This window comes from Clostridium sp. 1001275B_160808_H3 (assembly GCF_015550425.1).
GTDB lineage: Bacteria > Bacillota > Clostridia > Clostridiales > Clostridiaceae > Clostridium.
The window spans coordinates 173,015-263,099 of record NZ_JADNAT010000002.1 but is presented as its reverse complement, the minus strand read 5'-3'; the positions used below and the strand labels follow the sequence as shown (position 1 = coordinate 263,099).

General features: G+C 27.6%; 85 protein-coding genes and 1 pseudogene (1 of these 86 only partly in view). 18 read left to right on the top strand and 68 right to left on the bottom strand.

Annotation, left to right across the window (positions count from 1 at the left end; all coding sequences use genetic code 11):
* Positions 1-200: 200 nt before the first annotated feature.
* The 11 genes and pseudogenes from I2A75_RS03115 to I2A75_RS03065 all read right to left on the bottom strand — a co-directional run.
* Positions 201-404, bottom strand: a pseudogene (locus I2A75_RS03115) (sigma 54-interacting transcriptional regulator); the annotation flags it as partial.
* Between the two features lie 167 nt (positions 405-571).
* Entirely contained in the window at positions 572-1,075 is a 504-nt protein-coding gene (locus tag I2A75_RS03110) for a GNAT family N-acetyltransferase (protein ID WP_195263006.1), read from the bottom strand.
* 223 nt (positions 1,076-1,298) lie between these two features.
* Positions 1,299-2,303 (bottom strand): sugar kinase, encoded by a 1,005-nt coding sequence (locus I2A75_RS03105; protein ID WP_195263005.1) that lies wholly within the window; start codon positions 2,301-2,303, stop codon positions 1,299-1,301.
* A gap of 1 nt (position 2,304) precedes the next feature.
* Complete coding sequence (locus I2A75_RS03100; RefSeq protein ID WP_195263004.1) at positions 2,305-2,952, bottom strand: bifunctional 4-hydroxy-2-oxoglutarate aldolase/2-dehydro-3-deoxy-phosphogluconate aldolase; 648 nt, start codon at positions 2,950-2,952, stop codon at positions 2,305-2,307.
* 187 nt (positions 2,953-3,139) lie between these two features.
* Positions 3,140-4,855: a dihydroxy-acid dehydratase gene (gene ilvD / locus I2A75_RS03095; protein WP_195263003.1), complete on the bottom strand. Its 1,716-nt coding sequence runs from the start codon at positions 4,853-4,855 to the stop codon at positions 3,140-3,142.
* Positions 4,856-4,949: 94 nt separating this feature from the next.
* Positions 4,950-6,284, bottom strand: coding sequence for a 6-phospho-alpha-glucosidase (locus tag I2A75_RS03090; RefSeq protein ID WP_195263002.1), 1,335 nt, complete (start codon positions 6,282-6,284; stop codon positions 4,950-4,952).
* A gap of 170 nt (positions 6,285-6,454) precedes the next feature.
* Positions 6,455-6,997 (bottom strand): 6-phospho-3-hexuloisomerase, encoded by a 543-nt coding sequence (gene hxlB / locus I2A75_RS03085; RefSeq protein ID WP_195263001.1) that lies wholly within the window; start codon positions 6,995-6,997, stop codon positions 6,455-6,457.
* A complete protein-coding gene (locus tag I2A75_RS03080) occupies positions 6,994-7,614 on the bottom strand; it encodes an orotidine 5'-phosphate decarboxylase / HUMPS family protein (protein WP_195263000.1) in 621 nt (206 codons plus the stop codon). Before I2A75_RS03080 ends, hxlB begins: the two co-directional genes overlap by 4 nt.
* A gap of 196 nt (positions 7,615-7,810) precedes the next feature.
* Entirely contained in the window at positions 7,811-9,418 is a 1,608-nt protein-coding gene (locus I2A75_RS03075; protein WP_195262999.1) for a PTS transporter subunit EIIC, read from the bottom strand.
* A 120-nt stretch (positions 9,419-9,538) separates the two neighbouring features.
* Complete coding sequence (locus tag I2A75_RS03070; RefSeq protein WP_195263015.1) at positions 9,539-10,300, bottom strand: MurR/RpiR family transcriptional regulator; 762 nt, start codon at positions 10,298-10,300, stop codon at positions 9,539-9,541.
* Positions 10,301-10,395: 95 nt separating this feature from the next.
* Positions 10,396-10,857 (bottom strand): YdeI/OmpD-associated family protein, encoded by a 462-nt coding sequence (locus tag I2A75_RS03065; RefSeq protein ID WP_195262998.1) that lies wholly within the window; start codon positions 10,855-10,857, stop codon positions 10,396-10,398.
* Positions 10,858-11,094: 237 nt separating this feature from the next.
* Between I2A75_RS03065 and I2A75_RS03060 the strand changes: the two genes are divergently transcribed.
* Positions 11,095-11,895 (top strand): choline kinase family protein, encoded by an 801-nt coding sequence (locus I2A75_RS03060; protein WP_195262997.1) that lies wholly within the window; start codon positions 11,095-11,097, stop codon positions 11,893-11,895.
* Positions 11,896-11,914: 19 nt separating this feature from the next.
* Here I2A75_RS03060 and I2A75_RS03055 read toward each other — a convergent pair whose 3' ends face one another.
* The 7 genes from I2A75_RS03055 to I2A75_RS03025 form a co-directional block, all read right to left on the bottom strand.
* Positions 11,915-12,613 (bottom strand): DNA alkylation repair protein, encoded by a 699-nt coding sequence (locus I2A75_RS03055; protein ID WP_195263014.1) that lies wholly within the window; start codon positions 12,611-12,613, stop codon positions 11,915-11,917.
* Between the two features lie 61 nt (positions 12,614-12,674).
* A complete protein-coding gene (locus tag I2A75_RS03050) occupies positions 12,675-13,154 on the bottom strand; it encodes a methylated-DNA--[protein]-cysteine S-methyltransferase (RefSeq protein ID WP_195262996.1) in 480 nt (159 codons plus the stop codon).
* A gap of 38 nt (positions 13,155-13,192) precedes the next feature.
* Positions 13,193-13,732 carry an Ada metal-binding domain-containing protein gene (locus tag I2A75_RS03045; protein WP_195262995.1) on the bottom strand — a complete coding sequence of 180 codons (540 nt, stop codon included), beginning with the start codon at positions 13,730-13,732 and terminating at the stop codon, positions 13,193-13,195.
* Between the two features lie 258 nt (positions 13,733-13,990).
* The gene (locus tag I2A75_RS03040) at positions 13,991-14,497 is read right to left on the bottom strand and encodes a GNAT family N-acetyltransferase (RefSeq protein WP_195262994.1); all 507 of its coding nucleotides are present in this window, start codon (positions 14,495-14,497) and stop codon (positions 13,991-13,993) included.
* Positions 14,498-14,749: 252 nt separating this feature from the next.
* Positions 14,750-15,460, bottom strand: coding sequence for a gamma-glutamyl-gamma-aminobutyrate hydrolase family protein (locus tag I2A75_RS03035; protein ID WP_195262993.1), 711 nt, complete (start codon positions 15,458-15,460; stop codon positions 14,750-14,752).
* Between the two features lie 195 nt (positions 15,461-15,655).
* Complete coding sequence (locus tag I2A75_RS03030) at positions 15,656-17,014, bottom strand: DUF6179 domain-containing protein (RefSeq protein ID WP_195262992.1); 1,359 nt, start codon at positions 17,012-17,014, stop codon at positions 15,656-15,658.
* The gene (locus I2A75_RS03025; protein ID WP_195262991.1) at positions 17,014-17,484 is read right to left on the bottom strand and encodes a DUF6323 family protein; all 471 of its coding nucleotides are present in this window, start codon (positions 17,482-17,484) and stop codon (positions 17,014-17,016) included. Before I2A75_RS03025 ends, I2A75_RS03030 begins: the two co-directional genes overlap by 1 nt.
* Positions 17,485-17,881: 397 nt before the next feature.
* Here I2A75_RS03025 and I2A75_RS03020 point away from each other — a divergent pair, with 397 nt between their 5' ends.
* Both I2A75_RS03020 and I2A75_RS03015 read left to right on the top strand, forming a co-directional pair.
* Positions 17,882-18,220 (top strand): helix-turn-helix domain-containing protein, encoded by a 339-nt coding sequence (locus I2A75_RS03020; protein ID WP_195262990.1) that lies wholly within the window; start codon positions 17,882-17,884, stop codon positions 18,218-18,220.
* Positions 18,221-18,337: 117 nt separating this feature from the next.
* A complete protein-coding gene (locus I2A75_RS03015) occupies positions 18,338-18,784 on the top strand; it encodes a hypothetical protein (protein ID WP_195262989.1) in 447 nt (148 codons plus the stop codon).
* A 113-nt stretch (positions 18,785-18,897) separates the two neighbouring features.
* Here the strand turns inward: I2A75_RS03015 and I2A75_RS03010 are convergent, their stop codons facing one another.
* Together I2A75_RS03010 and I2A75_RS03005 are read right to left on the bottom strand one after the other, a co-directional pair.
* Positions 18,898-20,202: an ABC transporter substrate-binding protein gene (locus I2A75_RS03010; protein WP_243241967.1), complete on the bottom strand. Its 1,305-nt coding sequence runs from the start codon at positions 20,200-20,202 to the stop codon at positions 18,898-18,900.
* Between the two features lie 31 nt (positions 20,203-20,233).
* The gene (locus I2A75_RS03005; protein ID WP_195262987.1) at positions 20,234-21,460 is read right to left on the bottom strand and encodes a response regulator; all 1,227 of its coding nucleotides are present in this window, start codon (positions 21,458-21,460) and stop codon (positions 20,234-20,236) included.
* Positions 21,461-21,589: 129 nt separating this feature from the next.
* Here I2A75_RS03005 and I2A75_RS03000 point away from each other — a divergent pair, with 129 nt between their 5' ends.
* A complete protein-coding gene (locus tag I2A75_RS03000) occupies positions 21,590-23,356 on the top strand; it encodes a sensor histidine kinase (protein ID WP_195262986.1) in 1,767 nt (588 codons plus the stop codon).
* 77 nt (positions 23,357-23,433) lie between these two features.
* On the opposite strand, the gene I2A75_RS02995 is transcribed toward I2A75_RS03000, so the two are convergent.
* The 4 genes from I2A75_RS02995 to I2A75_RS02980 all read right to left on the bottom strand — a co-directional run bounded on the left by I2A75_RS02995 (position 23,434) and on the right by I2A75_RS02980 (position 27,958).
* Positions 23,434-25,626, bottom strand: coding sequence for an alpha-galactosidase (locus I2A75_RS02995; RefSeq protein ID WP_195262985.1), 2,193 nt, complete (start codon positions 25,624-25,626; stop codon positions 23,434-23,436).
* 223 nt (positions 25,627-25,849) lie between these two features.
* Positions 25,850-26,380 (bottom strand): DUF1836 domain-containing protein, encoded by a 531-nt coding sequence (locus I2A75_RS02990; RefSeq protein ID WP_195262984.1) that lies wholly within the window; start codon positions 26,378-26,380, stop codon positions 25,850-25,852.
* A gap of 22 nt (positions 26,381-26,402) precedes the next feature.
* Positions 26,403-27,254, bottom strand: coding sequence for a DegV family protein (locus tag I2A75_RS02985; protein ID WP_195262983.1), 852 nt, complete (start codon positions 27,252-27,254; stop codon positions 26,403-26,405).
* A 242-nt stretch (positions 27,255-27,496) separates the two neighbouring features.
* Positions 27,497-27,958, bottom strand: a complete 462-nt coding sequence (locus I2A75_RS02980) for a L,D-transpeptidase (RefSeq protein WP_347707747.1) — start codon at positions 27,956-27,958, stop codon at positions 27,497-27,499.
* A gap of 534 nt (positions 27,959-28,492) precedes the next feature.
* On the opposite strand from I2A75_RS02980, the gene I2A75_RS02975 reads away from it, so the two are divergent.
* A complete protein-coding gene (locus I2A75_RS02975; RefSeq protein WP_195262981.1) occupies positions 28,493-29,041 on the top strand; it encodes a 50S ribosomal protein L25 in 549 nt (182 codons plus the stop codon).
* Positions 29,042-29,164: 123 nt separating this feature from the next.
* Here I2A75_RS02975 and rpsD read toward each other — a convergent pair whose 3' ends face one another.
* From rpsD to I2A75_RS02935, 8 genes are all read right to left on the bottom strand, one after another.
* Entirely contained in the window at positions 29,165-29,758 is a 594-nt protein-coding gene (rpsD, locus tag I2A75_RS02970) for a 30S ribosomal protein S4 (RefSeq protein ID WP_195262980.1), read from the bottom strand.
* Between the two features lie 240 nt (positions 29,759-29,998).
* Positions 29,999-30,649, bottom strand: a complete 651-nt coding sequence (locus I2A75_RS02965) for a bifunctional 4-hydroxy-2-oxoglutarate aldolase/2-dehydro-3-deoxy-phosphogluconate aldolase (protein WP_195262979.1) — start codon at positions 30,647-30,649, stop codon at positions 29,999-30,001.
* 170 nt (positions 30,650-30,819) lie between these two features.
* Positions 30,820-32,259 carry a 6-phospho-beta-glucosidase gene (locus tag I2A75_RS02960; RefSeq protein ID WP_195262978.1) on the bottom strand — a complete coding sequence of 480 codons (1,440 nt, stop codon included), beginning with the start codon at positions 32,257-32,259 and terminating at the stop codon, positions 30,820-30,822.
* Positions 32,260-32,468: 209 nt separating this feature from the next.
* Positions 32,469-34,349 carry a beta-glucoside-specific PTS transporter subunit IIABC gene (locus tag I2A75_RS02955; RefSeq protein ID WP_195262977.1) on the bottom strand — a complete coding sequence of 627 codons (1,881 nt, stop codon included), beginning with the start codon at positions 34,347-34,349 and terminating at the stop codon, positions 32,469-32,471.
* A gap of 313 nt (positions 34,350-34,662) precedes the next feature.
* The gene (locus I2A75_RS02950; protein WP_195262976.1) at positions 34,663-35,499 is read right to left on the bottom strand and encodes a PRD domain-containing protein; all 837 of its coding nucleotides are present in this window, start codon (positions 35,497-35,499) and stop codon (positions 34,663-34,665) included.
* Positions 35,500-35,888: 389 nt separating this feature from the next.
* Positions 35,889-36,863 (bottom strand): hypothetical protein, encoded by a 975-nt coding sequence (locus tag I2A75_RS02945; RefSeq protein WP_195262975.1) that lies wholly within the window; start codon positions 36,861-36,863, stop codon positions 35,889-35,891.
* Positions 36,864-37,320: 457 nt separating this feature from the next.
* Positions 37,321-37,968 carry a DsbA family oxidoreductase gene (locus I2A75_RS02940; protein WP_195262974.1) on the bottom strand — a complete coding sequence of 216 codons (648 nt, stop codon included), beginning with the start codon at positions 37,966-37,968 and terminating at the stop codon, positions 37,321-37,323.
* 54 nt (positions 37,969-38,022) lie between these two features.
* Complete coding sequence (locus I2A75_RS02935; protein ID WP_195262973.1) at positions 38,023-38,847, bottom strand: nitroreductase family protein; 825 nt, start codon at positions 38,845-38,847, stop codon at positions 38,023-38,025.
* A 321-nt stretch (positions 38,848-39,168) separates the two neighbouring features.
* On the opposite strand from I2A75_RS02935, the gene I2A75_RS02930 reads away from it, so the two are divergent.
* Positions 39,169-40,044: a LysR family transcriptional regulator gene (locus I2A75_RS02930; RefSeq protein WP_195262972.1), complete on the top strand. Its 876-nt coding sequence runs from the start codon at positions 39,169-39,171 to the stop codon at positions 40,042-40,044.
* A 65-nt stretch (positions 40,045-40,109) separates the two neighbouring features.
* Here the strand turns inward: I2A75_RS02930 and I2A75_RS02925 are convergent, their stop codons facing one another.
* Together I2A75_RS02925 and I2A75_RS02920 are read right to left on the bottom strand one after the other, a co-directional pair.
* Entirely contained in the window at positions 40,110-40,313 is a 204-nt protein-coding gene (locus I2A75_RS02925) for a heavy-metal-associated domain-containing protein (protein WP_195262971.1), read from the bottom strand.
* Between the two features lie 188 nt (positions 40,314-40,501).
* Entirely contained in the window at positions 40,502-41,131 is a 630-nt protein-coding gene (locus I2A75_RS02920) for a Vat family streptogramin A O-acetyltransferase (protein WP_195262970.1), read from the bottom strand.
* Positions 41,132-41,290: 159 nt separating this feature from the next.
* On the opposite strand from I2A75_RS02920, the gene I2A75_RS02915 reads away from it, so the two are divergent.
* The 3 genes from I2A75_RS02915 to I2A75_RS02905 all read left to right on the top strand — a co-directional run bounded on the left by I2A75_RS02915 (position 41,291) and on the right by I2A75_RS02905 (position 43,327).
* A complete protein-coding gene (locus I2A75_RS02915) occupies positions 41,291-42,100 on the top strand; it encodes a hypothetical protein (protein WP_195262969.1) in 810 nt (269 codons plus the stop codon).
* 85 nt (positions 42,101-42,185) lie between these two features.
* Entirely contained in the window at positions 42,186-42,713 is a 528-nt protein-coding gene (locus tag I2A75_RS02910; RefSeq protein WP_207733750.1) for a hypothetical protein, read from the top strand.
* A gap of 26 nt (positions 42,714-42,739) precedes the next feature.
* Positions 42,740-43,327: a metallophosphoesterase gene (locus I2A75_RS02905; protein ID WP_195262967.1), complete on the top strand. Its 588-nt coding sequence runs from the start codon at positions 42,740-42,742 to the stop codon at positions 43,325-43,327.
* A gap of 47 nt (positions 43,328-43,374) precedes the next feature.
* Here the strand turns inward: I2A75_RS02905 and I2A75_RS02900 are convergent, their stop codons facing one another.
* The 17 genes from I2A75_RS02900 to modA form a co-directional block, all read right to left on the bottom strand.
* A complete protein-coding gene (locus tag I2A75_RS02900) occupies positions 43,375-43,998 on the bottom strand; it encodes a DUF47 family protein (RefSeq protein WP_195262966.1) in 624 nt (207 codons plus the stop codon).
* 33 nt (positions 43,999-44,031) lie between these two features.
* Positions 44,032-45,084: an inorganic phosphate transporter gene (locus tag I2A75_RS02895; protein ID WP_195262965.1), complete on the bottom strand. Its 1,053-nt coding sequence runs from the start codon at positions 45,082-45,084 to the stop codon at positions 44,032-44,034.
* 316 nt (positions 45,085-45,400) lie between these two features.
* The gene (locus tag I2A75_RS02890; RefSeq protein ID WP_195262964.1) at positions 45,401-46,120 is read right to left on the bottom strand and encodes an MBL fold metallo-hydrolase; all 720 of its coding nucleotides are present in this window, start codon (positions 46,118-46,120) and stop codon (positions 45,401-45,403) included.
* Between the two features lie 238 nt (positions 46,121-46,358).
* The gene (locus I2A75_RS02885) at positions 46,359-46,634 is read right to left on the bottom strand and encodes a CD3324 family protein (RefSeq protein ID WP_195262963.1); all 276 of its coding nucleotides are present in this window, start codon (positions 46,632-46,634) and stop codon (positions 46,359-46,361) included.
* A 235-nt stretch (positions 46,635-46,869) separates the two neighbouring features.
* Entirely contained in the window at positions 46,870-48,471 is a 1,602-nt protein-coding gene (locus tag I2A75_RS02880) for a family 20 glycosylhydrolase (protein WP_195262962.1), read from the bottom strand.
* A gap of 150 nt (positions 48,472-48,621) precedes the next feature.
* Positions 48,622-49,887 (bottom strand): chloride channel protein, encoded by a 1,266-nt coding sequence (locus I2A75_RS02875; RefSeq protein WP_195262961.1) that lies wholly within the window; start codon positions 49,885-49,887, stop codon positions 48,622-48,624.
* A gap of 265 nt (positions 49,888-50,152) precedes the next feature.
* Complete coding sequence (locus I2A75_RS02870; protein ID WP_195262960.1) at positions 50,153-51,667, bottom strand: 5'-nucleotidase C-terminal domain-containing protein; 1,515 nt, start codon at positions 51,665-51,667, stop codon at positions 50,153-50,155.
* A gap of 120 nt (positions 51,668-51,787) precedes the next feature.
* Entirely contained in the window at positions 51,788-53,044 is a 1,257-nt protein-coding gene (locus tag I2A75_RS02865) for an ABC transporter substrate-binding protein (RefSeq protein ID WP_195262959.1), read from the bottom strand.
* Positions 53,045-53,063: 19 nt separating this feature from the next.
* Complete coding sequence (locus I2A75_RS02860) at positions 53,064-54,359, bottom strand: MBL fold metallo-hydrolase (protein WP_195262958.1); 1,296 nt, start codon at positions 54,357-54,359, stop codon at positions 53,064-53,066.
* Complete coding sequence (locus I2A75_RS02855; protein ID WP_195262957.1) at positions 54,343-55,161, bottom strand: carbohydrate ABC transporter permease; 819 nt, start codon at positions 55,159-55,161, stop codon at positions 54,343-54,345. Before I2A75_RS02855 ends, I2A75_RS02860 begins: the two co-directional genes overlap by 17 nt.
* 8 nt (positions 55,162-55,169) lie before the next feature.
* Positions 55,170-56,051, bottom strand: a complete 882-nt coding sequence (locus I2A75_RS02850; protein ID WP_195262956.1) for a sugar ABC transporter permease — start codon at positions 56,049-56,051, stop codon at positions 55,170-55,172.
* Positions 56,051-57,121, bottom strand: coding sequence for an ABC transporter ATP-binding protein (locus I2A75_RS02845; protein ID WP_195262955.1), 1,071 nt, complete (start codon positions 57,119-57,121; stop codon positions 56,051-56,053). The genes I2A75_RS02850 and I2A75_RS02845 overlap by 1 nt, the downstream gene beginning before the upstream one ends.
* 745 nt (positions 57,122-57,866) lie before the next feature.
* On the bottom strand, positions 57,867-59,666 hold the full coding sequence (locus I2A75_RS18165; protein ID WP_195262954.1) for a WG repeat-containing protein: 1,800 nt from the start codon (positions 59,664-59,666) through the stop codon (positions 57,867-57,869).
* Positions 59,667-59,822: 156 nt separating this feature from the next.
* The gene (locus tag I2A75_RS02835; protein WP_195262953.1) at positions 59,823-60,989 is read right to left on the bottom strand and encodes an iron-containing alcohol dehydrogenase; all 1,167 of its coding nucleotides are present in this window, start codon (positions 60,987-60,989) and stop codon (positions 59,823-59,825) included.
* A gap of 261 nt (positions 60,990-61,250) precedes the next feature.
* Positions 61,251-62,318: an ATP-binding cassette domain-containing protein gene (locus I2A75_RS02830; protein ID WP_195262952.1), complete on the bottom strand. Its 1,068-nt coding sequence runs from the start codon at positions 62,316-62,318 to the stop codon at positions 61,251-61,253.
* 11 nt (positions 62,319-62,329) lie between these two features.
* Entirely contained in the window at positions 62,330-63,001 is a 672-nt protein-coding gene (gene modB, locus I2A75_RS02825) for a molybdate ABC transporter permease subunit (protein WP_195262951.1), read from the bottom strand.
* A gap of 9 nt (positions 63,002-63,010) precedes the next feature.
* Positions 63,011-63,811, bottom strand: coding sequence for a molybdate ABC transporter substrate-binding protein (gene modA, locus I2A75_RS02820; protein WP_195262950.1), 801 nt, complete (start codon positions 63,809-63,811; stop codon positions 63,011-63,013).
* A 321-nt stretch (positions 63,812-64,132) separates the two neighbouring features.
* Between modA and I2A75_RS02815 the strand changes: the two genes are divergently transcribed.
* A complete protein-coding gene (locus I2A75_RS02815) occupies positions 64,133-64,654 on the top strand; it encodes an excisionase family DNA-binding protein (RefSeq protein ID WP_195262949.1) in 522 nt (173 codons plus the stop codon).
* Between the two features lie 116 nt (positions 64,655-64,770).
* On the opposite strand, the gene I2A75_RS02810 is transcribed toward I2A75_RS02815, so the two are convergent.
* From I2A75_RS02810 to I2A75_RS02780, 7 genes are all read right to left on the bottom strand, one after another.
* The gene (locus I2A75_RS02810; RefSeq protein ID WP_195262948.1) at positions 64,771-66,465 is read right to left on the bottom strand and encodes an oleate hydratase; all 1,695 of its coding nucleotides are present in this window, start codon (positions 66,463-66,465) and stop codon (positions 64,771-64,773) included.
* Between the two features lie 148 nt (positions 66,466-66,613).
* Positions 66,614-67,183, bottom strand: a complete 570-nt coding sequence (locus I2A75_RS02805) for a TetR/AcrR family transcriptional regulator C-terminal domain-containing protein (RefSeq protein WP_195262947.1) — start codon at positions 67,181-67,183, stop codon at positions 66,614-66,616.
* Positions 67,184-67,279: 96 nt separating this feature from the next.
* The gene (locus I2A75_RS02800) at positions 67,280-67,852 is read right to left on the bottom strand and encodes a hypothetical protein (protein WP_195262946.1); all 573 of its coding nucleotides are present in this window, start codon (positions 67,850-67,852) and stop codon (positions 67,280-67,282) included.
* A 162-nt stretch (positions 67,853-68,014) separates the two neighbouring features.
* On the bottom strand, positions 68,015-68,287 hold the full coding sequence (locus tag I2A75_RS02795; protein WP_195262945.1) for a hypothetical protein: 273 nt from the start codon (positions 68,285-68,287) through the stop codon (positions 68,015-68,017).
* Positions 68,288-68,410: 123 nt separating this feature from the next.
* Positions 68,411-69,073 (bottom strand): HAD family phosphatase, encoded by a 663-nt coding sequence (locus tag I2A75_RS02790; protein ID WP_243241964.1) that lies wholly within the window; start codon positions 69,071-69,073, stop codon positions 68,411-68,413.
* A 159-nt stretch (positions 69,074-69,232) separates the two neighbouring features.
* On the bottom strand, positions 69,233-70,129 hold the full coding sequence (locus I2A75_RS02785) for a Cof-type HAD-IIB family hydrolase (RefSeq protein ID WP_195262944.1): 897 nt from the start codon (positions 70,127-70,129) through the stop codon (positions 69,233-69,235).
* Between the two features lie 371 nt (positions 70,130-70,500).
* Positions 70,501-70,704, bottom strand: coding sequence for a DUF1657 domain-containing protein (locus I2A75_RS02780; protein ID WP_195262943.1), 204 nt, complete (start codon positions 70,702-70,704; stop codon positions 70,501-70,503).
* Between the two features lie 261 nt (positions 70,705-70,965).
* On the opposite strand from I2A75_RS02780, the gene I2A75_RS02775 reads away from it, so the two are divergent.
* From I2A75_RS02775 to spoVAE, 5 genes are read left to right on the top strand one after another with little or no spacing between them, the layout of a single operon-like run.
* Entirely contained in the window at positions 70,966-71,172 is a 207-nt protein-coding gene (locus I2A75_RS02775) for a DUF1657 domain-containing protein (protein WP_097033275.1), read from the top strand.
* Between the two features lie 12 nt (positions 71,173-71,184).
* A complete protein-coding gene (locus tag I2A75_RS02770) occupies positions 71,185-72,045 on the top strand; it encodes a DUF421 domain-containing protein (RefSeq protein ID WP_195262942.1) in 861 nt (286 codons plus the stop codon).
* A 12-nt stretch (positions 72,046-72,057) separates the two neighbouring features.
* Positions 72,058-72,537, top strand: a complete 480-nt coding sequence (spoVAC, locus tag I2A75_RS02765; protein WP_195262941.1) for a stage V sporulation protein AC — start codon at positions 72,058-72,060, stop codon at positions 72,535-72,537.
* Entirely contained in the window at positions 72,538-73,539 is a 1,002-nt protein-coding gene (gene spoVAD, locus I2A75_RS02760; protein ID WP_195262940.1) for a stage V sporulation protein AD, read from the top strand.
* Positions 73,540-73,561: 22 nt separating this feature from the next.
* Positions 73,562-73,915, top strand: coding sequence for a stage V sporulation protein AE (spoVAE, locus tag I2A75_RS02755; RefSeq protein WP_195262939.1), 354 nt, complete (start codon positions 73,562-73,564; stop codon positions 73,913-73,915).
* A gap of 366 nt (positions 73,916-74,281) precedes the next feature.
* On the opposite strand, the gene I2A75_RS02750 is transcribed toward spoVAE, so the two are convergent.
* A complete protein-coding gene (locus I2A75_RS02750) occupies positions 74,282-75,241 on the bottom strand; it encodes a tRNA-dihydrouridine synthase family protein (protein WP_195262938.1) in 960 nt (319 codons plus the stop codon).
* Positions 75,242-75,423: 182 nt separating this feature from the next.
* Here I2A75_RS02750 and I2A75_RS02745 point away from each other — a divergent pair, with 182 nt between their 5' ends.
* Positions 75,424-76,563 carry an SLC13 family permease gene (locus I2A75_RS02745; protein WP_195262937.1) on the top strand — a complete coding sequence of 380 codons (1,140 nt, stop codon included), beginning with the start codon at positions 75,424-75,426 and terminating at the stop codon, positions 76,561-76,563.
* A gap of 71 nt (positions 76,564-76,634) precedes the next feature.
* Here I2A75_RS02745 and I2A75_RS02740 read toward each other — a convergent pair whose 3' ends face one another.
* From I2A75_RS02740 to I2A75_RS02730, 3 genes are all read right to left on the bottom strand, one after another.
* The gene (locus tag I2A75_RS02740; protein WP_195262936.1) at positions 76,635-77,654 is read right to left on the bottom strand and encodes a glycoside hydrolase family 130 protein; all 1,020 of its coding nucleotides are present in this window, start codon (positions 77,652-77,654) and stop codon (positions 76,635-76,637) included.
* Positions 77,655-77,853: 199 nt separating this feature from the next.
* Positions 77,854-78,936 carry a GDSL-type esterase/lipase family protein gene (locus I2A75_RS02735; protein WP_195262935.1) on the bottom strand — a complete coding sequence of 361 codons (1,083 nt, stop codon included), beginning with the start codon at positions 78,934-78,936 and terminating at the stop codon, positions 77,854-77,856.
* 13 nt (positions 78,937-78,949) lie between these two features.
* A complete protein-coding gene (locus tag I2A75_RS02730; RefSeq protein WP_195262934.1) occupies positions 78,950-80,071 on the bottom strand; it encodes an SGNH/GDSL hydrolase family protein in 1,122 nt (373 codons plus the stop codon).
* A 232-nt stretch (positions 80,072-80,303) separates the two neighbouring features.
* On the opposite strand from I2A75_RS02730, the gene I2A75_RS02725 reads away from it, so the two are divergent.
* Positions 80,304-80,930 (top strand): hypothetical protein, encoded by a 627-nt coding sequence (locus I2A75_RS02725; RefSeq protein WP_195262933.1) that lies wholly within the window; start codon positions 80,304-80,306, stop codon positions 80,928-80,930.
* A 148-nt stretch (positions 80,931-81,078) separates the two neighbouring features.
* Here I2A75_RS02725 and I2A75_RS02720 read toward each other — a convergent pair whose 3' ends face one another.
* From I2A75_RS02720 to I2A75_RS02700, 5 genes are all read right to left on the bottom strand, one after another.
* On the bottom strand, positions 81,079-81,885 hold the full coding sequence (locus I2A75_RS02720) for a MurR/RpiR family transcriptional regulator (RefSeq protein WP_195262932.1): 807 nt from the start codon (positions 81,883-81,885) through the stop codon (positions 81,079-81,081).
* Between the two features lie 102 nt (positions 81,886-81,987).
* The gene (locus I2A75_RS02715; protein ID WP_195262931.1) at positions 81,988-83,547 is read right to left on the bottom strand and encodes a PTS transporter subunit EIIC; all 1,560 of its coding nucleotides are present in this window, start codon (positions 83,545-83,547) and stop codon (positions 81,988-81,990) included.
* Positions 83,548-83,576: 29 nt separating this feature from the next.
* Positions 83,577-84,905: a 6-phospho-alpha-glucosidase gene (locus I2A75_RS02710; protein WP_195262930.1), complete on the bottom strand. Its 1,329-nt coding sequence runs from the start codon at positions 84,903-84,905 to the stop codon at positions 83,577-83,579.
* Between the two features lie 312 nt (positions 84,906-85,217).
* Positions 85,218-86,777, bottom strand: a complete 1,560-nt coding sequence (locus I2A75_RS02705) for a PTS transporter subunit EIIC (RefSeq protein ID WP_195262929.1) — start codon at positions 86,775-86,777, stop codon at positions 85,218-85,220.
* 164 nt (positions 86,778-86,941) lie between these two features.
* The gene (locus tag I2A75_RS02700) at positions 86,942-88,264 is read right to left on the bottom strand and encodes a 6-phospho-alpha-glucosidase (RefSeq protein WP_195262928.1); all 1,323 of its coding nucleotides are present in this window, start codon (positions 88,262-88,264) and stop codon (positions 86,942-86,944) included.
* 185 nt (positions 88,265-88,449) lie between these two features.
* On the opposite strand from I2A75_RS02700, the gene I2A75_RS02695 reads away from it, so the two are divergent.
* Positions 88,450-89,205: a MurR/RpiR family transcriptional regulator gene (locus tag I2A75_RS02695; RefSeq protein ID WP_195262927.1), complete on the top strand. Its 756-nt coding sequence runs from the start codon at positions 88,450-88,452 to the stop codon at positions 89,203-89,205.
* 107 nt (positions 89,206-89,312) lie between these two features.
* Here I2A75_RS02695 and I2A75_RS02690 read toward each other — a convergent pair whose 3' ends face one another.
* Positions 89,313-90,085 carry the 3' portion of a macrolide family glycosyltransferase gene (locus tag I2A75_RS02690; protein WP_195262926.1) on the bottom strand. Its footprint extends 397 nt past the window's final position, so only the last 773 of its 1,170 coding nucleotides appear in the window; its start codon lies off the right edge, out of view — the gene reads right to left on this strand; it ends in the stop codon at positions 89,313-89,315.

Below are 90,085 nucleotides of genomic sequence, written 5' to 3'. Positions count from 1 at the left end.
CAACATAAATCAATTTATTCAAATAATTACCTTTATGTTGATTTATCTATTTTTTTCATACGAAACTTTACACTATCATTTTTTCATATAAATAAAATGATCTGTATGATTTGAAAGTTTCATACAGATCATTTTATATTATTTTACCATTCAGCTATTGTTCCATCGTAGTTTTTCCAACTAGGATTTGTCCAGTATAGTCCTTCTGAAGGTAACCTGCGAATCTCATCTAAAAATAGTATACCTCCATCGCATGCCTCAACAATTCCCATCTTATTTTCAGTAGCTCCTGTGTAAGCACCCTTGATACTAGCAAACAATTGTGATAATAGAAGATATGGATTATCTGCATAATCTGCGCAGTTAAATATTATATATTTTGCATCTTCAGAAAAATTACTTGTACTTTGTTCATGAAACTCCTTAATATCTTCTGCATTTTTATCTTTTATCTCATCTATATAATCATCTTTTTTTATATTATAAATTAACTCTTTCTTTATATTGGAAGCTGTATATCTTTCAACTTTATATACCTTTTCCTTTAAATCTTCTCATTTTAATATACCTTTTAGATTTCTTTTTCAAAAGCAATTCTTTTACTCCCATCTAATAAATAAATAACACCACAGTATTTAAAGTTATTTTTTTCTAATAACTTTTGCATAGTTAAATTATTTTCATGTGTATCGATTTTTATATTTTTTATTCCCTTTGATAAGCAAATCTCCTCGGATTTTTTAATTATTTCTGTCCCAATTCCTTTTCTATTACTATTATTAGAAGCAGCTATTCTATGGATAACAGCATATTTCCCATCTGAAAGCCATTCTCCCTCATAAATATTGTTGTATGTCTCTTCTACATCAAAAGATAAAGAAGTAGTTCCTATAATTTCAGCATCATCTTCTAAAACATAACTAATATTGTTTCTTATATCTTTTAAAATAACTTCTTCATTTGGATATCCATTTTGCCATTGATCTACATCATTATTTTTTAAATATACTTTTGCTTCACTGATAATTTTCATTATGTTTTTTAAATCTTTTTCTGTTGATTTCCTTAATACCATTTTTTATTCTCCTAAAACATAAAATTTATTAATTAGTATTATACAACATATATTCATTATTTCTAGAATAATATCTAAATTTACTTTATGAAATACTTCTTTATTATCCATCTTTTTATATAATTACCTTCCGATATTTATTAAAATAAAAATCCACAGTATTTACTTACTATGGATTTTTAGTATTATATTAAGTTCTAACTATATTTAAAAGCACTTCTCATTATCTCGCTATTTTACCCACTCCATAGCTTACTAGACTTTCCACTTCTTCATTTGTTACAAGGTTTGCATCTCCATAAATTGTATGTTTTAAAACAGATGCTGCAACAGCAAATTCACAAACATACTCAGGAGACTTATTATTTATAATGCTATATAGAACTCCCGCAGTTAAGGCATCCCCTCCACCTACTCTGTCCACTATATCATCTATTGTATGTATTTTTGAAGAAAACAAAATACCATTATTATAATAATTACATTGCAGAGTATTTACTGTTGATGATTTTATTTCTCTAAAAGATGAAAAAATATGCTTTATATTAGGATACTTTTTTGAAATTTCATCATAATAATATTTTAACTTTTCGTATTTATCCTCTAAATCACATTTCATATTCAATATATTTTCTGCATCTAATATACTACCTGAAAAAATATTAACATATGGTAATAATTCTTTGGTAACTTTACTTGCTTCTTCTAAGCTCCACATTTTTGCTCTGTAGTTTGAATCATAACTAACTAAAATATTGTTTTCCTTACAATATTTTAATATCTTAAAAGTTAACTCTCTTGTTTTTTCTGAAACAGCTAAAGTTATACCTGAAACATGAAATATATCTATTCCTTTTAATGCTTCTTTTATATTTATATCTTCTTCTAAAATTGATCCAAAGGCTGAATCTAATCTATCATAAATTACTTTTGATCCCCTATTTCCGCTTCCAACTTCTAAAAAATATATTGGAGTCCTCTTATTACCTCTAGCTATAAAACTAGTATCTATAGACTTCGATTTTAGATAACTAAGCATCCCATCTCCCAGACTATCATTAGAAATCTTAGTAATCATTCTAGCACTTATTCCAAAGTTAGCTAATGAAATTAATACATTAGCTTCTCCTCCGCCATAGTTTACATTAAATTCATTTGAATTTGATAGTAACACGCCTTTTTTACTTGATAACCTTAAAAGTATTTCTCCTAAACCAGCAACCTTCATATTAAATACCTCTTGCTTTATCAAACTTTTCTATATACTTTTTACATGTAGATTCTATTTCATCAAAATCTCCTGCTTCTCCAAGTTTATTTAGTTCTCCACCTATACCAACTAAATCTACACCAGCTTTTGCCCAAGATTCTATGTTATCAAGGTTTACTCCACCAGTTACCATAATATTAGCATGTGGAAGTGGTGCCTTTACTGAACTTATATAACCTTGTCCAAAAGCATTCCCTGGGAATAACTTAACTACATCTACTCCACTTTCATATGCAGTTACTATTTCATTTATAGTCATAACTCCTGGTATATATGGTACATTGTATCTATTGCAAAGTGTTGCAGTATCTTTATTAAATGATGGTGAAACTATATATTGTGCTCCTGCTAATATTGCCATTCTTGCAGTTTCAGAATCTAAAACTGTTCCAGCTCCAATTACAACATCATCATTTTTATCATATTTTTCTGAAAGCTCTCTTATTATTTCATTTGCAAACTTATTTGTATATGTTACTTCTATAGCTTTAACATTTCCCTTAATACAACTTTCTGATATTTTAACCCCAATTTCTTTTGTTGTTCCACGAACTACAGCAACTACCCCACACTTTTTTAAAGCATTTAAAATTCTTATTTTAAACATAATAAAATCTCCTATAAATTTTATTTAATATTTTTATAAACAATCCTATGTGTCTTTATATGCTTTTAAATAAGAAATCAATACTTAAGAATTATAAATTATAACAAAATTTCTTATACTAAGCATATAATCTAAGTTCTACAAAGCAAAACAATCTCAATTATTATTGTCCATTATTAATTGTTCCTTACTCCATATATCCACCCTTCATTGGTGAAACTGCTTTTTCTGAGAATATCTTTAATATTCCAGACTCATATTTATTTGCTCTTGGCTTCCAAGATTCTTTACGCTTAACAAGTATTTTATCTATTTCATCTAAATCTACTCGTTCTCCATTAATACCAACTATTTGTAATATTCTCTTTTCTATATCTATTTCAATTAAATCATTTTCTTCAACTAACGCTATTGGTCCTCCGACTGCTGCTTCTGGTGAAACATGTCCTATAGCTGGACCTCTTGATGCTCCTGAAAATCTTCCATCTGTAATAAGAGCAATACTTGCAGATAATTCTTTGTCAGATGAAATTGCTTCTGTTGTATAGAACATTTCTGGCATTCCGCTTCCCTTTGGACCTTCATATCTAATAAATACTGCATCTCCAGGTTTAATTTTTTTAGATAATACTGCTTCAATTGCCTCTTCTTCACTATCAAATGGTCTTGCTTTTAAAATAGCTTTATGCATTTCTTTTGGTACAGCTGAATGTTTAACAACTGCTCCTTCTGGTGCTATATTTCCTTTTAATATAGCAATAGCTCCATTTTTACCTATTGGATCGTTGTATGGTTTAATAATATCTTCTTTCTTTAAACCAGTTTCTTTTAAATATTCATTACATTTTTCATAGAATCCATTTTTCTTTAAATCTTCTAAGTTTTCGCCTAAAGTTTTTCCCGTAACTGTCATTACATCTAAATGTAATAAATCCTTAACTTCTTCCATTATTGCTGGCACCCCACCTGCATAGTAGAAATACTCTGCTGGCCATTTACCTGTTGGACGGATATTCAATAAATATGGTGCATACCTGTGTATTCTATCAAAACTTTCTGCATCTATATCTACTCCAAACTCATGAGCTATTGCTGGAATATGAAGCAATGAATTTGTTGATCCTGAAATTGCCGCATGAATTATAATTGCATTTTCAAAAGATTTAGCTGTAACTATATCTCTTGCCTTTAAATTCTTCTTAGCTAATTCAACTACTTGCTTTCCTGCTTCTATTGCTACATTTTCTAAGTCTTCACAAGTTGCAGGCATAACTGCACTTCCAGGTAACATTAATCCTAATGCTTCAGCCATAATTTGCATAGTTGCAGCAGTTCCCATAAATGAACATGAACCAGCTGATGGACATGCATTGTTTTTATAATAAGTTAATTCATCTTCAGTAATTTCTCCGCGCCTTTCCATAGCACTATAAGTTCCTATTTGCTCCAATGTTAAAAGATTTGGACCTGCCTTCATTACTCCACCAGTAACAACTATTGAAGGTATATTAATTCTTCCTATAGCCATTAAATGAGCTGGAACACCTTTATCGCAACTTGTTATAAATACTCCTCCATCAAAAGGTGTTGCATTAGCATGAATTTCTATTAGTGATGCTATTGTATCTCTAGATGCTAATGAATAGTTTATTCCATCATGCCCTTGCGCCATTCCATCACATATATCTGTTGCAAAGAACCTTGATGCTCTTCCCCCTTTTTCGGCTACTCCCATAGCTGCATTGTTTGCAAATTTAAGTAAGTGAATGCTTCCTGGATGACTATCTCCAAAGGTACTTTCGACTATTATTTGTGGTTTAGACAAGTCTTCTGAAGTATATCCCATTCCCCTTCGGAGTGGATCCATTTCTGGAGCAATTTTTCTAATATCTTGACTAATCATTATTATTCTCCTTGCTTAACAATCTATTATTTAAACATAGCTCGGATAATGGATAATCCATTGTCCGAGCCTGTAGCTGTTCTTTTATACTTTATTATTTAAGTTCTGGCCAATATCCTTCATTAGCTTCAATTAAATCATCTAAGATTTCTTTTGCTACTTTTGCACTTGGTACTGTCTTAGATAAAGTAAGAGCCTGCCATAACTTTTGATAACTTCCTTCTATCCAACCTTCAACAACTAATTTTTCTACTGCAACTTGTTGTTCCATAAGACCTTTTTCAAATCTTGGTATAGTTCCTTGAACTAAAGCTTCTGGTCCGTTGCTACCTACTATACATGGAACTTCAACCATTGCTGTTGGATCAAAGTTTTCAATAGCACCTTTATTTTCCACAATGCATAACATTCTTTCATGTGTGTTATATGCAATTGCTCTTGCTAAGTCAACTATAAATGATGCATGGGCATCTATATGGAATTCTCCACCTTTTGCTGTTCCAGCCTTAACTATTTCTCTTGCTGCACTAAATACATTCTTTTCTCTTCCATTCATTACTTCATTTGCTCTTGTATATTCTGCATTAGAATGTTCTACAACATAATCTGGATATAGATAGTATTTTAAGTAAGTGTTTGGTAAGAAGTTTGGATCTAGAGCTATTAAATCCTTTGCTTTCTTATGAGTTTCTTGCCAACTTGGTTCTGTATGTTGAGTATCTACTTCAACTTGATTTAAATAACCGTTTTCAGAAACATATTCTCTTAATTTTGGCATTAAATCGTTTCCTTGTTTATCTCTAACACTTGTCCACCATCCAAAGTGATTTAATCCAAAGTAGTTAACTTCTAAATCTGCTGGAGTTAATCCAACTATTTGAGACATACGACGTAATGTTCCAACTGGCATATCGCAAATATTTAATACCTTTGAATTTGGTTTTAACACACGGCAAGCTTCTGCAACTATTGCTGCTGGGTTAGAGTAATTTAGCATCCAACAATTTGGAGAATACTTTTCCATAAGATCGATTAATTCCATCATTCCACCTATTGAACGCATTCCATATGCTATTCCACCAGGTCCACAAGTTTCTTGTCCAACAACTCCATATTTTAGAGGAATCTTTTCATCCTTTTCACGCATTTCATATTTTCCAACTCTTATATGTGCCATACAGAAATCTACATCAGTAAATGCTTCTTCAGGATCTGTTGTGTATGAAAACTCTATTTCAGGTGCACTTTCTTTTAATAATATTTCAAGTGCTTCACCAATTACTTCTTGACGTTCTTTATCATTATCATATAATTTTAACTTACGTAAAGGGAAACGATCTACATTGTCTAAAAGCATCATTACGATACCTGGTGTAAATGTGCTTCCTCCTCCTGCTATTACTATAGAAAACTTTTTGCTTGTATCCATAAAATTAGCCACCTTTCCTATTACAACTTATTAAATCTAATCATTTTATTTTAAAATTAGTCTTTTTTCTTACTTACAAGCTCATTATAGACCAGTAAAATGTAATGGTAAACAGTTTCGGTGGCCAAAGAAACATGTTACCCTATGTTGTAACATGTTCTCAAAAATTACTACTCTACATTAATATGATTATTTAATGCTTCTTTATTTGAAAAATTATCTCTCTTACTTGTTAAAAGGCATACCAAATCTAGAACTATGTGAACGGCTTGATCAAATAAAGAACTTAATAACTGTATTGATCCGCCTTCACCATCACCTTTCACCTTTCCTGGTACTTCTAAAATAATATCTGCTATTTCACCTAAAGGAGATTTTTTCTTACTTGTGACTGCAATGACTTTTAATCCTAAATCCTTTGCTGACTTTGCATTACTTAAAGTATTTTTTGTAGTTCCAGAACCAGATATAGCTATATAAATATCATCTTTTTTTAAGGCAGGGGTAATAGTTTCCCCCATAACATATGATTTATAACCTATATGCATCAATCTCATAGCAAATCCTTTTGCTTGAAACCCGCTTCTACCTTCTCCATCAACAAAAATTGAATAGTTTTTATCAATAGTATTCACCATTTTTTCAATATCTTTTTCATTAACATTTAATACTACGTTATTTACTTCTTCTAATATTTCCTCTCTTATATTCATAAAAGTGCCTCCTTAATTTCATTTAAAGTCTTAATAGGATCTTTAGATGCTGTTATTGTAGATCCTATAACTATTATATTTATATCTTCATTTTTCAAACTTTTAATAATATCTAAGTTTATACCTCCAGCTATAGCAATATTTCTTATGCTCGGAAACTTAAGTTTAAAATCTCTTAACTCATCTATAATATTATTTTTGTTGCTTTTATCTACAGAAGTATGTAAACAGTAAATTGCTTCATCAAATCTTGATATTTCTTTTATTTTTTCATATGAACATTCAATCAAGTCAATCATCATTTTTTTATTATATTCTTTTGAAACATCATAACACTTTTGTAGTGTTTCCAAAGAAGAACTTCCCATAACAGTTAAGATATCAAACCCTTGATTATATCCCATAGTAAACTCATAAGCCCCTTCATCATTTGTCTTAATATCTCCTAATATTAATGACTTATTTGCTTTTAAAGTCAATTCTTTCAAATTTAAAAGTCCATAATCCTTTATTATAGATGTTCCAATTTCAATTATATCGGCAACACCATTGAACTTTTCAACTAACTCTATTGCCTTATCTAGACCCACTCTATCTATAGCAACTTGTACCTTCATTGTATACCTCCCATATATGTTTTAATTAATATTTTACATAATTTAAGCTAATACTATATTAAATATTTAATACACTTTTTTAAGTAAATTAACCAATTTAAAATATATATTATTTAATTTTTAATATATAATAAATTTAAAATCTTATCAGAAATAGGAGTGACCAATTTTAGCCACTCCTAAACTTAAATAGATTTTAATTTACTTCTATTCCAAGATATTCATCCACGCTTTTTCTTACTCCAGTAACTCTTAAACCATAAATTACTTGTACGTTTTCACCTTTTATTACAACACCATTTGCTGCAGTTTCATTTTTTAATAAAGCTTCATTAACTAATGATGAATCCTTTACTATTAATCTTAATCTTGTAAAACAGTTATCAACCTTTACTATATTCTCTGTTCCACCAAGACCTTCTACTATTATAGGTGCTAATCCTGCATTGTCAGCATCCTTGCTTCCAGTAGCAGTTGCTGAATTATCCTTAGTTGAATTTTTTTCTTTATAATCACTCTTTGTATAAAGCTTTGTATCTCCATCTTCTTCTCTACCTGGAGTTTTTAGCTTAAATTTAGCTATTACAAATCTGAATACTACATAATAAACTACAAATTGTCCTAAACCAACTAATATATACATTGGCCAGCCAGTTTTTTCTATTCCAAGTGGAAGATTATATAATAAGAAGTCTATTAATCCATTTGGTCCTATTGCTGTAACTCCTAAAACGTTTAATACAACCATTCCTAGTCCACTTAATACTGCATGAATTACGAATAATACTGGTGCTACAAACATGAATGAAAATTCTATTGGTTCTGTAACCCCTGCTAAAATTGATGTAACAGCTGCTGGAATTAATATTGCCTTTATCTTAGTTTTGTTCTTTGGTAATGCTGTGTGGTACATAGCTAGACATGCACCTATTAGACCAAACATCTTTGAAAGTCCTCTAGCATCCCAAATTACTGATGCTGAAAGCTTAGCTATAGTTGGATCAGCCATTTCTGCAAAGTATATGTTTCTAGCTCCTTCAAATACTTGTCCACCGATTTCAGCAACTCCGCCTAATGAACTATATAAAAATGGAGTATAAACTAAGTGATGTAGCCCTGTTGGAATTAATAATCTTTCTAAAGTTCCATATGTGAAGATACCGAAATTACCTGACCCTTGTATAAACTCCCCAAGATTATTAATAACATTTTGCACTGGTGGCCATACATAGCTAAATAATATTGCTAAACCAACTGTTACTGGTATTAAAATAATAAATACTAACCTTGATCCACCATATATTTGAAATGCTCCATCAAACTCTTTTTCACAGAATTTATTATGAATATATGCAACAACGATTCCTAATATAATACCTAAGAAAACTCCCATATCTAGTATTTGCACACCTAATACAGTCGTTTGTCCACTTCCTCTTAACGCATCTGCTGGTGCTAGTTTTTCAGTTAATGTTAAAAATATATTCATTGCGTTTATAAATACTAAAAACACTAATAATGATGTGAAACCTGCTTCTGCCTTCTTCTTTTTAGCAAGTCCTACTGCTAAACCTACACAAAATATAATACCTAAATTAGTTAATATTGAAACTAATGACCCTGATAACATCTTTCCAAGTCCATATACAACGTCATTCTTTAAAAATGGCAAGTACTCTGCTAACTTTGCATTTGTTAAAATGTTACCTATTGCAATTATTATACCTGCTATAGGTAATATTAAAACAGGTACGAACATTCCTTTAGAAAAGTCTTGTAGTTTGTTCATTATCTTTTCTTTCATTTTTTTACCTCCATTTATCATCTTTTCAGAAATCATTTACATTTTCATTATAATAAGTGTCAATTTATCTGTATATAGATTTTCCCCTCAAAAAAACGTGTTACCCAATTAGATAACACGTTACTTAGAATCACTATTTTTTCGTTTATAATATTCATATATTAATAATTCAACTAATACTAACACCTTTGGAAAGAATGTATTTGGCATTAAGTTTCTATCATCTAGTTTGTTTGCGTCATCAATTTTAAAACTTATATCTGCAAGTCTACTTATACTATTTTCTCTTTCATTTGTGAAGGCTACCACCTTAATTCCATGTTCCTTTGCTGTCTTAACCTTATTTAAAACCATTGGAGTTTCTCCTGATTTTGAAATAACTATAATTGAACTTATGTAATCTAAGTTATTCTCAAAAACTCCAATTGAATCTGTACCATTAGATAATATACACCTTTTTCCCATGACTAAAAGTTTCTTATTAATATATTCTGCTACAATTCCTGAAAATCCATTGGCATATATAAAAATAAATTTATTATCATCATTAAATAAAATATCTACAAATTTATTGATAGAATCACTAGAATTTTCTTTTAAAAGACTATCCATATCTAAGCTATCAACAAAGTCTCTTTCATTATGATTTTCTCCTAGCTCATTGCCCTTTAATGATGCTAAATTGTATTGCATTTCTAAAAAACCAGAGTAACCAAGTTTTTTAGAAAGCCTCATTATTGTGGATGTTGATGTATAATTATTTTTTGCAATCCCTCTAACGCCTAATTTGTTTACATCCTCTATATTATCTACTATATAATTTAAAACTTTTACTTCAATTTCAGTAAGTCCCTTATTCTCAGTAAACTTAGATAAATCCATCATATATCCCTCCATTATTTATAACTATTATACAGTACTTTGATAATTTTTTCACTATATTCATTTTTTCTTATACTGCACTACACTTTAAGGGATTATATTTTTATTTTATTTGTTAATTTTTCTATTGCCTCTTCCATTCTTTTTACTTTAGTTTCTTCTTTTCTTGCTGAAGTTATCCATTGAAAATACTTTCTTTGTTGTGAATAAGATAAGCTTTCATAAAATTTATATGCATCATTATTTTTAATAAGTTTTTCTTTAAATTCTTCTGGTAACTCTACCTTTCTTTCTTCTTCATCTTTCTCCAATTCAACTGTTATAATATCACCATAAGTTTTACCTATTTTACTTCTTATTTCTTTTGTTATTCCTATCATATAGCAAGGTAATCCCATTTTTACTATTGATCCTCTATAATCTACACCATCAAATTTTACTTTAACCTTTACCCTCTTAGCTCCGAACTCTTTTTCAACATCTATAGGAACCTCTATATAAGTGGCATCTTTTCCTTCGTGCTTCTTTATTTCTGAATCAAATTTATACTTCTTCATGTTTTTTTCTCCTATTTTTTAATTAAATTAGGTATACTAAAATTCGAATAAAATTATAATACTTTTTAATCTCATATTAGTACATACTAGTATTATTTATAATAGTATACATAATAAATTTAAAATTATTAAGTAAAATCTATGTTCAACTAATAATCTACATAAATAATAATCTTAAAATACATTTCATATTATATCTGATATAATGTATAAACAACAATAACTATAGGAGATTTTATGAATACAATACATAAAAATTTTTCACTAACTAAACTTGGTGGGTTAAATAATTCAAATTATCTAATGACACTACAAGATTCAAAATATGTTTTAAGAATTCCAAGTAAAGATAACACTAATAATTTTTATAATGAAAATGAAATTTTAAACATAATTAAGCCTTTTAATATTTCTCCTAATATACTTTATCATAATAAAGATACTGGAGTCTTGTTAAGTGAATTTAAGGAATCTAATAAAATTAATATAGAATTTTATAACTCACATATTTTTATTGACAGCTTAATACATACATTAAAAAGGTTACATGGATTAAAATGTAGTAATTATTTTAATCCTTTTGATATAATTGAAAGAAATGTTAAGTTTTTAATTAGTTCAAATTTTCTCTTTAATCATGATATAAATTTATTAATGGAAAAGCTAAATTCCTTAAAAGATAATTTAACTAAAGAATATCATTTTGGATTGTGCCATAATGATTTAAATACATCTAATATTTTATATACTAAAAACTCTATCTATCTTATTGACTTTGAATTTTCCGCAATGGGAGATATATTTTTTGATTTAGCTACTTTATCTTGGTTTTTAAATGAAAATATGAAAAACGAATTGATTAAAAGTTATTTTGGTTATTCTTCAAAATATCTAAATGAAAAGTTAGAAGGTTATATTTTTGTAGTTAAACTTTGGAATGCAACTTGGAGTTTTATAAAATCAATAAATAGTACTTCTGATTATGATTATAAACTTGGAGGTAATATGATATTAGACGATTTGATAAATTCTTTATAAAATCGTCTAATTAACTTCATTATTTATTATTTACCTTTTTCTTCATGCCTCTAATAATATTTTTCTCTTCTTTAGAAACTTTTAAAGATTCACAGATTTTTTGTAATGATTTATTGTATGTAAAATAATCTAAGTTGTTTTCTTTTAGATAATTGAAAGTTATCTCACTAAACTTCACATAACAAATAGAAATTGCCCAAGCAACAGCCATTTTAACATAATATCCATCATGCTTTATTTTATCTAAATTACTTAAGACAAGCTCAATATACTCTTCCTCAACATAAAAATTTAATAGCATTACTACCGCAAACCTTACTTCAAATTCATCACTTGATGAAAAATACTCTTGTAAAAAATTCCACATTCTTTCTTTATTTTTACTAGTAATTTTTAGGCCATTGCAAAAGCTATCACAAACAGACCAATTATTGATTTTGGGTACATATTTTCTAATAAGACTTATAATTTCATCTATATCAATATTATTAATATATCCAATTACCATACCTTGTAACATTACTTCTTCAAAGTAATCATCCCTTGCATTATTCAAGTAACTTTTCCAATCTTCTTTAGCAATACTTTTTGCAATTTTTCTCAATGCTGGGAGCCTAACTCCAAGTATATTTTTAACTCCTGGTAAAAGTTTCGAAGAAAAATTTCTATAATCTTCTTCTGACAAATTTATAAGTTCCTCTCTTATTGTTAAAATCATATTTTCATCCATATCAAACGCCAAAGTATTTCCCCCTTATCTATTAACTATTCAATTATCACTAGTAAATCTGAATATTTTTGTGTTCTATTTCTAACAGCCTTTCTTTCATTTTCAAGCCTCCAGCATATCCAACTAAGCTTTTATTTTTACCTACAACTCTATGACATGGTATCATTATTAATATTGGATTCTTATTATTTGCCATTCCAATAGCACGAGCTGCTTTAGGATTACCTATTTTTTCTGCTATTTCCTTATATGTTCTTGTTTCTCCATAAGGTATCTTAATTAGCTCATTCCACACTTTAACTTGAAACTCTGTTCCTTCTAAGTCAAATGGAATACTAAAATCTTCTCTACTTCCAGATAGATATTCATTAAGTTGACTTGCTGCCTCTTTAATTAATTTAGTTTCTTTTACCTCTATATCTTTTTCAATTTTTAATTTATCTTTTATATAAATATTTGTAATACCTTTTCCATTATCAGCTATTCCAATTTCTCCAATTATAGTCTCATAGTAAAAAATACTTTTCATATAACTCCTTCACATCTATTTTATAAGCAGATTCTTAATTATTTTATACGATAACTCATAGGACTCATCCCTTCAACTTTCTTAAAATTATCATAAAAAGTTGATAAACTCCTATATCCACAATCATAAGAAATTTCAGTAATTGATTTATCACTAGTTTTCAAAAGTTCCTTAGCTTTATCAATTCTAATTTTAGAAATATATGCTTTAGGTGTTAAGCTAAAAGTCTTATTGAAAACTCTTATTAAATGACTTTTAGCTATATGAAGACCTTTTATCTTAATATTAATAAGCTCTTCATCAAAATAATATTTATCATAAATCTCCTTCATACTATTAGCAATATTAGTAATCGGATTGTATTCTATTAAATCAGGTCGACATCTTTTACAAGGCCTAAATCCACTTTCAATTGCACTTTCAGTGGTAGAAAAAAATTCTACATTTTCTTTAACTGGATTTTTAGATTTACAAGATGGACGACAAAATATTTTTGTTGTTTTAACTCCATAAAAAAAATCCCCATCATATCTTAAATCATTCTCTATAACAGCTTTCCATTTTTCCTCCTTATTCATATATCTACCTCCATTAATAATTTATCATAATACTTAAAATATTTCTTACAGATTTTTATCTTCTAATTTTAATATAAATTATATTAAAATCATGATATTTTTTATCTTATATAAATATTATTATAATTTATTCAAAATAAAAAAAGTACTGATTAACAAAAATCAATACTTTTTTAGCAGAATTAATAACTATATATTGTTATTATTTTTAGGACTATCTACTTAATATATAATTAAAGAAAGTAATATTTAAATAGTCTAGGCAGCAGATCTAATGAAAGACTTCATACTAATATGATATTCAATTTCTCTTTCCAGTTCTTTAGCTTGCTTAAACCCTAAGCCCTTAAAAAGATTTTGTGATCTCTTATTAATCTTTTTAATTTTAGCTACAACATATTCAGCCCTCATATCAAAAAAAGCTACTTTTAAAGCTTCGAGTACAGCATTATGCCCTATTCCCTTTCCCCATAAATCTTTTTCACCTACTGCAATAACTATTTCTACAAACTCACCTTTTGGTACTAGTCGTAAAAATCCTATTGCGCCATATATATTTTTTATAATAAAAAATCTACAATTATTATTAAAAAGATGAGTTAAAATAGGCATATTTACCCTATTTATAACGTTAATTAAATTTCGCTTTACATTAATGTCTTCATTTAAATAACTTGTTATTTCCTCATCACTAAGCCAGTTACATATTTTCTCGGCATCTGATATATATACTTCTTGGCTTAGATTCACACTATTTACTTCCACAAAGTACAACTCCTTAGTTATATTTATATAGCTTGCAAACTTCATGAATTAATTATTACTAGTAATAATCATATATTACTCCCTTTATTAATTTAAGTAAAAAGTGATTTTCTTCGTTGCTTAAGTTTAACTCATCTTTTTTATTCTTTTCTTATTTTTCTAGCACTTTTCCACAATGTTTATATTTTCCATTAATAGTATTTAATTTCCATTTAAAGTTATTAAAAGTATTTTTCTGGTACTTTGATATATTTAACTGCATCTATTTATAAATTCCTTAAATATATTAAACTGCTCTTCATAATCTTTATATAAATGTTCCGGATGCCACTGTACCCCTAATACAAACTTTCTATCCTTAATATAAATGCTCTCTATAACTCCATCCTCACTTATTGCAGCATCAGTTACATTAGGAGAAACATTCTTTATAGCCTGATGATGCATACTATTTACCATTATTTCTTCTTTTTGCATAATATCAAATAGTAAAGAGTTCTTTTTAACTATTACCTTATGACTTGGCTTATTATAAGGTTTTTCTTGCCTATGAATACTATCTTTATTATTATTTCTATCTATTTTTATATCTTGGTATAAAGAGCCCCCTAAATATGAATTTAAAAGTTGAAAACCTCTGCATATTGCAAGTAATGGCTTATCTATAGTTAATATTTCCTTTAACAAACTTTTTTCCATCTTATCTCTTGCAACATTTATACCTCCACAATGAGCCAATTTCTTTTCCTTATATATTTCAGGATTAATATCTTGACCACCAGCTAATAAAAATCCATCAAATTTATTTGCCAAAGTCTTTATATCTTCTTCGTTATCTATAATTGGTAATATGACAGGGATTCCTCCTGCATCTGTAATTGCATCTAAATATGACGGTAACATCCAAATACTTTCTTTTTCATCATCAAAAAGTGCTGTAACTCCAATAATAGGCTTATTCATATTATCATCTCCTTCTATGAACTATTTCATTTATTAACAATATTAACACTTTTCTTATAATTATATGTTATAAAATTAAAGTCTGCTATGATACAGTTAAAAATAAGAATATAAAATGAAGATATCTTAGTAATAAATACTACTATATCTTCTATTTTTACATTCTAAGATTAATAAGCTCATGTACCATCTGCTTTATATTTCAAACTTACTGGATAACCTCAAAATATTTCTTCTTTTTATTTCATCTAAGCTATCAATAAATCTCAATAATTTTTCATGCCATTCCTTTTCACTTTCAGTTCCATAATCACTTTCTACATCTTTATCTCTCGGCAAATACTTAATTAATAAAGCAATTTCAAAATCATCTAAAGCTTTAAAGACTTCAGTAAACTCATACTCAAATATACAATCTGCCCCTAGTAAATCTACCAAATCAGTTAAACTATGAATGTCCTCTTTAATAATTTTTATTTTATCCTCTACATTACTACAAGTTCTAACTTCTTCAGAAATATTTCTAAATATACTATTTTCAACACTTTTTCTATCTTGATATTTTATAGTTTTTTCTTTTTCATTATTAGGAGTGATGAATATTCTATCAATTTGATTTATATCTCTATTAAGTTCATGAGAAATTTTTACAGAGGCATTATTTAAATAGTTAACTAAATCTAAATCATCTGCATCGATTAAAAATTCAATACAAATTCTTTCTACTGCTAATAATATTTCTTTTTTTATTTCTTTCTCTGATAAATTTATAAACCTCTCTTTAAGATATAACTTTTCATATGGTGTTATTCTTAAATTACTAGCTTCTTTATTTAAGAAAACAGAACCAATAGAATTTGTTAATACTAAATCAAAAATATTAATTAATAGATGATATGATTTTTTATCATATCCATTTAATAAATCTTCTATTTCTATTGTATTGAAGTTAGAACAAAACTTGTTTTCTAAATTTAGTTTCTTTAAATAGTTCTCTATATATTCAATACCTACTAAATTCATATTATCATTAGATAATGGATAATCTATAGATCCTGGAGTTTCATGACTTCCATATCTAATATCATATTTTTTAAAAAACAGTGGAATTCCATAATCAATAGTGTCATTATAAGCATAATTTTTTATTATTAATTTTGTTTTTTGTACACTACTTAATAAAGATATGCAATCATCAAATTTAACTCTCAATAATTTTTCACCTTTGTTGAATATTTCCTTGATACTTTCTTCTTTGAGTATCTTTATAGCTTCATTAGCATTAGAGTTATTCTTTATAAATAAACTAATTGTATAATATATTGACGATAATAAGCTTTCTGCTACCTCAACCCTAACAGATGAACTTGAATCCATTGTATAATAAGTTACAATATCTTTTAAAATATTCATAATTTGAATTTGTACTTTTTCAAAATCTTCTTTATCTAATAAATTGTTATTATATGAATATTGTAATAAAGATTGGAAATAATTCTCTTGATTTAATATTTCATCTGCTCCTTCTTTATTATTTATAATTAAATTACTCATTACTTATCCTCATCTTCATCCATATTAAAATAGTCAGCCACTCCATATTTTATATTGTGGGCAATATTATCTAGATATTTATATTTTAGAAGGTCTAATGACCCTTGACATTCATTATCAAAATAATTCTTCATTAAGTTTATTAATTCATCATCACCTATTTCATCCATAGTCTCATTTTTATAATAATAAAAGGCTTCTATTATATCATCTATTGTTTCGATATAATTATATTGAGAAATATAAGGGGAATCACAAAATGCTAGTATAATTTTTTGAATTAATCCTCCACTAAATTCTACTCTTCCAGTTTTAATAAGTGATTCTTTTCTAGTTTCTAAAATTATTTTTATATCCTCTTCTGAAAGTTTTAATCCGTAGTGTAGAGTTTCATCATTACATTTTTGAATTTCTAAAAAAGTTTGTTTATTTATATAGGAATCTGGAATAGATATAATATTATTTTCCATAAAATAACCTCCAAAACTTTTTATTTTTATATTGACTTTCTTTTTTGAATATGATATGATTTAATTATATATACTAATAAATAATATAGTAGAATATTATTCTAACATTGTCTATTTCTGTAGTCAATGTTATTTTTATATAATCATATATCTTTTCTTAATAATACTTTCTTTTTTATCTATTTAAATTCTCAATCTTAGTTAAATATCTATTACTATTATTTTTTATAGCTAAAATAGTAATTTTTCTATTTTCTTCTGATTTTAATCTGTTCTTCTACAAATTTTCTTCAGTTTACATTTGTTGCAATTGAAAATTTTTTCTTATATAATATAAAACATCTCATTTTAAATAAAGTATAAATTTATTTAAAATATTCTAGGAAGGTACCGCATTATGATAAATTACAATAATAAGAAATATGTATGCTTACTAGACTTTGCAATGGATTTTATAAGAGGTAAATGGAAATCTCTTATTTTATGCCATCTTTATGATGGCCCAAAGAGATTTTTAGAACTTCAACGCTTTGTAAAGGGAATAAGTCACAAAGTATTAACTGAAAATTTAAAAGAACTTGAAATAGATGAGTTAGTTATTAAGATGAATTATGATGAAACTCCTCCTAAAGTTGAATATTATTTAACTGAAAAAGGAAAAGAAATTACTAAAATTATAAAAGAGCTTGAAGTCTGGTCTGAAAAGTATTATCCAAATATCAATAGAAATCCCTAAGCACTATCTTACGAATAATAAATATCTATATTATTTTTTTACATTAAAAAATATGACTCAAAATTATATACAATATCATATAATAATTAGAACTCTTATTGGAGGTATATATTTTATATGAGTAATAATGATTCATTTGATGATATTGAAGAGTTTATAAAAAACTTGGATATAAACCTTGCAGAGCTCGAACGAACTGGCGCTACATTTCTTTCAGTAGGATATGCTTTTTTTGCATATGCTGCAAATGTTGATATACATGATTTATTAACTAATAATAATACTGATGTAGCTTCTGCTGAAATCACACTACAAGGTCAACAACTCGTATTATTAGGCTATATTTTCTTATGGGTCGTAGCTATAAAAAGAGTTTATTCTAGAAATTTAAGAACAAATAATATGGAAGAAAATGTTAATATTTCTCCATATATAAAGTTAGCTAACGCCTATCTCTTAAGTACTTATGCAAACACATTAAGGCTTGAAGCTTTTACGGAAATAGCTAACTCTGAAGAAAATGGAGAAAAAAATGAAGAAGGAAATGAGGAAGTTATTGAATAACTAAATCAATTATTATTATAAATACTTAGTAATTTAAATTGATTTATTATTATCCATACTTCCTATTTTTTTAATAAAAGTAGACATATGTAAATATAATTAATATACTATCTTTAATCATTGCTTTCAGATTTTCTCTCCAACTCATTCCATTTGTTATTCATTTGATCCCTTAAGTTTTCTATATCTGAACTTGTAATATACTCTTGAACAAAAGAATAATCTAATCCTGATAATCTTCTTAAAGTTTCATACCATTCCCGAATCTTTCTATCTTCTTCTGTTTGATTTTTTATAGTATCACCATGTATATCTATTGGAATATTATATGCTTCCAACTCTTTTATTAAATCCCTGTTTCTCAAGTTTTCTTTCAAAGGAGATAATATATTTACCGCATTTGCATAACGATCTTCTTCAAATAAAAACTTTAGGAATGCTTTTGATAACTCTGGGTATTTTGTGTTTTTAGCAACTCCGATCTTATAATCTCCATAAACTTTTATGTATTTACTATCTGGTAATGGAAACATGCCTATATCATCCATATTCATTCCTATATCTTCTAGTTGATATTTAAAATCTGAATTCCAAAATATCATAGCTACTTTTCCATTTTTAATGTCTACCTTACTTTGTTCCCATTCATAATTTAGTAAATTGTCTTCACAATAATTATTTTGATAGATGTTTCTTACAAAATTTAAAGCTCTAAAAATCCCGCTATTGTCACTTAAAATATCCTCATTATTTAAGATTATATTTTTTTCAAGTTTCACATCGAATAAATATGGTGCTACATCTATCCAAGTATTCATAGTCCAAACTTGCTTATAGTTTAATGCAATTGGGATTATTTTATTATCTTTTATAGCTTTACATAAATTTAAAAATTCTTCATTAGTCTTTGGGAGTTCATTTATGTTTAATTTTTTAAATACGCTTTTATTATATATAATTCCGTTCCATGAAATTGATGTAGTTAAGTTGTAAAGCTTACCATCGCTACCAATACCGGTGCTATAATTATATATATTATCTTCTGTGAATCCTAAATCATCCAAATCCAAAAAAAACTGAGAATATTCACTTGCTTTTATAGCACTAGGGATTAAAGTTACATCTGGCAGTTCTTGAACCATAGCTCTTCTTTGAAGAATCTCTTCTGCATCTCCTATTAATTCTAAGTTCACCTTAACCTTTGGATGCTCTTCCTCAAACTCTGATATTAAAGTTTTAAGTTCTTCTTTTTTATCAATTCTATTACTAACAAATGTTATTTCTCCCGCTAATTCTTTATTCTCATTTTTTAAAATATTCCCTTCAGCTTTATCTTCTTTAATAATTTTAACTCCAAAAAAAGTAGTTATAATAGCCATGATTACCATGATAGAAATCTTTATTTTTTTATTTTTCATTGACCTAACCTCTTTCATAAAATAATGGATTCTAATTATTTCTAAAGCTATTTGGTGTATATCCTGTTACTTTTTTAAAAGCCCTTCCAAAAGTTATTGCATCATTATACCCTACCCTTACTGCTATCTCATAAACTTTTAAATTTGTTGTTACCAATAATTCTTTTGCAATCTTTATCCTGTATTCAGTTAAAAATTCATAAAATCCTTCTCCAACTTCTTTTTTAAATAATTCAGATAGATAATTTTGGCTTAAAAAAACCTCATCTGCTACCTCCTTAAGAGATATATTTTTATTAAAATTATTTATTATGTATTGCTTAGCAAGTTTTATAACAGTTAAATTTGTATTAATATTACTCTCTTCTTCAATAACTTTATTTTCATCTGATAATTTTAATAAATATTTTCTTGCTTTACTTTCATAATATATTGTATTTCTAATTTTTCTAAACCTTATTGATTGGTCCTTTAACTTATATAATTCATCAGTTTGCTCCATTATATAGACATTTATATTTTTCTCTACAAATATTTTCACCTCATTTTCAATGTAATTGTTTACTCCTTCATCAAAAGCACTTTTAGTGATATCTAAATAAAACACTATATATGAGTTTCCTTCAAAATTAAAATATATATATTCAATATAGATACATCTAGTAACAATATTTTTTATATATTTTTTCAATAATTCTTTTTGTTTTTTTGCATTCTCGACTATAATAAGCTTGTACATATAATTTTCATTAAGCTGTATATCTTCTAAAAAGGACTTATCGCTTCTATAATTCCATTCAGAATTTGAAAATAATATATGTCTAAAAAAATCTTTTTTTAATATCTCTATTGATTTATTAAATATATTATCTTGCTTTGTATTCTCTTTAATTTTAACTTCTGCTTCAGAGATTACTTTTTTTAATTCATCTTGTTTAATAGGCTTTAATAAGTAATTAAACGCTCCAAATTTCATAGTATCTCTTACATAAGTAAATTCATCATATCCACTTAGCACAATAAATAATGGAGGATTGTCTATCTCTCTTACTGATTTTTCTATTAACTCACTTCCAGTCATTATAGGCATTTTTATATCAGTTATAACTAAATCTATTTTATTATTTCTTAGATATTCGAATGCTACTAATCCATTCTGAAATTCTGATAAAACTTCATACTCTGGAAATAGCCTATTAATTATTTTCTTTAATCCTAATCTAATAATTTTATCATCATCTACTATCAATATCTTCATCTTTACACCTACTATTGAATATTTTTTCAGTTCATTATATATTTATTATATATTAAATGTTTACATTTTAGAAGAATTATACTTTAATAAAATAAAATATATACTTTTTAAAGAAGTTAGGTGTAAATTATGTTTTCTTATAAAAATTTATCTATAAAAAAGTTAACTCTAATTATTTTTACTTGTCTTTATTTAATCTTTTTACTTGTTACTACTTTTAATTTATATTCTTATTCAAAGTATGAATTTAACAAAACTGAAAAATTAATAAAAAACTTCAATATTAGCTTTAGTAACCAAATAGAAGAAAAAATAAACACTATTTCTGATGTTTCTAAATATCCTTTACTTATACCAGAAATAAGTACGTTGCATCAGACATTGAGAGATACTGAAAATTTTCAAATATCACATTATAACTACTTAAAATATCTTTGTGAAATGATGCTAATTCAAAATAATTATATAAGTGGAGCTTATATTTATGATTTAAAAGGCATGGGTGCATTTGCAAGCAGAAACAGTTCTCACTATAAACTTATAAATCCACTTAATGAAAATTGGTTTCAAGAAAGTTTAAGTTCATCTTCTGCTACTTCAATTTTTGCAAATATTAATTCTAGTAGTATTTTCGATATAGACTATTCAAAAGGTAAAAATCTTATACTTCTTACACGAAAAATAATAGATATTAATACAAACCAAATTACAGGGATGCTTTTAGTTACTTTATCAACTGAAGAGTTTAATAATATATTAAACTATGATTTACCATTTAATAATGAAGCTATCTCAATTTATAGTTCTAGTGGTGATTTAATTCTATCAACAAATAAAGAAGAATCAGAATTCAACTATTTTGACAAAGTAAATTTTAATAGTTCTGAGCCGTCAATAAATTATATATATGAAGATGCACCTTATGTTATTTGTTCTAATCCAGTTAATATTTCAAATTGGATAGTAATTAATAAAATACCAAAGAAAGATGCATTTAAACTAGATAATTTATACATTATCTTTTTAATTACTAACATACTATTTTTTCTAATTTCATCAATAATACTGTATCTATTCTTTACAAAAAGAATTTTTAATCCAATACAGTATCTTATAAACAATATGTCTTCAAACTCTATAGAAAATAATTTAAATAAAAACTTTAGATATGATAAAGATGATGAGATTGGTAAACTTGTTAATTCGTATAATGACATGAAAGGTCGTATTAATAGTTTAATAAATATAAACTATAAGAATCAAATAGAGCAAAAGGAATTAGAGCTTCGCCAGCTTCAAAATCAAATCAATCCTCATTTTATATATAACACTTTAGAATCAATTCATATGATGGCGGAAATTAATGATGATTTAGAAACCTCAACTATGGCAGAATACTTTGGTTCAATAATAAGATATAGCATGAATAGAAAAATTAATACAGTAAAGCTAAATCAAGAAATGGAAATAATAGATAATTATATTTACTTACAAAAAATAAGATTTGATCAGCTTTTTACAATAGAAAATATTATCCCCGAAGAATTACTCAATTGTGAAATAATTAAGATGATAATTCAACCACTAATTGAAAATGCTATTTACCACGGATTAAGTAAATGTGATAGTAATGGGAAAATAATAATTCAAGGTCATCATATAGATAATAATTTATTATTAACAATATCTGATAATGGCATAGGCATTGAAGATGAAAATTTGAAGGATTTAAATGATTATATTAATGATAAAAATAATAAATTCAGTAGCATAGCATTAAGAAATATAAATCGTAGACTAAAACTTAATTATGGGAAAGACTACGGACTTGAAATATTTAGCGTATATGGCAAGGGTACCTCAATGGTACTAACATTACCTTATATAATAAAATAAATAAAAATTCCACAGTATAAACATCTTATTTTTACACTGTGGAATTTATTATAGTTAACTTATATACTATATTTTCACTACTTTACAAGTTTTAAATGAATTAATTTACCTTTGAAATCTCCATGTAAATTAGTTAAATTAATTCCAGCATTCATTAATGCTCCACCAGAAATAATTTTTCCAGTTTCTTCACTTTTATAGAATCTATCTTCTAGTAATCCTTTTAATTTTATTCTTCTGCTATGGTAATTTGGTCTTCCAAAAACTTGCACACAAGTTACTAAAACTTCACTCTTATCTTTAGAAACTACTGACCAAGAATCAAAAGAATTATTTTCAGAAAAGTTTTCTATTCTATAATAGTCACCAGTTCTTACTAAGTCATTATACTTGTGATACATTTCTATTTGTTTTGGGATCATATCTCTATCTTCTTGTGGGATTCTTGTTACATCAAGCTCGTATCCAAAAGTACCAGCCAAAGCTACATAGCCTCTAGTTTCAAAAGGTGTAGTTCTTCCAACTGTATGATTTGGACAATCACTAACATGCGCACCTATAGCTGAAAGTGGATATACCATAGCTGTTCCCTCTTGTATTTTCAATCTTTCAATTGCATCAGTATCATCTGAACACCAAATTTGAGGACTATAATAAAGCATTCCAGGATCAAACCTTGCCCCTCCACCAGAACAGTTTTCTAATAAAATATGTGGAAAATCTTTAGTTAATCTATCCATCATATCATATACTGCCAAAACATATCTATGGAATAATTCTCCTTGGTTTTCTGACTTTAATCCAAGGCTTCCCAAGTCTGTTAGTTGCCTATTCATATCCCATTTCACATAAGTTATATTTGCACTAGATAAAACTTCTTTTATACTATTATATATATAATCTACTATTTCTTTTCTTGATAAATCTAATACATATTGTTCCCTACATAATGCAGGCTCACGACCTGGTATCTTAATACACCAATCTGGATGTTTTCTAAATAGCTCTGAGTCTCCTGATATCATTTCTGGTTCAACCCATATTCCAAACTCCATACCAAGTTTGTTCACTTCATCAACTAAATTTTTAAGCCCGCCATTTATTTTGTTTTCATTTACAAACCAATCTCCTAATGATGAATTATCAGCATTACGCTTCCCAAACCAGCCGTCATCCATAACAAGCATTTCTATTCCTAACTTAGATGCTTCTTTTGCAATAGATAACAGTTTTTCTGTATTAAAATCAAAATAAGTTGCTTCCCAATTGTTTATTAATATTGGGCGCTTTTTATCTTTATATTCGCCTCTTATTAAATGATTCCTATATAGATCATGGAAGGTTCTTGTCATCTTTCCTATACCTTCATTTGAATAAACCATAACTACTTCAGGTGCTGTAAATTCTTCATTCTTATTTAATATCCAATTAAAACCTTCTGGATTTATTCCCATTACAACTCTAGTTGTATTAAATTGGCATCCTTCAATTTGTGAAAAGAAATTTCCTGAATAAACAAAATTAAATCCATATACATTTCCATAATCATCTGTTGCTTTGCTATCTAATAATGCTATAAATGGATTATCTTGATGACTTGATTCTCCTCTTATAGTTGATACAACTTGTTTTCCATAACCAATTTTCTTTCTTTGTACATGCCTTTCTCTAGCCCAAGATCCATGAAGTGATATCATATCATAATCCATACCATCAAAATCAATGCAGGTAGATAATACCTTTGTTAAATTAATTTCACCTTCACTTAGGTTTTTAACTTTTACACTTCTTGTAATAACATCTAAATTCTCAAAAGTAGTATAAACAAGTACAACTTGTAAATCTAAATATGTATCTACACAAGTTATTTCAAGGCTTGTACACTCATTTTCATTTCCAAATGTAGCAGGTAACCCTTTAAGCTCTCTTTTCCCTTTATAAATTTCATGTGATTTATATTCAAGCTTTACTTCTGAATGTCCATTCTTATCCTTAACCCTTATTGATGATTCTCTAAAGTCTCCGATTCCATGAGTTGAGTATTCAAAAGGGAAACTATCATAAAAGGATACTCTATCTCTATTATTTTTAGATGGAATATATGGTGGCTCTTCAATCCTCATCAAATAGTTTATATCTTCATCAATTACTTTTTTACCAAAATAAACATGTCCTAAAAATTTTTCTTCATCTACAATAGAAATAATATACGATGTATCTTTTGAGTCAAGCTTAAATACATTATACTTTTCTATAAATCTAATACCCATATTCTATACCTCCATATATAATATAAATTTACTTTCAACTTAATTATAACGTTTACTTAAAAATATCATAAATATTAATCATGTTCAATACTATTTAAAAATCAAATAATATTTGCAGTAACATCTTATATATTGTTTATATTATAAAAGCACAGTATCAATTTATATAATCAATTTAATTATATAAATTAATACTGTACCTTTAAATCATTTTTATTAAATTCTATTTATCTTTTACTTCATGTTTAATATACTTTTGTATATATATCTTATTAGCAAAAGCCATTACCATTGATCTTACTATCTCAGATTCAATTGTAACTTTCCTTGCTGAACTTGGCTCTGAAAAATCTCTTGTAGTAAATACTGATTTTAGCGCCTTTTCAAGTTCTACACAAAAAAAGTCATACGCCTCCTCTATAGGGCAAGTATCTATTTGCTTTGTAATTAAATAACATATTTCTTGTAATGTAAATACTTGCTTTAATGTGCAAACTATAATTAAGTAAGCTAAATGTTTTTCATCATATCTTTTATCTTTTGGAGGATAAACTACCTTTTGTTTCACATAATTATTAAGCATCGTAGGTGTTAATAATTTTTCTTCATTATTAATATTTATTTCTTTTAATACATCTTCTATATATACAATGACTTGGTCCTTATATAAAGAAACTTTTGGCAGTTCATTAAACCTTGGGCAATGAAACTCTAAAATATTTCTATGAACTCCACACTTATTCCCTTTACCCATACTGCCTCTCCTATTTTTATAATTATTTTAATAAATCATGTTTTTTTATTACTTGTATCGCAACACATCCTGGTCCACCTTGAGTAGTAAATGCAGGACTTAACAACTTAATTTCTATATCTGCATCTTTAATGTCTTCTAATATAATTTCTTTAGTCTCGTTTGCTAAATCTTCTTTGCAAGCATGAGAAATATAAATCTTATAATTAAAATCAATATTTTTCTCTAAAAATACTTCAGTTATCTTTTTAACTGCTTTTTTATATGTACGCTTAGTAGTAAACTTTTCAAGAGATTTACAGTCCTCTGAAAGAGTCATAACTGGTACTAATTTAATGGCACTTCCAATCTTACCAACTATAGATGACACTCTTCCCCCTCTTACTAAAAAGTCAAAGTCATGAGGAATTAAAAATGAAGTTGATGTTTCAATAAATTTATTTAATTCATTTACTATTTCACTTCTTGTGTATCCAGCTTCTACAAGCTTAACAGCCAAGTCAACTAAATATCTATGTGGTCCACATAAAGTCTTTGAGTTAATTACATCTATACGCTCTGGATTATTATCCATATTTCTTGCCATAAATGCTGAATTATATGTACCTGATAAACCATCTGCCATTGAAATATTTATTATTTCATCTTCTGGATATTTACTATATAAATCCAATACATATCCAATAGATGGCTGTGAAGATTTAGGAATATGACCTTCGTTAATAATATCAATAAACTCTTTCGTGTCTATATCTTCATACTCCCTATATGTTTTGTTATTAATGCTAACTGAAAGAGGTGCAATATCAATATTATTAGCTTGTCCCTCTTTTATAGAATAAAGTGTAGATGAGTCTGATACAATTTTTATCATCTTTTTTTCTCCAATTTCGTATTTTAATCTAAAATATGTAGTTTTAAAAACTATTTGTTTCAGATTATCATACTAAGTAATCGATGTCAATGATAATATATAAACATTTTGAGAAGTTTTTTTCTATTAATATAATTTATTCTAAAGCACTAAAAGCAATTTAATTTAGGAAACTTCAATCGAAGTTTCCCTCATACATTCTAAATTATATATTGCAATCTTCCATCCATATGCCATATATTTTACGTAATATAAACTTTAGTCCCTTCAGGAATATTATCATATATCCATTTTGCATTTTCCTTAGCCAATCTTACACATCCATCTGATAAAGCCATTCCAAGCCTTCCATCTCTTACACTACCATCTAAATTATAAATTATTGAGTGAAATGAATAATTTCCTTTAAACTGTGTATAATACCAACATTTATATCCTTTCTCAACTCCAAAATACAATCCTTTAATCCCTATACTAAATGTTCCCTTTGGTGTTGGAGTAGCCTTTTTTCCAATAGTACATATATAGCTATGAATAAGATTCCATTTATTTGTTGATCCTTGGAATATGTTGACTTTAAACTTTTTAGTATCTACCCATATAAAATATTTAGTTGGACTAGAAAAACTACCGGAATTAACAAATGCAATGGCACTATCACTATAATCTTCTCCTCTACTTATTATAGAAAAAATTTTATTAATTATTTTCAAAATACTATCTCCCAAATAAATACTTTCTAATTATACTATTCAGATAGAATTAATTGATGAAAATAAATATATATTTTTTTATAATTATTTATCATACTACCCATTAACCATTCATTTGACATTCTATAGTAGTTAATATAATGAATCATTTTTATTCTGATATAAAAAATTATGATATATTTCCCACTTTAATAATAAATTTATCTTTTTATAAACTTGTCATAATATTCTATACTTTCCTTTAATACTTCCTTATTATATTAATGTTTTATTGTCAAAGACTTACTTTCTTACCTTTGCTTTTATTTAACTTATTAAGTAAACTCATCATAATAACTTAAAGGAGGATGATGCATATGTGGGGCTTTGGAATTAAGCTCTAGGTGTGGTTATTTAAATATCTCATATTATGAGTATCTTCACCTTAACTTTATAGAGCTTAATAAACCAACTATATTTTTTAATTATATAAATTATTAATTAGAACAGATATATTATATAAAGTTAATGAAAGAGGTATTTATTATGTCAAATTTAGCATTTAAAGTATATGAAAGAAATATAAAAACAAATCAAAGTAAACTTAGAAAAACTGGGCAAATTCCTGGAGTAATATATGGAGAATTCCTTGATCATACTATTCCAATAAAAATGTGTAATGCAGAACTTAGAAGAATGCTTAGAAAAAATAATAGCGGATCTATTATAGAAGTTGAATTAGATAATAAAAAATTCAATTGCGTAGTTAAAGATGTTCAGAAAAATAATCTACATGAAATTTTGCATGTAGATTTTCAATATATTAAACCAAATGAAGTTATAAAAATGAGAATTCCTATAAAAATTACTGGGCAAGAAACTCTAGAGTCTAGGAGATTAACATTAGAAACTCATAACTTATTTATTGATTTACAAGGAAATGTTGAAAAAATTCCAGAATCTATTGAAATAAATGTTTCTAGTATGAATGCTGATGATAAAGTATTAATCAAGGATATTGTTATTCCAGAGGATATAACAATTTTAACTGACCCTAAAACTCTATTAGCTGTTGTAAGTAGTCAATATATTTAATTCAATTTTATTTTTAATATCTATAGAAAGAAAAAGCTATACACTGCACTGTATAGCTTTTTCCATGGCAAAATATACTTTAATTTTAAGAAGTTATGAACCTTATACTCTTAGCTAGAATAATTATCTAGAGTAGAACTCAACTATTAGATTTTCATTTATTTGTATTGGTATTTCTTCTCTTAATGGATATCTAGTGTATACAGCCTTAAATTCTTCTAAGTTAGAATCTATGTAAGGTAAAGTATTTACATGTCCATTTATGTTTGCAAGATAATTTGGAGATTTCCTTGCCTTTTCTGTTAAAGAAATCTCTGTGCCTGGGTCTACCTTATATGATGGAATATCAATCTTCTTTCCATTAACTAATATATGTCCATGATTAACCATTTGTCTTGCAGCTCTTATAGAATTAGCAAATCCCATTCTATATACAAGATTGTCTAATCTTGATTCTAATCTTATTAATAAAGCTTCCCCAGTTGTTCCTTCTTTTGTTTTAAAAGCATCTTCAACATATTTTTTAAATTGCTTTTCTAAAACTCCATAGTAAGCTCTTAATCTTTGCTTTTCTAATAGTCTTACACCATATTCTGATAATTTTTTGTCTGATCTACTTGTTCCCTTTACAGCTCTATTCATAGCTTTAGGATGTCCGGAAACATTTAAGCCAAGTCTTCTACACTGTTTAAATCTTGGGCCTCTTTCTCTAGCCATGGTTTCCCTCCTCTTTAAAATTAAATTATGTTGATATAATATCACACCTTTTCAGTAATTGAAAATCATTATCATTTAGTTTAAGCTTATTATCTTAGTTTATTTTTAAATTCCTTAATATTTCTCGCTAATTGATAATCTTTCTCATCGATATTATACCATAGCTCTATTTTCAATTTTATCTTATCCATCACTATAAATATTATTCTGCAAATCTAATTCTATATTTCTTTATTTATATTAATTTTTAGCTATTTTCATTATTTCTATAGCATGATTAGTTAATGTTTCAAAATCTCCTGAGTTTACCATATCTTTATTAGTTATATAATTACTAATTCCAGCACCTACAAATCCTAATTTTAAAAATTCTCCTAAGTTTTCTGGAGTGACACCAGCTGCTGCTATAAATTTAACATTATTTATTGGCCCTAATATATCTTTAACATATTTTAATCCTAAAGTACCTGCTGGGAACAGTTTTACAAAATCTGCACCAGCCTTATGAGCAGATAAAATCTCAGTTGGAGTCATAGCACCTGGTATAGTTACTAATCCTAATTCATTTGCTAGCTTTATTATTTCTGAATCTGAATTTGGAGATAAAATATATTCTGCTCCTGAATTTTTTGCAGCCTTAACTTGTTCAGTTGTAATAACTGTTCCTGCTCCAAACTTAACTTTGCCACTAAATTTAGAATTTAATTCTTTAAGTGCTTCTGAAGTTTTTTCTATACACTTTTCGTCACCTTGATCAAATGTTACTTCTACTAGCTTAACTCCACCTTCATACAACGACTCTACTAGTTGAACTAGCTTTTCTCCATAAATCCCTCTGCAAATTGCAATTATTTTATTTTCTTCAATAAAATTGATTATATTTTTTTTCATTTTGTACACCTTCTAAATATATTTTTCTATTGTTTATCTTATTATAACACTATTTTTATTAATTTAATTTAAATGTCTTTATAAACCTATTATATTATATATCAAATTTAATTAAATTAAAAAGAGCTTGAAATTAAATCCAAACTCTTTTAATAAATTATTAGCCTATATTAAAGCTCATCACCATTACTATCTATAACTTTTTTATACCAGTCAAAGCTCTTCTTTTTTCTTCTTTCTAATGTTCCATTTCCTTCGTTATCTTTATCTACATATATAAATCCATAACGTTTTTTCATTTCCCCAGTTGAAGCAGAAACTATATCTATACATCCCCATGGTGTATATCCTATTAAATCAACACCATCTTTAATAGCTTCTTTCATTGCTTTAACATGTTCTCTTAAATATTCAATTCTGTAATCATCATTTATAGATCCATCTTCTTCTACTTTATCAACAGCACCTAAACCATTTTCTACAATAAATAAAGGCTTTTGATATCTATCATATAAAGAGTTACAAGTTATTCTAAGACCTAATGGATCTATTTGCCATCCCCATTCTGAAATTTTTAAGTTAGGATTTCTAACAGTTTTAAAAACATTCCCTGCAGTTTGGCCTTTTAGCACTTCTGGATCTGAACTTGCACATCTGCTTGAATAATAACTGAATCCAATAAAATCTACTGTATTGTTTTTTAATATTTCTTCATCATTTTCTCCAAACTCTATTTCAATTCCATTTTCTCTTAAAAATCTTTTTGCATATCCAGGATATTCCCCTCTTGATTGCACATCAATAAAGAATAAATTTTCCCTATCCTTTGCTTTTGCTAATAATACATCTTCTGGATTGCATGAGTAAGGATAAAACTCTCCTGCTGCAAGCATACATCCTACCATTGAACCTGGCATTATTTCATGTGCCATTTTTGTAGCTAATGCACTTGCTATAAGTTCATGATGAGCTGATTGATATTTTATTTGAAGTTCATTATCACCTTCTTCAAATCTAACTCCTGCTCCCATAAAAGGTAAATGTAATATCATATTGATTTCGTTAAATGTCATCCAGTATTTAACCTTATCTTTGTATCTTGTAAATATAGCTTCACAATAATTTAAGTAAAAATCAATAAACTTTCTGTTTTTCCATCCACCAAACTCTTCAATAATTCCAATTGGTGTATCAAAATGACAAATTGTAACTACTGGCTCAATTCCATACTTAATCATTTCATCAAACATTGAATCATAAAATTTTAATCCCTCTTCATTTGGAATAGTTTCATCTCCATTTGGGAAAATTCTTGACCATGCAATTGATACTCTTAAGCATTTAAATCCCATTTCTGCAAATAATGCTATATCTTCTTTATATCTATGATAAAAGTCTATAGCTTCATGTGAAGGATAATATTCATTTTCTAATGGTCTTAAAACATCTATTTTCCCTTCCATAACTTTACGTCTATTTGCTCCTGCTGGACAAAGATCAACAGTTGTTAAGCCTCTTCCACCTTCTTTATATCCACCTTCACATTGGTTTGCAGCTAAAGCTCCTCCCCATAAAAAGTTTTCTGGAAATCTATTGAAATCTTTAGTCATAACTAATTCCTCCTCTATTTTTTAAGGAAGTATCTATAAATTCTTCTTTAGATACTTCCTTATATTTTCATAAGTTTTAAATTTAATTGTTTTCTAGTTATTAAATAATTAAATCTTTCTTAGTAAGAATCAATTATTTTATTATAAACTCAAATTAATTTCACCTTTTAATAAATTTAGTCAACTTCATTTTTATTAAAACTTATATATTAAAGAATACTTATAATAGTATCTCCAGCCTTAGCTGCTTTTAAGTTCATAGGTAAAACTTCTAAATAATCCATAGTATTTGTAACTATAACAGGTGTTGTTAATTCATAACCTTCCTTTTTAATAGCTTCCATATCAAATTCTACTAAAGTATCTCCAATATTCACTTTATCTCCATCTTTTACAAATGATTTAAAGTGTTTACCTTCTAATTGAACTGTATCCATACCTACATGAATTAAAACCTCTGCTCCATCATTTGATTTTAACCCTATAGCATGTTTAGTTTTGAACATCATTTCAACAGTTCCATTTATCGGTGATACTACTTTACCCTCTATTGGCTTAATTGCTATTCCTTTTCCCATCATTTCTGATGCAAAAGTTTCATCTTTAACTTCACTTAAAGGTACTATTTCTCCATTTATTGGACTAGCAATAGTAATTGCATTACCTAGAGCCTCTTTATTAATATTTTCATCACTCTTATCAACTACTTCAGTATCAGTAACTTCTTCTTTATCTCTATATAAGATTAAACCTGCTGCAAATGATACAGCCACACTTATTACAGCTCCTATACAAGCATATACAAAGTTCATCATTGTTTCTCCACCAATATAGCTTGGTAAAGTTAAAAATCCTGGAGAACCACCTGAATAGTTTGATACACGGAATAATCCTAAGAACAGACCACCAATTGCTCCTCCTATCATAGATGCATATAATGGAGTTTTAAATCTTAAGTTAACACCGTATAAAGCTGGCTCAGTAATACCACATACCGCTGTAATACCTGCTGAAGATGCTAGTTGTTTGATTTCTTTATTCTTAGTTTTAAGTGCTACTGCTAATGCTGCTCCTCCTTGAGAAACATTTGATGCTAACATTCCTGGGTAGATTATTGTATCATATCCCATAGTCATACGATTGTTTATTCCTATTGGTATAAGCCCATAATGAGTTCCTGTCATAACTAATAATGGAGTTAATCCACCTATTAAAGTAGGTACTAACCAGCTAGCATAAGATTCTAAAGTTTTTATAGCTAATCCTATTTTATCACTAATTATATATCCTAAAGGTCCAATTACTACTAATAAAACTATTCCTGTAACTAATGCTGTAATTAATGGTTTTGTAAAGAATTTAATTGCTTTTGGTGATACTTTATCTGCAATTGGTTCAACATATGACATAAACCAAACACCAAGTATTATTGGTAAAACACTTGAGCTATATGATGCTAAAGAAATTGGTAATCCAAATACTGATATAGATGTTCCTGCTTCTTTTGCTGTATTTACCATTGTAACAAATGTTGGATGAAGCAACATTCCTCCAAGCATCATTGCTAAGTACTGGTTGCATTTAAACTTCTTAGCTGCTGAATTTGCAAGAAGTAAAGGTAAGAAATAGAATGCAGCATCTGCCATAAAATTTATAACTTGATAACTTTGAGAATCCGTAGATACTAATTTAAATGCAGTTAATAATGCAAGAACTGCCTTCATCATACCTGCTGCCGTTATTGCTGGTAATATAGGTGTAAATATACCTGTTATTGTATCTATTACCTTTGCAATAGGTTTACGATCATCAACTTCATTAGATCCATTGCTATTTCCATTTTCAATATTGCTAATTTTGATAATTTCTTTGTAAACATTATTTACATCATTTCCTATTATTACTTGATATTGACCGCCTTTATCAACAACTCCCATGACACCTTGAGTGTTTTTAAGAGCATCTGTATTTGCCTTCGATGTGTCCTTTAAGTTAAATCTTAATCTTGTTGCACAATGTGTTAAATTTGATACGTTTTTTTCTCCGCCTACTTTTTCTAATATTGACTTAGCTAAATTTTCATAATTCATAGCTTAATTCCTCACTTTCAAAATTTAAATTATTTAAGTTTTGAAGAATTAAGGTTTTGCCTGATCAAGTCAGTTACAATCCTATGAAACTTCCGATTAACAAATTAATTTTCCTGCTATCTCCTCCGAACATATTTATTTATCAGTATATAATAAAAAACCTAAATTAAATCATAAATATCATACTAATGAATATAAATAAATCTTGATAATACGCAAGTATAGTTCATTAGCTAAATTTTAATCATTAATTTAGGTTTTGCCTGATCGAATCAGTTACAATCCTAAGTAAAATTTAAATCTATATTAATTTTTAATAATTCTCTTTTACAACTCTCGCTGTATGTACTATTAAATATAGTTTTTCTTCTTTTGTTAATTCATTATTAAATTTTTGTTTTATAAATCCTTCTATCTTTCTTGTGCACTCATATGATTTGGGATATTTATTCTTAATCATTTCAAATAACTCATTATCACTATCTTCATAGTATTTTCCGCTAACTAATCTTTGTGCAAAGAATTTTAAATGAGTAATAAATCTATAATAATTAATTGATTCTTCGTCAAAATCAATATTAAAATGATATTTTACAATTTTGAGAATTTCATTAATTAAATTTATAATATCAACTATTTGAGGCATATCTTGACTTAATTCACCATTTAATATATGAAGTGCTATTGATGCTGCTTCATCTTCTGGCAACTCTATATCCACTTTACTTTTTATGATTTCCAATGCCTTAAGTCCAATTTCAAATTCTGATTTATGAAGTCTTTTTATATCCCAAAGCATTACATTTTTCATTTCTAAATTATTTTTATATCTGTTTATAGAAAAGCTTATATGATCAGTAAGTGTTAAATATATATTTTCATTTAGTTTTGTTCCTAATTTTTCTTCTGCATATTTAATTACTTCTTCAGCAATTTCTAGGTTTTCTACAGGAATATCATTAACTAATGCAATTAACTTATCATTAATGCTCTTATTCCTTAAAACAAATATCTTGTCTACTTTTTCCTTATCAACTTCATCACCCTTCTTCTTTTGAAAGGCTATTCCCCTACCCATAACAACTGATTCTTCATTGTTTTCATTTATAATTGTAATAACATTATTATTTAACACTTTGTTTATTAGCATATCTCTAATCTCCTTCATCTTAATTTTTTATTAGAAATATTTATCTTCTATAAAAAATAATCTCATTATATATTTAGCTTATTAATAAGATTTATTCTATTTTCGTATAAAAAAACCCAAATCAATATCAAATGGTTATAGTTTCTCCACTATAACAAATTTGGTATCAATTTAGGTTTTGCCTGCTTTCCAGTAACAATCCGTAAATGGATCCGTATTTAATATGGTTATATTCTAATACAATGTGTAAACATTGTCAACACATTTTACATATTAAATTACTACAAAAATATTACATATTCCGAGTTTTTTTTAATATCAATTTATAAGAATTACTAATATTATTCTACTAACTAAGATTGCTTATAACATTCTAGGGATGACAGTCACTATTTTTTCAAGCAATCATTAGGATTTAATTTTATATTTTCCCATCTTCCATTGCTATTTTGAACATATTGAGCTACTTCAATATCATAATCATTAGTTAGGGTATAAAATTGTATTTTATAGTTTTTATTGTCATTTCCCAGGAAATATATATTTTTAACATATCCATCAACTTCTGTTTTCCCCATCTTTTTAATAAGCTTGCACCAGTTCCCATATTCTATTTCAACTTTCGAGGTTGCATCATATACCCATCCATGATATGGGGCACAAAGATAATTTTCAGGTGTTATATTAATATCTGATATTTTATATTCATTTCCTATTTTGCGCATTTCTATAAATCCATAATAATAAGTAAAGCTTGCAATATTATTTTCTAATGCTTGTATAGCTTCGATTTCATAAAAATACTTTAAATTTTCGTTATCACTTGGAACTTCCTTATACTTAAGTAAACTTATATGAAATATGTTAGAAAATGAATCCTTATAAGCATTGAAACTTACCTTTTTCTTATATTCATCATCAAAAAAATTATATGCTATTGGATAAGGTCTATCACCATTACCTATAGAACCACACCCTAGGTATTTATTATCCACAGGATTAGCTGCTTCCCTTAAAAGAGAAAAATAATTTAAAATAGTATCTTCTGGGCTCCTTATATACTTGCTTGTTATTGATATATCTTTTACTTCTTTATCATAAAAATCATCCATAAGTTCAATAGCCTCTTTATTATTGTTCAACACTGGAAGCTTTGATGGTCTAAAATATTTTTCATTATTTATTGTTGTCATTACTTCTTTTTCATGTTGTTCTTCTAATTCTTCATTTATAACAAATGCTCCTGCAATAAAATCTTTTCTATTATTTAGTGCTATGTATTTATAAAATATAAGTCCAATACAAAATAAAGCTAATAAACATAGTAATAAACAACCTTTTATCTTTCTAATATAAATTACCATTAAAAACTCTCCATTTAATAAATATCTATTATAATGTTTATTCCAAATAAGTTTGAAAATTACTTAATTTATTGCGAAAGTAAAAGACGTAGTATCAGAAATATATTTAATGTGAAATTTATTCAATTTTAAGTAAGCTTTATTACCTTGAAAAAGTTAATCTCTTATTTTTACAAAAGGGGTCGCGAAACGCGACCCCCTTTATGCTTATATATTAATTTTTTCTAAATGGTATCACAAAACGTTATATCCTTTAAGTTATTTATTTTATTTACTTAAAGTAATTTTTAAATATAATTTTTTATCTATTATTTACATATGCATAAAACTAAATATTTTTAATATTATTTGTAAAAAAGGAAGCTCTAATTTATTTCGAGCTTCCTTTGTATCAACTGCACTAGAATTTATTTTTATACATCTCTTTGATTGTCATAATGTAATTTGTAAGCTTTTATTAAGTTAAAGAATTTTCCTCTTCAGCAACTTTGTTTAGAGCTCGTAAAAATATTTCTGTTGGTTGAGCTCCTGATACTGTAAACTTTTCATTGAATATAAAGAATGGTACTGCATTTATTCCATAACGCCCTGCCAGTTCTTCATCGCCTCTTACTAAATCACTATATTTATTACTATTTAATACATTTATTGCTTCTTCTTTATTTAATCCAACACTCTCTGCTATTTCAGCCAATGTATTAAAATCACTTACGTTTTTAGAATCTGTAAAATATGCTTTAAATAAAGCTTCTGTCATTTCCTCCATCTTACCATATTCTTTTGCAAAATGAATCATTCTATGAGCATCAAAAGAGTTTGTCGGTATTAAAGTATCAAAATTATATTCTAATCCTAATTCTTTTGCTTGTCTTACTATATTATCATTATTTAACTTAGCCTCTTCATAAGTAATCCCATACTTACTAGCAATAAGTTCATGTATGTTCTTATCATTGTGCTTTTCTGCACCAGGATTTAATTCAAAACTACGATATATAACTTCTACATCTTCCTTTTTCTCAAAGTTTTCTAAAGCTGCTTCAAATTTGCGTTTTCCTATATAACAAAATGGACAAAATATATCTGACCAAATTTCAACTTTCACTTCTCTTCCTCCTTACTGTATAGATATTTTAATTGATTATTTGTATATTTTTAATTATCTCCAAATTATTTCTGCATTTTTCCTTGGGGTAGTTCTTAAATACTTTATATTAGGATATCCAATAACCATACAAGTTACAATTTGTTTACTTTCATCTAAACCTAAATAATCCATTATCTTTTTATTTCCTTGTGCTGCTCTAATAAAGAAACCACTAAAGAATGTTCCAAGTCCTAATGCATTAGTCATAAGCTCCATGTTTGAAGATGCAAGTGCTCCATCTACTTGTGAATTAGATACTACAAGTATTAATGCTGGGGCATTAAAGAATAATCTATCACCTTTTTTCGGATCTACTTTACAATCTTCATACATTTGTACCCACATCTCTGCATAATTTTTAAGCTTCATAGTCTCTTCTGTTAAATTATTAAGTATCCCTTTCCCCATTTGATTTAAACTTTCTAAAGCCATTTCTCTTAATTTATCAATTCCATCTTTTATAACTATATAAGATACACCTTGACTATTGCTTCCTGTTTGAGTAAATCTACCTGCTTCTATAATTTTTAATAGTTTTTCAGTTTCTACATCTTTATTTTTAAAATTTCTTACACTTCTTCTAAATTTAATAAAGTTAAGTAAATTATCCTCATTTAATTCAAATTCTTCTTTATTATAGTCTTTTACTTCATCCATATTGTATTCATCTGTTGACACTGCATTTTTAGGACAGACTGCTATGCAATGACCGCATTTAAAACACGTAATATTATTTATATTAGCTTTCCCATCAACTAGATTTATATCTCCTCTTACTATACAATCATTAATACATAAACTACATCCAATACATTTTTCTTTATCTACTTTCATCATAATATATTCCCCCATTTTCTTTTGACATAACTATAAATAAATTTTATAATTATTTATCATATTAAATTAAATCCAAAATTTTATATTGTGATTATATCATTATAAAATAACATATGTCTAATTGATAATTTTCATAAAACTATAACTAATAGTTATAATTTTTATATGATTACTATAACCTTAAAAAGTACTATACTTTTGCTACATTAATTTTCTTTTATAATTCCATTAGCTAATAAGTTTTTAAACTGCCTTGTAAATTTAAATTAGATTAACTAATCTTATAAATATAATCATATACTTTATCTTAAGGAGAATAAAATGAACTTACAACAATTAGAATACTTTAAAACAATAGCTGAAACTGAAAATTTTACAACTGCATCTAATTTATTATCAGTAAGCCAGCCTGCTTTGAGTAAGGCAATTTCAAAACTTGAAGAAGAATTAGAAGTTCCTCTATTTGAAAAAAGTGGTCGTAATATTAAATTAACAAGGTTTGGAAAAATGTTTTTGATTCATACAAATGCTGCACTAGTTGAGATAAACAAAGGTATAAAAGAGTTACAAGAAATAATAAATCCTAATACTGGTAGTATTTCTATATCTTCTACATCTAGTATAGGAACATATTTTATGCCTTTTATAATAAGCGATTTCTTAAATAAAAATCCAAATACTAAATTTCAATTTAATTATGAATCAGTAAAAAATATAATAGGTGATTTAAAATCTGGAAAAATAGATTTAGGATTTTATGAATGTATTGAACATTCTAATATACCTTCTGAAATTGAATCAATTGCTATAAGAAGTGAAGAATATGTTTTAATAGTTCCTAAAAATCATTATCTTTCAAATAGATCCGAAGTATCTTTAAAAGAATTAGAAAATGAATCCTTTGTTGCTTTTTGCATAGATAGTAAAGATAAGATGATTTCATACTCTGAATTCTTAGGTTATATTCCTAAAATATCAATAAGACCTAGTGAAGCAAGTATGCTAGAAGGTTTAGTTGCGGCAGGCGCTGGAATATCAATAGTTCCAAACACACCAATTATCAACACAAATTCTGTTTCTATCTTGAAGATAAAAGAAAAAATTAAAGATAAAACTATTTATATGGGATGGCTTAAAGATGCTTATATGTCCCCTATAGCAAAAATATTTAAAGAATTTGTTATTTCATCTATTTAATTCATATAAATATTAAAATAAAGTAGTCTATGCTTTCATTAATTATAGACTACTTTTCTTACTAATTATTCAATTGTATGTCCTGTATTTTCTATACAAGCTCTTATTCCTTGTTGTGTAGCTGGTTTATTGTACATAACTTCAACAGAACCTCTTGCCATATCAACACAAACTTGATTAACACCTTCAACTTTTTCTAATGAATTTTTTAGTTGCGTTTTCATATTTTCATTAGCTATTCCATTAATCTTGCAATGTAATCTTTCCATACTATATCTCCTTTCAAAATTGATACAGATATAGTATGTTAAAATATATTAGTATATATTCTATAACTCTTAACAATTAATATTTAACTATAGCTTATACATTATTTTATTTAATATTATTAGAAACAAAGTTTATCTAGATAATACTATTGTATATCCAAATTTTCTAATACCACTTTTTATATTCTTTATTCTATACTTCTTATCCTATTTAAATCAGAACTACATAATACTTCCAGATTCTCAAATATCTTTTCTTTAGACCAGTTCCACCACTTTAATTCTAAAAGATATTCTATTAACTCATCATCAAATCTTTTCTTTATAAATGTAGCAGGATTTCCTCCTACAATACTATATGAGTCAACATTTTTTGCAACAACTGAATTAGCTGCTATAATAGCCCCATCTCCAATTTTGACACCTGGCATTATAGTTACATTTTCTCCTATCCAGACATCATTTCCTACTATAGTATCCCCCTTATAAGGTAAATCTTCTATTGCAGGAGTTGATTTTTCCCATCCATTCCCCATAATATTAAATGGATAAGTAGTTACACTATTCATTCTATGATTTGCACCATTCATAATAAATTCTACCCCACTTGCAATAGCACAAAATTTCCCTATAACTAACTTATCACCAATAAACTCATAATGATGAGTTACATGCTTTTCAAAGTCTTCTCCTGAGAAATACGAATAATCTCCAACTTCAATATTAGGATTTTTTATAGTGTTTTTTATAAAACATACAGTTTTAATATTTTCATTTGGATATATATCATTTGGATTAGGTCCTAAATTTTTAGACATAAAAAAACCTCCTTTTAAATATTCACTTCTTTGCTTAGTATTACATAAATTATATAATATTGATTTTATATGGTAAATATGAATTATTATAGAATTATACTTATTATTTTATAATCGACCCAATTATTGGTATAATGATGAATAATTTAAGAATATAAAATGAAAGGAGTACTTAATAATGAATTTGAGGGAGATAAAATTAACTCTTTTCTTAATGATTTAACAAAAGAATATAAAAAACTTAATTATGCTTCTTATAAACCTTCTAGTATTCAGCTACAATATAATCCAGGTTCTAAAAAATATAGAGATCCAGAGATTATATTATCTATATTAAATAAACTTATTGATTTTTCTATTATGAATAACTTTATTACTGGATGTAGCTCTTGTGGAGAAAATACGGAAGTATCAGCATTTTTACTAGGTAATACTGTTATTCCTTGCTGTAAGAATTGTCAATTAGAAATCAAAAATGCTATCAGTGAAAATCAAAATAATCTTCAAAATGTAAGAAACAATATAGTTGGTGGAATAGTAGGTGGATTTATAGGTGCCCTACTTGGATCTTTAGTTTGGATATTAATATACCAAATGAATTATATAGCAGCAATTGCTGGACTAGCTATTGCTATATGTTGTATTAAAGGATATCAATTGCTAGGTGGAAAACTTAATATAACAGGAGTTATTATTACTTCTATAATCACTATAATTATGGTTTATTTAGCTAATCATATTTCATTAGCTATAGATATTTACTCAGAATTTAAAAGCTATTATGAAATAACATTCTTTGATGCATTAAGATCTGTTCCAGATTTCTTATTAGAACCTTCAATTAGAAGTGAGTTTATGAAAAATTTACTCATTGGTTATCTTTTAACATTTATTGGATCTGCATCATATATTAAAAAGTCCTATAAAGATGCAAATTTTAAAATAAATGCTGAGGAAATCGAATTATAGAAAACTAAAATAAAGTAAGTCAAATTTATTATTTTTCATATATTAATATTGTTATTACTTTTTTAATTAGGTGATTAAAATTAAATTGTACGATGGAATAAATATAGATGAATTACAATTACTTGGTAGTGGAACTCAAGGAAAAGTATATAAAATAGATTCAAAAAAATGTATTAAAATATTTAAAAAGAAACAATCTTGTAAGGATGAAATCCACACTTTACTTATGGCTCAAACAAATTCACATTTTCCTAAGATTTATTCATATGGTGATAAACATATTATAAGAGAATATATAGATGGGATTGAATTAGATAAATATTTGTCATCACATTGTCTCACTCTAGATATATCAAATAAAATTATCGAACTTTATGAAGCCATGTATTCTATAGGATATGCACGATTAGATTCAGCTTTATTTCATATATTTTTAACACCTTTAAATGATATTAAACTTATTGATACTGCAAAGGCTATGAAGGAAAAACGTTTATATCCTAGTTTAATCATTAAAGGGTTATATGATCTTGGATATAAAGATGAATTTCTAAGTTTTGTTAAAACTGAAAGACCCGAAATTTATGCTAGATGGTTAAAATATTGTAAGTAAATCATTTATTTTTTAAGGAGAAAAAAATGAGATTTATAGTTTTTGGTGAGTTTTATGATAATTCAATTCCTACTGATACTACTCTTGATGGTTACAATAAAACAGTTTATTACGTAGACTTTGAGGATACTAGGCTTATAGTACTTAATTCATTTCATTATGGAGAAATTCATAAAATTAGCCAAGCTCAGCTTGATTGGTTAGAGAAAATTTCATATGACTGTTATAAAAACAAACTTCTTTTTGTTCATTCTCCAGCATTTCCAACTGGTGCTCATCTAGGTCATTGCCTTGATTTGTATCCTACTGACAGAGATAACTTTTTAAATATAGTAGAGAAATGTAATATTGATATAATTTTTTGTGGCCATGAGCATAACTATTCAAGAAGGATGATAAATTCTTCTTCAAAAAGAGAGTACATTTATCAAGTAATTACAGGTGGTGGCGGTGAAAAGCTTCGTGATAAGTATAAAAGCAAATCCGGTGTTGTTGTTCCCCCAATTGCTGTATATCATTTTTTACTTATAGATATAGATAAAGAATACATTAAGGTAAGTGCAATAACATCTAAAGGTAAAAAAATAGATGATTTTAAAATAGCAATAAGATAGGCTGTTTGATTTCAACAGCCTATCTTATTCTATTCTTATGTAATTTATTATGAATTCTTCATTATTACACTTTCAACTACATTTGCTGCAGTTTCACAAGCATCACAACATCTTTCAAAATATTTAAAAGTGTCTGTCCATGTCATTAATTCTATAGAATCTTTTGAAGTAGTATAAAGATTTCTTATACTCATAATATATAACTTATCTCCTTCTTCTTCTAATCCATTTATATTTACTATTAATTTTTGTATTTCTTGTGACTTTTTATAGTTACGGAATTCTTTCATTAATCCTTTTAACTCATTACAATGTTTTATTATTACATTAGCAAAATCTAAGGCTTCTTTTCTCATAGAAGTAATATTAAACATATATATTCTTGTTAAAATATCTTCTATAGCATCTGTTACATTATCAATTTCATGAGCTAACTCTGCAATATCTCCTCTTTCGATAGGTGTAATAAATTCTTTAAGTAATTTATTCATCATATCATGTTTTTTTAAGTCTGCTGCATGTTCAATCTTATGCATTTCACTTATTTTATTTTCTATTTCATTTACATCAAAGTTTAATAAAGTATCATGAAGTAAATTTGCTGCACTGCATGAATAATCTACTAACTCAGATAACATTTCAAAATAATCATTTCCTTTTTTACTTCCCATTTTTAATCCTACTCCTTTGTAGTTTATATTTTATTAAAAAATCCAAATGAAAAACTTCGCCATTAAAAATCCGATAATACCACAGCCTGGGAAGGTAAGAATCCATGTCCAAACCATTTCTTTAACAACTCCCCAGTTTACAGAACTTAATCTTTTTGCTGCACCAACTCCCATTATAGAAGTTGTTTTAGTATGAGTTGTACTTACAGGAATTCCTGTTACTGAAGAAATAAGAAGACATCCAGCTGCAGCTAAATCTGCTGAAAATCCTTGGTATTGCTCCAACTTAACCATGTCCATACCAACCGCTTTTATAATTTTATATCCTCCTATAGAAGTACCTAAAGCCATAACTAAAGAACAAATTACCATTAGCCATACTGGAATTACAAAGTTTTCAACAGCGCCTTGTCCATTTGCTAAGAATATTCCAAGCATGAATACTCCCATAAACTTTTGACCATCTTGAGCTCCATGCATAAATGCCATTGCTGCTCCTCCGCCAATTTGAGAATATTTAAAGAAACCACTTGTCTTTCTACGATCAAAGCCTTTAAAAATCAATTCTGTAATCTTAACAGTTATCCATCCCATTACAAAACCTAACCCTGTAGAAAGTACTAGTCCATAAATTACCTTTATCCACTCTCCACCGTTAATACCACCAAGTCCACCTTGAAGCGCAATTGCTGCTCCTGATATACCAGCAATTAGTGCATGGCTTTCACTTGTAGGAATTCCAAAATACCAAGCTGTAGTTGCCCATACAACAATTGCAAATAATGAAGCACATAAAGCAACTAAAGCATCACCAGAATCTCCTCCAAAGTCCACCATATTATAAATGGTCATTGCTACATTAGCATTTACCATAGTCATTACAAAAACTCCTAGAAAATTAAAAACCGCTGCCATTAATATTGCGGCACGAGGACCTATTGCTCTCGTAGATACACATGTTGCAATAGCATTAGGTGCATCTGTCCATCCATTTACTAAAATTACACCTAAGGTTAAAATTACTGTTATTAATAATGCCGGATTATCTACTATTTGTCCTATAAATTCAAAGAAAGAAATAGTCATGAAATATCCCCTTTCATTTTTACGTTAATTTTCAGTTAATATATGTCATAAAACCTACTTTTTGTATCATAATAAATATATTTACTATTATTATTTTCATTATCATGATAATATTGTTCACAAAATTTTTACAATGTGATTATATAATATTTAATCTTAAAAATACAAGCAAAATACACAGTTTATACCGTTAAATTCTTGTTAAATAGCAAAGCATGTAATAATAACAGTTTTAGAAGATTAAATTAACAATTGTTAAATCCTTGTTAAATACCAACTTAAAATCAACTTTTTCATCAATAGTATATGTTTTAAACTAAATTTTCATAAGTGATTCTCTTATATTTTTTCTGTATATTCCACCATGATAGCATATTATTTTTTCTATATCATAATTTAATAACTTAATTATAGAATTTCTAGCTTTCTCCATATCTAATGTATACTGAGGGTTTGCAATTACTAATTTATTATCCTCTATAACTAAAGCATCTCCTGCTATTAGCGTTTTACTTTCTTTTAGATATATAGATATATGTCCTGGCATATGTCCTGGAGTTTCAATTATCTCCACTCCTCCGCACCATTCAAGCTTTTCTTTATCTTTTAACACTGTATCAACTTTAACATTTTCTATGGATTCGAGCATATGTTGAAAATTTCTTGCCTCCTCTTTATCCTCTTCTGGAATAGTATCATATATAAATTCTGCTTGCTTTAACCTTAAGGATTTTTCTTCTCCACTTATATATCTTGATTCTATATATGATGATAATACTTCTATATTAGGATATTTCCTCTTAAAATCTGCTAGTGATCCCATATGATCATAATCGTGATGAGTTATAATTATTTTTGTCAGTTTATTTAATTCAATTTCTTTTTTTCTAGCACACTCTTCTATTAGCGGTAAAAAGTTTTGATATCCACAATCAATTAATATCATATTGTTATTATCACTTAATATTACAGGAAAAATTGTATTAACCGTGCCTCCATACTCAAAGTTAACATCCAATACTGTTACTATATTCATCTTTATTCCCCTTTCAATATACCTTTATAACTTTACTTTATTTATAGATAAATATAATATAATCAAAATATGCTTTTAATTATATTATTAAAAAAGTAATATATTTTATTCATACCAATACCTTATACGAATAATATCATTTAATAAATTTATGTAACAAGTTTAAAAACACTTCTGAACAAATTTTGATAAAAAAATAATACCTATATAAAAATCATATAGGTATTATTTCCAAAATTCATATTATATCTTTTTGTTGTCTAATTATTCTTCTAATACTACTTTCAGTAAGATAGTAACATTTAGTAAGCTCATTAATAGTCATTCCTTCACTATACTTACTGTAAATTTCTCTATTTCTTTGTTTTAACTCATCCTTTAGTCCACTTTGAGTGCCCCAGGATTTTCTTTTTTCAAACTTTGTAGGAATATATAGATATCCTCCATCTACATATTCTTGAATTATTTTAATAATCTCCTCTGGCAATATATCTTGTGCTTTTTTATACTTCATATTAGTTGCTCCTATCTACTACTTAATTCATAAATAAAAAGCAAAGACTGCACAAAACATTCAAACCGCATTTATATTCCTAATACGGCTCTAAACAAAATTGTAATAATAGCTTACAGTCCTTGCTTAGAGCCTAATCTAACAACTAATTCTACTCTAATACACATCAAAATTCTCCCCTTATTTAATAATATAATACTATTTTAACATAAATCTAAATTAATATCTTTGAATTTTATTTCCATATACCACTATCCCTATAATAATTAATGCCTTGATTACTAAGTCTTTCGCCTTGTTTCTCCAACCTAATTTTATATTCATCCCAATTTCTAAGTTCTTTAGGAGTCCAACCAATTTCAGCGTAACCTAGTAATCTTGGATATATCATAAAATCCATTTGCTCTACAGTTGAAATAGTTTCTGTCCATAATGGAGCTTCTAACCCTAAAATCAAATCCCTAGGAGCATATTCTGTAGGATCCCATTTATATGCAGTTTCTATAGGAATGTATCCTGCCCAATCTAATCCATATGGCGTACTTTCATTATACTTCATATCCAAATAAGCTTTTGATGCTATCGAAATTATCATCTTCATCTTTTTTTCTCTAGCTGCTTCATTTGAATCCTTCCAATTTTGTAACACTACACTTGAATTTATTTCTGGGGCAGTATCTATTGGATCCCATCCTATTGGCGTTTTCCCATAACCTTCAACTATCTTAGCTACTCTTCCCACAAAATAATCATAATCGGCTTTTTTAGTACTTTCAGCTTCATCTCCTCCTATATGAAAATATTTTGAAGGTGATATTTCTGAGATTTCTTTGATAACATCACTAATAAATTCATATGTTTTTTCACTATGTGTCATGAAAGAGCTAAAACCAACATCTGTTCCTGTATATAATGGTTTTCTTTTTCCATCTGGATTTAAGAATCCATAAGAAGCTAATGCCGCATTACTATGACCTGGCATATCAACTTCCGGAATTATTTCTATATATCTATCAGCTGCATATTTAACTATACTTTTAAACTGATCTTGTGTATAGTATCCTCCTGGTCCACCACCAACTTCTGTACTTCCTCCTATAAGAGTTAAATCTGGATATTTCTTTATTTCAATACGCCATCCTTGATCATCAGTAAGATGTAAATGTACTCTATTTATTTTATACTGTGCCGCATAATCTATTTGACGTTTAATTTCATCCTCCGTAAAAAAATGCCTAGCAACATCTATCATTAACCCTCTATATTGATATTCAGGCTTATCATTTATTGTAGAAACAGGAATACTCCACTCAACATTAGTAACTAATGTACTTTTTACAATATCTGTAGGTAATAACTGTTTTAATGTTTGAACACCTCTAAAAACACCTTCTGGCTTATATGCTATTATCTTAACATTTTCAGAAGTAGTTATCATTTTGTATCCTTCATTTCCTTGAGCTTCTTCTCCTCCAATAGTTGTTAAATAAATGCTTGATACAGCAGGCTTTTCACCCCTTATTATATTCAACTCAAATCCTGTTGAAGGTTTTAATTTTTCTTTTAATAATTCTGCAATTCTGCCAAGCTCCTCTGTTTCTGCTTCATTATTTCCTTTTACATAAATTGAAGTATCCTTAGTAAGCAAAAACTTTCCAGTTCCCTTTTCATATCTTAATGGCTTTGGAATAATATCATTATCACTAGTTTCTGCTACAAATACAGATTGTACTTCTTCTTTATCTCTAAAAAGACTTATTGAATAAAATGTTAATATTAAAATAGCTAACATAATTAGAGATAGAGATTTAAAAGATTTATTATGTTTTTTCTTCATTAGTTCACCTTCCCTATATTAGTCATAAGTTTATATTAAATATATATTATCAAATATATATCCTTCATAATTATCTTATAACCTAAATTTAAAAGTATATACCTCATTTTTATAAATTAATTCAGCGCTCCATTATGCATATTAATCTCTTTAATCATGTTTTCTTATATTTCCTTCAAATATTTTTTCTTTTTCTTTTGGTAATTTTCTTTTTGTTAATATATCATAAAATCCAGAAATTATATAACTAACTGTCATAACAGTTATAATTGCTACCATTTCCTCTCCACCAAAGTATTCCAAAGCCATAGCTATAGATGTTATAGGAAGAGAGGTTGCACTACAAAATAGCCCTATCATTCCTAATGCTGTCACAGATGTAAGTGGTAAATTAATAAATTTAGAAACAAAGCTTCCTAAAGTTGCTCCTACAAAAAATGTTGGATTTCCTCTTCCACCTTGGAAAACTGAACCTAATGCGACAGCTGTGAATATAATTTTCCATATAGAATCCATTATACTTACATGACTTTTAAATGATTCATTTATAAAAGACTGACCTAATCCATTATAATTATCTCCAACTATTAAAAATAGAATTATTGTTATAACTCCACCTAAAATAGCTTTTATATATGGATTTCTAGTAAACATATTATAAACCTTACTACTATTATCTAATACTAAATTAAATATAAATCCGCCTATTCCAAATATTATACCTAGTAATACTAATTTCATAAGAACTACAAAGCTTAAATCATCTAAAACTAAATTAGGATACTCTACAACCTTACTTCCTACTCTCATTGCTATTTCATTAGATATTACAGCTGTTAAAAAAGCTGGAATTAATGCTTGATAATGAAACCTACCTTTTAATATTAACTCCATTCCTAAGATTGCTCCTGCAAAAGGCACATCATATATTACTCCAAATGCACTCCCAACCCCACATATTACTAATGTTCTTTGTTCATCATCAGATAATTTAAACTTCCTTGCTATAAAATCTCCTAAAGTCCCTCCCATTGCTACTGCTGACCCCTCTTTTCCTGCCGAGCCACCGCAAAATGTAGTTAATAAAGATCCTATAAATACTACAAATGTCATATAAAATGGAATATTCTTAGCCGCTGATTGAACTTCAGATTTAAGCAAATTTTCTCCTGAATATGCATTTCTTTTTGTTTTTAAATACATAAACGTTATTATTAACCCTGCTATAGGCAAAAAGTATATTAAATACTCATGATCCTTTCTGTAATTATTAGCTGCAGATAACATCCTATTAAACAGACCAACTATAATACCAATAGGTATAGCCATAGCAATGCTTAATATAATCCACTTAAATATTTGCCGTATTAATTTATAATAATCTTGATTTTTTTCAGTATTAACTTGTTCGCTCATCAATATTCTCCTTGTTTCAAATAGTACTAATAAACTTTATTATTTGATATTATGAAAAAATAATTCCTATTAATCACTTATTATAACAACTTTATTCATTTGGCTATTATTCCTTCAATCTTAATATAATTTATATTAATTAAATTCACTATATTATCATAAAATTTGAATGTGATTTCATGTTAATAATATAAATTAATCCTATAAATAAAAAAGTTCAAAGATATTATAATTTTAAAAATATCCTTGAACTCTAAATAATAAATTAATATTTAATTATATAACTACTTTCACCTGGAATATCTACTTCATGGTTTCTTTGGAAATAATCTATTATAAGCTCACTCATATCCATATTTATTTCTTTTACAACTTGAGCATTTTCATAAGCAGGATAAATAGCTGTATTGCTTGCACGATAATTATTTAAAACTATTGTGTAATCTTTATTTAAATCTATTTCTTTTCCATCCTTTTTCATTGAAACAACACGATTTCCGAAATCTTCATTTAAATCTATTTCATAAGTTAAACCTGCAAATGTATCATAATTATAGTTTTGTACCTTCGGTACTAAAAATTCTTTATTAATTTTAATTTCATTATTTTCTAAAACAAAATATGTAGCACTTTTTTCAATAGCTTCTTTAACTTTGCTACCTTTAATTTTAAGAACTTTTAATGTATTTGGATATGGATAATTAATTAGTACGTCTCTAATTGAAACATTTTTCTTAAATCCAATAGCCGTATCAAATAATGATAAAGCTGAAAAATCTGCATTAGAAACATCTAATTGAACTTCATGTAAGAAATTTATGAAAGGATGCCCCTTAAGTCTTGCTATAAAGATATCATCTAAGATTATGTCATTTTTAAAATGGCCTATTTCCTTATCTAAATAATCTTGTAACTCCTTATTTATATTCGCAAATCGTTTTTCTAGCTTAGAATCAATTTCATCATTTAATTTTGATACATCTATTAATTCATAATTCATCTCTTTAGTTTCAGTATCTATAACTATCTTAGTAAAATTTTGACCATTATGCATAGGTTGTGTACATACAACTCCATTTATTTTTGTTATAAATGATCTATGTTGATGACCACTTAAAACAATATCTATAGAATCATAGTTTTCTAACAATTCACTTGCTTGGTTCTCCTTTGTTAACTTTTCTGTAGGCGTGTTATTTCCATCTAGACTTTTTTCGAAGCCTCCATGATAACAAGCTATTATAATATCAGATTTTTCTTTTAATTCCTCTTCATATTCTCCATAAACTTTTACCGGATCTAAAAATTCTAAGTTTTTAATATTCTTTTCTTGTTCCCAATTAGGTATAAATGATGTTGTAAACCCTATACATCCTACCTTAAAACCATTAAAATCAAAAATCTTATAAGGATTACTATCAAATGACAAACCTTTAATATTGGAGTTTATAATTTTATCTGAAACCGTCTTATAAGCAGTATTTAAATAATCTAATCCATAATTAAATTCATGATTACCTAAAGTATACGCATCGTATCCTATATCTTCTAAAAGTTCTGTTATTGGATTAGTCTCTAGATTTTGCTTAGATAAATAATGAGTTAAGGCTGACCCTTGAATTAAATCACCACAATCTATTTTTAAAGATGCATCATAGTTCTTTTCATCCTTTAAAATATAGGTTCCTATTTTTAATATTCCAAGAGATTTTTCAGTTACATAATTTGTTGGATATACAAATCCATGTAAATCACTTGTTTGATAAATTACTAATTTCATAGTACCTCCTTTATGTGCTTTGCACAATGTAAAATGAATAATGTATAATATAAAATTAAAGAAAAAACTCCTTACGGAGCTTTCAAAATTTGGAGCTGCCATAAAGCAGCTCCTGTTATATTATTCCCAAATTGAATTTAAAGTTGTTTTAAATTCTTCTAATTTTTTAGTCACATCTGTTTTAGTATCAGCTAATATTGCTTCTAAAACTGTACCTGCTTCACGGTATGCAGCATCAGCACCAGCTATTACAGGGTTTGTATATAAGTTCTTAGTTGCATCTGCTAATATTGGAGCTATTAAGCTTCCAGAATTTTTATATTCTTCTGATTCAATAGCACTTTGTCTTACTGGCATATATCCAGTTTCTGAAGCCCATTGAATTTGCTTTTCTTTGCTAGTTAAGAATCTAAAAAATTCGTATGCAGCAGTCTTTTGTTCTGGTGTAGCACTTGAGAATACATATAAATCAGTACCTTGTTGTAATGAAGCATTTGTTGGATATGGAGCAGCACCTACTTCAAATTTGTCACCAACACCTTGTTTAACAAAATTTTCACCTGCATTTGAACCAACATACATACCTATAGTTTCATTTCCAAATGGTCCTGATAAATATTTATCTGTTCCAGCAATTCTGAAGTAACCTTCCTTGACACCATCTAAATAGTAATTAACAGCTTTAACTGACGCATCACTTGTAACATCAAAGTTATTATCAAAAGTTTTACCTTCTGATTTTAAGAATGTAGTATAGTAAGTATTTAAAGAATCAAATCCAGCACCTGGAATACCTTTTTTATCTTTAATTTCTTTTGCAACTTTTACAAGTTCATCATAATTTGTTGGAGGTGTTAATTTTAATTCATCAAATAATGTTTTGTTATACCAAATAACTTCTGTTGATTTATTAAATGGCATTCCATATATCTTTCCATCTATCTTAGCTGCTTCTCTAAGGCTTGGTAATATATCATCATAATTATCAAACTTAAGAGTTTCATTTTCTATGTATGGAGTTAAATCTGTAACTAATCCATCTTGTATAGGGTTAAACATCCAATCAGGATATGCTTGAGTTATTGTTGGTAAATCCTTAGGACTTGCAACTGTTGCAGTTATTTTTTGTTGTAAATCTGGATAACTTGATTGGTTTTGTAAAGTAACCTTAATATTAGGATTTTGTGCAGTAAATTCATCTGTTAATTTTATTAGAGATTTTTCTAAATCTCCACTCATAGCATGCCAGAATGTTATTTCTACTGGATTTGTTATTTCTGTTACTATTTCTTCATTTTTTGATTCAGCACCTTTAGTAGAACATCCAGTTAATAGTCCTACTGATAGGGCTAATGCTAATAATTTTTTGAACTTCATTTTTCACCCTCCGTTGTTGTTAAATTGTTTGCTTTTTCTCTGGTAATAGCCTATCTCCAGATTCATTATAAAGTTTTTCAGGACGATATGAATGAATTGGAACTAGTAACTTAGGTTTAATTAAGTTAATTATTTCAATTAAATCATAAGGATGAGCATGCCCACTACATGAAACTCTTTCGAATTTAATATTCTTTTCTTCAAATTTGTTTACGAATGGTGCATATGCAGGATCAAATTCACCTAATGGAACTGCATTTGAGTGAATATATATTCCACCTTCTTTTAATTTATCCATATATTTAATTGCAAGTTTATCTAGTTGCCAGAAAAAGCTTCCTTCATCATTTAATAAATCTTCAAAACTAACTTTAAGATTTTCATCCAATCCATAATCTCCATTATCTAATTGATAATAATAAGATTCATATCCAGTTGCTTCCTTTAGTACATAAGAATAATATGCATCTAAAACAACTTTTCTCGAATTGGTTTTTATTATATTTAAAATTCTTTCTATATTAGAAATATAATAATTAAATGTTATTTGTTTGTTAGGATTATTATTAACAATTTCATTTATCTTTTCTATTAGTTCTGGTTCATTTGAAATTTCCTTATCACTAACATCATCATCAAACTCTTGGAAAGAGACACTTACACCTTCTATTAGTAAAACATCACAATTTTCACTTTCCTTACAGAAGTTTAAAGTAGCTTCTTTTCTATATCCATGAAGTCTTATATCTCCTGTATAAGATATTACTAGATCAGGAGTTTCAATCAACAATCCACATGCTCCATATGCATCATGATCAACTGGCATTACTTTAACTTTTATTTTGCCAATTTCTATCACTTCATTTTCTTTAACTCCAATTATATCTCTCGTATTATTTCCTTTATTCTCATGTAGAGGGAAAAGAAAATCATTATTTATATTCAAAGTATTTAATAGAGACTTAGTACCCTCTAATGTATATAAAGGTACTTCTGGATTTAAATAATTTACTATCTTTGAATGATCTAAATGCACATGTGATAAAAATACTGCTGTATTTTTAAAGTTATCTTCTTTTGACTCATAACCTTTTAGTGGAATTTTAGGATCAAACATATTATTTAAATATGGAACTAAATTTTCATCTAATAATTCTTGTAAATTAGTTGGTTGTACTGGTGATTTCGGATCATATTCACTTCCAAAATCGAAGAATATATGACTATCTTCATATGTTATTTCTATTATTGTTCCTCCAATAGTTAAAATACCATTGTGAAACGTAATCTTTGTTTTTTTATCCTTTAACGCCACTCTTAACAACTCCTCTAATGATTTGTTTTCTAAAAATTAAATATAAAATTAAAATAGGAACTATAGCAATTGTTGATGCAGCCATTTGTAAATGAACATTTGACCCGCTTTCAGTAGCAAAGGAACTTAATCCATTACTTAACAATCTCATTTCCTTACTATTTGTTACTAGTATTGGCCATAGGAATGAATTCCATCCATTAATAAAGCTTAAGATACCCATTGTAAATAATGCTGGTTTTGCTAAAGGAATTAAAATTCTATTAACAAATTCCAAATCACTACATCCATCAACCTTTGCAGCTTTATAGTAGGAAATTGGGATACTTGTTAAATATTCTTTTAAATAAAATATGTAAAACACGCTTGCTAAAGATGGAAGTATTAGTGCTGTATATGTATCTAATAATCCTAGCTGTGCAATTGTTTGATAATTTGTGAAAACAGTAACTTCATATGGTACCATAAGTAAAGCTGCCATACCAAGTACTAAAGCATTCTTATATTTGAACTCTAATTTTACTAAAGCAAAGCTTGCTAATATTGAAGTTATTATTGTTCCAATTGTTGATACTCCAGCAACTAAAATCGTATTAAAGAAATATCTAACAAAAGGAGCCTGCTCCATTGCTAAAACAAAGTTTCCCCATTGAAACTTCTCTGGAAATAGCGTTGGTGGAATACTAGTTGCCTCTTGATACGTCATTAAACTTGATAAAATCATATATACAAAAGGAAATAGTGTAATCAACGCCATAATAAGAATAAACGTCTTTGATAAAACTAAATTTACTTTTTTCATCACTTCACCTACTTAGATAATCTTTTTAATATACGATTTTGAATTAATGTGAAAATTAAAATTAAACCAAATAAGATAACTGCAGCTGCCATTCCTTGTCCATAACGATTTTCAACATAGAACTTATTGAATATGTAGAATACTGCTGTAGTAGCACTATCTGCAATACCTGCTTTTCCATTGAATATTGCAAAAACTTGTGCATAAACCTTAAATGCATTAATAAAATTAACCATTAATAAAAACGTAATAATTGGTATCATTTGAGGTAATGTTATTCTAAAAAATTGTTCAACCTTTGTTGCTCCAAACATATCTGCTACTTTGTAATAACTTTTGTCAATATTTCTTAAACCTGAAAGTAATATAATTATGTTAAATGCAAGTCCTGACCATATACCAAATATAACTAGTGTTATCATACTCATATTAGGATCATCCAAGAAATTTATTGGTCCAACATTAAAAAATCCTAATATATAGTTTACAAATCCATATTCACCATTTAATAAAAATCTAAAAACTATACCAACGGCAATTACACTCGTTAAATATGGTATAAAGAATATAGTTTCAAAAATATCTTTATGTTTAATTCTTTCATAAACTGTAATTGCAATAAACATTGAAATAATTAATCCCACAGGCACAACCACAAAGGCAAAAATAGCTGTATTACCTACTGCAGTGTGAAACTTTGGATCTTTTAAAACAATCCCATAATTTTTAAATCCATTGAATGCTAAATTATTTAAAGTTCCCTTTTGAAAAGACATAATAAATGTTTTGATTAATGGTAATACATTAAATATCCCAATTACTATTAAAGCAGGTAAAAGAAATAACCATGCTTGTGGTGAATTTTCTGCTCTATACTTTAACTTTCTCATTAGTACACTCTAACTCCATTCTCTTGGAATATGTAGATTCCATTATAGTCAATATCAAGTCCTAATTCATCACCTTCAAGTACTTTATTGCTTATATCAGTAATTGATTTTGCATTTATATCATTAACATTGAAGTTTACTATACAGTCTTTTCCTATTAATTCAATAGATTCAACTTTAACTTTAAATAATGGATTTTTACTTATTTCAAAATATTCTGGTCTAATTCCTACAAAATACTTATTTTCATTTAAATCTTGCTTAAATCTATCTTTATTTAATAAATTTAGATCAATATTGAAATCCTTTGTTTTTAATAGATTTCCTTCTTTTTCAACTTCAAATATATTGATTATAGGATTTCCCATAAACTTAGCTACAAATAGATTTGCAGGTTCTAAGTATAAATTTTGAGGTATATCAAATTGTTGAACAACACCTTCATTCATTAATACTATCCTATCACTTATAGATAAAGCTTCTTCTTGATCGTGAGTAACAAAAATAGTAGTAATACCAATTTCTTTTACAAGTCTTCTTATTTCTTCTCTTATTTTTAATCTTAATCTTGCATCTAAATTACTTAAAGGCTCGTCTAATAATAATATTTTAGGATTTTGAACTAATGCTCTTGTTATAGCAACTCTTTGTTGTTGCCCCCCTGACATTTCCCCTGGCTTTTTATTAGCTAACTCTTCAATACTTGTAATTTTCATATACTTTTTAGCTATTTCAAGTGCCTCACTTTTTGGCTTTTTCTTCTTTCCAACTGTAAGAGGGAACATAACATTTTCTAAAACTGTCATGTGTGGATATAGCGCATAATTTTGAAATACTAAACCAATATTTCTATCTTTAGGATGCTTTCCAATTATAGATTCATTGTCAAATCTTATATCTCCACTGGTAGGATCTAAAAGTCCTGCAAGTAGATTAAGTATAGTTGTTTTTCCGCAACCACTAGGTCCTAATAGGCAAACAAGTTCACCCTCGTTAATCTCAAGATTGATGCTTTTTAAAGCTTCATAACCATTGTTATAAACTTTTTTAAGTTTTTCAATATGTATCATGTTTCACCTCTAGTGTTTATTTTTTATGTTTAATCTCTAAGTTTTAATACAAATATAATATACTAAATTTATTATATTAATACAATATTTATTCGTATTTTTAACTTTTAATAAATAAAATTTTAACATTTATTAATGTTTTTTTAGAATTATTTTAATTAAATATAATATTTTCAGAAAAACCGAGAAATATATTTACAATTAGAAATTTAATTTAACATATTAATAAATATATCCGAATGTTTCTCTTATAATAGATTTATTTGTTTAATCTCAACTTCTTTTATTTCATTTATAAATTTGTAAAATAAATATCTTTCTACATCATATAATCTCCTAAAAATAATTAAATATAATACCCATAATGAAAATTAATAATTATTTTATAAATTGACCTCGTTCAAGCATATTTTACTAATTTAGTTTTTTCCTTTTTATAAAGCATACTTATGGTTGGATGTTGATTTTAACATAGAATCATAACAAAATTTAAGTTATGACAACTTTGAATATATTTAAATAAAGAAAAGGAGCTGTTGCAAAAGTATTTATCCACTGGAAAATATAGATATACTTTCTAGTGAGCTCCGAATATTATGTTAATTTTAAAAGAAAAAAACCAGATATTTCACGAACTATACATTGTGAAATATCTGGTTTCATTTTATTATTTAGTGATTTATTGAAGAGCTATTTACAATATTTGTTTTTAAAACAGCCTTTTTTCTTTATTTAATCTCTCTACTTAAGCTTGCAGTGCTTTATAAAAATCCCCACTTTTATTTATCATTCCATGAATTTCAGAAAAAGGAATTTTGAATGTTATAAATCCAGCTGAATATGGTCCAATCTCATAAGGTGGAAAATAAATATATAAATTACTACTATCAACATAAAAATCTTGGTCTTCTTTTATCCCTTTAAATTGATCTTTAAATACATATTCATATTGTTTATCATTTTGTATCATATTACTAATAATCTTATTTAATTCACCTACCCAATAAACTCCTCCCATAAATAAATCTCCTAATGTGTAAAAATTGCCAGTTAGCAAATTGATAGTTGGAGTTTTTCTATATGGCATTCCATGTGCTGCTCCTAATGGATAGTAATAACCTTCAATTTCTAAAACTAATAAATTATTGTTGAAGTATTTTATCCTGAAATCACCATAATAATCATAATTAAGAACATCATTTTCTGTAATAACTAAGCTATCTTTACTTCCGTTTTCTTCATTAGGATTAAAATAAGACAAAGATCTTAATTTGTTATTAATCTCAATTTCTACGTTCTTATCTTTTATTCCTTGTACTTCAGGTATATATATTAAATAACTAATATTAGGCTTATATTTTTCTTTTAGTATACTATAACGATTATCAAGATATATAATATCATTTGATTTATAAATTATTCTACCTGACTTATCTAAATAATATGGTGAATAATCTATATTAGCATAAACTACTTCACTCTTTATTGATAATTCACCACTTCCGCTAACTTTAGGTAGATTTACCTCTCGATTTCCAGATAAATCGATGAAGAAGGTATCTGCTTTATCTGATACATATGCTAATCCATTATTATAATCGCTAACAGCTAAATAAATAAATTCTGTTAATCTATTTCCATTTGTAGCTCCTATAGCATATATACTTCTAAGTTTTAAACTCTCATCTCCTATTGGAATACCTAAAGCTACTCTGCCTTCTCCTAGAATCTTAATGTCACTAAAATTAGGTTCATATACATATTTACCAGTTTTATCAATAAGGCCATATGGACCTTGAAAGCTATCTGATTCGCTAACTATTGCTACACCATCTCTAAATCCTTGTGCTGATTTAAATCTTGGTTTAATAATTACTTGTCCCGCAATATTTATATAACCTAGTGGACCTTCAAATGAATTTCCAAATACCATTAATCCATCCCCATATTGTGATATATAGTTATAGGTATAAGTATTTACAACTTGACCATAAGGATTTATTAATCTATATTCATTTTCCTTTAATTTTACTAATGCTACTCCTTCATTAAAGTTATTTGCTTCTAAATATATAGTTGGAATTATATCATATCCTTCTAAATCAATATATCCATATCTATAGCTTCCATTACTATTACTAAAACCAACTATTGCCCTTCCTTCGCTATAGTCACTTATAAAACTATATTTTTTATTGGTTATAATATTCCCCTTTTCATTAATAACTCCCATGTAATCACGATACACCCAAATTGCTCTATTTTCTTTAAATTCTCTAATACTATCAAAAACTGGCTTTAATACAAACTCTCCATTTTTATTAATTACTCCAAATCTTTCTCCTAATCCCACTATAGCTAATCCACTACTATTAAAATCATATGCACTTGAATAAATTGGATCAATAATAAATACTCCTTTACTATTTATATATCCATAAGTTTTTCCTTCTTTTGTATTTCTTAAAGCAGGATATAATTTCTCACTATTTATTCTATTTTTTATTGCAAAACTTTCTACTTTATTATTTTTATTCGAATTCACTTTAATTCTCCTAATAAATCATTCTTTATACAATATATGAATAATTTATAAATAAAGTGGCAATTTATAAAAGAAGTGCATAAAATACATTTATTTTATACACTTCTCTTATTATTAGTCTATCTTTATTAAATTTTCTTACATTAAAACTTTAACTTATAAAGAAGCTTTATATATGTTCAATATATCTTCTGAATTAAGTGGTTTAAAATTACCTATTGTTTTTCTTCTTCTAACTGCTTGATTTGCCATTTCTTCAAGTTTTTCTTCATTTATCCCAACTTCTCTTAATGTAGTAGGTATATCTAATGAAATAAAGAACTCTCTTGTTTTGTCTATAGCTTCTCTAGCCAACTCATATTTTTCTTTACTTCTATCTAAATTCCATACATTAATAGCATATTCAACAAACTTATCTACTGTACTATCATCTAGCACATATTCCATCCAAGCTGGCGTTAATATTGCAAGACCTACACCATGAGTAATATCATAATAAGCACTTAATTCATGTTCCATTGGGTGAACACTCCAATTTGTTTCTTTTCCATAAGTTAAAAGCCCATTTATAGCTAAGCTGGAAGCCCACATAAGATTTGCTCTTGCTTCATAATTTTCAGGTTCATCCATAGCTATTCTGCCATAATTAATGCAAGTTTTTAAAAGAGATTCCGCCATCCTGTTTTGAAGATAAGCCCCTTCTGTATTATTAAAGTACACTTCAAAAATATGACTCATTATATCTGCTGTTCCCGCTGCTGTTTGATTTTTTGGTACAGAAAAAGTATATGTTGGATCTAATATAGAAAACTTAGGAGCCATTTCTGGATTCCCTGTTCCTAACTTCTCATTAGTTTCTAGGTTTGTAATTACTGCTCCTGAATCCATTTCTGAACCTGTTGCAGCAAGAGTTAATATACTTGCTATTGGAATTACACTTTTTATTTTACTTGGATCTACAACTATGTCCCATGCATCACCCTCATAGGTAACTCCTCCTGCAATGACCTTTGCACAGTCAATAGTACTACCACCTCCTACTGCAAGAACTAAATCTATATCATTTTCTCTACAAATATCGATACCCTTTCTTACACTAGTTATTCTTGGATTTGGCTCAATACCTGAAAGTTCAAAAAAACTAATATTATTATCTTTTAAAAGATTAACAACCTTATCATAAAGTCCTATTTTCTTTATACTTCCTCCTCCATATGCTAAAAGCACCTTGCTTCCATATTTTTTTATTTGGTCTGGAAGTATATTTATTTGATCTTTTCCAAAGAAAATTTTAGTCGGAATTGAATAATTAAAATTTATCATATTATGACTCTCCTTTCTGTCTTATATTTTATAATACACCTAATATTCTAATTATTAAATATAATTATATATTTCTAAATAAATTACTTTTTTCTAAAAAATAGATCTATTTTTATGATCTCCTAAAAATAAGCTTTATAAAATTCTAAAATTATATTTAAATAATAAAAAATCCACGATATATTAGTTAATAATATTACCTCGTGGATTTTTTATTATTTATCATATTCTATTTTTTATACTTACTACAAAATAAATATACTATTCTAAAAATAAAATTGAGTGTTCAGGTATTCTTAAGTATAAATTAGATTTATTTTTTCTGTTATCCCACTCTTCTTTTTTAACCTTATATACCATTACACTACTATCATTTTTTTCACTAGAATTTTTATTTACAAACATTATATTATATTCAAAAACATTTTCTACTATCTTATTTATTTCACACTCTATAATGTTTTTTTCATTATTTATATTGCCATTATCAAGAATTTCAAAATTATGAGCTCTAATTCCTACATGATTTATATTTCTAGGAACTACTTTTTCTGTTTCAAGCTTTATACCCCACTCTGTAGCATAAATTTTATTTGAAGATATAACTTCACACTTTGAAATATTTTTGCATCCAGTAAGTATTGCTGCTTCTTTTAGCTTTGGCTTTTCAAAAATATCCTTCGTATTTCCAAATAAAATTGAATTCCCCTTATCAATAATAGCAATATTCTCACAAAACTTATAAACTTCATCTCTACTGTGAGTAACCATAAGAACTTCACCATTATATAGCTTTAAAAATTCTAAAACCTCACTTTGAAGCTGCTCTTTTAGGTATGAATCTAAAGCAGAAAATGGTTCATCAAGCATTAATATATCTGGTTTGTATATTATACATCTTGCTATAGCAACTCTTTGCTGCTGCCCCCCAGAAAGTTTACTTGGGTATTTCTTTTCGAGACCTTCTAAATAAAAAGATTTTATAATTTCTTTCACTTTAATTTCTTTTTCTTTTTTAGATTCCTTCAATCCTACTCCAATATTTTCTTCTACAGTCATATTAGGAAATAAAGCATAATTTTGAAATAAGTATCCAATATTTCTTTCTTGAGGTTTTAGGTTAATCTTTTTTTCAGAATCAAATAATACTTTCCCATTAAGTATAATACGCCCTTCATCTGGAGTTTCAATTCCTGCAATGCATTTTAAAGTCATACTTTTTCCGCTTCCTGAAGCTCCTAAAATACCAAGATAATCACCATTTGTTTCAAAAGAAACTTCAAGAGAAAATCCTTTTAATTTTTTCTTTATATTAACAAATAAACTCATTATCTTCTTCCTTACTTTATATATTTTCTTTCTTTAAGAGTAAAATAATTTGTTAAAACAACAACAACAAAAGAAATTATGGTAACAATTAAAACATAATTAGTAGCTGATGCCATATCTCCTGATGCTACATCTGCATAAATTGCTAAAGGCAAGGTTCTTGTTTTATTTGCTATATTTCCTGCAATCATTGCTGTAGCCCCAAACTCCCCAAGACCTCTTGCAAAAGCTAATATTCCACCTGAAGCAACTCCTGGTAATGCAAGAGGCATAATTATACGCCAAAATATTTTTCTTTCTGAAATTCCTAATGTTCTTGCCGCCATTATTAAATTTTGATCAACTTGTTCAAATGCACCTCTTGCCGATCTATACATAAGAGGAAATGCTATAACTACTGAAGCTATTACAGTAGCTGTCCAAGAAAAAACTATTTTTACGCCTAAAAACTCTAGTAAAAACTTACCTATTGGTCTATTTACGCCAAATATAAGTAAAAGAAAGAATCCCATTACTGTAGGTGGTAATACTAATGGCAATGTTAAAATACCATCTAAAATCATTTTTATTTTTTCAGACTTTATTTTTACAATTCCTCTTGCTATAAAAAGTCCCAACAAAAAAGTAAAAACCATAGATACAGTTGCAGTTTTTAAAGAAATTATTATTGGTGATATATCCATTATATTCTCCTATTTATTACCTGAAAATCCGTAAGATTCAAATACTTTCATTGCTTCTTCAGATTGTAAAAACTCAGTAAAGCTTTTGGCTGCTTCTTGATTTTTAGTTGCCTTTACTATTCCTAGCGGATAGATAACTTTAGAAACGCTTCCTTCTGGTGCTTCTAAAACTACTTTCACTTTATCATTTGATGCTGCATCTGTTGAATAAACAATTCCTGAATCAGCACTTGCCTCAGCAACCCAAGTTAAAACCTCTGTGACATTTGTTCCAAGGCTTGCTTTTGAGGACACTTGGTCCCAAATTTTAAGATTTTCAAATAACTGTTTTGCATATTGTCCAGCTGGTACACTTTCTGGATCTCCTATAGCTATTTTATCAGATTTTAATATATCTTCAAAAGTTTTTATATCTTTATTATTTCCTTTTGAAGCTATAAGTACAATTTTATTTTCAAGAAGTTCAATAATAGAACTTTCTTCAATTAAACCTTTTTTATTTAATTCATCCATTTGCTTTGTTGCTGCAGACATAAATACATCTATTTCTGCTCCCTCTTCAATTTGAGTTTGCAACTTTCCTGAGCTATCATAAGTTGCTTGAACCTTAATATTAGGATACTTTTCATTAAACATAGGAATTAACTTATCATCCATACAATTCTTTAAACTTGCTGCTGCTGCAATAGTAATAATTGATTCTTTTTCTTGTGAGTTATTTGTATTATTTGACACATTATTCTTACTACATCCAACTAAAGAAAAAGCTAATAATAGCATACTTAAAATTAATGATATTTTCTTTTTCATTTTACACACTCCTAATTTATGAAATACTATCATTACAATAAATAAAACTGATTTAGTTATGCCAAAACAAACTAAAACAGAACTAAACCTAACAAAACCAAACAATTGTAATTATATTGTAAATACTCTCTAGTGTCAATTAATTTTGATTTTTATATTCATTTTCCTTAAATATTTAAATTTAAACCTTTCAAATATTTTTAATAAATATATTGATATAGAAGTCTATAACCCTTAAATTTATAAACCATTTTCTAATTGTTATATACTAAATAATATGTTAAATTATTTTTATACTAATAGAATGAAAAGGTGAATAAAATGAATGAAGATATCTTATATACGCCAGATGAGATTGCTCAAAAATTAAAAATAACTAAAGGTACTGTATATGAAATGATAAAACGTGGTGATTTAGATGCTCACCGTATGGGGAAGCACCTTCGTATATCTAAATCCCAATTTGAAATTTATCTTTTAAAATCTAAAGGTTATGAAAATAGCTATGAAGCAACTTTAATTTCTGAAGATGACGAAACTTTTGCATTAATTGATTCTGTAAAAATCCAAGTAAGTACTGAATTAGGAGGTAATGTAAGAATTTCTATTCGCCCTGAAGATATTATCTTAAGTAAAGGTACATTTGTAAGTAGTGCAAGAAATGTTCATAAAGGTATTGTAACTGACATTATATTAGATGGTAATAGCGCAAAGGTAGTTTTAGATATTGGGATTCCACTAATAGCATTAATAACTAAAAAATCCTTAAATGAAATGTGTATAGAAAAAGGTACTGAGTTTTATGCTATTTTTAAAACTATGTCTGTAAAAGTTTATAAATAATACTTACTATTTATATTTTAAATTAATAATATCTAAAAACAAATGAAATATTAATTAATAAGAAAACAACAAGCCTAAGAATGCGTTATTTTCACTTCTTAGGCTAATCTTTAAATTTATAAAAGCTTTAATATTTCTGTATTTTTCAAAATATCCTTTAATGCAATATCTTTTAGTGATAGCTTATCTACTCCAAGACATGTTTTAGCTGCATTAACTAATACTCGTATATCATATTGACTAGGGAATACTGGATCAACAACTTTATCGAGCTTCATTAATCCATATACAGCCATCATTGCACTTCTAACAGAATACTCTACAGTAAATACACAATCATTTTCTACTTCTGCATATTGTCCTATAAATCCAAAGTTCTCACTACCATAAGGAATAACCTGAGGCCTATCTCCTTTTACACGAGGCATAAATTGAGAAGTTATATATGGCATCATACTTGGAATTACATTAACAGTGTGTTCAAGGATTTCTGGAATTCTATCCTTTAATCCCATGTGATATAATAACTCTTCAAACATTTCACGGCCTGTACATTCTGAAATTGTTTTATTTATATAATCACCTTTTATATCCATATTTAATGCATATGCCCATAAAACTTTAACATTATCAGGTTGATTAATAAAGTGAGGATGCTTTGGTACAACCCAGCTCATAAACCATTTTGAATCTTTTATTGTTACAAGCCCTCCCATTCCTGGCTTATCTCCAGTTAAATTATATAAATAAGGGAAAACTATATCATCATCTTTTAATGTAATTGTAAATGACAACCATTTAGTTTTATCTATATTACTACAAAATACTTCTGGTCTTCCAAAGTCTTCTGATTTTCTTGAAAGCTTTTGCCATACACTAAAACATCCCTTATCATCTGAAGTATTTAGAGCTGCAGGATTATCCAAATCGCCTCTTGTTGTATTTTCAGTCATTGATCCATTTGTAAATAATACTAAATCATCCCTATTTACTTCTATTTTTTCATAGCAATCATCTTTTATATAATGAATTGCTGTTGCTATCTTCTTATTATTTGAAAAATCAAAATCTATATCTGTAACTTTATATCCTTTATTAAAGCATACATTATTATCCTTTAACCATGTTATTAAAGGAAGAATTAATGAATCATATTGATTATATTCAGTATGCAAAATTCCTTCTAACCTATTCATCCCACCTATTAAATGCATGAATCTTTCCATATAACGTTTTACTTCTACAACACTATGCCATTCTTCAAAGGCAAACATTGAAGCCCAAAAGAACCAAAAGTTTGTTTCAAAAAATGATGGTGAAAAGTATTCATCAATTGTTGTTGCTCCAAGAGCTTCCTCTGTTAACATATGAAGTTTAGCAAGTTCCATAGCATTTTCCTTTGATAAACCTAAACTAGAAAAATCAGTTCTTTCTCCTTGATTATGAACTAAACGACAGTGTGACTCAATAGGTTCTTCAAGATTTAACTCTCTAAACTCATCTAATACACTTCTATTTTTATCCTTTAAGGATGGTATAAAACTAAATAATTCCATGAAACATTCAAAGTGTTCTTCTATTTCCCTTCCACCTCTTGCAGTATATCCTGTAGTTGCAGTTCCAGCTCCATCCATTGAACCTCCATAAACTTTAGATTCCTCTAAAATATGAATATTTTCACCTGGCATATGCGCATCTCTTATTAAAAATGCTGCTGCAGATAATGAAGCTATTCCTCCTCCAATTAAATATGCTTTTCTTACATCAATATTATTAGGTGTAAGAGGATTGATTTTTTGATAATTTCCCATAATTAAACACCTCTTCTTTAAATTCTTTACATTTAATAGATTATTCCTGTAATAAAATTTCTTCAATAAACAGAAAAAGAAGATTGAGAAAATATTGCACATGCTTAATTAACTGTGTAATATTTAGTCAATCTTCTCTAATATATTATTATTTTCTTCTTTTATCATTTCTCATCATCACATAAGAAATGGTCCCTGTCATTATTATTTCTATTCTATCTAAAATACATTGTGGTTCTTCTTTTAAGTTATCCTTAAGCCACAATATAAATTCTCCTACTATAGCTAGTGTATAAAACCTTATAGTTTCATTTTTTATATTTTCATCAATATCCATATCTTTTATAATATCTAGGGTCACACCTTGTAATGCATTATAAAAAATATTATATAAGAACTTCTCTAAATGATCTCGCCCCAAAGAATTAAATGTATTAAGACATATTTTTTTATTGTCTATAGTGTACTGAAGAACTATAGTTATAGCTGTCTTCCACCCATCCAAATTATAATATTGTTCTAATTCCTCTATCACTTCATGTTCATAAATCCACTCAAGTAATTCATAAGTATCATTGAAATGATTATAAAATGTACGTCTTGTAATCCCACATTCATCAGTAACTTCTTTGACTGTAATTTTATTTATAGAATGCTTATTCATTAGTTTCTTTAAGGCATTAGCCAAAGCCATTTCTGTTATTTGTGAATTAGACATGTTCCTCTCCTTTATTATAAAATTATAACTATATCTAAAAAGAAGCATTGTATTGGATTAATAGTTAATCATTTTACAACACTTCTAATTTTCACTTTATTTTTTTTCTGTCTTTGTTAAATATAATATTAATTCATCATAATTATTTTCAGCTACTGATTCTTTTGATTTAAAATCCTCTATTTTATTATTGGAATTTATAATATTTTCATAGTTTGATAAAGTATCTAATATTTCAGCTTTAAAAAGTGGAATGACATCTATTATTCTTTTTATTCCGTATACATATTCATCATCACTAATATTAAAACACTTAAATAATCCTGATGTTAATCTCCCATCAGAAAACATATAGATATATCTATCTTTCATTTCATCAGATAAATCCACTTCAATTTTATGCTTGTACAGCCTAAATATTATTCCCTTATCCTTTATAAATATAGGGAATATAGTTGAAAAAAGCATAACTACATCTTCTTCTTTATCTGCTACTCCACTAAAATCATGTTCATTAAGTTTTGTTAAAATTTCATCTGTAAATATAGAGTCTTTTATTTTTTTACCTAGCTTTGCTTTTAACTTTTGTTCCTTTTCTTCAATTAGAAAATTATCAATTGAACTAAATAATTTACTGATTTTACTTTTATTTTTTTGTGAATTATTCATATTACACATCTCCTTAAATAGTTCAATAGAAAGTTAATACGATACTTTCTTTTTTACTTATTGATAAATTCAATATTTATAACTTCATTGTAATATATTTTATATAATTACACAAATCTACCAACTAAATTCATAATTTGAAAGTCTAGGAATATTTATATTCTAAAAATATTTACCTGCAAATTTAGTTTTTACAGCTTCAGTAACTACTTTAAAATCTTCTTCATTTTCTGAAAATAATTTTACAAGTTTTTCTTTTGCTTCTATGTATTCTTCGTTATTCTCATCAAGTTGTACTATTGGTCTAAATAGCTTATGAAATTTCATAAATAATATCGGATGCTTCTTTGCAAAAGCTTCCATTTCATCTATGTGCCTTTCTTCTTTTGTCGCATTTTTTAACCATTTAAAAATATAATCATATTTTTCTTCCATAACAGACACTTCCTTCTTTAGTTTTATTTTTATACTTTTTCAAGTTGTATATTTTAATGTTACTATAATAAATATTAAATACAAAACTTATATTTTACTCATAAACAGCCTAAAATCTTAATTTTAATGAAATATTGCTTCCTTTACTTCAATTAAGTTATTAAAGCTTTTATAACAAAGCTTTTTTATATCATCATCTGCCTCTTTTAAATCAACTACATGTACCACCTTCATATTTCCATTATAAGCAGCCTTAACCCCAGATGATGAATCTTCTATTACAATACAATTTTCAGGATTAACTTTAAGCTTGTCTGCTGCTTTTATAAATATATCGGGATTAGGCTTAGTTTTCTCAACATCATCTTTACATACTAAATCATCAAATAAATGCTTAATGTTTGCTCTATTTAGTTGTTTTTCCATTCTGTCTCTTGTAGCTGAAGTAGCTAAAGCTATTTTATAATTATTTTTTCTTAAATATGTAAGTAATTCATAAGCTCCTTCTTTTAATGGTATTTTCTTTTCTATTTCTTTGGCTAAAGCCTCATCCTTTTCTTTATACATTTCTTCTATTGGAATATCCATGCCAAATTCCTGCTTAAATACCTTCTTAACATTCTCACGCCCAGTTGCTATAACCCTGCAATATATTTCCTTAGTCATTTTATAACCATACTTTTTACAAACCCTTGTCCAAACCTTTAAATATATTCTTTCTGTATCAAATAGAACTCCATCCATATCAAAAATTACTGAGTCTATTTCATCCATATTAAGCTGCATATTCTCCTCCGTATTTTGCTACAAATATTAATTTTTTAAATATCAATATTTCTAAACCTTATAAAAATAAAGTTTATTTATTTAGATTACAATTAAGAATAAACTCATAGATAATGAATAATTAATTATCTTTGAGTTTATTTTAATTTTAATATCTTATTAAAAATTTTCTTCTGACTTAAGCATTTTATCCATTTCATTATTAAGTACATTATAAATGGCTTTAGCAACTCCTAAATTATCATTGCTATCTGTTATATATTTAGCTATCGCCTTCACCTCTGGTATAGCATTTTTCATTGCAACAGTTTCTTCAAATATCTCAAACATTGAATAATCATTAAAACTATCACCTAATATCATAACATCTTCTCTTGCTATATCCATTTTAGCTGCAACCTGTTCTAAGATTATTCCTTTTTGAGCATTTATATCAGTAATTTCTATATTATCTCTGAATGATGATGAGATAGCCAATCCTTCAATTTCTCCAAGCACTTTCTTCATTTTATCTATAAGCTCTATATCATTATGAAAAGCAACAAATTTTCTTACTTCTACTCCCTCTTCAAAGAATTTATCTAAATCCTCAATAAATTTTAAACAAGTAAAGAAACCTAAATTTTCTGCAACTTCTCTTGCTTCTTCTTCAGTTAATGATGGATTAAAACTCATAGTTCTAAAGATAACCTCTTGAAGAGCCATTTCTCTTGTAGATGTAGTAAATACACCCTTTTCTGTAAATATTCGAGCTGACATTTTATTTTTATCTAGAATTTCGATTATCTTCTTTGCAGTTTCATTTTTTATATTTATTACATCTAAGATATTTCCATCTTCATCTCTATATTCCGCTCCATTTGAAAGCACACATTGAGCCTTTATATTATGTTTATCTAATAAAACCTTAACACTATCATATTCTCTACCTGTAGATATTGCAAATATTATTCCAGCTTCTTCGGCTTTTTTAATTGCTTTTACAGTTTCAAAATCTATGTCATGATCACTATTTAATAAGGTTCCATCCATATCTGACGCTATTAATCTTATCATAACTATTCCTCCGTTTTTGATATATTTGATTCTATATTATATAATATCATACATTTGTAATTTTACATAAATTTATACTAATTACTTTTAAGCTTTAATTACTAAGCCATATAATTAAAACTTAAGATATATTAAATAATTAATATATTTATTTAAGTAAAATATCAGATCTGAAATAATTGATTATTTAATCTTTCATTTAACTACTCCAAATTTCTGAATAAATACCTTCGTTATAGAATAAAAATTTCATAATTTATTGAAAAGAATAATTTATCTTATATTTATAAATATTTTAAAGTTTACATAAAAAATTATTCATAAAAATACTCCCATATCTAGTTGATGTTATAGATATAGGAGTATTTTTACTATTTATTATATTGTGGTTCTTGTTGTTTTACAAAATCAAGTCTTGATTGAAGTGATTGCTCAACACCATCCATTGTACTTGCAAGTTGATTAAACATTTGTTTTGCTTGTTGATTATCTGTGTCTAAAGAAAAAGTCTTCATATCAGCAGCTAATCCTTTTGCACTAGCTAATGCTGTTTCAAGTTTAGTTCCTGTAGGCATAATATTTCCTCCTTTATATTTTGTATTGCAATTTTATTTTGTTCATTATCAATTTTAATATTCAATTTAAATATTCTTTTTATAATGAAATATATTCCTTTTTAGCCTAGCTTCTATTAGATAATCCTTTTCAATAATTTGAGTAAATATTTATATAAGAAAGAAATGAATTAAAGTAAATATTTATATAAGAAATGAATTAAAACTAATATTACTGGTTAAAGTAAGTGAGAAAGATTTATATATAAAGGAGGCTTTTATATGACTGCTATTTCAAAAGTAAAACAAACGTTAGCCACATTAAAAGGCGCTCAATCTACTTTAGAAATGTATTCATTACAAGAACGTGATGAAAAATCTAGAAACACTTATAAAGAAGCAGCTAAAGAAATAGATAATATAAAAAAAGATCTAGAAAAAAGAATAGGCTTTATGGAGTTTGAAGAACCCCAATATAAAGGTAACTAAGTGAGGTGGACTATGGATTCTTGGTTAATAGTATTATTTAAATCAATAGTTCTATTTTTTTTAGCTTTAGTAATAGCAAGATTCATAAAAAAGAAGACCTTAGCTAGGTCTACCCCTTTTGATTTTATTTCTTATGCTTCAATAGCCATTATAATTTCTTTACTTTCTTTAAATTTAATTGATAATTTTTATTTTGGATTAATACCTTTAGCTGTTTGGGCACTAATGCCTCTTGCCTTAGATTATGCTTCAATGAAGAGTAAATATATTTATAATTCAATTCACGGTAAAGAAAGAGTATTAATAAAAAATGGAAAAATAATGGAAGATAACTTATCTAAAGAAAGAATAACAGGTCAAGAATTTTTACAAGAATTACGTTCTAAAAAAGCATTTAATTTAGCTGATGTAGAGTTTGCTGTTATGGAAACAAATGGAGATATAAATATTAGTTTAAAAGCTGATAAAAAGCCTGTTACTTCATATGATTTAGGAAAAAAAGTATCTCCTAAAGCAGAGCCACAAACAGTTATTTTAGATGGAAATATCTTAAATGAAGGACTTACTAATGCTGGATTAAATCAAGGTTGGCTTACAACTCAACTAGAAATTAAAGGTGTTTCCCTTGAGAATGTTTTTCTAGGGCAAGTTGATTCTTCTGGAGATTTATACATTGACTTATTTGATGATATGATACAAGTTCCTAAAACTGAAATTAAAGAAATGTTATATGCTAGCTTAGAAAAGAGCCAATCAGATCTTATGTCATTTTCTATAGATACTGATAATAAAGATGCTAAAAATATGTATTTAAAAGACTCAAAAGCTTTAGAACGAATTCTAGCAAAATTAGAACCATATTTATTACGTTAGAAGGTGAAATATATGTCAAATATGAAAAAGAAAAAAATGACTACATCTCAGCAACAATATGATGCTTTAGTAAAAAGCATAGAACCTAAAAGACCTATTTTTAAAAATTGTATTAGAGCATTCCTTGTAGGTGGAGCAATATGCACAATCGGCCAAGGATTTCAATGGATATTTATGAACTATTTTAATTTTGATGAAAAAACATCAATGGCCCCAACATACATACTCTTAATATTTCTTTCAGCTTTATTTACTGGGCTTGGAATTTATGATCACCTTAGTCAATGGGCTGGATGCGGAACTGCTGTCCCAATAACAGGATTTGCCAATTCAATTGCATCTGCTTCAATTGAACATAAAAGTGAAGGCTTTGTACTTGGAGTAGCTGGAAATATGTTTAGCCTTGCAGGTGCAATAGTTGTTTATGGAGTTTTCTCTGCTTTTATAGTTGCAACTATAAAAATGATAATAATATGGTTGGGGGCGATGTAAATGCTTAAAGGACATCAATCTTGGATTTTTGATTCTAAACCTACAATATTATCTTCAGCAGCTATTGGCGGACCATTCGAAGCTAATGGAGCTTTAGCTAATGATTTTGATATACTTACAGAAGATTTATGGCTTGGTCAAGATAGTTATGAAAAAGCAGAAAAAGCCCTTCTTGAACACGCCTGCCAACGAGCAATACAAAAAGCAAACTTGCAAAAAGAAGATATTAACTTCTTCTTTAGCGGAGACTTAATGAATCAAATTATTTCTAGTAGCTTTACTGCAAGAACTTTAGGAATTCCTTATCTAGGAATATTTGGTGCTTGCTCAAGCTCCATGGAAGGTTTAGCATTAGCAGCTCAGCTTATAGATAGTAAATCTGCAAAATATGTTGTGACAGCTGCAAGTAGTCATAATGCTGCTGCTGAAAAACAATTTAGATATCCCACAGAATATGGGGTTCAAAGACCACCTACTGCTCAATGGACAGTAACTGGTGCTGGTGCAGCAGTGCTTGCACAAAAAGGCAACGGTCCAAAGGTTACTTCTGCTACTATTGGAAGAGTTGTAGACATGGGAATTTCAGATCCCTATAACGTTGGCGCTGCTATGGCTCCAGCTGCTGTAGATACTATAGAAGCTCATTTTAGAGATTTAAACATTGATGCTTCAAATTATGACCTTATTGCTACTGGTGACCTAGGAAAAGTTGGGCATGAAATTGCTAATGCTTTATTTGAAAAACACAATATATACATGCCAATAGATATATTTACAGACTGCGGACTTTTAATATATACAAAAGATCAACCTAGTTTCGCTGGTGGAAGTGGTTGTGGTTGTTCTGCTACTGTAACTTATGGACATTTACTTAATCGCATGCGTAAAGGAGAGTTAAAAAAGATATTAGTTGTGGCAACAGGCGCTCTAATGTCCCCTATCTCCTTTCAACAAAAGGAAAGCATTCCTTGCGTTGCCCATGCGGTTTCTATAGAAATGTAAAAAAGAAGGTGTGATTTAACTTATGGAAAAATTTATTTTTGCATTTATAATAGGTGGTATAATTTGTGTTATTGGGCAACTTATAATGGATACTTTGAAAATTACTCCTGCACATACTACTTGTACATTAGTAGTAATTGGTGCAATTTTAGGAGGGTTTGGTCTATATGATCCCCTAGTTAAATTTGCTGGCGCAGGAGCATTTGTTCCAATAAGTAGCTTTGGAAATACCCTTGTAACGGCAGCTATAAATGAAGCTCAACAAACAGGATTTGTAGGAATATTTACTGGTATGCTAAAGACAGTAAGCGGAGGTGTTGCTGCTGCAATAATATTTGGTTTCTTTGCTGCAATAATATTCAAACCTAAAGGATGATCAAAAGTTAAGAGTTAAATAGTGAAAAGTGAAAGAGTTAAAATGATAGTTCACCTTTGGTTAACTATTCTAAAATCAATTTCTCAAAAAATCCTATAAGGATTTTTCCCCTTAATTCCTTCTTTTCATTATTAATTTAGATACTTAATATAAGATGGCGAAGATAAATAGCATATGTGGAATAAGCATATAGCAAGCAATTAGAAGTACTTGGTGAAGGAAGAACTACTAGGCCTTAGTGTTGTTGGTTTGTTTGAGCACAGCGAGTTAACCAAAACTCTTGGCATAGTAGTTTTTCCAAGCCTAGTACTTCTTTGCACAGCTATTTAGCTTATGGAACATATACTATTTATCATAGCCTTTATATTAATTACTAAACAGTCCTGCTCCTTTTATGATTTCTTGTTCATTGAATAAACTTGAAACTGCTTCATTATAATCTTCTACCTTTTGTGATTTTTTTATTTTTTTAGCGTATTTCTTATTATCTGAAAATATGTAAATCATGTATCCCCATAGCTCTTTCATTCTATAAAGTGCAATATTATCATCTTTAAACACTTCTCTATGATTATTGAAGATTTCATCATGGAACTCTTTTAATACTTTTTTATCTAAATTTATATTATTTTTAATTTCATTAATTAGCCCTGGATTTGCTAATATTCCTCTTCCTAACATTATTGTATTTAATTCAGGAAACTCTGTTGATAATTTATTATAATCCTCTAATTTAAAAATATCACCATTATAACATACTTTACTATTACTTAATGTTAGGGCATCTTTAAACACTTCTAAGTTAGGTTTATTTCCATAGAAATCTTCTCTAGTTCTAGGATGAATAATTAATTCTTCTAAGGGATATTTATTATAAATTTTTATTAATTCATAAAATTCTTCTGGTCTATCTTTTCCTATTCTAGTTTTTATTGAAATTTTCATATCATCTATTTTATATATTTCATCTAAAAACATATCTAGCTCATCTCTTTTAGCTAAAAACCCAGATCCTCTATTTTTAGAAACTACTGTTCCTGAAGGACATCCTAAATTTAAGTTAATCTCGTTATAACCTAATTGTTGTAACTTTCTAGCAGTAGTAATAAAACCTTCAGAATCATTAGTAAGTATTTGGGGAACTATATAAATGCCCTTATTATTTTCAGGCAAAATATCTCTTAATTCCTTAGTCTTAAAACTTTTACTACTTGTTGGAACAATAAATGGCGTAAAATACTTATCAATATCATTAAAAAATTTTTTATATGTATTTCTATATATGAATCCAGTGATTCCTTCCATTGGTGCTAAATAATATTTCATAGAATAACTCCTTACTATATTCTTTATATAAAGATTTCAAGAAACATTATATCAGCCTTATAGCCTCTTATCTACTTAATATTAATAAAATGTATATTATTCTTACCACTTGAATTTAATAACTTCATTAGTGTAAAATTTATTAAGTATTTTGCATAAATAAATTTACAGCGAGGTTTTAAATGAATTCTATATTAAATCTAGAAAAAATTAAATTCACTGAAAAAATTATTACATTTATAAAAAAAGATATTTTGCTAATTATTGCATTAACATTAGCAATTGTATCTTCATTTTTTTCTATGCCTAAATTAGAATATATCGATTTTAATGTTTTGGTTCTTTTATTTAATTTAATGCTTATTGTAGCTGCTTTTAAGGAATTAAAAGTATTAGATTCCTTTGCTACATCCTTATTGTCCAAATGTACAAGCTATAGATCCATATGCTTTACTTTAATATTTTTAACTTTCTTTTCTTCTATGATTGTTACAAATGATGTTGCTTTAATTACATTTGTACCATTAACATTAATAATTGGAAAAAAGATAAAAATAAACCCTTTTAAAATAATAATATTTCAAACAATTGCTGCTAATTTAGGAAGTTCTCTAACTCCTATGGGTAACCCTCAAAATCTTTTTATCTATTCATTTTTTGAAGTTAATCCAGTAGAGTTCTTTAAAATAACACTTCCATTGGTGATGCTTTCAATTTTATTTTTAATAGCAATAATTTTAAAAAGTGATAATAATACATACTCTTTTACAGTAGAAACTATAAAAATTTCTAACCTAAAAGAATTTATAATATACCTAATATTACTTTTAATAATACTACTATCAGTATTTCATGTTATTGATTATAAACTCACTTTTATTTTAACAATTATTACAGTATTGTTTTTAAATAAAGAACTATTTAAGTTAGTGGACTACTCTTTATTATTAACTTTTATTTGTTTCTTTATATTTATAGGCAATATATCTTCAATGGATTATATTAAAAATATTATGGAATCAATACTTTCTTCTAGTAAAAGTACTTACTTTTCATCAATAATTGTAAGTCAAGGTATAAGTAATGTACCTGCAACTATGCTTATTTCAGGATTTACTCCATATTATAAAGAACTTTTGCTTGGAGTTAATATAGGAGGCCTTGGTACACTTATAGCTTCATTAGCTAGTGTTATCTCATATAAACTTTATATAAAAGAATATCCTGAAAGTAGTGGAAAATTCTTAAAAAGCTTTACCTTATATAATCTTTGCGGATTATTAATATTAGTCCCAATAATTTATATTATGATTAAAATATAAATCAAAAGAGTTCTTACTTGTTTTCTAATCAAGCAAGAACTCTTCTTTTATTTCTTTACACTTAATAATGCCTATCTAAACTCTATGTCATCCCCATATACTAATTCTGAGTTTTCTTTTATATATTGGACTAACTCATCAACTTGTGTATATGCTACTGCTACATAAGTATCTGCTGCTCCATAATAAATAGCTATTCTTCCAGTTTCAGCATCTTGTAATGTTGCACAAGGGAATGCTACATTTGGAACAAATCCTGTTGTTTCATAATCCTTTTCTGGAGTTAATAAGTAATCTCTTGTTCTATATAAAACTTTTGAAGGATTTTCTTTATCTAAAATAGCTGCTCCCATGCTATAAACAAATCCATTACAAGTTCCAGATACACCATGGTAAATCATTAACCATCCTTCTGATGTTTCTATTGGAGTTGCTCCTCCTCCAATTTTAGTTCCTTGCCACCAGCCTGATCCACCTTTACTCATAACTCTTCTATGTCTTCCCCAGTGAACTAAGTCTGGACTTTCACTTATAAATATATCTCCAAATGGAGTATGTCCACTATCACTTGGTCTACTTAAAAGCATGTATTTTCCATTAACCTTTCTTGGAAATAAAACTCCATTTCTGTTAAAAGGAATAAATGGATTTTCAAGTCTAACAAATTCCTTAAAATCATTAGTTGTTCCAAGTCCAAGTGCAGCTCCACCAAATTCAGCACACCAAACAATATAATAGGTATCTTCAATTTTAACTAATCTAGGATCATAAGAATAGTTTGGTTGATAGTCATTACCTTCTTCATCTTTCCAATGAATTTCTTCATCCTCAATATCCCAATCTAGTCCATCTTTACTTCTACCAACATGTAATTGTGGCTTACCATTTTTATGGTCCGCTCTAAATATTCCTATAAATCCATCTTCATATGGTAATACTGCACTATTAAATATTCTTGCTGATTTTTTTGTAGGATTCCATTTTATAATTGGATTACCATCGTGTCTCCATACTACTCCATCAAAACCTTCTGGCTTTTCTTGCCAAGGTATATTACTTAATTTTTCTCCAAATATCTTTACATTCTCCATAAAGATCCTCCCAATCTTGCCATTTTTAAATTAAATATTTATTACTAATCATAAATTAATAACTCTACAAGCTAAATAAACTTGTTAACAATTACAAATTAAATTTACTATCTATTGGCTTTAATTTCTATATTTATGTTATTTATACTTTATTATTGTTTATATTTCTGTAATAATGTTATATTTTAAAACAACAAACTTACTTCCATATATCCTCTCCAAAAGATTCTATATAGTTAGTTAATTCAGTTGCCATTTCTTCTGCTTCTGGAATTCTTATGTGCCCCGGAGTTCCACATCCATTTCTTTTAAACTTATATCTAACTATCTTTTCATCATTTAACTTATCAACCATTTCATCAAGAGCATCATCCCAGCCATTACTATGGCATAAAATAGTTGTTATAACTATAAACAGAGCCTTTGGATATTTGCTTCTTAAATCTGTTATTATTTCAGCATATTTAGATTTCCACACTTCTCTTTTTTCTTTATCAGCATCTATATAATTTTCAGGATGAGCATCATTTTGCCCTAGCGCCATAATTACTACATGTGGTGTATATTTTGAAAAATCCCACTCATTACATTCACCAAGCTCTGAACTGTATCTAAGCTTATCATAAGTAGATTCAGCCCCTAAATATCCTCTTGATGGGTTAAAATACCCTGTTCCATCCATAACTGCAATTCCACCTTGAGCATTATTATTAATTTCTGCTCCCAAGTTTCTTGCTGTTATCATTGAATATGAATACCATGCGTTAGAATAAATTCCCTCATGACCTTCCGGATCTACTTTACCAACGTAATCAATAGCTTCACATACTTCTCCTGCTGAAACTGAATCACCAAAACACTCAATTCTTCTATTATAGTTTTTCTTTGCTGCTTCAGTATAAGAATTTTTATCTATTATAATTCCGTAAAAGTCAAAATAATGTGCTGCATCAGACCTTTTATATAAAACTAAATCATGCAATTTATCTTCTAAACCTTCTGCAATATCTATTACTATATCTTTATAATGTTCTTTTATTACTACCTTACCTTCTATTTCATCATCAATAATAAATCCAATAGCATTTTCATAATGGCTATGATAATTCTTTAAAGCAATTTTCAAACTTGTCCCACTAAATTTAATTTTTATCATACTACCAGCATAAATAATTGTTGGAGCCTTAGAATTTTCAAAATCAATTCTTCCCATATATTTATAATGAGAATTATCGGCTTCTATAAATTCAAAATCTTCTTTATTAAGTTCTTCTAAGTACATAAACTCTCACCTCCTAAGATACTAAAAATCCCATTATATATGTTTCTGTCTCCTTTTCTTCATTAAGTACATTTATTTTAATGTTATGATTAGATATATTTTCAAATTCAACTAATAACTCTGTTGCTGAATAATCTCCCCATCCATCTTCAAAATAAGTATCAATTATAATTGGATTATTTCCATCTACTATTACTTCTATTTTGCCTGCTGAATCTTTAACTGATTTTTTATATAATAAAAATAAATCTTTACATTCAATATCAACTTCTAAAAAAGCTGTATTTCCTTTTTTTAAACTACATTTCCATCCATGCTGAAAAACCTGGAAGCCTTCAGAATCTTCAATAAAACCTTTTATTTTATTAACATCTATGGTTTTATTATTTTTTATAATTCCATTCTTATATCTTTCTCCAAAGACTGGATTTACAGACTCAACTTCTTTTACTATCACTTCAGTATTATCTTCTTTATTAATATCAGCTAATATGGTTTTCATAAAATCAATTAGTAACTCTGATATTATGAAATGACCATAATCATTTGGATGAACTTCATCACTAGCTACATCTTGCCATTTTAAATTTCCTTTTTCTATTTCTGAGTGTACGGTATCTCTAAAACTTATCATTGGAATATTATATTTTCCCCCAATTTCTATTTGTTGTGCTTGTACATTGCTTCCATCAAAATTACTCATAAACACTTCCACTATAGCTGGAGGATTTTCTACTGATAATATTCTTCTTATTAAACTTTCATAAGCTACTTTATCATAATTAGTACTTTTATCGTTTACAGCAAAATCAATAAATATTATATCTGGATTCTTATCCAATACCTGCTTTTGGACTCTATGAACTCCTATAATTGATCCTGTTGCTCCAACCCCTGCATTTATAAAATTGATATTTATATTACTAAATGTATCTTTAAACCATAAATATGTCCTGCTTGCATAACAATCTTCTTGCTTCGTTGCATTACAGCCTTGCGTTATAGACCCACCTAAAAAAGCTACTGTTATATCCTGTCCACTTCCTGCTTTCATTAAAACTTTAGCAAGTCTTAATGTATCACCTTTACTAACTAATGAATTCTTTATCATTTCTTCAGTAATTATATAATCCATATTAAACCTCCTTGAAAACGTCAATATAACTTGTAAAATATATATTAATTGTATATCTTTATTTATTGAAAGTATATATGTTCCTTATTTATTATATATAAATCTGAATAATTGTTTATTTTTTATTACTTTAGAAAAGTATCTATTTTAATTAACATTTCACTTGCACATTTTATATACTGTAGTATATATCAAAAGATAAAATAATAATTATTATGGAGATGAACTAGATATGTTAAGTAAACCAAATTCCGAAAATACTTTTACGCCAATGAGCACTAATATAATACAAGAATGTTCAAGGCTTCTATATAGAATCCCAGTGTTTCTTAGCCATCCAAGTAGGTTAAACTCAACTCAGCAAGACTTTGTAAGCAGAATTATTATAGAAATAAAAAAAGCTTTGTTATTTCCAAGAACTTTGCCAGTTACTGAACAATACCCTGAACCACCTCTAACTAATATAAGAAGAATGATATTATCAAGTTATGGTTTTATAGCTCTTAACCTTGCTCAAAGAGAAGTTAGAGCTCTAGAAAACAATTTAGGTGAAGAGCTAAATTTTACAACTTGGGAAGGTAGCCCTTTTGCACAAATTGAACCTGCTATGGCTTTTCAATTCGGCCTTCCTATGCTTTTAATTAGAGAATCAACTGTTGAACAAACTGGAATTTGGTCCTTTGGAATAGGACCTTTCTTATTATTAGAATGGAATCCAAATTTACCTTTAGAAGACTTCTTCAATAGCAACGCATGGTTAGAAATTTTTCAAAACTGGATTTCTCAAGTTAGAAATGGATTTTACCTTCAAACTCAGCCCCCTTTTAAGTATACTTGCACTAGAGATGGTGTGAATTAATATAGACATGTAGTAATAAATATAATATCTTAAAATATATAAATCTAGGGAGCTGTCTTATAAATCCATTTAATGTAGCATATAAAATTAAAAATTGTGTGACAGCTCCCATATACCACAAATTATTCTTTACTTTAATTTGCTATAATTATTGATTATACAATTGCGCATAATAGATATATAAAATATCAACTACACTATTTAATGCATGATCTTGAATTATTGCAGTTTGGAAATAATCCATTTTTATTGGACTCACTAATAATCTTATTTCCTTAAATGAGTTATTGGTTTCCCTTTGAGATGTAATCCAAATTACCCTTATATTCTTTTCTTTTAACATTGTATGTATCTGTTTTATATGTCTTGTTGTACCTGAAAATGATATTATTATTGCAACATCATCATTTTTCATATTCTCTATAGCTAATAGTTGGCTTTTTAATGTAGGAAAAGAATACGTAGTTTTATCTAAGCGAGTAAATTTTTCACTCAAATTTTTAGCAACAATATTAGAAAAAGAGCTACCAAAAACATAAATAGATTTAGCTTCATAAATCCATTCAACTGCTCTAACCAATTTGTTTTCATTAATTAACTTTTTAGTTTCATTAAATGATTTATAAACTGATTCAAAATAGTTTTCTAAAATCTCATTACTATTCATATCTATTTCATTATTATCAATACTCTTATGATTTATTTCACCTTCTAAAAATTCGTTATAGACTACAACATCCTCTTTTAATTCCTTAAAACTTGAATTGTTGACGCGCTTGCAAAATCTAGTTACCGTAGCTGCTGACGTGCTGCATTCTTTTGCAATGTCAAATATAGTCATTTTAGGTATCTTGTCATGATTATGTAAAATAAATTGAGCTATATAACTATCAGTAGAAGAATATTCTGTTATTTCTTCTACACATCTTTTCAAATTAGAAAAAAATGAGTACATGATTCCCTCCGCTTTATTTAATATATACAATTTATATTATACATGCTTATAATACAAAAAATATAGGGTAGTGAAAACTAACCTATATTTTTTGTATTATTATTATTCTAATCCTAAAAATTCTCTCATTTCAGTCTTATAAACAGAAGCCTTATTACCATAAATTATTTGTACTCCATCTGCAACCTTAACGATTCCATTAGCAGATAATTCATTTTTAAAGTACTCATTTGGTTTTATTATTGATTTATCTTTCAAGGATAAACGTAATCTTGTAAAACATGCTTCAACTTTTAAAATGTTTTCCTTGCCACCAACAGCTTCTACTATTCTAGGAATTAAATCACCTGTACAACTTTCGCTTACTACTTCATCTTTACTTTCTTGAACTTCTCTACCTGGAGTTTTTAAATCAAACTTAATTATTACAAATTTAAATACATAGTAGTATATAACAAAGTATATAGGTCCAAGAATAAGTAACCAATACCAATTTGATCCTTTATCTGCATTTAGTATTCCATTGAATATCCATGATAGTAATGGTCCTCCAAATGCTGATGGTCCAGCTATATTAAATGAAACAATATAAGTAAGTATATAAGCTATACCTGATAATAATGCGTGCACTCCAAAAAGTATAGGTGCTACGAATAGGAAGCTATATTCTAATGGTTCTGTAATTCCCATTAATGCACAAGGTATTACTGCAGCTATCATAAGGGAAGCTACCTTTTTTCTATTTTGTTTATGAGCTGTTTTATATATAGCAAGTGCTGCTCCAACCAAACCAAACATTGCAAATAATACTTTTCCATTCATTACATAACGGCTTATGTTGATATCAAACATCGCTCCTGGAGTATTTAATATAGCATTATATATATTTACTGCACCTTCTACTGTTTGACCGCCAATCTCCATTACTCCACCAAGTGATGTAAAGAAGAATGGTAGATATATAAAATGATGTAACCCAAAAGGTAGCAATATACGTTCAGCAAATCCATATACAAAGGCTCCAAATACGCCTGTTGCGTTAATGAATTCAGAAGAAAGCTGTAAAGCATTTTGTATTGGTGGAAAAACAAATGATAAAGCTATTCCTACAAAACTTGCTACGATAATAGTAATTGCTGGTATAAAACGAGTTCCATTAAATATACCTAATACTGGTGGTAATTGAATCTTATAATATTTATTATGAAGATAACTTACTATAAGACCAATTATTATTCCACCAAATACTCCTGTATCTAGTGTTACTACACCTAAAATTGCCTTTTGACCTGTTAGTAAGTTGCTTGTATCTATAATTCCCCTAGCAATTAAGAAGCTCCCCATAACAGTATTCATTGTCATATATCCTAAGAAACCTGATAATGCTGCTGTAGCTTTCTCTGACTTAGCATATCCATAAGCGATACATATTGCAAATATTATTGAAATATTATTATTTACAACGTTCCCCGCATCTTTCATAAGTTGAAAAAGTAAAGAGAAAAAGTCATTTCCTAAAAACGGAGCTACTTTAACTAAGCTCGCATTAGTGAATGCACTTCCTACTCCAACAAGTATTCCTGAAATAGGAAGTAATAAAACTGGTGCCATTAAAACTTTACCTAGCTTTTGAAATGAGCTAAATAATTTTTGCTTATCCATAAAAATCTCCCCTTTATCTGAAGTCAATACTATTTTAACTCTGGCCAGTACTCACCATTTGCTTCAATTAGATCATCTAATATTTGTCTTGCAACTGTTGTAGATGGTACAGTTTTATTTATTGCTATAGCTTGTAATGCTTTTTCATAAGAATTTTCAAAATATGCATCAACAGCTAATTTTTCTGAAGCTACTTGATTTTCTATCATTCCTTTATAGAAAGTTGGTATTGCAGATATTGATACAGGCTCTGGTCCCCATGAACGTATATATGCTGGTACTTCTACCATAGCATCAGCTGGAATATTAGGAATAGCCCCATTATTCTCCACTATTACTAGGAAACGTTCTCCTTTATTGTATGCAATAGATGCTGCTGCATCAACTATAAAATCTCCGAATACTGTAAATTCTTGTAATGGGCTCTTATAAGTTTCTGGTGATTCTAAGTATTTTTTGTGTTCTTCAAACATTTCTGTTTCACGGCCTTCTATAACCATATCTGCTCTTGTACGATTTATATTCATTTTAGATACCATATCTGATGAATATAAATAGTATTGAAGATAACTATTTGGTAAATAATCTGGATAATCTTTCACTATCTTAGCATATTGCTTCCATGTCTTTTGCCAATCTGGATCTTTATGATGTTTATCACTTGAAGCTGTCATTCCAGAAGTTAATATCATTTCTCTTAATTCTGGTAAACGATCATTTCCATCTTTATCAAATAAAGCTGTGAACCATCCAAAATGATTTAGTCCAAAATAACATGGATCTAAAGATTGCCAGCTTTCTAAACCTAACATTTTAGAATAAGATAAAAGAATAGCTGTTGGCATATCACATATATTTAGTACTCTCTCATTATTAAATTCTCTTCTTGTAGCTTCTGCAACAACTGCTGCTGGATTAGAGTAATTTAGTACCCAACAATTAGGAGAATATTTCTTTGCCGTCTTTATCATATGAATTATAGCTGGAATTGAACGAATACCATAAGAAATTGATCCTCCTGGTCCACAAGTTTCTTGTCCCACTACTCCATATTTTAATGGAATCTTTTCATCTGAACTTCTTAATTTTAATCCACCTTGTCTAATTTGAGCAAAAACAAAATCTACATCTGTATAAGCTCTTTCTTCGTCTGTTGTTACAATTACTTCAAGATCTGGATAAGTTTCTCCAATAAATTGTTTCATAATATCATATACTAAATTTAATCTTTTCTCATCAATATCAAATAGTGCTAATTTTCTTAAAGGAAAATCATCCTTTTTTTGTAATAAACTTTGTATTATACCTGGTGTATGCGTGCTTCCTGCACCAACAATAACTACTGCATTTTTTTTCATTGCAATCATCTCCCTTTTTGTAAATCTTTTTGTAAATGTTTTGTAAATGTTTTCTCTTGATGTTTATACTATATCACTTTACATAAACAAAAATAAAAAAATTTCACATTATGAAATTTTTTGTTGCTCATGGCTTTCTAAAAAATAAAAAGACCACTGAAATTTAAATCTGATTCAAAATTTATTACTTAATATAAAAAATCCCTCAATTTAAAATTGAGAGATTTTTTATCTATATAATTTCTTCGTTAAAAGACGATTTTTTATTGTAAAATTTATAATAAGGTATTTACTAATTAACTTTTAATCTATTTATTCAACCCCTAATACTTCTCTGATTTGAGTTTTGTATACATCCGCTTTAGAACCATAGATAACTTGTACACCATCACTTACTTGAACAACCCCATTAGCTCCAAGCTTTTTCCAAAGACTTGCATCACCTACAATTTCTTTATTTTTAACCTTTACTCTTAATCTTGTGAAGCATGCATCCACGTGCAGTATATTATCTTGTCCACCTAGTCCCTCTATAATATCATATAGTATATCTGCTTTAGATAAATTATTATTTTCTGATGTCTCATTTATTACATCATCTTCTCTTCCTGGAGTTTTATAATTAAACTTTAATATCATAAATTTAAATGTAAAGTAGTATAGAAAGAAGAAAATAACACCCAAAATAGGTATCCAAATCCAGTTTGACCCTTTATCAGCTTGCATTATACCATTAAATATCGTACTTAAGAACGGTCCCCCAAATGCTGATGTTCCTGGAACGTTTACTTGTAAGATATAAGTTAAGAAATATGCAAGTCCTGAATAAAGTGAATGAACAACAAATAACATTGGTGCTACAAATAAGAATGAATATTCAATTGGCTCTGTAATGCCTGTAAAGAACGCTGGTATTGCTGCAGCAATTATTAATCCCCTAACTATATTTTTCTTTTCTGACTTTGCAGTTTTATACATTGCCAAAGCCCCACCTGTTAAACCAAATGCAGCCACAATTATTTTACCATTCATTATAAATCTTGTTACATCAATATCAAACATGGCTGAAGGAGAAGCCAATTGAGCTTGGTATATGTTAACTGCCCCCTCTACTATATTTCCATCAATTATTGCTGATCCACCTAAATTAGTAAAGAAAAATGGTAAATAAACAAAGTGGTGTAATCCAAAAGGTAAAAGTGCACGTTCTGATAAACCGTAAATAACCGTTCCAAATGCACCTGTAGAATTAATTAAATTGCTTAATGAAGTTAATCCCCCTTGAATTGCTGGCCAAATTCCCGCCATTATAAAACCTAAAATTACTGAACATAATATTGAAATCATTGGTACAAATTTTGTTCCACTAAAAATTCCTAATACTGGTGGTAATGCAATATTATAAAATTTATTATGTAGAAAAGCTACCATAAAACCTACTATAATTCCACCAAATACTCCGACATCCAATGAAGGTATTCCTAAAACTAATGATTGACCTGTAGCTAAGTTACTTGGATCAAGCTTTCCTAAATGTATTAATAATGTACTCATAACATTATGCATAGTTACAAACGCTATCACTGAAGCTAATGCCGCTATCCCCTTTTCTTTTTTTGCATATCCAATTGCTATAGAAACAGCAAATATTATTGGTAAGAAGTTAAACACTGAATTTCCTGCTGATTTACACAAATTAAAGATTAGCTTTAAGTAATCGTTTGCAAGAACTGGAAATGTACTTACTAAATTTGTACTTGTAAATGCTGCTCCAATCCCAAGTAAAATACCTGCTATTGGTAATAACATAACTGGTGTCATAAGAACCTTTCCTAATTGTTGAAAAGCTGCAAAATACTTCGAATCTTTCATAAATTATATCTCTCCCTCTTTATAATATTTATATGACCTGACTAAGATATTGTTATTTTTCTTTCTATTCCACATATACCTCAATCAGGTCAACTTTGCCATTGTATTATTTAGTTAATCTATTAACTTATATCCTCTTTTAATATTTTTAATTTATTTAATCATTACTTAAATTCTGGCCAGTATTCCCTATTTGCTTCAATCAATTTGTCTAAAACTTTTCTTGCTTTATATGCGTCTACAATTGTTCTATTTAAAGTTAATGCTTGAAGTGCCTTTGCATAAGATCCTTCAAAATAAGCATCTACAGCTAATTTTTCATAAGCTAGTTGTGCTTCCATTAAACCTTTATAGAAAGTTCCTATCTTACCTACTCTAAGTGGTCTTGGTCCATTAGCTGTTAATACTGCAGCGACTTCTACCATTGCATCATCTTGAATATTTGATATTGCTCCATTATTCTCTACTATTACAATAAAGATTTTTCCTTGATTATATGCTATAGATTCTGCAACTTGAATCATAAATTCACTATGTGCATCATTATGGACCATCTCGCATCCTTCCATAGTTCCATGCTCAATTACTTTTTGGCATTCTTCAAATACTCTTTTTTCTCTACCATCCATAACTTCATTTGCTCTTGTATATTCTGGATTTAATTTTTTTACCTTGTAATCTGGATATAAGTAATATTGAAGATAAGTATTTGGAAGATAATCATTAAAATCTTCACACATGTTCTTAACCATGCCATAGGTATCTAACCAAGATTGGTCTCTTTGTTCGGCATCAACTGGTAAAAACCCTCTTTCTTTTATCAAACTCTTTAATTCTGGTACTAAGTCATTACCTTCTGAATCATAAAGGTTAGTGAACCATCCAAAGTGATTCAATCCAAAATAAACAGGTTCAAAATCCTTTGAGTCTCTACCTAATATTCTTCCATAAGATCTTAAAAGGTTTACAGGTTGATCACAGATATTAAGTATTCTCTTATCTTCTGGAAATTCTCTTCTAATTGCTTCAGCTACTATTGCTGCTGGATTAGTATAATTTAATATCCATGCATCTTTTGAATAAGATCTGATATCGTTAACTGTATTAATCATATCTCTAATTGATCTTAACCCGTAAGCAAATCCCCCTGCACCACAAGTTTCTTGTCCAATTAGCCCCATGCTTAGTGGTATCTTTTCATCCTTTTCTCTCATTTCATATCCACCAGTTCTCATTTGCATAAATACAAAATCAACCTCATTGTATGCTTCTTCAACCTTAGTTGTATATTTAAAATCTAATTCAGGATACTCTTCTTTAAATAATACTTTAGCAAATTCTCCTATAACTGCTTGTCTTTCTTCATTTATATCAAATAAAACTAATTTATTTAACGGAAATCTTTCCTTTAATTTGCATAGTGTTTGTAATAAACCTGGTGTCCAAGTACTTCCTCCACCAACTAGTGTCACATTAAATTTCTTCATCTCTACCAACTCCTTAGATTAAATTATTGTTTGTAGTACCGGCTACATGTATAATTATATTAGGCATGAAAATGTTTTTAAAGTCTCTTGAAGCCTTTATCAATTTTATTCAAAAGTTAAAAAATTTTCATTTGATGAAATAATTTTCACTATAAGACTATCACTAACTTAAAAGGGGACAAACAATGGATTTCTACAAAATGATAAGTACAAATACAGATAAACTAAATAAAAATGAATTAGACATTTTAAATTTTTGCATGAAAAATGCTAATGATATTAAATCAATTAAAATTAATGATTTAGCTGAAAATACATATACATCTCCAGCTTCTATAGTTCGCTTCTGCAAAAAATTAGGTTTTTCAGGTTTTGCAGAATTTAAAGCATCTTTTGTATTAAATATAAAAAACACTGAAGAAACTTTTAACAATCACTTTAATGAAAATTCACCTAACCTTTTTAAAGATATAAATAAATCTATTGAACTTATTAATGAAGATATTTTAGAAGAAATCTTATATCTTTTACATAATGCAAATAGAATAGAATTTTTTGGAGAAGGCTCATCTAGAATAGTTTGCTCTGAGGTGGCAAAAAAATTTAGAACCATAGGAAAAACAGCCTTTAACTATGATGATAGTAGTATGATGTACATAGCTGCTGCATCTTTAACATCTAATGATCTTATATTTGCAGTATCTATGTCAGGAGAAACTATACAAGTATTAAAGGCACTAAATATAGCTAAAACTAGAGGTGCTAAAATAATATCGCTTACCGGTTTAAGCAATAATTCTCAATCAAAACTTGCTGATAAATCTCTTTATGTTACTTCAACATCTTTTGTTCATGAGAATTATAATATAGTTTCTCGTACTCAAGCTTTAATAATTTCAGAATATATATTTTTTAGATACCTTGAAAAATATATCTATTAAAGTAATATAAGAATGTTAAAGATTTCTTTAATAGCAGCGCTTGGTTATAAATTTAGGAGATATCTCAAAAACTATTTTTTTGAGATATCTCCATATTCTATTAACTATTAATTCTCTATAATTTTTAATATAGCTTCTGCGGCTTTTTTATATCCTCCTTCACTTCTAAAACTCTTCCCTAATTTTTCTGCATTTTCTTTATATTTATGGTTACTAAAAACCTCTAACACTCCTTCCTTAATACATTTAGGACTATTACGCTTTAAAACTATTCCAGCATCTAAATCAGCAACTCTTCTGCATACCATTCCTTGTTCTGATTGCTGAGGATACATAACCATAGGAACTCCATAATATAAACTTTCATTAACACTGTTCATTCCACAATGAGTAATAAATACCTCTACATCCTGAAGTACTTTAATTTGTTCTACACTATTTCTAACTTCAAAATTATCTGGTATAGTACCTAATTCTGAAATTGAAGTACCCTTTCCAATAGACATAACAACATCTATATCACAATCTTTAAATGCCTTAATACAATTTTGATAAAATTTAATATTTTTATTATTTACAGTTCCAAGTGAAATGTATATTTTTTTGCGTATTCTTTCTCCTTGTTTAACTTTAAGATTTGCAACTGATGGCCCAACAAAATAATACTTAGAAGAAAATGTATCTACCATTGGTTGAAATTCTTTTGAAGTATATACAATAGTATTTGTTTCATTATCATTTTGAATCATAGAAACAAAGTCCTTAACATAATATCCATGACTTCTTAATAGTTCTAATTTTTTATTAATTCTTCCCATGCCCAAAATCATACGTATAATTTCATTAGGCCCTTGCTTCATCATTTTTGCTGTATATTTAT

Coding starts and splice junctions, on each gene's coding strand:
- I2A75_RS02975 (WP_195262981.1), top strand. CDS start 28,493: ATGTCAAATTTAGCATTTAAAGTATATGAAAGAAATATAAAAACAAAT.
- I2A75_RS03100 (WP_195263004.1), bottom strand. CDS start 2,952: ATGTTTAAAATAAGAATTTTAAATGCTTTAAAAAAGTGTGGGGTAGTT.
- I2A75_RS02880 (WP_195262962.1), bottom strand. CDS start 48,471: ATGAAGAAAAAACATAATAAATCTTTTAAATCTCTATCTCTAATTATG.
- I2A75_RS02995 (WP_195262985.1), bottom strand. CDS start 25,626: ATGGGTATTAGATTTATAGAAAAGTATAATGTATTTAAGCTTGACTCA.
- spoVAD (WP_195262940.1), top strand. CDS start 72,538: ATGCTTAAAGGACATCAATCTTGGATTTTTGATTCTAAACCTACAATA.
- I2A75_RS02845 (WP_195262955.1), bottom strand. CDS start 57,121: ATGATACATATTGAAAAACTTAAAAAAGTTTATAACAATGGTTATGAA.
- I2A75_RS03050 (WP_195262996.1), bottom strand. CDS start 13,154: ATGAAAAGTATTTTTTACTATGAGACTATAATTGGAGAAATTGGAATA.
- I2A75_RS02805 (WP_195262947.1), bottom strand. CDS start 67,183: ATGTCTAATTCACAAATAACAGAAATGGCTTTGGCTAATGCCTTAAAG.
- I2A75_RS02730 (WP_195262934.1), bottom strand. CDS start 80,071: ATGGATTATATAATTACTGAAGAAATGATAAAGAATTCATTAGTTAGT.
- I2A75_RS02870 (WP_195262960.1), bottom strand. CDS start 51,667: ATGAAATTAGTAATTTATCAAACAAGTGATTTACATGGATTTGTATAT.
- modA (WP_195262950.1), bottom strand. CDS start 63,811: ATGAAAAAGAAAATATCATTAATTTTAAGTATGCTATTATTAGCTTTT.
- I2A75_RS02990 (WP_195262984.1), bottom strand. CDS start 26,380: ATGGGTAAAGGGAATAAGTGTGGAGTTCATAGAAATATTTTAGAGTTT.
- I2A75_RS02770 (WP_195262942.1), top strand. CDS start 71,185: ATGGATTCTTGGTTAATAGTATTATTTAAATCAATAGTTCTATTTTTT.
- I2A75_RS03000 (WP_195262986.1), top strand. CDS start 21,590: ATGTTTTCTTATAAAAATTTATCTATAAAAAAGTTAACTCTAATTATT.
- I2A75_RS03030 (WP_195262992.1), bottom strand. CDS start 17,014: ATGAGTAATTTAATTATAAATAATAAAGAAGGAGCAGATGAAATATTA.
- I2A75_RS02715 (WP_195262931.1), bottom strand. CDS start 83,547: ATGGATAAGCAAAAATTATTTAGCTCATTTCAAAAGCTAGGTAAAGTT.
- I2A75_RS02735 (WP_195262935.1), bottom strand. CDS start 78,936: ATGTACTTAGAAGAACTTAATAAAGAAGATTTTGAATTTATAGAAGCC.
- I2A75_RS03055 (WP_195263014.1), bottom strand. CDS start 12,613: ATGATTTTAACAATAAGAGAGGAACTTATAAATTTGTCAGAAGAAGAT.
- spoVAE (WP_195262939.1), top strand. CDS start 73,562: ATGGAAAAATTTATTTTTGCATTTATAATAGGTGGTATAATTTGTGTT.
- I2A75_RS02920 (WP_195262970.1), bottom strand. CDS start 41,131: ATGTCTAAAAATTTAGGACCTAATCCAAATGATATATATCCAAATGAA.
- I2A75_RS02950 (WP_195262976.1), bottom strand. CDS start 35,499: ATGCTAATAAACAAAGTGTTAAATAATAATGTTATTACAATTATAAAT.
- I2A75_RS02905 (WP_195262967.1), top strand. CDS start 42,740: ATGAGATTTATAGTTTTTGGTGAGTTTTATGATAATTCAATTCCTACT.
- I2A75_RS02895 (WP_195262965.1), bottom strand. CDS start 45,084: ATGACTATTTCTTTCTTTGAATTTATAGGACAAATAGTAGATAATCCG.
- I2A75_RS02925 (WP_195262971.1), bottom strand. CDS start 40,313: ATGGAAAGATTACATTGCAAGATTAATGGAATAGCTAATGAAAATATG.
- I2A75_RS02745 (WP_195262937.1), top strand. CDS start 75,424: ATGAATTCTATATTAAATCTAGAAAAAATTAAATTCACTGAAAAAATT.
- I2A75_RS03035 (WP_195262993.1), bottom strand. CDS start 15,460: ATGAATAAGCCTATTATTGGAGTTACAGCACTTTTTGATGATGAAAAA.
- I2A75_RS02915 (WP_195262969.1), top strand. CDS start 41,291: ATGAAAGGAGTACTTAATAATGAATTTGAGGGAGATAAAATTAACTCT.
- I2A75_RS02705 (WP_195262929.1), bottom strand. CDS start 86,777: ATGAAAGATTCGAAGTATTTTGCAGCTTTTCAACAATTAGGAAAGGTT.
- I2A75_RS02750 (WP_195262938.1), bottom strand. CDS start 75,241: ATGAAATATTATTTAGCACCAATGGAAGGAATCACTGGATTCATATAT.
- I2A75_RS02740 (WP_195262936.1), bottom strand. CDS start 77,654: ATGGAGAATGTAAAGATATTTGGAGAAAAATTAAGTAATATACCTTGG.
- I2A75_RS02900 (WP_195262966.1), bottom strand. CDS start 43,998: ATGGGAAGTAAAAAAGGAAATGATTATTTTGAAATGTTATCTGAGTTA.
- I2A75_RS02945 (WP_195262975.1), bottom strand. CDS start 36,863: ATGGTAATTTATATTAGAAAGATAAAAGGTTGTTTATTACTATGTTTA.
- I2A75_RS03090 (WP_195263002.1), bottom strand. CDS start 6,284: ATGGATACAAGCAAAAAGTTTTCTATAGTAATAGCAGGAGGAGGAAGC.
- I2A75_RS03110 (WP_195263006.1), bottom strand. CDS start 1,075: ATGGTATTAAGGAAATCAACAGAAAAAGATTTAAAAAACATAATGAAA.
- I2A75_RS02810 (WP_195262948.1), bottom strand. CDS start 66,465: ATGGGAAATTATCAAAAAATCAATCCTCTTACACCTAATAATATTGAT.
- I2A75_RS02830 (WP_195262952.1), bottom strand. CDS start 62,318: ATGAGTTTATTTGTTAATATAAAGAAAAAATTAAAAGGATTTTCTCTT.
- I2A75_RS02795 (WP_195262945.1), bottom strand. CDS start 68,287: ATGGAAGAAAAATATGATTATATTTTTAAATGGTTAAAAAATGCGACA.
- I2A75_RS02985 (WP_195262983.1), bottom strand. CDS start 27,254: ATGATAAAAATTGTATCAGACTCATCTACACTTTATTCTATAAAAGAG.
- I2A75_RS02890 (WP_195262964.1), bottom strand. CDS start 46,120: ATGAATATAGTAACAGTATTGGATGTTAACTTTGAGTATGGAGGCACG.
- I2A75_RS02710 (WP_195262930.1), bottom strand. CDS start 84,905: ATGAAAAAAAATGCAGTAGTTATTGTTGGTGCAGGAAGCACGCATACA.
- I2A75_RS02960 (WP_195262978.1), bottom strand. CDS start 32,259: ATGACTAAAGATTTCAATAGATTTCCAGAAAACTTTTTATGGGGAGGA.
- I2A75_RS02935 (WP_195262973.1), bottom strand. CDS start 38,847: ATGATGAAAGTAGATAAAGAAAAATGTATTGGATGTAGTTTATGTATT.
- I2A75_RS02775 (WP_097033275.1), top strand. CDS start 70,966: ATGACTGCTATTTCAAAAGTAAAACAAACGTTAGCCACATTAAAAGGC.
- I2A75_RS02875 (WP_195262961.1), bottom strand. CDS start 49,887: ATGAGCGAACAAGTTAATACTGAAAAAAATCAAGATTATTATAAATTA.
- I2A75_RS03080 (WP_195263000.1), bottom strand. CDS start 7,614: ATGAAGGTACAAGTTGCTATAGATAGAGTGGGTCTAGATAAGGCAATA.
- I2A75_RS02865 (WP_195262959.1), bottom strand. CDS start 53,044: ATGAAGTTCAAAAAATTATTAGCATTAGCCCTATCAGTAGGACTATTA.
- modB (WP_195262951.1), bottom strand. CDS start 63,001: ATGGATATATCACCAATAATAATTTCTTTAAAAACTGCAACTGTATCT.
- I2A75_RS03070 (WP_195263015.1), bottom strand. CDS start 10,300: ATGGATTTATCTAAGTTTACTGAGAATAAGGGACTTACTGAAATTGAA.
- I2A75_RS02790 (WP_243241964.1), bottom strand. CDS start 69,073: ATGCAGCTTAATATGGATGAAATAGACTCAGTAATTTTTGATATGGAT.
- I2A75_RS02780 (WP_195262943.1), bottom strand. CDS start 70,704: ATGCCTACAGGAACTAAACTTGAAACAGCATTAGCTAGTGCAAAAGGA.
- I2A75_RS02955 (WP_195262977.1), bottom strand. CDS start 34,349: ATGAATTATGAAAATTTAGCTAAGTCAATATTAGAAAAAGTAGGCGGA.
- I2A75_RS03025 (WP_195262991.1), bottom strand. CDS start 17,484: ATGGAAAATAATATTATATCTATTCCAGATTCCTATATAAATAAACAA.
- I2A75_RS02855 (WP_195262957.1), bottom strand. CDS start 55,161: ATGAAAAAAGTAAATTTAGTTTTATCAAAGACGTTTATTCTTATTATG.
- I2A75_RS02815 (WP_195262949.1), top strand. CDS start 64,133: ATGAATGAAGATATCTTATATACGCCAGATGAGATTGCTCAAAAATTA.
- I2A75_RS02725 (WP_195262933.1), top strand. CDS start 80,304: ATGTTAAGTAAACCAAATTCCGAAAATACTTTTACGCCAATGAGCACT.
- I2A75_RS03015 (WP_195262989.1), top strand. CDS start 18,338: ATGAGTAATAATGATTCATTTGATGATATTGAAGAGTTTATAAAAAAC.
- I2A75_RS03065 (WP_195262998.1), bottom strand. CDS start 10,857: ATGAAGAAGTATAAATTTGATTCAGAAATAAAGAAGCACGAAGGAAAA.
- I2A75_RS03045 (WP_195262995.1), bottom strand. CDS start 13,732: ATGAATAAGGAGGAAAAATGGAAAGCTGTTATAGAGAATGATTTAAGA.
- I2A75_RS03075 (WP_195262999.1), bottom strand. CDS start 9,418: ATGAAAGAAAAGATAATGAACAAACTACAAGACTTTTCTAAAGGAATG.
- I2A75_RS02785 (WP_195262944.1), bottom strand. CDS start 70,129: ATGATAAGATTAATAGCGTCAGATATGGATGGAACCTTATTAAATAGT.
- I2A75_RS02800 (WP_195262946.1), bottom strand. CDS start 67,852: ATGAATAATTCACAAAAAAATAAAAGTAAAATCAGTAAATTATTTAGT.
- I2A75_RS02930 (WP_195262972.1), top strand. CDS start 39,169: ATGAACTTACAACAATTAGAATACTTTAAAACAATAGCTGAAACTGAA.
- hxlB (WP_195263001.1), bottom strand. CDS start 6,997: ATGAATATAAGAGAGGAAATATTAGAAGAAGTAAATAACGTAGTATTA.
- I2A75_RS02835 (WP_195262953.1), bottom strand. CDS start 60,989: ATGATAAATTTTAATTATTCAATTCCGACTAAAATTTTCTTTGGAAAA.
- I2A75_RS02695 (WP_195262927.1), top strand. CDS start 88,450: ATGGATTTCTACAAAATGATAAGTACAAATACAGATAAACTAAATAAA.
- I2A75_RS03060 (WP_195262997.1), top strand. CDS start 11,095: ATGAATACAATACATAAAAATTTTTCACTAACTAAACTTGGTGGGTTA.
- I2A75_RS02885 (WP_195262963.1), bottom strand. CDS start 46,634: ATGAAGTATAAAAAAGCACAAGATATATTGCCAGAGGAGATTATTAAA.
- I2A75_RS02700 (WP_195262928.1), bottom strand. CDS start 88,264: ATGAAGAAATTTAATGTGACACTAGTTGGTGGAGGAAGTACTTGGACA.
- I2A75_RS03005 (WP_195262987.1), bottom strand. CDS start 21,460: ATGAAGATATTGATAGTAGATGATGATAAAATTATTAGATTAGGATTA.
- I2A75_RS03010 (WP_243241967.1), bottom strand. CDS start 20,202: ATGAAAAATAAAAAAATAAAGATTTCTATCATGGTAATCATGGCTATT.
- I2A75_RS02720 (WP_195262932.1), bottom strand. CDS start 81,885: ATGTACTCATTTTTTTCTAATTTGAAAAGATGTGTAGAAGAAATAACA.
- I2A75_RS03020 (WP_195262990.1), top strand. CDS start 17,882: ATGATAAATTACAATAATAAGAAATATGTATGCTTACTAGACTTTGCA.
- I2A75_RS03105 (WP_195263005.1), bottom strand. CDS start 2,303: ATGAAGGTTGCTGGTTTAGGAGAAATACTTTTAAGGTTATCAAGTAAA.
- I2A75_RS02965 (WP_195262979.1), bottom strand. CDS start 30,649: ATGAAAAAAAATATAATCAATTTTATTGAAGAAAATAAAATAATTGCA.
- rpsD (WP_195262980.1), bottom strand. CDS start 29,758: ATGGCTAGAGAAAGAGGCCCAAGATTTAAACAGTGTAGAAGACTTGGC.
- ilvD (WP_195263003.1), bottom strand. CDS start 4,855: ATGATTAGTCAAGATATTAGAAAAATTGCTCCAGAAATGGATCCACTC.
- I2A75_RS02850 (WP_195262956.1), bottom strand. CDS start 56,051: ATGAGAAAGTTAAAGTATAGAGCAGAAAATTCACCACAAGCATGGTTA.
- spoVAC (WP_195262941.1), top strand. CDS start 72,058: ATGTCAAATATGAAAAAGAAAAAAATGACTACATCTCAGCAACAATAT.